The sequence below is a fragment of the Micromonospora sp. NPDC049171 genome, assembly GCF_040648275.1.
Classification (GTDB): domain Bacteria; phylum Actinomycetota; class Actinomycetes; order Mycobacteriales; family Micromonosporaceae; genus Micromonospora.
Map to the genome: position 1 here is coordinate 57,065 of NZ_JBEZDJ010000019.1, position 114,165 is coordinate 171,229.

The window sequence follows — 114,165 nt, forward strand, 5'->3', positions numbered from 1 at the left end:
CGCCGGCCGCGTCGGTGCCGACCTTCACCTTGAGCACGCCGAAGCCGTCGGACTGCCGCTGCCGCGCCGCCGCCGCCAGGTCCACCGCGTCGCCCGCGGCCAGCGTGACGTCCGTCGGCACCCGCAGCGTGGTGCCCCCGAGCAACCGCACCAGGGGTACGCCCAGCCGCCGGGCCGCGAGGTCGTGCAGGGCGACGTCCACCGCCGCCTTCGCCGCCTCGTTGCCCGCCACGGCGCGCTGCACCTCGGTGCACCGGGTCACCAGGTCGTCCGGATCGCGACCGATCAACCGTGGACCGAGCACCTCGCGTACGCACGCCCGTGCGCCGGCGACCGACGCGCCGGTGACCTGCCAGACCTGGGGCGCCTCGCCGAAGCCGGACCGGCCGTCGGTGTCGACGAGCTCGACGACCAGGGTGTCCACTGTGGTGGTACGACGCAGCGCGGTGACGAACGGGGTGTGTAAGGGGGCGGAAACCCGGTGGGTGCGTACCTCCGAGATCGTCATGCCAGGCACCCTATACGCAGGCACACGGCGGGATGGGGGACCGGATGACCGGGCAGGGCTGGGAACTGGTGGGTGCGCCGAACGCGCGTGACCTGGGTGGGCTCGTCGGCGCGGGCGGGCGGCGGGTGCGCGTCGGCCAGTTGATCCGCACTCCGGCGCTGGGCCGGCTGACCGACGATGACCTACCGGTGCTGGCGAAACTCGGCCCGGCGTGCGTGGTCGATCTGCGCGCCCCCGCGGAGATCGAGGTCGCCCCGGCGGATCGGCTGGCCGGTGAGCCACGGGTGGTGTGCCTGCCGGTGCACGACCCGGAGCACCCGGTCTTCACGTACGTCTCGGCGGTGCTGCTCGGCCACGACCTGGACGCGTACGCGGAGCTGGCCCGGCAGGGCACGGCGGGGGCGATGGCGGCCATCTACCGGTGGTTCGTCACCGGTGAGTCGGCACGGGTCGGGTTCGCCGAGGCAGTGCGGCTGGCGGCCCAGCCGGAGAACCTGCCGTTGGTCTACCACTGCTCCGCCGGCAAGGACCGCACCGGTTGGCTCACCGTCATCCTGCTGACGGCGCTCGGGGTGGACGAGGCGGCGATCCGCGCCGACTACCTGCGCAACAACGAGCTGACCGAGAGCCTGCGCGTGGTGATCGTCGAGGCGATGCGGCGGCGGCAGCCGGAGCTGGACGTCGACGCGGTGCTGCCGGTGTTGGAGGTTCGCGTCGAGTACCTCGACGCCGGATACCACGAGGTACGCCGGGTGCACGGCTCGTTCGACGCGTACCTGCGCGACGGGTTGGGGTTGACCGACGAGACGCTCAGTGCGTTGCGGGCGCGACTGTTGGAATGACCGGCGTGCTGACGCGGGCGGCGCGGCCGGTGACGATCAGTGCCTGGCCGGCTGCGTAGCTCGCCATGACCAGTACCGGCGCGCCGGGTGGTTCGGCAACGCCTGCCACTCCGGCGGCGATCAGCAGGTCGGACCCGAGGAACAGGGCGGCGCCGAGACCGACCCGCCAGCCCTGGGTGGCTGCCGTGCTGGCCATCGCGGCCAGGGCGAGCGCGTAGCCGGCCACCGGCCCGGCCAGGCCGGCGTCGGTCAGCCCCGCCCACATCCAGCTCAGGGCGACGACGGTCAGCACCGCGTACCCCAGGGGGACCGCGACCAGCGGCGCACGGCGCAGCGCGGTCGCGGCGCGGTGGCGGGTGAACGCCGCGAGGTAGCAGAGGTGCGTGCCGAGGAAACAGGCCATGCCGGCGAGGAACCAGCCGGTGTCGTCGATCATCAGGGCGATGTCGCCGCCGGTGGCGAAGGCCAGCCCGGCGAGGACCAGCCGGTCCGGTCGGGCTGCCTGTTCGGTGCTGGCCCGCCACAGGTACGCGGCGAGCAGCGGCATCAGCAGCGGTTTGGTGAGGAAGAAGGCCACGCCGCCGCCGGTGGCGTTGGCCAGCAGGTTCGCTGCCGTCACGACGAGGAAGGCGAGCAGCAGGGTGCGACTGCGGGGCATCGGCGGCTCCGGGGTGGGGGTCCGAGCAGCCTAGCCGCAGTCGGGCCGGTCAGAGCTGGTGGCGGGCGGCCCAGACCTGCGCGGAGATGTGCGCGAGCCGCAGGCAGGCGTCGTCCTCGGTGTCGTCGCCGCTGGCGTTGCCGTCGGTCGGGTCGGTGGTGGTGCAGACGGCGATCAGGTATGGCGGGGCGTCGGCGGGCAGGACCAGGCCGGCACCGTGGCGCACACCGCGTACCCAGCCGCTCTTGTGCGCGATGCGGGTGCCCTCGGGCAGGCCGGCGGCCAGGTCCTCCCGGTGTTCCTGCGCGAGCAGGACGTCCAGCATGGCCGAGCAGGCGGCCGGCGCGGCGATTCGGCCCGGGGTGCCGGCCCCGGTGCCCAGCGCGCCGAGCAGCGCGGCCAGGTCGGCGGCGGTGACCGTGTTGGTGATGCCGGCCGCGCGGGCCGCGAAGTCCTCGATGCCGCGGCCGGTCACGCTGGTGCGGGCACCGGCCAGCGCCCACACCTCGGCCACCGCGGGTAGCCCGACGTGCCCGATGACCAGGTTGGTGGCCAGGTTGCTGGATCGCACGATCATCCGGTCGGCCAGCCAACGCAGCGGTGCCGTGTCGCCCAGCCGGTCCCAGACCGCGTCGTCGTTGTCGTAGTGCTGGGCGCAGGAGAACCGGGGCGCGCCGGGTTGGGCGGAGTCGAACTCGTTGACCACGGGAACCGGGGCGTCCAGGTCCAGTGCGCCGGCCTCGGCGGCACGGTAGAGCGCGGCGAGCACCGCCACCTTCATGGTGCTCGCCGCGTAGTGGGCGGCGTCCGGGTGGCGGGTCCAGGTCGGCGGTGCGTCCAGCCGGCCCACGTACGCCGAGACGGTGCCGGGCACCCGGTCCAGGTGCGCGTCGAGATCATCCCAGGTCATGCCGGTGACCGTAGCCGATCGGCACGGGCCGCTCGGGGTGGCCCGCGTACCCCCGCCGGAAACGCGCGGGCGCGTCGACCGCAAGCGGTCGACGCGCCCGGTGTCGGGTGCTGGTGCGCTCAGCCGGCGTGCTTGCGGCGGGCGGCGGCGCGGCCCCGCTGCTGCTGGTCGAGCACCACCTTGCGGATGCGCACGGCGGTCGGGGTGACCTCGACGCACTCGTCCTCGCGGCAGAACTCCAGGGCCTGCTCCAGCGAGAGCTTGCGCGGCGGGATCAGCTTCTCGGTCTCGTCGGAGGTCGAGGCCCGCATGTTGGTGAGCTTCTTCTCCTTGGTGATGTTGACGTCCATGTCGTCGGAGCGGGAGTTCTCGCCGACGATCATGCCCTCGTACACCTCGGTGGTCGGGTCGACGAAGAGCTGACCGCGCTCCTGCAGGTTGATCATCGCGAAGGCGGTGACCGCACCGGACCGGTCGGCGACGAGCGAACCGTTGTTGCGGGTGCGCAGCTCGCCGAACCACGGCTCGTACGACTCGAAGACGTGGTGCAGGATGCCGGTGCCCCGGGTGTCGGTGAGGAACTCGGTGCGGAAGCCGATCAGGCCGCGCGCCGGGACCAGCCACTCCATCCGGATCCAGCCGGTGCCGTGGTTGACCAGCTGCTCCATCCGACCCTTACGGGTGGCGAGGAGTTGGGTGATCGCGCCCAGGTATTCCTCCGGGGCATCGATGGTCAGCCGCTCGACCGGCTCGCAGGTCTTGCCGTCGATCTCGCGGGTGACCACCTGCGGCTTGCCGACGGTCAGCTCGTAGCTCTCCCGGCGCATCTGCTCGACCAGGATGGCCAGCGCCAGCTCACCGCGGCCCTGCACCTCCCAGGCGTCCGGCCGCTCGGTGGGCAGCACCCGCAGCGACACGTTGCCGATCAGCTCCTTGTCGAGCCGGTCCTTGACCATCCGCGCGGTGACCTTGGAGCCCTTGACCCGGCCGACCAGCGGCGAGGTGTTGGTGCCGATGGTCATCGAGATGGCCGGCTCGTCGACGGTGATCAGCGGCAGCGGGACCGGGTTCTCGAGGTCGGCGAGGGTCTCACCGATCATGATCTCCGGGATGCCGGCGACGGCGATGATGTCGCCCGGGCCGGCGGTCTCGGCCGACGTGCGCTCCAGGCCCTGGGTCATCAGCATCTCGGAGATGCGGACCCGCTGGGTGCTGCCGTCGGTGCGGCACCAGGTCACCGTCTGACCCTTGTTGATGGTGCCCTGGCGGACCCGGCACAGCGCCAGCCGGCCGAGGAACGGGGAGGCGTCCAGGTTGGTGACGTGCGCCTGCAACGGCGCGCCGTCCTCGTACGAGGGTGCCGGAATGGTGTCCAGCAGGGTGCGGAACAGCGGTTCCAGGGAGGTGCTGTCCTCCGGCACGGAACCGTCGGCGGGCTGGGTCAGCGAGGCGATGCCGTCGCGGGCGCAGGCGTAGACGATCGGGAAGTCGATCTGCTCCTCGTCGGCGTCCAGGTCGAGGAAGAGCTCGTAGGTGTCGTCCACGACCTCCTTGATCCGGGCGTCGGGGCGGTCCACCTTGTTGATCACCAGGATGATCGGCATCCGGGCCCGCAGCGCCTTGCGCAGCACGAAGCGGGTCTGCGGCAGGGGGCCCTCGCTGGCATCGACGAGCAGCACCACGCCGTCGACCATGGTCAGGCCGCGCTCCACCTCACCACCGAAGTCGGCGTGGCCGGGGGTGTCGATGATGTTGATGGTGACCGGGTCGGAGCCGTCCGCCGGCAGGTAGCGCACGCCGGTGTTCTTGGCCAGGATCGTGATGCCCTTTTCCCGCTCCAGGTCACCCGAGTCCATCACCCGCTCGGTGTTCTCGCCCCGGGCGCCGTACGCCCCGGCCTGCCGCAACATGGCGTCGACCAGGGTGGTCTTGCCGTGGTCGACGTGAGCGATGATGGCGACGTTGCGGAGGTCGGTGCGAAGCTGCATACCCTCTATCCTTCCGCCTGCGCTCGCGCAGGCCGCGTCGGGGTCACCCCCCAGGGGCCCCTGATCTATGGTGAAACTGCTGTCCCGGTCGTTCCCCCGGCTGGCATGCTGACTCCCGTGTTCCGGGGGCCTGAGTGCACGACCTGCTGACCTGGGTGCAGAGTCTGCCCGCCCTGTGGATCTACCTGGTCGCCGCGCTGATCGTGGCGGGCGAGACCGCGGTGATCTTCGGCCTGCTCGTGCCGGGTGAGGCTACCCTGCTGCTCGTCGGCTTCCTCACCTACAACGGTACCTTGCGGCTCGGGCCGGCGTTGCTCGCGATGATCGTCGCCGCCGTCGTCGGTGATGGGCTGGCCTTTCGCGCCGGACGGCGCTACGGGCCCCGGCTGCGCGCCGGGCTGGGCCACCGGGTCGGCCCCGCGCGCTGGGCCAGGGCCGATGCCATGCTCGCCCGGCTCGGTGGTCGGGGTGTGTTCGTCGCCCGGTGGGTGGCGTTCGCCCGCACCCTGGTGCCCCGGCTGGCCGGTGCGGCCGGCATGCCGTACCGGCGGTTCGCACCGTGGAACCTGGCCGGGGTGATGACCTGGGTGGGCGGGTCGGTCCTGCTCGGTCACCTCGCCGGTGAGTCGTACGACACGGTCTCCCGGCTGCTCGGCCGGGCCACCGGGGTGGCGCTGCTGCTGCTGGCCGGCCTGGTGGGGGTGGTGCTCGTCGGCCGGTGGCTGGGTCGCAACCCGGACCCGGTCCGCGCGCTGCTGTCCCGGGCGGGTGCGCTGCCCCCGGTGCGCTGGCTCACCGCCCGCTACGGGGTGCTGTTCTTCCTGGTGGCCATGCGGATCGGGCCGGCCTGGACGCTGCTGCTCAATCTGGCCGCGGGGCTCCTGCTGCTGTTCGCCGCCGGGCTCGCCATCGCCGGCCTGCTCGCGGTGGCCATCCGCAACAGCGGGTTGGCCGCGCTGGACGACGCCATCGCGGGGTGGTTCGCCGCCCGGCGTACCCCGGACGCCGCCGACGCCACGATGCTCGTGGTGTCCGTGCTCCGAGGGTCGGTGTTGATCGCCCTGGTGGGGCTGGTGGCCGCGGTGCTGGCGTGGCGCAACCGGCCCTGGCGTGCGGACCTGCTCAGCGTGGTCGGCACGGTGGGTGCGTTCGTGCCGCTGGTGGTGCTGGCCGTGGCCGCCGAGGTGACAGGTGCGCACGGCACGGCGCCGGGCGTCACCGAGGTGGCCTCGCTCTCCACCCAGAACGCGGTTGTCGCGGCGAGTTTCTGCACCCTGGCCTGGTTGGTGTCGCGCAGTTCACGCTGGCCGGTGGCGGTGGCCGTGTGGACGGCCGCCGCCGCGGGGATGCTCGGCATCGGCGGTGCACGGCTCTACCTCGGCCTGGACACGGCCAGTGGCACCGCCGCGGCGGTGCTGCTCGGGGTGCTCTGGACTGTCGTGTTCATGGTCGCTTGGGCCACCCGGGACCGGGCGGTGGGCGACCTTGAGCAGCCGGACGACCAGGCCCGGACGCCGCCGCAGGGGCACCGCCGACCGGTGGAACCTTGCTAGGGTCTGTGTCGGTCACACGGGGGAGGCACCGAGATGGTTCGATGGACCGATCGGTTGGGCGCGGTGCTGCTTGCCGGGGTGCTGTTGTCGGGCACGCTGGTCGGGTGCGCCACCGAGGCGGAGGGCCCGCGCGATCAGACCGGCCCGGTCGCACTCGCCGACGCGCCGTTGGACGCCCCCACCGACGAGGCCACCGCGGAGCCGAGCCCGTCGGTGAGCGCCGTGGAGTCGATGGGTGCCGCGCCGAGTCGTCGCGCGTCGGCGTCCCCGTCCCCGAAGCCGAAGAAGAAGCCGACCCGCACGGCGCCGAAGCCACTCGCGGTGGCGAAGCCGCCCACCGAGACCATGGTCCCGCCGGCCCCGCCGAAGCCGGCGCCGAGTTCCTGCAAGCCGACCTACCAGGGTGCCCAGGCGGCGCGGGCCGAGGTGAAGGCGGCGCTGACCGACGCGGCGGGCCGTTCCTACTGGCCGGTCTCCGCACCGGACATCACGGTGCCGCTCAACCTGCTCAAGGCCACCGCGTGGCAGGAGAGTGGCTGGCAGTCCAACATCCACGCCTGCGACGGCGGTGTGGGGTTGATGCAGGTGATGCCGGCCACGGCGACCTGGATGAACCAGCGGTTCGAGCAGAGCTACCAGATCGACGACTACCGGGACAACGCCAGCCTCGGTGCCACCTACCTGGCCTGGGCCACCAAGTACATCGGCGACATGTACTTCGAGTCCGACTTCCGCCTCGACCCGGCCCTGTGCACCGCCGAGTTGAATTCCTGCCTGCTCAACGCGGTCATCGCCGCGTACAACGTCGGGCACGGCGCGGTGGCGCGGGAGGGTGCGCCCCTGGCCATCCCCAACCCGTCGTACGTGCGCAACGTGCGGGCGCTGATGACCGAGTGCGTCTGCCTGGACTACTGACCCGGGCGGGGGCCGCGCCGGTGTCGCCGTCACGGCCCCCGCCGGTCAGTCGCGAGCGGCTACCGACTCCGGCGACACCGCGGTGTGCGCCGGGCGCTGCGGTGTGAGCCGGCCGGGCCACCAGAAGCGGTCTCCGAGCAGAAACGCCAGCGCCGGCACCAGGACCGTGCGGACCAGCAGGGTGTCCAGCAGGACGCCGATGCAGACGATGATGCCGATCTGGGTCAGCGTGATCAGTGGCAGCACGCCGAGTACGGCGAAGACCGCGGCGAGCAGCACTCCGGCGCTGGTGATCACCCCGCCGGTGACCCGCAGGGCGGACAGCATCCCGTCGCGGGTGCCCGCACCGCGCGCGTCCTCCCGGGCCCGGGTGACCAGGAAGATGTTGTAGTCCACCCCGAGCGCCACCAGGAACACGAAGGCGAGCAGCAGCACACCGCTGTCCAGCGCGGGGAAGCCCAGCACGTGGTCGAAGAGCAGCCAGGCCGCGCCGAGGCTGGCGAAGAACGACGCGATCACGGTGAGCACCAGCAACACCGGTGCGAGCAGGCCGCGCAGCAGCAGCACGAGCACCCCGGCGACCAGCAACAGGATGATCGGCAGGATGAGTCGTAGGTCACGGTCGTTGGCCTCGTCGGAGTCGTACGTGGCGGCCACGGACCCACCCACGAGCGCCCCGGACGGCGCGTCGGCGCCGGTGGCGGCCGGGGGAGCGGAGTCGGGAACGGCGGCCACCGCGTCGCGCAGCGCCTCGATCGCGCGGTCCGAGGCGGTGGTGCCGGGTTCGGCGTCCAGGACCACGTCGACCTGGGCGACGGCGTCGCCGGCGGCACCGGGGCGGGCCGAGGCGACGCCGGGCACCGCGGTGGCGGCGTCGGTGACCGCCCGCACCGCCGCCGGGGTGGTGAGCACTGCGACAGGCTGGGTGCTGCCGGCGGGGAAGGCCCTGGCCAGGGTCTGTGCCCCGGTCACCGCCTCGGGTTCGGCCCGGAACTGTTCGGTCTCGGACAGGCCGGTGCGGATGCCGAGCCCACCCAGTGCCAGGCCGCCGAGCAGCACTGTGGCAAGCGTCGCGACCACCACCGGGCGGCGTCGCACGGCGGCGCCGAGTCGACCCCAGAGCCGGCCCTCGCGCACCGGGCCGCCGACGCGGGGGACGAACGGCCAGAACAGGCCGCGCCCGAAGAGCACCAACACGGCGGGGAGCACGAACAACGCCGAGAGCATGGCGAAGACCACACCGGTGGCGCAGGCCACGGCGAGGGCCCGGTTGGTCTCCTGCTCGCTGAGCAGCAGGGTGAGGACGCCGAGCACCACCGTGCCGCCGCTGGCCAGGATCGGCTCGGCGGTGCGGCGCAGCGCGGCGCGCATCGCCGCGTACCGGTCCTGGGCGCGGCGCAACTCCTCCCGGTAGCGGGCGATGAGCAGCAGCGCGTAGTCGGTGGCGGCGCCGAAGACCAGCACGCTGGCGATGCCGGTGACCTGGCCCTGCTGGAGGTGGATGCCGACGGCCGGCACGATGACGTCCACCGCGCGCAGGGTGAGCTGCTCGGTCGCGGCCACCACGACCAGCGGCACGATCCACAGGAACGGGCTGCGGTAGGTGATCAGCAGCAGTACCGCGACCACGGCGGCGGTCACCGCGAGCAGGGTGACGTCGGCGCCGTCGAACACCGAGGAGAGGTCGGCGGTGAACGCCGGGGCGCCGGTCACCTCGGCGGTCAGCCCGCCGGGCAGGTCCGCCAGGGCGGCGCGCAGCTGGGTCACCGTGTTCGTGACGGCCTCCTGCCCGCCGGCGGTGTCCAGCGGCACGGCGACGAGGGCCACCGCGCCGTCCGGGGCGAGCTGGGCCGGGCTGACCTGCCCGCCCACCGCGAAGCGGCGCAGGTCGTCGGCGCGGGCGCCGACGGTGGCCCGGTCGGCCTCGCTCAGCGCGCCGCCGTCGCCGCGGCTGACCACCACGATGGCCGGCTGCACGTCGCTGGACGGCAACTGGTCCTGCAGGCGCTGCACCTGGGTCGACTGCCACCGCACGGACAGGCCGGTGGCGGAGACCGGTGCCGGGTTGTCCGGCCGGGGCGTGCCGAAGACGGCCGCGCCGACGACGATCGCGGCGGCCACGGTGAGCCAGGCGGCCAGCCGGCCGCGGGCAACTCTGGTGAACAGGGACATCAGGGTGACCTCAAGGTCCTTCGGAAGCCAAGTATCTTGATGGCCGAGATTATCCGGGGCTGTTCTATGCTGCAACCCGGGAGACCGACGACGGGAAGAGCAGCGCGAGGTGGCGACTCACGGCATGTACCGACGGCGCGACACGCGCCGCGAGCAGCTGGTCGCCGAGATCACCAACAACCTCCGGCGGTACGCGGTGGACGCCCAACACGTCGGCCACGCCTTCGCCAACCTGCACGGCCTCAACCCGACCGACCTCCAGGCACTGATCGCGGTGATGGACGCCGAGCTGCTCGGTGACCCGATCACCCCGGGCCGCCTCGGCGAACAGCTCAACCTCTCCTCCGGCTCGGTCACCGCCCTGGTCGACCGGCTGGAGCGGGCCGGTCACATCCGCCGGGACCGGGACACCGCCGACCGCCGCAAGGTGCTGCTGCACTACGCCGACCAGGGTGCCGCCCTGGCCATGGAGTTCTTCCAGCCGCTGGGCGCGCGTACCGACACGGTGATGGCCCGCTTCGGCGAGGACGAGCTGGAGGTGGTGCACCGGTTCATGGCGGAGATGAGCGAGTCGCTGCGGGGGCACCGGGACGCGGTGCGCGCCGCCCGGCCCGAGTCGCCCCGCCGGCCGACGGGCTGAGCGGTGCCCGACCGGCTCGTCTCCCGTCTCGCCGGCGTCGCGCTGCGGTTGCCACCGACCCGCCCCGCCCCGGTGCGGGTCACCCGCGACATCCCGGTCCGGGCCCGCGACGGTGTGGTGTTGCGCACCGATCACTACGCCCCGGGCGTGCCGGACGCGCCGACCGTGCTGATCCGCACCCCGTACGGGCGGGGTGGACCGCTGCGGCTGCTCGGCCGGTTGCTCGCCGCGCGGGGCCGACACGCGGTGATCCAGGCCTGCCGCGGCACCGGCGGGTCCGGTGGGACCTTCGCCCCGCTCGTGCACGAGCGCGACGACGGGGTGGACACCCTGGACTGGCTGCGCCGCCAACCCTGGTGGGCCGGCCAACTCGGCATGTTCGGGGTCAGCTACCAGGGTTTCGCGCAGTGGGCGCTGGCCGCCGACGCCGGTGCCGAGCTGCGCGCGATGGTCGCGGTGGTGACCGCCTCGGCCACCCGGGACTCGACGTACGCGGGGGAGTCCTTCGCCCTGGACACCGTGCTGACCTGGGCGGAGCTGCTGCACGCGCAGACCGTGCCGTGGCTGGCCCGGCAGCGGGAGCTCAAGCGTGGCCAGCCCCGGCTTGCCGCCGCGCTCGCGCACCTGCCGTTGGCCGACGCCGACCGGGTGGCCACCGGCGTGACCATCCCGTTCTTCCAGGAGTGGCTGCGCCACCACACCCCGGAGGCGGCGTACTGGCGCGAGCGCGTCTTCGCCGACCGGGTCGCCCGGGTGCGGGCGCCGGTGCTCATGGTCACCGGTTGGCACGACATCTTCCTGCCCGCCCAACTCGACGACCACACCACCCTGCGTGCCGCCGGCGCACGACCGCGCCTGGTGATCGGCCCCTGGACACACGGCAGCCCCGGGCTGTTCGTGGGCGCCCTGCGGGAGGGGCTGGCCTGGCTCGACGATCACCTGCTGGCCGCTACGTCGACCGGCGGGCGGTCGCGCCGAGCCGCGTCCGCCCCGGTCCGGCTGCACGTGGGTGGTTCCGGCGGCGGCTGGCGGGACCTGCCGGACTGGCCCCCGCCGGCCACCGACACCGCCTGGCACCTGCATCCGGGCGGTGAGCTGGCGCTGCGCCCCCCGGTCGCGTCGGCACCTGACGAGTTCCGGTACGACCCGACCGACCCCACCCCCTCGCGGGGCGGGCCGCTGCTGGTCGCCCAGCAGGCCGGCCCGGTGGACAACCGGCCGGTCGAGGCCCGCCCCGACGTGCTGACCTACACCAGCGCCCCGCTGACCGGGCCGGTCGAGGTGATCGGCCCGGTACGCGCCGAGATCCACGTCCGCAGCGAGCTGCCGTACCTGGACGTCTTCGTGCGACTGTGCGATGTGGACCGGCGCGGTCGCTCGTGGAACGTGTGCGACGGCCTGGTGCGGGTGACCCCCGAGCGTTTCCCCGCCGACGCGTCCGGAGGGCTGCGGGTCCCGGTGGCGCTCTGGCCGACCGCGTACCGGTTCGCGGCCGGACACCGGCTGCGGGTGCAGGTCGCCGGCGGCGCCCATCCACGGTGGGCGCGCAACCCCGGCACCGGCGAACCCCTCGGCACCGCGGTGACGCTGCGTGCCGGCTGGCGGCAGGTTCTGCATGAGCCGGCGTACCCGTCGGCGGTGTTGTTGCCGGTCGTCCACTCTGGTCGATGATCTTCCAATCGGAAAATAAATCGCTCTGACCTGGGCTTTCATCTATTGATGGGGCTATGGTTGGGTCATCGCCCGGCGCCGAGCACGAGATAGACCGGGCCCGACCTGAAGCTTGCATCGCACACGCGGTGTGACATTGCGTCTGGTCCCCGTATATCCGAGAGGGGGGCCGATGACCCGCGCCCCGTCCAACCTGTTGGCTGTCCGCAGCCTGCTTCTCACTCATCTCAACATCGACCCGAACACCGATCGGGCCGCAGACCTCGAGCCGGCGGAGGTCGGCATCGTCGGGGACCCCGCCCACCGGGGTGGTTACCACTGCGGCTCGGATCGGGTGGTCACCAACGACTACTCGGTGGTGGAGTCACCCCGGGACCAGGGTGGCCTCACCCTCGACGCGGCGGCGCTCGACGTCGGCGGCTTCGAGGTCCGCTCTGGCGGCCGGACGCACACCCTGTCCAGTTTCTCGCTCTGGTGCGTGGGGCAGTGTGCGGCGAACGCGGCCGACAGCCGGGACATTCGCGAGATCATCTACAGCCCCGACGGCTCGACAGTGAAGCGGTGGGACCGTCTCGGCAAGCGCACCACCGGCGACAGTTCGCACCGCTGGCACACCCACTTCAGCTTCTTTCGCGACGCGACCAAGGCGGGCCGCGACCAGCGGCCGCTGTTCCGTCGCTACCTGAGTTCCATCGGACTCCTGGAGGAGATCGACATGACCCCCGAAGAACACACCTGGCTGGCAACCGTCCACAAGAACATCACAGTGCTCGACGGCCGCAACCCGATCGGGCAGATCTACACCCGGATGGCGGAGGGCCGCGATGACACCGGAGCCTCGGTGACCGGTCACCCGAACCTCAAGAGCCTGGGTGCGCAGTTGAGCGCGCTCCAGGCGGCGCTGACCATCTTCTCCGGCCGGGACTTCACCGACGAGCCGGCGGTGATCCAGGGCGTGCTGGCCGGGCTGACGCCGGAGAAGATCGCGGCGGCCATTCCGCCCACCATCGCCAAGCAGGTCGCCGACGAGCTGTCCCGCCGGCTGGTCGCCTGAGCGGAGGGGCGGCCCGTAGCCGCCGGGCCGCCCCTCTCCGCGCTCCGGATCCGCAACGGCTGTTGAGCAACAGGCATTGCGCAACAGCTGTTGCGGATGTCAGGGTGGGGGCATGGACAACCCCGATGTGCGTCAGGTCACCGACTCGCGGGTGCTGGCGGCCCTGGCCCACCCGCTGCGTCGCCGGCTGATGGACGTGTTCAAGGTGCACGGGCCCTCGACCGTCGGCCTGCTCGCCGAGCGCACCGGTCAGGCGCCGGCGAACGTCAGTCACCACCTCAAGGTCCTCGCCGCCGCGGACCTGGTCACCGAGGCCCCCGAGTTGGCCCGCGACCGGCGCGAGCGGTGGTGGCGGCCGGTCAGCCGAGGGGTGCGTTGGTCCACCACCGACTTCGACGCCGACCCGGCGGCCCGCGCGGTCGCCGACGCCGCCACCTCGCTCAACCTGGACCGGCACGTCGCCCTCGCCCGAGCCTGGCACGCCGCCGACGACGCGGCGCAGGCCGCCTGGCAGGACGGCCCGTTCTCCGCCGACAGGTGGTTGCACCTCACCCCCGACGAGCTGGCCCAGCTGAGCCGCGAGATCGTCGACCTCCTGGACCGGTGGGGCGAGCGCGGTGTCCCCGACGACGAGGGCGAGCGCCAACCCGTGTTCGTGTTCGCGTACGGCATTCCGGCCCGGCCGTGACCGCGGTCACCCGTACCGCCCCGGGGTCGGTCCGCCCGCCCGGCGGATTGCTGCGGCATCGGGACTTCCGGCTGCTCTGGGCCGGTCAGGCCGTCAGCAGCATCGGCAGCAACGTCACCACCGTCGCACTGCCGCTGGTCGCGGTCGCCGTGCTCGACGCCGGCACCTTCCAGGTGGCGGTGCTCACCGCCGCTGCCTGGCTGCCCTGGCTGCTGATCGGCCTGCCAGCCGGCGCGTGGGTGGACCGGCTGCCCCGTCGGTCGGTGATGGTGGTGTGCGACCTGTTCTGCGCGTTGGCGTTCCTCAGCATCCCACTGGCCGCCGTGCTGGGCCGGCTCACCGTGGCGCACCTGCTGGTGGTCGCCCTCAGCGCCGGCGCCGCGCGGGTCTTCTTCGAAACCGCCGACCAGGTGTACCTGCCGGTGGTGCTGCGACCCGAGCAACTGCCGGAGGGCAACGCGAAGCTCCAGGCGACCCAGACCCTCAGCTACGTCGTCGGCCCCGGCCTCGCCGGCCTGATCGCCCAGCTCACCGGTGCCGTCGCCGCGCTGGTGCTGGACGCGTTCACGTTCCTGGCCTCCGCGATCTTCCTGCTGCGGATCCGCACCGTCGAACCACGCGCACGCCGGGCGGACCGGTCCCGTTCACTGCGCCGGGACATCGCCGAAGGGCTGCGCTTCGTCATCCGCGACCCGTACCTGCGGGTGCTGGCTGTCTTCGGCGCGGCCTGCAACATCGGGCTGACCGGCTACCAGGCCGTGCTGGTGGTCTTTCTGGTCCGGGAGCTTCGGCTCGAACCGGGCCTGGTGGGCGCGTTGGTCGGGGTGATGAGCGCCGGAGGGATCATCGGGGCGCTGCTCGCCACCACGCTGGGCCGCCGCTGCGGCACCGCACGGGCAGTGCTGATCGCCGGGGCGCTCACCGGCCCGCCAGCCCTGCTCATCCCACTCGCCGCACCGGGCGTCGGGCTGGTCTGGCCAGCCCTCGGCGGGGTGCTGATCGGCCTCGGCGTAGCCATCGGCAACGTCGTCAAGGGCGCCTTCCGGCAGACCTACACGCCGCACCACCTGCTCGGCCGGGTGACGGTGAGCATGCACCTGCTCAACTACGGCACGATCCCGCTCGCGGCCGTGCTGGCCGGAGCCCTCGGCGCGCGCTACGGCGTCGGGAGAACGATATTCGTGATGACCGCCTGGTTGGCGCTCACCCCGTTGATCCTGTTGATCGGGCCGATCCGGAGGCGGCGGGACCTGCCCGCCGCCCCGGCGGCGTCTTGAGTGCGCTGCGACGGCGGCCGGAGACCGGCCGCCGTCACCGGCACGGAGCTACATCGGGCGGACGTTGTCCGCCTGCGGACCCTTCTGCCCCTGGGTCACCTCGAACTCGACCTTCTGGCCCTCGTTGAGCTCCCGGTAGCCGCTCGAGGCGATGGCGGAGTAGTGGACGAACACGTCCGGCCCTCCACCGTCCTGCTCGATGAAACCGAAGCCCTTTTCCGAGTTGAACCACTTAACCGTGCCGGTTGCCATGCATCTCTCCCTGTTCAAAGCGGCTGACCCTCGGCCTCTGGCCGATGATCGCCCGTACCTGTCCGACAGTAACGGGCAAAACCCGGATCCGCTGGCCGAAGTGCCGTAGGTCTTCGTGTGAAGTCGGGTGAACTCTGCGCGCCGGCACGCGAAACCTGCCCCGACCACCCGCCGCTGGGGCATGCTTGCGCCGATGAAGGGTGCCGCAGCCGACGCGCTGACCGAGCTGGAGCGCGAGATCGACGCGCCCGGCAACGGCCTGGACCGGCTCCGGCTGGTGCCCACCCCCTTCGTTCCCGAGGTGCGGCTGCACCTGGCCGAGGACGCGATCGTCTGGTGGGCCCGGATGGAGGCCGCCGTCGGGCATCCCCTGCCGGCCCCGTACTGGGCGTCCGCCTGGGCCGGCGGCCAGGCCCTGGCCCGCCACCTCCTGGACCACCCGGAGTTGGCCGCCGGTCGTCGGGTGCTCGACCTCGCCTCCGGCTCGGGGCTGGTGGCCATCGCCGCCGCGCTGGCCGGTGCCGCGGAAGTGGTCGCCAACGACATCGACCCGTACGCCGTCGCCGCCGTCACCCTCAACGCCCGGGCCAACCGCGTCGTCGTCGACGTCTTCGGGGACGACCTGCTCGACGACACCGACTCGGAGGCCGACCTGGTGGTCGCCGGGGACGTCTTCTACGACCGTGTGATGGCCGACCGGATGCTGCCCTTCCTGCAGAGGGCCGCCGCCAGGGGCGCCGACGTGTTGGTCGGTGACCCCGACCGGGGGCACCTGCCGGCGGACCGCCTGGCGGTCCTGGCCGACTACCCGGTGCCCACCACCGAACCCTCGGTGGACTCGTCGCTACGCCGGGTGCGGGTGCTGCGACCCGTCTGAGTGCGGACGCCACCTCAGGGACGACCCCGAGACCGATACCAGGGGGCCCTGGGGGCTGGAACCCGATGTCCGAAGTGGTGTCACGGCCATAGCGTGGGTGCATGACGCAATGGCTGGCCCAGATCGGCGACCTGCCCATCCTGCTGCTGATGGGTGCGCTCGGGCTCGTCATGCTCTTCGACGCCGTACCCCTGCTGGGTGTCCTGGTCCCCGGCGACGTGGCGATCCTCGCCGCCGTCGGGGTGGGGCGCCCGACCACCGGGCTGGCGACCTTCGCCGCGGTGCTGGTCGGCTGCCTGGCCGGCTGGTCGCTGAGTTTCGTGATCGGCCGCCGCTACTCCGAGCGGTTGCGACACAGCCGGATCGGCGGCTGGATCGGCGAGCCGCGTTGGACCGCGGCCGAGGGAATCCTGCGTCGCGGCGGCGGTCGGATGATGGTCGTCGCGCCGTTCCTGCCCGTGTTCAACGCGCTGCTGCCGCTGGCCGCCGGCGGGCTACGGATGTCGTACCGCCGATTCCTCGGCTGCGCGACGCTCGGCGCCGCCGCCTGGGCCGGCCTCTACCTCGCGCTGGGCACCGCATCCCGATCGCTGGCCGGGCTGCTGCCGGGGGACCCCAGCCCACTGCTGGTGACCATGGGGGTCGGGATGGTGCTGGCCTCCGTCGTGCTGCTGGGGGCACGGCGGCGGCTGTTCGCTGTTGCTGGCTGAGGGTGGGGTGGGGCCGGGTTGCGGTGTCGGCCGGGTTGCGGTGTGGGGCCGGTTGCGGTGGGGGCGGGGGCCTGCCGTGCCCGGCTCCGGGCGGTCAGGCTTGATCCCTGCGCCGGGCACGGCAGGCCCCCGCCCCGTCGGGGTTGCGGCTCGTCCGGTGGTGCCGCGCCACACCTGGGGTTGAGAGATCTTCAGGGTGAACGGTCGGCGTTTGGTTCTTTTTGTGTGTGTGGGTGGGTGGGGTGGTTGGTTACCAGCCTCTTGCTTTCCACTGGGGGAGGGCTGGGCGTTCCGCTCCCAGCGTGCTGTCCTTGCCGTGGCCGGGGTAGAACCAGGTGTCGTCCGGGAGTTTGTCGAACAGCTTGTGCTCGACGTCGTCGATCAGCGCGGCGAAGCGCTCCGGGTCCTTGTCCGTGTTCCCTACGCCACCTGGGAAAAGACTGTCGCCAGTCCACAGGTGCGGGGTGCCGGCCGGGTCGCGGTAGAGCAGTGCGATCGAGCCCGGGGTGTGCCCCTTGATGTGGATGACCTCCAACGCGCAGTCGCCGACCTGCACCGTGTCGCCGTCGGCGAGACGCTCCGCCTCGATCGGCAGCCCGTCCGCGTCGTCGGCGTGCACCAGTGCCCGCGCGCCGGTCTTGGCGACCACCTCCTCCAGCGCCACCCAGTGGTCCATGTGCTGGTGGGTCGTCACCACGGCGGTGAGCCCGCCGTCGCCGATCAGCTCCAGCAGTCGGGGGGCCTCGTTGGCGGCGTCGATCAGCACCTGGTCACCGGTGCCGGTGCAACGCAGCAGGTAGGCGTTGTTGTCCATCGGGCCCACCGACAGCTTGCTGATGGTGAGCCCGTCCAGCTCGCGTACCGCCGGCGCGCCGCCGTGGGTGACGTCTCCGCTGTATGTCATGACGTTTCTAGATCCATTCCGGTGGAGTAGGCAGGGGACCGTCGGGCGTGACGGAGAGCGGGCCGCCGTCGGCACGGCCGATCAGCCAGGCGGCGAGGTCGGAAACGGGACCGGCGATGATCGGGGCGCCGGCACGGTCGCCGAGCAGCACGTCGTGCTCGCTGCCGTCCAGGCGTAGCACCATCGACGGCGGCGTCGGCCCCGTGGCGTGCTGGCTGGCGGCCTCGCGCAGCAGCCGGTGGGCGAACGTGTCCGACCAGTCGGCGGCGCCGTAGTCGGCGGCCAGGTCGAGATGGTGCACCTCGAGCTCCCGCAGGCGACCCCAGACCAGCAGCGCGGCCGGCCACGGGCCCAGCCGCGCCCGCACCGTCGCCGCCCACGCCTCGGCCGGCATCGCCGCGACCGCCTCGACGAACAGGTCGGCGGTGCGCCGCAGGTCGTCCAGGTGCTCGGCGGGTGGCCGGCCCGAGCCGGTCTCGATGTCCGCGTTGCGGGCCGCCAGCGAGGCGTACATCGGCAGGTCCGTGCCGGTGCGGGCCGCCGTGAGCAGGTTGACGAGGCCGTCGGCGTTGCGCGCCAGGTGCGCCAGCACGTGGCCGCGCGTCCAGCCCGGCAGCAGCGATGCGCCGGCCAGGTCCGCGGCGTCGAAAGACGCTGCGGTACGCAGGAGTCGGCTGGTGGCCGCGTCCACCTCGCCCATCAGTAGGAGCGGATCCGTGGTCACCTGTCGACCCTAGCGGTCCGCCGCCCGTGCCGTCGCCGGGGAAATCGCTTTCGGCGCGTCGGCGCGCGACCTACCGTCAGCGGCAGACGCGGCACCGGGACATCGGACGGAGGTGGTGATCATGCCGGACGTGGCACGCGTGTTCCGCCATCACCAGCTTCGATACCGATGAGGATGCCATGACGATCGATCTGACCGCGCTCGGCTGGGACGCCGAGCGGGCGACGTACGCCGCGCGACGCGGCGAGCACCAGCCGGGCCGGGTGGCCCGGGTGGACCGGGGGGTCTGCACGGTGCTCACGGCCGCCGGCCCGATCCGGGCCAGCCTGGGCCCGGTGGTGCTGGCCACCGCCGCCGGCGACCCGTCCGCGTTGCCCTGCGCCGGAGACTGGGTGTTGCTGACCCACTGGCCGGACCGCCGCGTGACGGTGGAGGCGGTGCTGCCGCGGCGGGGCGCGCTGATCCGCCGTACCGCCGGCAAGGACGCCAGCGGCCAGGTGCTGGCCGCCAACCTGGACGCGGCCGCCGTGGTGGAGCCGGTGCACCCCGAGCCGGACGTGGGCCGCATCGAGCGATTGCTCTCGCTGGCCCACGAGTCCGGTGCTCGGCCGCTCGTCGTGCTGACGAAGGCCGACCTCGCGGCCGACCCGGCCGCGCTGGCCCGCCAGCTCGCCGCGGTCGCCCCCGGGGTGCCGGTGCTGCCGGTCAGCGCCGAACACGGCGTCGGGCTGGACCCGCTGCGTGCCGAGGTGACGCCCGGCCGCACGCTCGGCCTGCTCGGGCCGTCCGGTGCCGGCAAGTCGAGTCTGGTCAACGCCCTGGTCGGGGCGGTGATGATGCCCACACAGTCGATCCGGCGGGTCGACGGCAAGGGTCGGCACACCACCACCTGGCGGGCGCTCGTACCGATCCCCGGCGGCGGCGCCGTGATCGACACGCCCGGGGTGCGTGCGGTGGGCCTGCTGGACGGTGCGGTCGGGCTCGACCGGGCGTTCGCCGACATCGCCGGGTTGGCCGAGGGCTGCCGGTACGCCGACTGCGGCCACGACGGCGAGCCCGCCTGCGCGGTCCGCGAGGCGTTGCAGACCGGTGAACTCCCCACCCGCCGGTGGGAGAGCTGGCGGCGCCTGCAGGGGGAGCTGTCCCACGAGAGCCGGCGGCGGGAGTCGCGGGTGGCGGCGGAGCGGCGCGGTGGGTGGCGTTCGGCCCGGCGGCGGGCCGCCCGGCCCCCGACGCCCGGGGGGTTCTGACCGGCGGCGGGTGGCCGCGCCGGTCAGGGCGTGGGCGGGCGCTGGCGGGCGGGGCGTGTGCCGGCGCTTGCCGGAGAGGCGCTGCCCGCGCTGCCGGCAGTGCGTTGTCGGCGGTGCGTTGCGGGCGGCGCGGCGAGGGCTGTGGCTCGGTGCGGCCGACCGGGCTGAGCTGGGGGAATGTGCGGGCGGGGGAAACTGTCATACCTCGGGGCTAGAGTTGCCGAGGCGTGTTTTCCGCGCCCGCACGACCGCTCAGATCATCCCAGAGCGGGACAGATCCTTCGCTTCGTCTTCTCCCGGGAGTACACGCACCGTGGCCGACCGACTGATCATCCGTGGCGCGCGCGAGCACAACCTGCGTGACGTCAGTCTCGACCTGCCCCGGGACGCGCTCATCGTGTTCACCGGGCTGTCCGGGTCGGGCAAGTCGAGCCTGGCCTTCGACACGATCTTCGCCGAGGGTCAACGCCGCTACGTCGAGTCGCTCTCGTCGTACGCCCGGCAGTTCCTCGGCCAGATGGACAAGCCAGACGTCGACTTCATCGAGGGCCTGAGCCCCGCCGTCTCCATCGACCAGAAGTCCACCTCGCGCAACCCGCGTTCGACTGTCGGCACCATCACCGAGGTCTACGACTACCTGCGCCTGCTCTACGCCCGCATCGGCGAGCCGCACTGCCCGGTCTGTGGCGAACGGATCTCCCGGCAGAGCCCCCAGCAGATCGTCGACCGGGTCCTCGCGATGGCCGAGGGCACCAAGTTCATGGTGCTCGCGCCGGTCATCCGTGGCCGCAAGGGCGAGTACGTCGACCTCTTCGCCGAGTTGCAGTCAAAGGGCTACGCCCGGGCCCGGGTCGACGGCGTGGTGCACCCGCTGACCGAGCCGCCCAAGCTCAAGAAGCAGGAGAAGCACACCATCGAGGTGGTGATCGACCGCCTCACCGTCAAGGCCAGCGCCAAGCAGCGGCTGACCGACTCGGTCGAGGCCGCCCTGGGCCTGTCCAGCGGCCTGGTGCTGCTCGACTTCGTCGACCTCGCGGAGGACGACCCGGACCGGGAGCGCCGCTACTCCGAGCACCTGGCCTGCCCCAACGACCACCCGCTGGCCATCGAGGATCTCGAGCCCCGGGTCTTCTCTTTCAACGCCCCGTACGGCGCCTGCCCGGAGTGCACCGGCCTGGGCACCAAGAAGGAGGTCGACCCGGAGCTGCTGGTCCCCGACCCGGAGCGCAGCCTGCGCGAGGGCGCCATCCAGCCCTGGGCGACCGGGCACAACCTGGAATACTTCCTGCGCCTGCTGGAGGCGCTCGGCGAGGCCCAGCACTTCGACGTCGACACCCCGTGGCGGGCGTTGCCGGCGCGGGCGCAGAAGACGATCCTGCACGGCTCCGACGACCAGGTGCACGTGCGCTACCGCAACAAGTACGGGCGCGAGCGCTCCTACTACACCGGCTTCGAGGGCGTGGTGCAGTGGATCGAGCGCCGGCACTCCGACACCGAGTCCGAGTGGTCCCGCGACAAGTACGAGGGCTACATGCGCGACGTGCCGTGCGCCGCCTGTGGCGGTGCCCGGCTCAAGCCCGAGGTGCTCGCGGTCACCCTCGCGGGCAAGAGTATCGCCGAGGTCTGCAACCTGTCCGTGGGGGAGTGCGCCGACCTGCTCGCCGGCATCGAGCTGACCGACCGGCAGAAGCTGATCGCCGAGCGCGTCCTCAAGGAGATCAACGCCCGGTTGCGGTTCCTGCTCGACGTGGGCCTGGACTACCTCTCCCTGGACCGGCCGGCCGGCACCCTGTCCGGCGGTGAGGCGCAGCGCATCCGGCTGGCCACCCAGATCGGCTCCGGCCTGGTGGGCGTGCTCTACGTGCTCGACGAGCCCTCGATCGGGCTGCACCAGCGCGACAACCACCGGCTGATCGAGACCCTGATCCGGCTGCGGGGCCTGGGCAACACGCTGATCGTGGTCGAGCACGACGAGGACACCATCCGCGTCGCCGACTGGATCGTCGACATCGGGCCCGGCGCGGGCGAGCACGGCGGCAAGATCGTGCACAGCGGCTCGGTGCCCGCACTGCTGAAGAACAAGGAGTCGATCACCGGGGCGTACCTGTCCGGAAAGCGGTCGATCCCGACGCCGGAGACGCGCCGCCCGCAGGACGCGGCCCGGGAGTTGGTGGTGCACGGCGCGCGTGAGCACAACCTGCGCAACCTGACCGTCCCGTTCCCCCTGGGCCAACTGATCGCCGTCACCGGGGTGAGTGGCTCGGGCAAGTCGACGCTTGTCAACGACATCCTCTACGCGGTGCTGGCCAACCAGATCAACGGCGCCCGGCTGGTCCCCGGTCGACACACCCGGGTCTCCGGCCTGGAGCACGTGGACAAGGTCGTCGGCGTGGACCAGTCGCCGATCGGCCGTACGCCACGCTCCAACCCGGCCACCTACACCGGGGTCTGGGACCACGTCCGCAAGCTCTTCGCCGAGACCACCGAGGCGAAGGTGCGCGGGTACGGGCCGGGTCGGTTCTCGTTCAACGTCAAGGGCGGGCGCTGCGAGGCCTGCTCCGGCGACGGCACCATCAAGATCGAGATGAACTTCCTGCCCGACGTGTACGTCCCCTGCGAGGTCTGCAAGGGCGCCCGGTACAACCGGGAGACCCTGGAGGTGCACTACAAGGGCAAGACCGTCTCGGACGTGCTGGAGATGCCGATCGAGGAGGCCGCCGAGTTCTTCTCCGCCATCCCGGCCATCCACCGGCACCTCAAGACCCTGGTCGACGTCGGCCTCGGCTACGTCCGCCTCGGTCAGCCCGCGCCGACCCTCTCCGGCGGTGAGGCGCAGCGGGTCAAGCTCGCCTCCGAGCTGCAGAAGCGCTCCACCGGGCGGACGGTCTACGTGCTTGACGAGCCGACCACCGGTCTGCACTTCGAAGACATCCGCAAGCTGCTGATGGTGCTGGAAGGTCTTGTCGACAAGGGCAACACCGTGATCACCATCGAGCACAACCTCGACGTGATCAAGACGGCCGACTGGTTGATCGACATGGGCCCGGAGGGCGGCCACCGGGGCGGCACCGTGCTCGCCACCGGCACCCCCGAGGAGGTCGCCGAGGTGACCGAGAGCCACACCGGCCAGTTCCTGCGCCAGGTGCTCAAGCTCGACGGGGAGGCCAAGGGCGCGGCCGGCGCCACCACCCGGGCGGCCAAGGCCAACGGCGTCACCAAGGCGCGGGCCAGCCGCAAGGTGCCCGCCGCCGCGCGCTGACCTCGATCTCCCTAGTCCGGGCCGGTCGGCCTCGTGCGGGCCGGTCGGCCTCGTGCGGGCCGGTCGGCCTCGTGCGGGCCGGTCGGCCTCGTGCGGGCCGGTCGGCCTCGTGCGGTCCGGTCGGCCTCGTGCGGGCCGGTCGGCCTCGTGCGGTCCGGTCGGCCTCGTGCGGTCCGGGGCGGGCCGGTCCGGTCGGGTTCGGCTGCGGCGGTCCACGACTGCTGTCGCGTGCGTGCAGCATGGCGTGGGGCTGGTCGGTGAGGGGTCGCCGCGTCCGAATTCGGGGTCGCACGCATGCTCTGGTGAACCATCCGGCACAGTTGCCCGTGTGGAGTAGGTGTGGCCGGGTCTTGACCGGCGCAGCGGGCTAGAGAGAGGCGAGGCATGAGTGACGATCAGGCGCTGACCGGTCCGGGCACGCACACACGTCGTACCCTGCTCACCGGCGTCGGGGCTGTCGGCGCTGCCGTCGTCCTGGCTGCCTGCGGCAGTGACGACGGCAGCGGCAGCGCCAACGGCAACGGCAGCGGGGCCCCCACCAGTGGTGGCCCGGCGGTGCCCAGCAGCGGTGACGCCGGCGGCGGGGACCGGCAGGGTGCCCAGTCCCTGGCGACCACCGCCGACATCCCGGTCGGTGGTGGCAAGGTCCTTGCCACGGCGGGTGTCGTCATCACCCAGCCGGTGGCCGGGCAGTTCAAGGGCTTCAGCCCGATCTGCACCCACCAGAACTGCCCGGTGACGAACGTCGACGGCGGCACCATCAACTGCACGTGCCACGGCAGTAAGTTCTCGATCGACGACGGCTCGGTGAAGGCCGGCCCCGCCACCAAGCCGCTGCCGCCCAAGAACATCAAGGTCACCGGCGACCAGATCTCGCTGGCCTGACCGCCTAGGGTCTGTGTCGAAGCCCTCGGTCGAGCCTGGGCCCGCCGCAGGCCGGCCAGGGGTCCTAGCGGCGCGGGTTCCGGCTCGGCCGCCGGGTGGGCTCGCCCGGTCGCCGGGGTGTTGCGGCCGCCGGCCGGGTTTGCCTGGTCGCCGCTTGGCCGGGCCGGGCGCTCGCCGCTTGATCGACTCGTGCTCTGGGTAGTCGGGGTGCCCGTGGCCTGCCGACACCCCGACTACCCGGGCACTGAGTGGATCTAGCGCCTGCCACGGGCTGTCGGTGGTGCGGACTAGGCTTGTTGGTGTGGCTGACCCCTCGACCTACCGCCCCGCACCCGGCACCATCCCGGAGCTACCGGGGGTCTACCGCTTCCGCGACGGCACCGGCCGGGTGATCTACGTCGGCAAGGCGAGAAATCTGCGCAGCCGGCTCAACTCCTACTTCGGCGACGTCTGGAACCTGCACGAGCGCACCCGCCAGATGGTCACCACCGCCGAGTCGGTGGACTGGATCACCGTCGGCACCGAGGTCGAGGCGCTCCAGCAGGAGTTCACCTGGATCAAGCAGTACGATCCGCGGTTCAACGTCCGCTACCGCGACGACAAGTCGTACCCCTATCTGGCCGTCACCCTCAACGAGGATTACCCACGGCTCCAGGTGATGCGCGGCGCCAAGCGCAAGGGGGTGCGTTACTTCGGTCCGTACTCGCACGCCTGGGCCATCCGGGAGACCCTCGACCTGCTGCTCCGCGTGTTCCCCGCCCGGACGTGCTCCGCCGGCGTGTTCAAACGCGCCGGCCAGGTTGGTCGTCCCTGCCTGCTCGGCTACATCGGCAAGTGCTCGGCGCCGTGCGTCGGCACCGTCTCCGCCGACGAACACCGCGCCATCGTGGATGGGTTCTGCGACTTCATGGCCGGGCGCACCGACACCATGGTCCGCAAGATCGAGCGCGAGATGACCGAGGCGAGCGAGCAGCTGGAGTTCGAGCGGGCCGCCAAGCTGCGCGACGACGTGGCCGCCCTGCGCCGTGCCATGGAGAAGCAGACCGTGGTGTTGGGCGACGGCACCGACGCCGACGTGGTCGCGTTCGCCGACGACCCGCTCGAAGCGGCCGTGCAGGTCTTCCACGTTCGTGACGGCCGGGTCCGCGGCCAGCGCGGCTGGGTGGTGGAGAAGACCGAGGATCTGACCACCGGCGACCTGGTGCACCACTTCTGCACCCAGGTGTACGGCGGCGAGCACGGCGAGACCGACGTGCCCCGGGAGTTGCTGGTGCCCGAGCTGCCCGCCGACGCCGAGGCGCTGGCGGACTGGCTCTCCAACCACCGGGGCAGCCGGGTGTCGCTGCGGGTGCCGCAGCGCGGTGACAAGCGCTCACTGATGGAGACCGTCGAGCGCAACGCCAAGGACGCGCTGGCCCGGCACAAACTGAAGCGTTCCGGTGACCTCACCACCCGGGGCAAGGCACTTGACGAGATCAGCGAGGCGCTGGACATGCGCACCTCGCCGCTGCGCATCGAGTGCTTCGACATCTCCCAGATTCAGGGCACCGACGTGGTGGCCAGCATGGTGGTCTTCGAGGATGGGTTGCCCCGCAAGAGCGAATACCGGCGGTTCATCGTTCGGGGCGCCACCGACGACCTCTCCGCGATGTCCGAGGTGCTGCGCCGTCGTTTCGCCCGCTACCTGGACGCTCGGGCCGAGACGGGCGAGGTCGGGGTGGAGTCGGCCGACGACCCGGCGGCCCCGGAAGACGCGGTGGAGCCGCAGGTCGGCGTGCTGATCGATCCGACCACCGGCCGGCCGCGTAAGTTCGCGTACCCCCCGCAGTTGGTGGTCGTCGACGGCGGCGCCCCACAGGTCGCGGCCGCCGCGCAGGCCCTTGCCGACCTGGGCATCGACGATGTGGCGCTGTGCGGCCTGGCCAAGCGGCTGGAGGAGGTCTGGCTCCCCGACGACGAGTTCCCGGTCATCCTGCCGCGCACCTCGGAGGGTCTCTACCTGCTCCAACGGGTCCGGGACGAGGCCCACCGGTTCGCCATCACCTTCCACCGGCAGCGCCGCTCGAAACGGATGACCGAGTCGGCACTCGACCACGTGGCCGGTCTGGGCGATGTGCGACGCAAGGCGTTGTTGCGGCACTTCGGCTCACTCAAACGACTCTCCGCCGCGACAGTCGAGGAGATCACCGAGGTCCCCGGGGTTGGTCGACGTACCGCCGAGGCGATCCTGGCCGCCCTCGACAAGGACATGAAGGCCGGCGACAGCGCGGAGGCAACGCCCAACGCCACCTGAACACTGTCGTCGTTCGCCTGGCCTGGGGCGGCTGTCGGCTCACGCTGAGTGTCGTCGTTCGCCCGGGCTGGGGCCCGCGCGAACTCCCGGCTCGGGTTGCTCCGGGCGACGATCTGCCACCAGGGTTACGTCGGACGGGGTGTGCGTGGTGTGGTGTGCGAACGGCACAGACGGGCATGATCCACTCGTGTTTCATGAAGCCGGGGTATCCCCGGCACTCAGTCACCGCGGTTTCAGCAAACCCGAGTCGATCACGCCGACTTGACCGTGCTCGGGCTGACTCGCGTGGGTTGATTGTCCGGTTTGACCATCGGTGTCGGGTGGTCGGGGCCACTCCGGCGGCGGAATGGGGGGCCGGGCCGGGTCGTTATACCTGGCATGCCGCCGCAGCCCCCGGGCTGTGGTGTGCGGCAGCCCCCGGGAACACCCGCCGGGGTGCCACGGTTACACCCCCCGGACCCCGCCAGCTTGGGTAGGGCCAACCCCCCGGATCAGCGCGGCGGAATGCCTCACCGCCCCGGGGTCGTTACACCCCCCGCAACGCTTCGAGCAGGTCCCCCCGGATCGCCGGCGTTGTCGCGAACTTTCCCGCACGGCACACACCCCCCGCACACGTCCGCCGTGCACCCCCGATGCAGAGGAGCACGCCATCATGCGTACCGATCTGATCCGTAAGACCGCTCTGACCGCCGCTGGGCTCGCCTTCACCGGTGGTGCCATCGCCGGACCCGTCACCACCGCGTTCGCCGCGCCGAGCACCGCCAAGCCCACCACCCAAACCCAAACCGACCGCAAGCCCAACGGTGAGCGTCAGCTGGGTGTGCGCTACGAGGCGCAGCCGAACTTCTACTACTGCGGCCCCGCCGCCACCCGCAACGCCCTGTCCGTGCAGGGCAAGAACATCAACGTCGACGACATGGCCAAGGAAATGGGCACCACCGAAGCCGGCACCAACAGCATTAACGACATCACCCCGGTGCTGAACAAGGAAACCGGTAAGGCCGACGCCTACCACAGCGTGGAGATCAGCAAGCCCGACGCCGACACCACGCAGACCGACAAGCTGCGCGCCGACATCGTCAAGACCGTGGATGGCGGCCGGGCTGTGGTGGCCAACATCGCCGGGACGAGCACCGATACCGACGGTGTCACTCACTCCTACGAGGGTGGGCACTACATCAGCGTCGTCGGTTACCGGGACAACGGCACCATCGTGAGGATCGCGGACTCCGCCGACCCGAACCAGGCCTCCTACGAGGTGACCGTCGAGCACCTCGCCGACTGGATCGCCACCCGCGGCTACGCCACCAGCTGACCGCGCTGACACACCACCGCACCACCGAAGGGCCGGACCCCACTACGGGGACCGGCCCTTCGTCACGTCCAGGTCAGGTGTCGGCGAGGACGGCGAGGATCTGCTCGCCGTACTTGGCGAGCTTGTTCTCGCCGACCCCGCTGACGCGCGACAGGTCGGCGAGCGTGCTCGGCGCGTCGCTGGCGATCTGTCGCAGCGTCGCGTCGTGGAAGACCACGTACGCCGGGACGCCCTGCTCCTTGGCGGTGGCGGCACGCCAACCGCGCAGCCGTTCGAAGAGCGACGCGGCGGCCGGCGTCAGCTCGGCCACCACGGTGGCCGAGCCGCGCGGTTTCGACGTACGGCTCGACGCGGGCTTCTCCGGTTCGCGGCGCATCGTGACCGTGCGGCGGCGACCCAGGACGTCGGCGCTGGCCTCGGTCAGGGCGAGCGTGCCGTAGTCGCCCTCCACGGCGAGCAGCCCCTCGGCGAGCAGTTGGCGGACCACGCCCCGCCACTCGGCCTCACTCAGCTCGGAGCCGATGCCGAAGACGGTCAGGGAGTCGTGACCGTACTGGCTGATCTTGTCGGTCTGCTTGCCGAGCAGGATGTCGATGCAGTGCCCGGCGCCGAACCGCTGGTTGCGTTCGCGGTCGAGCCGGAAGACGGCGGACAGCAACTTCTGGGCGGCGACCGTGCCGTCCCAGGACTCCGGTGGGTTGAGGCAGGTGTCGCAGTTGCCGCAGGCGGCCGTCGTCGTCTCGCCGAAGTATTCGAGCAGTTGGACGCGGCGGCAGCGCACCGTCTCGCACAGGGCGAGCATCGCGTCCAGGTGCGCGGCGAGGTTGCGGCGGTGGGCCAGGTCGCCGTCGGACGTCTCGATCATCTTGCGTTGTTGGACCACGTCCTGCAGCCCGTACGCCAGCCAGGCCGTGGACGGCAGGCCGTCGCGCCCGGCGCGGCCGGTCTCCTGGTAGTAGCCCTCGACGGACTTGGGCAGGTCGAGGTGGGCGACGAACCGGACGTCGGGCTTGTCGATGCCCATGCCGAAGGCGATGGTGGCCACCATGACGAGGCCGTCCTCACGCAGGAAGCGCTGCTGGTTGGCGGCGCGGGTGGCCGCGTCCAGGCCGGCGTGGTACGGCAGGGCGGCGACGCCGTTGGCGACGAGGAACTCGGCGGTCTTGTCGACCGAGGCGCGGGACAGGCAGTAGACGATCCCGGCGTCGCCGGGGTGCTCGTCGCGCAGCAGGGCCAGCAGCTGCTTGCGCGGCTCCCGCTTGGGCACGATGCGGTACTGGATGTTGGGCCGGTCGAAGCTGGCCACGAAGTGCCGCGCGTCGTCGAGCTTGAGTCGGGTGGCGATCTCGGTGCGGGTGGCGCTCGTCGCGGTGGCGGTCAGCGCGATCCGGGGCACCTGCGGCCAGCGTTCGTGCAGCATCGACAGCGCGAGGTAGTCGGGGCGGAAGTCGTGACCCCACTGGGACACGCAGTGCGCCTCGTCGATCGCGAACAGGGAGATGCGCCCCCGGTCCAGCAGGGCGAGGGTGGTTCGAGTGCCGAGGGCTTCCGGGGCGAGGTAGAGCAGGTCCAACTCGCCGGCCACGAAGGCGGCCTCGACCCGGCGTCGGGCGTCCAGGGTCTGGGTGGAGTTGAGGAAGCCGGCGCGGACGCCGACCGCGGTGAGGGCGTCCACCTGGTCCTGCATGAGTGCGATCAGCGGCGACACGACGACCGCGACCCCCTCGCGGACCAGGGCCGGGATCTGGTAGCACAACGACTTGCCGCCACCGGTGGGCATCAACACCAGGGCGTCGCCACCGGTGACCACGTGGTCGATCACCTGCTGCTGGAAACCGCGGAAGGCGTCGTAGCCGAACACCCGGCGCAGCACCGGCAGAGCGTCCTCGGTGCGCAGGTCGGTGGGGGAAGCCATCCGCGGAGTCTACGAGCCGACCCCGACAGCAGTGCCCGCACACCTGCCCGGCGCGTCTACCGCGTCTCGCAATGGTGGGGCCGTTACTGCCCCGTCTCACCATCCCCGTCACCCCAGCAGAGCCCGCCGATGCCGGCCGCGCTGTGGAAGCCAGGGTGCCCGGTGACGTCCATGCAGACCTCTCTGTTGGGACCAATCCGGCCGCAGAAGACGGGCTCGACGTGGTTCCAGGCGTCGGCCCGGGACAGCAGCGCGGCCCCCGCCGGCATCTCGGGCCGCAGGATCGTCAACCCCTCCGTGTAGACGACGGCCTGGTCGCGGGCCTCCGTCAGGTCGGTCGCCAGGTAGGTCAGGTGCAGAGTCCAGCGCCGGGGCATCCGAAACCCGCCGGCAGGCGACCCGTTGCGGTCCGAGCGCCGCTCGCGCTCCGTCGTGTAGCGGCTGACCAAAGAGTTGGCGTACGCGGACAGAGCGTCCGGTTCCGCCAGCGCGTGCGCGATGGCCGCCCGGACCCGCTCGGACACGTCGGCCCCGTCGAGTACGGCGGTCAGGTCGTCCTGGAAGCCGTTGTGCTGCCGCGGCTCCCCCTCCCACCGCGACGATCGGTTGTCAGTCACCGGTCCCTGCCTCTCCGTAGCGAGTGATTACCAAGAGACTGGACCACGGCGAATAGAAATGCAACGTCGTGTTTTCTTCCGCTAGATGCTTGATCTGCGGTCGCTCCTAGGCAAGAATCGATTACTCACAGTGGAGGTGGTGCTGGCGATGTCACAGGTGCCAAGTCCGACGATCAGGGCCCGTCGTCTGCGGCGCGAGCTGCGTCGTCTGCGGGACCGCACCGGACACACCGCCGAGGAGGTGGCCAAGATCCTGGGGTGGCATCGGACCAAGGTCATCCGCTTCGAGCTCGGGCACTCCAGGGTGATGCCGAAGGACATGCCGCCGCTGCTCGACCTCTACGACGTCTCCGAAGAGGAGCGCGAGTCGCTGACCGGGTTGCTTCGGCAGTCTCGCCAGAAAGGCTGGTGGAGCGCCTACGGCGACGTGTTGCCGGACGACTACGTCGGCTTCGAGGCGGAGGCGACGTCGATCAGCGCGTTCGAGAGTCTGTACGTTCCCGGGCTGTTGCAGACGGAGGAGTACGTCCGCGCGATCGTCAAGGCGGGCCGCAGCACCGCCGACCAGGACGAAATCGACCGTCGGGTGGCAGCACGGCTCGGCCGCAAGGTTCTGCTCTCGCGAGACCTGCCGCCGAGATTGTGGATTGTGCTCGATGAGGCGGCCGTCCGCCGCATCGTGGGCGGCCCCGCCGCGATGCGCGCGCAACTCGCTCGCCTGATCGAGGCTTGTGAGCTGCCCACCGTCGAGATCCAGATCCTGCCCTTCGCTACCGGCGCGCACGCAGGCATGGGCGGCCCTTTTACCCTGCTCGACTACGCCGAACCGACCTTGGACCCCACCGTCGTCTATCTCGACAACGACTCCAGCACCCTGCTCCTTGAGGAGGAGAGACACGTCGCCCGATATAGACTCATGTTCGATCACCTCATGGCCAAGGCACTCGACCCGGACGAGTCGGCTGGCTTCCTGGCCCAGGTGGCTGGTGAATACTGACTAGCGCTCAAGGGGTCTGACCGATGACCGCTCCGGACGTTCCCGCAGGGAAGTGGCGCAAGAGCAGCCGGAGCAGCGCAAGCGGCTCCAACTGTGTCGAGGTGGCCCCACTTCCTGGCGCGTTGGCCGTGCGGGATTCCAAGGATCCGGGCGGGCCGGCGCTCATCTTCGACCGGGGCGTCTGGTCGTCGTTTGTGACCGCTCTGCGGCGCGGCCCGCTCGGCTGACGCCTGCGGCAAGGTTTCGGCCGCCCTGATGCCGGCGGCATCACCTCCATCCGGTTGGATGGCCCCCATGGCGGTACGCATCGACATCGACGCACTCCGGGACGCGGCCGGGCCTGTGGTCTGTGCAGCAGCGGACAAGCTTCAAGCATCTGATCAACCGGTGGTGCCGAGGCTGGCCGGTGGTGGAGTTTCCGGCGAGTTCCACGAGGCCGGGCAGCCTCCGGTCGACGTCTGGGTGGGCATCACGGCGGACGGTTTCACCGCCGAGTGTGACTGCGCAGTCGCTGACGAGCTGTGCGCCCATGCCGTGGCCCTCACCGCCGCTGCCCTGGACGACGGCTTCACGTGGTCGTCGGCGGCCACCCCGCCGTCGGCCCTGGCGGTCGACCCAAGGGTCGCCGAGTTGGCCGAAGTCGCGAGCAGCATCCCCGCCCGACGCCTGGCGCTGTTGGTCGCCGAGTGGGCAGCCACGGATCGTGTGTTGGAGAGCCGGCTTCGCGCGCAGGCCGGCTAACTCGCGCCTTTCTCGCCTGGGAGACGTACGAGGATGAGCCGGCCGAGATCGGCGGCGCGCTACGGGCGGTCCACGTGCAGCTCTGCGAGCAGGTGCAGCCGGGTCAAGGCGCTTCGGCACCGCCGCTGACGGTCGTCATGATCCGCGTCGCCGGCCGCGGGTGGTCGGCGGTTGCCAGGCGGTCAGGTCCGCCTGAGTGCTGTTGAGTTCGTTGGGTTGTGCGTCCAGGAAGGCGCGGTAGACGTCGGCCGGGGACCCGTCCGCCGCACCCACGCGACGGGTGCGCCGGACGGGCGACGCGGTCAGCTGGGCTGGCTGGACCGGTTGGCCAGACCTCGCGGCGGGGCCTTCATCCCGACGACGATGTCGACGATCTCGATGTAGCGGGCCTTGGCACCCATCCGGAAGGCGGTGGCCGCCGCGTTGATCTCCTCAAGGGTGTCGCCCTCGACGATGGTGACCTGGTCGTACTTGCCGTTCACCCCGGTCGTCACGACGTGGGTGAGCTGCTTGGCGAAGCGGCCCATGTCCCGCGCGTGTTCGGCGGAGACCTCGTGGATGCCCTCCCGGCCCAGGGCGAAGTACTCCGGACTGATCCGCATGAACAGGAAGCCGATGTATTTGTTCTTGTCCGCAAGGTCGTGCATCGCACCCTCCCAGATGTCGGTTTGACCTGCGACGATCACGAAGAGCGTATTGACAGTTACTGATCGTCATCAAGAGGGCTGACTGTCGGGAGCGCGACCCGCGACGGGTGCCGGCCCGTCGGCCGGGCGGCGGGATAGAGTCGCTGATTGACCAAACGCGGCCGAGGGGGCCGCGGCGCCACAGCTTGGGGGTACGGGTGAGCGAGGCGCGTGCAGGCGGCGGACGGATCGACGGTCCGGCCGCGGGGGACGGGCAACTGGCGGCCGAGTCGGAAACCACACTCGTGGTGGTCACCGGCGTCTCCGGGGGTGGCCGCAGCACGGTGGCCCGAGCGTTGGAGAACGTCGGCTACTACGTCGTCGACAACCTGCCACAGGCACTGATGCTGGACATGGCGGAGTTGGCGTTCAAGGCGGGCGGCGCGGCTCGGCGTACCGCGATGGTGTTGGACGTGCGGTCGCGGGCCTTCTCCACCGACCTGGCCGGGGCGATCCGGGAGCTCAAGGAGCGCGGGTTCTCGCCCCGGGTGGTGTTCGTCGACGCCGACGACGAGGTGTTGATCCGGCGGTTCGAGAGCGTTCGCCGTTCGCACCCGTTGCAGGGCGACGGGCGGCTGGCCGACGGCATCGCCGTGGAGCGCGGGCTGCTCGAGGAGGCGCGCGACCAGGCCGACGTGATCATCGACACCAGCCACCTCAACGTCAACCAGCTCCGTCGGCGCATCGAGGAGCTGTTCGGTGGCGAGGACGCCCGCCGGCTGCGGGTCACCGTGCTGTCGTTCGGCTTCAAGTACGGCCTGCCGCCGGACGCCGACTTCGTGCTGGACGCCCGGTTCCTGCCGAACCCGTACTGGGTGCCGGAGTTGCGGGAGCACACCGGTCGGGAGGAGGCGGTCAGCGCGTACGTGCTGGGTCAGGAGGGCGCGGACGCCTTCGTCGCCTCGTACGCCGATCTGGTCAACGCCACCACGACCGGCTTCGAGCGGGAGGGCAAGCGCTACCTGACGGTCGCCGTGGGCTGCACCGGCGGCAAGCACCGCAGCGTGGCCATCGCCGAGGAGTTGGCCGCGCGCCTGCGGCACTCCGGGCTGGCGGCGAACGCCCAGCACCGGGATCTGGGGCGCGAGTGACGGCCCGCCGGGTGGTGGCGTTCGGCGGTGGGCACGGGCTCTCCGCCTCGCTGCGGGCGCTGCGCCACTGCGCACCCGAACTCGACCTCGACATCACCGCCGTGGTCACCGTCGGCGACGACGGTGGCTCCAGCGGCCGCCTGCGCGCCGAGCGGGGTGGCCTGCCCCCGGGTGATCTGCGCCAGGCGCTGGTGGCGCTTGCCGGAGATCATCCAGCCACCCGGCGCAGCGCCGGGCTGTTCCAGCATCGCTTCGCCGCCGTGCCGGCCGGCGTACCCCAACTCGGCGAAGCCGACCCGGATCCGCCGGCCACCGACGGCCCCGGCCCGCGCGACCAGAGCACCGTCGGCCCCGCGCCGCGTGACCGGGGTTCGGGCGGCGAGGGTACGGGCGGTCTCGGCGCGACGGGCGGCGACGGGCTGGCCGGGCACGCGGTGGGCAACCTGGTGCTCTGCGGCCTCATGGAGTTGCTCGGCGACCCGGTGGCCGCGCTGGAGCACGCCGGCGCGATGCTCGGCGCGGTCGGCCGGGTGTTGCCGATGTCCCGTCAGCCGGTCGGCATCGAGGCCCGGGTCCGCGGTGTCGACCCGGCCGCCCCCGACCAGGTGCACACCGTGCGTGGCCAGCACCAGGTGGCCGTCACCACCGGGCGGGTCGAGTCGTTGCGCCTGACGCCCGCCGCCCCGGCGGCCTGCGCCGAGGCCATCGAGGCGATCATGGCGGCGGACTGGTTGATCTTCGGGCCGGGCAGTTGGTACACGAGTGTGCTTCCGCACCTGCTGGTGCCGCAGTTGGCCGACGCGATCGTGTCCACCTCGGCCCGGCGGCTGGTCACACTGAACCTCGCCGCGGAGAAGGAGACCCTCGGGCTCTCCGTCGCCGACCATCTCGCGGCGCTGCACTGGTACCTGCCCGAGCTGAAGGTGGATACCGTGCTCGCCGATGCCCGGGCGGTGGGTGACCCCGAACCGGTCGAACGTGCGGCAGAATCGCTGGGTGCCCGCCTGGTCCTAGCTCCCGTCGCCGTCACCGACGGCACTCCCCGCCATGATCCGGCTGCCCTGGGCGCCGCGCTGGTGCCTGTCCTGGGCGCCGATCGTTAGACACGTACGTAATCACCGGCGACACGCCGGAACCGGTCCGTGAGGGGACGCACAATGGCGATGACGGCCGCGGTCAAGGACGAGCTGAGTCGGGTCGACGTGCCCAAGCCCTGCTGTCGGCGGGCGGAGATGGCCGCGCTGCTGCGCTTCGCCGGCGGGCTGCACATCGTCTCCGGCCGCGTGGTGGTGGAGGCGGAACTGGACACCGGGGCGGTGGCCCGGCGGTTACGCCGGGAGATCGCCGAGGTCTACGGATATTCGAGCGAGATCCACGTGCTGGCCTCCGGTGGCCTGCGCAAGGGCAGCCACTTCATCGTGCGGGTGGTCAAGGACGGCGAGGCCCTCGCCCGGCAGACCGGCCTGCTCGACGTGCGGGGCCGCCCGGTGCGCGGGCTGCCCCCGCACGTGGTGGCGGCGAACGTCTGCTGCGCGGTCTCCGCGTGGCGGGGGGCGTTCATGGCACACGGTTCGCTGACCGAGCCGGGCCGCTCCAGCGCCCTGGAGATCACCTGCCCGGGGCCGGAGTCGGCGTTGGCGCTTGTCGGCGCGGCCCGCCGGATCGGCATCACCGCCAAGAACCGCGAGGTGCGCGGGGTGGACCGGGTCGTGGTCAAGGACGGCGACGCGATCGCCGCGCTGCTCACCCGCATCGGCGCGCACTCCAGCGTGCTGGCCTGGGAGGAGCGGCGGGTACGCCGGGAGGTGCGGGCCACCGCCAACCGGCTCGCCAACTTCGACGACGCCAACCTGCGCCGCTCGGCGCGCGCGGCGGTCGCCGCCGCCGCCCGGGTCACCCGTGCACTGGAGATCCTCGCCGACGAGGCACCCAACCACCTGACCGACGCCGGGCGGCTGCGCCTGGAGCACCGGCAGGCGTCCCTGGAGGAGTTGGGCGCGCTGGCCGACCCGCCGCTGACCAAGGACGCCATCGCCGGGCGGATCCGTCGGCTGCTGGCGCTTGCCGACAAGCGCGCCCGGGACCTCGGCATCCCGGATACCGAAGCGGCAGTCACGCCCGACATGCTCGTGGTCTGATAGGACGGTGGGGCCGCACGGTGTGCCCGGGAGCACGCCCCGGCGCAGTGTGGTCTCGCACGCTCGGATAGGGTCGCTGCGTACGGCAAGGGGGCCGACACCGGCACTCCTCGCTGTGCCCACCGCCTCGGGCGGTCAGGTCCGCAGACCGCGCGGCGGGGTGGCCGAGATGAACCGTCAGCGGCCGGCTCCAACGGTCGGCGCACACCATTCCCGCCGGCGCGTTGTCTGCAGCCGGCGGACCAGAACGCGAGGAGATGGGACCTGTGACCATCCGGGTTGGCATCAACGGCTTCGGCCGAATCGGCCGTAACTTCTTCCGGGCAGTGCTGGCGTCTGACGCCGACGTCGAGGTCGTGGCGGTGAACGACCTCACCGACAACGGCACGCTCGCCCACCTGCTCAAGTACGACAGCATCCTGGGTCGCCTGCCGTACGAGGTCAAGGCCACCGCCGACGAGATCACCGTCGGTGGCAAGACCATCAAGGCGTACGCCGAGAAGGACCCGTCGAAGCTGCCGTGGGGCGACCTGAACGTCGACGTCGTCATCGAGTCGACCGGCTTCTTCACCGACGCCACCAAGGCCAAGGCGCACGTCGACGGCGGGGCCAAGAAGGTCATCATCTCCGCCCCGGCGAAGAACGAGGACGTCACCGTCGTCATGGGTGTCAACCACGACACCTACGACCCGGCGAAGCACACCATCATCTCCAACGCTTCGTGCACCACCAACTGCCTCGCCCCGATGGCGAAGGTCCTGCACGACACGTTCGGCATCCAGCACGGTCTGATGACGACGATCCACGCGTACACCCAGGACCAGAACCTGCAGGACGCGCCGCACTCGGATCTGCGTCGGGCCCGCGCCGCCGCGCTGAACATCGTCCCGACCTCCACCGGTGCGGCCAAGGCGATCGGCCTGGTCCTGCCGGAGCTCAAGGGCAAGCTCGACGGGTACGCGCTGCGGGTGCCGATCCCGACCGGCTCGGTCACCGACCTCACCGTCAACGTGGGTCGCGAGACCACCGTGGACGAGGTCAACGCCGCGCTGAAGGCCGCCGCGGACGGCCCGCTCAAGGGCATCCTGGTCTACAACGAGGACCCGATCGTCTCCTCGGACATCGTCACCGACCCGGCGTCGTGCATCTTCGACGCGCCGCTGACCAAGGTCGTCGGCAACCAGGTCAAGGTCGTCGGCTGGTACGACAACGAGTGGGGCTACTCCAACCGCCTCGTCGACCTCGTCAAGCTGGTCGGTTCGTCGCTGTGAGCATCCGGACCCTCGACGACCTGCTCGCCGAGGGGGTGGCAGGTCGGCGCGTGCTGGTGCGCGCCGACCTGAACGTCCCGCTCGACAAGCAGTCCGGAGCCATCAGTGATGATGGCCGCATCCGCGCGGTGCTGCCGACCCTCGGCGCGCTTGTCGAGGCCGGCGCGAAGGTGGTCGTCTGCTCGCACCTGGGCCGCCCGAAGGGCGCTCCGGACCCGCAGTTCAGCCTCCGTCCGGTCGCCGGGCGGCTCGGTGAGCTGCTCGGCGCGCCGGTGCACTTCGCCACCGACACCGTCGGTGACTCCGCCCGCTCCACTGTCGCGGACCTGGCCGACGGCCAGGTCGCCCTGCTGGAAAACCTGCGTTTCAACGCCGGTGAGACCAGCAAGGACGAGGCCGAGCGGGGTGCGTTCGCCGACCAACTCGCCGCGTTCGGCGACGCGTACGTGGACGACGCGTTCGGTGCGGTGCACCGCAAGCACGCGAGTGTCTTCGACGTGCCGGCCCGGTTGCCGCACGTCGCGGGCCGACTGGTGCTGCGTGAGGTCGAGGTGCTCTCCAAGCTCACCGGTGACCCCGAGCGGCCGTACGTGGTGGTGCTCGGTGGGTCGAAGGTGTCCGACAAGCTCGCCGTGATCGAGGCCCTGCTGCCCACCGTCGATCGGCTGCTCATCGGTGGCGGGATGTGCTTCACCTTCCTCAAGGCCCAGGGCCTGGAGGTGGGCACGTCGCTGCTGGAGAAGGACATGGTCGAGACCTGCCGCAACCTGCTGGAGCGGTCCAACGGCAAGATCCTGCTCCCGGTCGACGTGGTGGTCGCGGACGCGTTCGCCCCGGACGCCGCGCACGACACGGTCCGCGTCGACGGCATCCCGAGTCACCGGCTCGGTCTGGACGTCGGTCCGGAGACGGTGGCCGGCTTCACCGCCGCGCTGTCCCCGGCGAAGACGATCTTCTGGAACGGCCCGATGGGCGTGTTCGAGATGCCGGCCTTCGCGGCGGGCACCCGGGGGATCGCCGAGGCGATCACCAAGGCTGACGCGTTCAGCGTCGTCGGCGGCGGTGACTCCGCTGCCGCGGTCCGTGCGTTGGGGCTGGACGAGACGTCCTTCGGGCACATCTCCACCGGCGGTGGCGCCTCCCTGGAATACCTCGAGGGCAAGGCCCTCCCCGGCATCGCGGCCCTGGAGAACTGAATGTCGAGCACCACCCGCCGGCCGCTGATGGCCGGCAACTGGAAGATGAACCTCAACCACCTTGAGGCCAACCTGCTGGTGCAGAAGCTGGCGGCGAGCCTCACCGAGAAGCAGCTCACCGAGGTCGAGACGGTCGTGCTGCCGCCCTTCACCGACCTGCGGACCGTGCAGACCGCGGTGGACGGGGACAAACTGCTCATCGGCTACGGCGGGCAGGACCTCTCCGCGCACGCGTCCGGCGCGTACACCGGGGAGATCTCCGGTGCGATGCTGGCCAAGCTCGGCTGCACCTACGTGGTGGTCGGGCACTCCGAGCGGCGGGCCTACCACCACGAGGACGACGCGCTGGTCAACGCCAAGGTCAAGGCGGCGCTCACGCACGGCCTGACGCCGATCCTCTGCGTGGGGGAGGGGCTGGACATCCGCGAGCAGGGCACCCACGTGGCGCACTGCTCCGACCAGCTCGACGGGGGCCTGGCCGGCCTCACTGCCGAGCAGGTGCGGCAGGTCGTGATCGCGTACGAGCCGGTCTGGGCGATCGGCACGGGCAAGACCGCGACGCCGGAGGACGCCCAGGAGGTCTGCGGGGCGGTCCGTCAGCGCGTGGCGGAACGCTTCGACCAGGAGACCGCCGACCAGGTCCGGGTCCTCTACGGCGGCTCGGTCAAGGCGTCGAACGTCGCCTCGATCATGGCCCAGCCGGACGTGGACGGGGGCCTGGTGGGGGGCGCCAGCCTGGACGCGGAGGAATTCGCTCAGATCTGCCGCTTCCCGGAGCACATCGCCCGCTGATCGCTCGGTATCCTGGACACCGCCCGTCCGCCGGTCGGTGCCACAGTGCCCGATCAGACCGGGCGAGGATCGCTACGAGAGGAACTGACCCCAGCCATGCCGATCTGGTTCGCATACACGTTGATCGTGTTGCTGGTCATCACGAGCATTCTGCTCACCATGCTGATCCTGCTGCACCGCGGCAAGGGCGGCGGTCTGTCGAGCATGTTCGGCGGTGGCGTCAGCTCCAGCCTCGCCGGCTCCTCCGTGGCAGAGAAAAACCTGGACCGTTACACCGTTCTGGTGAGCGTCGTCTGGTTCGCCGCCATCGTCGGGCTCGGGCTCTGGCTGCGCCTCCAAATGAACAGCGGCACCTGAGCGAGCTCGTTGAGTCGTACAATCTGCGCGCGGTCCGTCACCACGACGGGCCGCGCGCAGGCTTTTCTCCGCTGCACCGCGTCGCCCGCCGCCCACCCCTGTTTGACGGCGGGTCCCCTCCGACGACAGGAGCGAGCAGCCGTGCCCAGTGGCAACGTCATCCGCGGCGCCCGAGTCGGGTCCGCACCCATGCGCCCAGACGAACGGCACCAACCCGCCCCCCGACAGGACGTCACCTACTGGTGCCGCAACGATCACCGGATCGACATCCGGATCGCCGCGGACGCCGAGGCGCCGGCCCGGTGGGACTGCCCCCGATGCGGCCTACCCGCCGGCCGGGACGCGCAGAACCCGCCCGGCCGGGTCCGCGCCGAACCGTACAAGAGCCATCTGGCGTACGTGAAGGAGCGGCGCACCGCCGAGGAGGGCGAGGCGCTGCTGAACGAGGCACTGGCGGCGCTGCGCCGCCGCCGCGGCGAGTAGCGGGCTGCTAGCGCAGGCTGGTAGCGGGCTGCTAGCGCAGGCTGCGCAGTCGTGCGGGCACGTCGGCTGCCGCCGCCCGGTCCAGCAGCCAGCGGGTGCGGCCCACGCCGTGCACCCCGGCGGCCGGCAACTGCACCGACCCGGCACCGGCCAACGCCATACCCACCGCGCGGGCCTTGTCGGCCCCGCCGGCCACCAGCCAGACCTCCTCGGCGGTGTTGATCGCCGGCAGGGTGAGCGTGGTCCGCACCGGGGGCGGCTTCGGGCTGCCCCGCACCGCGCTGCACGGCCGGGTCTCGTAGTGCACCGGATGCTCGGGGAAGACCGACGCCACGTGCCCGTCCTCGCCGACGCCCAGCATCAGCACGTCGAAGTGCGGCAGGGTGGCGTGCCCGGGCCGGGCGGCACGCGCCAACTCCTGCGCGTACAGGGCTGCCGCCGCCTCCGGGTCGTTGCCGGCCGGGCCGTCGGAGGCCGGCATCGGGTGCACCCGGGCCGGGTCCAGCGGCACCACGTCCAGCAGGGCGGCCCGGGCCTGGGTCTCGTTGCGGTCCGGATCACCGGCGGGCAGGAACCGCTCGTCGCCCCACCACACGTCGACCCGGGACCAGTCCACCGCGTCGCGGGCGGGCAGTGTCGCCACCGCCCGGTACACGGCGGCGGCGATCCGGCCACCGGTGAGCACCACCGAGGCCGCACCCCGGTCGGCCTGGGCGTCGAGCAGCTTCACCAGCAACCGGGCCGCCACGGCCTGCGCCAGCAGGTCGGCGTCGGCGTGGACGGCGACACTCGCCTCACTCATGGAATGCGCCTTCGTTTCCCGACCGCCCGGCGGTCGCTGTCGCGTCGTGCCCGGGCCGCGATGCCCGAGATGGTGTGTTTGCGGGGCAGCGGCCGGTCCGCACCGGCCCCTGCCCCGACGTCGTGCCCCGGTAGGGCGTCAGCTCTCGCCGCTCGTGCCGGAGTGCGCGGCGACCCCGGCCTCGGCGCGCTGCGCGGTGGCCGGATCTTTCCACACGTGCACCCGCTGCGCGGGACGCTGGTCCAGCCCGCGTAGCCCGATCGTCGCGCCCAGCGCCTCCGCGTACACCTGGTCGGCGTCCAGACGCCGCAGCTCCTCGGCCAACTCGTCACCGAGGGGCCGGCGGACCAGCGGCAACGCCCGGTCGTCCTGGCCGGTACGCCGGAACACCGCCATGCTGTCCTCGCGGGTCAGCACCAGTTGGTCCCCGTTGGCGCAGCTCAACCGCACCTCCCGCATCCGGGGGAACTCGTCGGTGTCCACCCGGTGCGGGGTGATGCCGAGCCGACTGGACAGCCAACCGACCATCAGCGCCGCCGTCGGGTCGGTGGGCGGCGCGACCACCGTCGCCTCGACGACCCGCTCGCTGGCGGTGTCGAACGCCCCCGCGACCAGGGTCCGCCACGGGGTGATCCGGGTCCACGCCAGGTCCGTGTCGCCAGGTGCGTAGTCCCGGGCACGCTGCCGCAGCGCCTCCACCGGGTCGGCGGCCTGCGCCGAGTCGGTGATCCTGCGGTCGGCGACCACCCCGAGGAAGTCGGTGGCGATCTCCGCCGGCGGCTCGCCGTGCCACCAGGTGACCACCGGCACGTCCGGAACCAGCAGCGGCATCACGACCGACTCGGCGTGCAGGGCCAACCGGCCGTACATCCGGGTGACCACCGCCTCGCACGGGCCGAGCCGGCCACCGACCACGATCTCCGCGTCCAACCGGTTGCGGTCCCGCTCGATCTCGGAGCGAACCACCACCACCAGCCGGCACGGGTGGGCGGCGGCGGCGATCGTCGCCGCCGCCTCCGCCTCACGGACCCGCTTCTCGTCCACCACCACGATGAGCGTGAGCGCCATCCCACTGGCCACGCCGCCGGCGCTGCGCCGCTCGGCGGCGAGCGCCTTGACCACCTCGTTGCCGGTGGTGTCCCACAGCCCGATCATGCTCTTCTCCAAGCGCGGCCCTCGCGGGCCAGCATCTCGTCGGAGGCCCGCGGCCCCCACTCGCCGGCCCGGTACGGCTCCGGCTTGGTGCCCGCCCAGGCATGCTCCAGTGGGTCGATCACCTGCCAGCTCTGCTCGACCTCGGCCGCGTCCGGGAACAGGGTGCGGTCGCCGATCAGCACGTCCAGCACCAGCCGCTCGTACGCCTCGGGGCTGGACTCGGTGAACGCCTCGCCGTACTGGAAGTCCATCGCGATGTCGCGGACCTCCATCGTGGTGCCCGGCACCTTGGAGCCGAACTTGAGCACCACGCCCTCGTCCGGCTGCACCCGGATGACCAACTGGTTGTTGCCCAGCGACTCCATGTCGGCGTCGTTGAACGGCAGGTGCGGTGCCTTCTTGAACATGATGGCGACCTCGGTGACCCGCCGGGGCAGTCGCTTGCCGGCCCGGATGTAGAACGGCACCTCCGCCCACCGGCGGTTCTGGATGCCCAGCCGCACCGCCACGTACGTCTCCGTGGTGGAGTCGGCGGGGACGTCGCGCTCCTCCAGGTAGCCGACCGCGCGCTCGCCACCCACCCAGCCGGGCAGGTACTGGCCACGCACGGTGTCGCGCGCCACGTCCTTGGGCAGCGTGATCGCCTTGAGCACCTTCAGCTTCTCGGCCCGGATCTCGTCGGCGTCGAAGCTTGTCGGCTCCTCCATCGCCACCAGGGCCAGCAGTTGCAGGAGGTGGTTCTGGAGCACGTCGCGGGCGGTGCCGACGGTGTCGTAGAAGCCGGCACGGGTGCCGATGCCGACATCCTCGGCCATGGTGATCTGCACCGAGTCGACGTACTTGGAGTTCCACAGGGGCTCGAACAGGTTGTTGGCGAAGCGCAGGGCGAGGATGTTCTGAACTGTCTCCTTGCCCAGGTAGTGGTCGATCCGGAAGACGTCCTCCCGGGTGAACACGTCGTCGACGAGGTCGTTGAGCGACTTCGCCGAGGGCAGGTCGTTGCCGAACGGCTTCTCCACCACGACCCGACGCCAACCGCCGGACTTCTCGTTGTCGGCCATCCCGGTGCGGGCCAGCTGCTTGAGCACGACCGGGAACGCGGCCGGCGGGATGGAGAAGTAGAACGCCGCGTTACCGGTGATGCCGTGCGTCTGGCGCAGGTCGTCGAGCGTCGACGAGAGCTGGTCGAAGGCCGCGTCGTCGTCGAACGACCCGCCGACGAACTTGATGTTGCCGGCCAGCCGCGCCCACACCTCGTCCCGCCACGGGGTACGCGCGTGCTTGCGGGCGGCCTCGCAGGCCAACGTCTCGAAGTCGCCGTCACCCCAGTCGCGGCGAGCGAAGCCGAGCACCACGAAACCGGGCGGCAGCAACCCCCGGTTGGCCAGGTCGTAGACCGCCGGGAGCAGCTTCTTGCGGGCCAGGTCGCCGGTCACCCCGAAGATCACCAGAGCACAGGGCTCCGGGATCCGGGGCAACCGGCGGTCCTGCGGGTCGCGCAGCGGGTTCGTCGCGCCACCCTCGGTTCGCGACTGCGGGGCTCGCGAACCCGGCTCACTCCTCGCGCTCACGGTGCCCCCTCGGTTCGCGACTGCGGGGCTCGCGAACCCGGCTCACTCCTCGCGCTCACGGTGCCCCCTCGCTTCCGCTTCAGTCACGTCGTACATCCTCACGCCCGCAGCGCACCGGCGGCGTCGAGCAGCTGGGCGACACCGGCGGCACGGTCGGTCAGGTGCAGCCGCAGCACCGGGCGCTCCCGCCCGGCGAGGGCCTGCCGGTCACCGGCGGCCTGCGCCGCCTGCAACACACCGAACGTGTACGGCTTGCCCGGCACCGCCAGATCCTCGGCGACCGCACCGGTCACCTGAAGGTAGCTGCCCACCTGTGGGCCGCCCTTGTGGTACTGGCCCGTGGAGTGCAGGAACCGCGGCCCCCAGCCGAAGGTGACCGGCCGCCCGCCCGCCTCGGCGAGCAGCGGCCGCAGCCGGGCCGCGTCGGCGTCGGCGAACCGGTCGAGGTACGCCATCACGGCGAGGTAGCCATCGTCGCCCAGCCCGTCGAGCAGCCAGCGCAGCACCCCGGCCAGGTCACCCGGAGCGCCCTGCGGGGCGTACACCTCGATCGCGCCCTCGGTGAACGACGGCGACTCCGCCGGCAGGCCCGAGGCCAGGATCTTGTTGGTGTTCTCCTTGGACTCGGTGACGTTCGGCTGGTTGAACGGGTCGATACCGAGCACCACGCCGGCCACCGCCGTCGCGTACTCCCAGGCCAGGAACTGCGCGCCCAACGGGCCGTTGACGGCCACGTCCGGGGTGGCGCCGCCACCCGGCACGTCACCGGGGGCGAGCGAGCCGCCGTAGCTGACCGTCAGCACGTCGGCCCCGGTCGCACCGGGGCTGCCCGGGGACTCCACGACCACCGGGAGGATGCCCACCCCGGCCTTGCCCGTCGACTCGGCGATCAGCTGCTCGGCCCAGTCGCCGAGCCCGTCGATACCGGTGCCGTCGGAGACCAGGGCGACCTTGTCCCGGGCCAGCGTGGCCGCGGCACCCAGGGCGGCACCCAGCGCCAGCGCCGGATTGTCCCGGTCCCCGCCGAACGACGCGGCCAGCGCGTCGGCCTGGTCGAGCAGCTCCGCGACCTCCACCCCGGCCAGCGCCGAGGGCACCAGCCCGAACGCGGTGAGCGCCGAGTACCGGCCGCCCACGTTCGGGTCGGCGAGCACGGTGAACGCGCCCATCTCCGCGGCGGTGGCCTCCAGCGGCGAACCCGGGTCGGTGACGATGACGAAGTGCCGACCGGCCTCCGCCTCGGTCATCCCGGCATCCAGGAACGCCTGCCAGTAGGCACGTCGGTGGCTGTCGGTCTCCACCGTCGAGCCGGACTTGCTGGCCACCACCACCACTGTGCGTTCCAGCCGGTCACCGAGCGCCGCCCGGACCTGGCCCGGGTCGGTGGTGTCCAGCACGGTCAGCGGGCGACCCAGGGTCCGGGTGATCACCTCGGGGGCCAGCGACGAGCCACCCATGCCGGCGAGCACCACGTGGTCCAGGTCGGCCAGCTCCGCTTTCAGCTCGGCCAACTGCGCCAGCAGCTCCCGGCTGCGCCGGTGGGTGTCGACCCAGCCGAGGCGGACCTTCGCCTCGGCTTCGGCGTCCGGACCCCAGAGGCTCGCGTCCTTGCCCGCCAACCTGCCCGGGACGCCGGCCTTGACCAGCGCCTCCCGGGTCGACGCGGGCGCGGACTTGTCGACCGCGTCCGCGCCGTACACGGCGAGCCCGGCAGCGGCCTCCACCGGCCCCGCAAGTAGGTCGCTCATGCCGTCACTCCGCTTCGCTGCGTGCCGTCATGAGGCACCTTCGCACTGAGCCTGCTGATTCGCTCGATGCGCTCGCTCATGCGCCACCGGCCTTCTCGGCGCCCTTGGCGTTGCCCTTGGCGGCCTTGTTCGGCGCACCCTTGCCCTCGGCCGCCGCCTTCAGCGACTTACGGACGCCGTCGAGCAGCTCCTGCCAGCTGGCCTCGAACTTCTCCACGCCCTCGCGCTCCAGGGTGGCGATCACGTCGGCCATGTCCACCCCGACCGACTCCAGGTCCGCGAAGACCTTGCGGGCCGCGTCGTAGGCGCCGGTGATGGTGTCGCCGCGGGTCTCGCCATGATCGGCGTACGCGTGGATGACCGACTCCGGCATGGTGTTGACGGTGCCGGGGGCGATCAGCTCCTCGACGTAGATCACGTCGCGGTAGTCCGGGTTCTTCGTCGAGGTGGACGCCCACAGCGGCCGCTGCGGGTGCGCCCCGGCGGCGGCGAGCGCCTTCCACCGGTCGGAGGAGAACACCTCGCTGTAGCGCTCGTACGCCAGCTGGGCGTTCGCGATGGCGGCCTTGCCCTTCAGGGCCTTGGCCTGGTCGGAGCCGATCTTCTCGAGCCTCTTGTCGACCTCGGAGTCGACCCGGGAGACGAAGAACGACGCCACCGAGCCGATCTTCGACAGGTCGTGGCCGTTGGCCTTGGCCTGCTCCAGACCGGAGAGGAACGCCTCCATGACCGCCGAGTAGCGGTCCAGGCCGAAGATCAGCGTCACGTTGACGCTGATCCCCTCGGCGAGCGTGTCGGTGATCGCCGACAGGCCGGCCTCGGTGGCCGGGATCTTGATGTAGAGGTTGGGGCGGTCGACCAGCCACCACAGGGCCTTGGCCTCGGCCACCGTCTTGTCGCTGTCGTGTGCCACCCGGGGGTCCACCTCGATGGAGACCCGACCGTCGACGCCGTCGCTGCCGTCGTAGGACGGACGCATCACGTCGCAGGCCCACCGCACGTCGTAGGTGGTGAGCATGCGCACCGACTCCTCGACCTCGATGCCACGGGTGGCGAGGTCGTGCAGCTGCCAGTTGTACTCGTCGGCGTCGCTCAGCGCCTTAGCGAAGATCGTCGGGTTGGTGGTGACACCGGCCACGTGCTTCTCGCGGCGGAGCTGGTCCAGCCCGCCGGAGCTCAACCGCACCCGGGAAAGATCGTCGAGCCACACCGCCACGCCCGCGGCGGTGAGCTCATTCAGCTTGTCGGTCATGCCGTCCACGCTCCCTCAGTTGCCGGTCGTGAAACCGGTGATGTCGCCCACCCGGGCCAGCGAGGCGTGTGCCGCCGCCACGATCCGGTCGGGGGTGAACCCGAACTGCTCGAAGAGCACGGTGTGCGGGGCACTCGCCCCGTAGTGCTCCAGGCTGACGCTCTCGCCCAGATCACCGACGACGCCACGCCACGACATCGCGATGCCCGCTTCCACGCTCACCCGTGCCTTTACCCCGCGTGGCAGCACCGACTCCCGGTACGCCTCATCCTGCTCGTAGAACCACTCCTGGCAGGGCATCGAGACGACCCGGGTCGGGGTGCCGTCGGCCTCCAGCCGCTCCCGGGCGGTCAGGCAGAGCTGCACCTCGGAGCCGGTGCCGACGATGATCACCTGCGGCTTGCCGTTGGACGCCTCGGCCAGCACGTAACCGCCCTTGGCCACGCCGTCCGCATCGCCCAGGACCTCCCGGTCCAGGGTCGGCAGCGGCTGACGGCTCAGCGCCATGGCAGTCGGCCGGTCGGTGTGCTCCAGCGCCAGCCGCCACGCCCAGGCCGTCTCGTTGGCGTCCGCCGGGCGGACCACGTCCAGGCCCGGAATGGCCCGCAGCGCGGTCAGGTGCTCCACCGGCTGGTGGGTCGGGCCGTCCTCGCCGAGGCCGATCGAGTCGTGCGTCCAGACGTAGGTGACCGGCAGGCCCATCAACGCGGCCAGCCGCACCGACGGGCGCATGTAGTCGCTGAACACCAGGAACGTGCCGCCGTACGGGCGGGTGCCGCCGTGCAGGGCGATGCCGTTGAGGATCGCGCCCATGGCGTGCTCACGGATGCCGAAGTGCAGCGTGCGGCCGTACTCGTGACCGGGGAAGTCCTTGGTGGCGTGGGTGGCCGGGATGAACGACGGCTCGCCCTTCATGGTGGTGTTGTTGCTCTCGGCCAGGTCGGCCGAACCACCCCACAGCTCCGGCAGCACCGGCGCGAGCGCCTCCAGCACCTTGCCGGACGCGGCCCGGGTGGCCACGCCCTTGGCGTCGGCGGGGAAGACCGGCAGCGCGTCGGTCCAGCCGTCCGGCAGCACCCGGCCGGCCAACCGCTCGTAGAGCGCGGTGCGCTCCGGGTTGGCCTTCTTCCAGGCGTCGAACGCGGTGGTCCACTGCTGCTCGGCCTCGGAGCCGCGGCCCATCACCGAACGGGCGTGGGTGAGCACGTCCTCGTCGACCTGGAAGGTCTGCTCCGGGTCGAAGCCGAGGATCCGCTTGGTGGCCTTCACCTCGTCGGCGCCGAGCGCCGAGCCGTGGATCTTGCCGGTGTTCTGCTTGTTGGGGGCGGGCCAGCCGATGATGGTGCGCAGCGCGATGAAGGAGGGACGGCCGGTCTCCGAACGGGCGGCCACCAGCGCCGCGTACAGCGCCTCGGCGTCCTCGTGGTAGTCGCCCTGGTCGGCGTCGCCGCTGCGCCAGTCGACGGTCTGCACGTGCCAGCCGTACGCCTCGTAGCGGGCGGCCACGTCCTCGCTCTTGGCGATCCGGGTGTCGTCCTCGATGGAGATCTCGTTGTCGTCGTAGATCACCGTGAGGTTGCCCAGCTGCTGGTGCCCGGCGAGGGCGCTGGCCTCGTGGCTGATGCCCTCCTCGATGTCGCCGTCGGAGACGATGCACCAGATGTCGTGGTCGAAGACCGACGCGCCCGGCTCGGCCTCGGGGTCGAACAGGCCGCGCTCGCGGCGGGCCGCCATGGCCATGCCGACCGCGTTGCCCAGGCCCTGCCCGAGCGGGCCGGTGGTGGTCTCCACGCCCGGGGTGTGCCCGTGCTCGGGGTGACCCGGGGTCTGCGAGCCCCACTGCCGCAGCGACTTGAGGTCGTCCAGGCTCAACGGGTAACCGGACAGGAAGAGCTGGATGTAGAGCGTCAGGCTGGAGTGCCCGGCGGAGAGGACGAACCGGTCCCGGCCGGGCCAGTTCGGGTCGGCCGGGTTGTGCCGCATGACGCGGTTGAAGAGGAGGTACGCCGCGGGCGCGAGGCTCATCGCGGTGCCCGGGTGGCCGTTGCCGGATTTCTCTACGGCGTCCATGGCCAGCACGCGGACGGTATCGACGGCCCGGCGATCGAGGTCGGACCAGTTCAGTGCGGAGTGCTCGGGTCGTTTGGCAGCCACGATGGTTGTGCTCCTCGGCAGATGGGCGGAACCCTCACCGATGACCTTATCGAGCGTCCCTAAACCCGCGCCCGGGGATCTCATCATGGTGTGCGCGACGTGACGTTCCGGATGCCTGGCTCAACTCGGTGGTGTGACGGCCCGCACCGTTGTCGGGTCGGCCGGGCAGCCAAAACGACAACGCGTAGTGTGTGGGTCGGCGTGCGGGCCCGAGCGGCCCGCCGATCCGATCTCCCCGTGCCGATGCCGGAAGGTGCCAATCCGTGAGCATGATCACCGAGCGCCCCGCGAGCAACCCGGCCGGGCAACACCCGGCACGGGCGGCCGAGGGTCCGGTGGCCCGGCGGGACGTGCGTGGGGTCCTCTCGGCGTACGTGGCGCTCACCAAGCCGCGGATCGTCGAGTTGCTGCTGGTCACCACCATCCCGGCGATGATGCTCGCCGACGGCGGGCTCCCGTCGCTGTGGCTGATGGCCGTCGTGCTGATCGGCGGCTCGCTCGCCGCGGGCGCGGCAAGCGTGCTCAACTGCTACATCGACCGGGACATCGACCAGTTGATGCGGCGTACGAAGCGGCGGCCGCTGCCGGCGCACACCGTGTCACCGCGTAACGCGCTGGTCTTCGGTCTGGTGTTGGCGGCGGTGTCGATCGCCCTGATGGCGGCGTTCACCAACCTGCTCGCCGCCGGGCTGACCCTCGCCGCGATCGTCTACTACGACGTCATCTACACGCTGTGGCTCAAGCGCTCCACCCCGACCAACACCTTCTGGGGTGGCGCCTGCGGGGCGGCCCCGGTGCTGATCGGCTGGGCGGCGGTCACCGGCTCACTGGCGCCGGCCGCCTGGGGGCTCTTCGCGGTGGTCTTCTTCTGGCAGATGCCGCACTTCTACCCGCTCGCCATGAAGTACAAGGACGACTACGCCCGCGCCGGGATCCCGATGCTGCCGGTGGTGGCCTCGGTCCGCCGGGTGAACGCCGAGATCCTGATCTTCGCGTGGCTCACCGTGCTCACCTCCCTCGCGGTCTGGCCGCTGGGGCTCAGCGCGATCTACGGGGTGCCGACCCTGGTGGTCGGTGCCATCTTCGTGGTCGAGGCACACCGACTCTGCCGGCGTGCGACGCGGGGCGAGGCGGTCAAGCCGATGCGGCTGTTCCACTGGTCCACGACGTACCTGACGATCGTGTTCGCGGCCGTCGCGCTCGACGCGCTGATCTGACCTGCCCTCCCAGACCGCGGCTCGGCCGCCGGGACTCTCCTGACTAATCACGGGCATGGATGAGTTGTCCGGGTTTAACGTCACATAAGAGTAACTTTCAGCATGAGCCGGATCGGCTCAACTGCGCGGGTTGGAGCACGGTTTGCCCGCTCCCTTTGTGCGGGAAAGTCCGGATATAGCCGGACAGGAAACCCGTGATCCTTCTCAAACCTTTAGGTAATTGGCATCACAAAAGGTTCATGGTTCTCGCCCGGGAGGGTGCAGGTCTGCTTAGGCTTCGCGTTATGGCAGATGGTTCCGATACGACGATGACGGCCGAGCAGACCGCCGCCGAGCAGCCCCCCCAGGGCCTGGTCGCGGGCCTCAAGGCGTTCGCCGCCGGCCACGGCGGTGCGAAGGCGGTCATCGAGTACGTCGGCAAGCGTGGCGCGCGAATCGTCCTGGTGGGTTCCGACGGCGAGTGGGGCGACCAGTTCGCCGACGACACCGTCACCGCCCGGGAGGCGTGCGCCGAGGCGGGAGTCACCGTCGAGAACGCCTGGGAGCGTGAACTGATGGACCAGATGCGTCCGAGCAACGACCTCTGGCGGTCGATGGCCCGGCGCACGATGGCTCGCTGAGCAGCCAACCGAATTGACCACCCACCACCAGTCGACCCGGGGGAAACCCCGGGTCGCTCTCGTCACCTGTGCCGACCTCGTCGATCTCGACCCGGACGACCGGCTGGTCCTCGCTCCACTGACGGCCCGGGGCATCTCCGTCGAGACCGCGGTGTGGGACGACCCCGACGTCGACTGGTCCTCCTACGACCTGGTCGTGCTCCGCTCACCCTGGGACTACGCGCTACGCCGCGACGAGTTCGTCGCCTGGGCGGCCACCGTCGCGGCGTTGGTCAACCCGGCCGACGTGGTCCGCTGGAACACCGACAAGCGCTACCTCGCCGAGCTGAGCGCCGCCGGGGTGCCGACCGTGCCGACGGCCTGGATCGCGCCGGGGGAGAGCTGGCAGCCACCGGCCGAGACCGGCGAGTACGTGCTCAAGCCCGCCGTGAGCGCCGGCAGTCAGGACACCGGCCGCTACGACCTGGCCGACCCGGAACACCGGGACCTGGCCGCCGCACACGTCCGCCGGCTCTCCGACGCCGGCCGGGTGACCATGGTCCAGCCGTACCTGCGTGCCATCGACACCGAGGGCGAGACCGCACTGCTCTTCCTGGCCGGCCCGGACGGGCTCACGTTCAGCCACGCGATCCGCAAGGGTCCGATGCTGACCGGTCCGGACCTCGGCCCGGACGGGCTCTACAAGGCCGAGGAGATCACCACCCGTACCGCCCGGCCCGCCCAACTGGCGGTGGCCGAGAAGACCCTCGCCACGGTGCCCGGCGGCACGCGGCAACTGCTCTACGCCCGGGTCGACCTGATCCCCGGCCCGGACGGCGAGCCGGTCCTGGTCGAGCTGGAACTGACCGAGCCGTCACTGTTCATCGGGTACGCGGACGGAGCCCCCGACCGTCTCGCCGCCGCGATCGCCACCCACCTGACCCGCGGGGCCTGACCGGCACGGCCGGGCTCCCGGCGGCGATCGCACAGTCAGGATCCGCCCGCAGAGCGCCTTGATCGACTCGGCTTTCTGAAAGTCGGCCCGTCAGATCGACCCGGACACCGCGACTTCCTGAAAACCGAGTCGATCAAGGCCATGCGGGCGGGCGGCGCGCGGGGCGGGCGGGGCGGGCGGGACTGCGGGGTGCGCGGGGCCTGCGGGGTGCGCGGGGCCTGGGGGGCGGGCGGGGGTCAGACGGTGGCCGGGACGGGGGCGGCGGCGTCGGCCGGGGTGGCCTCGGCCGCCGGGGCGACCGGGCGGCGCTCGCGGGTCGACCACTGCACCGAGAGGGTGGCCAGCAGCACCAGGCAGGCGCCGAGCATGTGCGCGCCGACCAGGAGCGCCGGCACGTGGGTGAAGTACTGCACGAAACCGATCACACCCTGACCCAGCTCCACGGCGACCAGGACGATCGCGGCACGGGTGGCCCGGCGCGCACCCACGGCGCGGAACGCGAAGATCAGCGCCACCGAGAGGCCGATCAGCAGGAAGACCCCGTCGGCGTGCACCTGGGAGATCGACTCCGGGTCCAGTCCGTTGCGGGCCGCGCCGTGGTCGCCGGCGTGTGGACCGCTGCCGGTGACCCAGGTGCCGATGACCAGCACCGCGACGGCGACGCCGGTGGTGACGCGGGCCAGCGCGCGCAGCGGTGTGGGCACCACGGCCACGGTCGGGCCGTCCGGGTCGCCGATGCGCCGCCAGAGGGCGTACGCGGCGGCGATCACCGCCATCGAGGCCAGGAAGTGCAGGCCGACCACCCATGGGTTGAGGTTGGTGAGCACGGTGATGCCACCGACCACCGCCTGGGCGGGGATGCCCAGGAAGACGGCGACCGCGAGGGGCAGCAGCCCGGGTCGCCGCGCCCGCAGTGTCAGGACGGCCAGCAGCGTGGCCAGCGCGATCAGGCCGACCGCGAAGGTCAGCATCCGGTTGCTGAACTCGATCACCCCGTACACCCCCATCTCGGGGGTGGTGACGTACGAATCGTCGGTGCACCGGGGCCAGGTGGGGCAGCCGAGGCCCGAGGCGGTCAGTCGGACGGCTCCGCCGGTGACGACGATGCCCACGTTCGCGATGATCGAGGCGAGCGCGAGGCGGCGCAGCAGGATGCCGGGGACCGGACGGACGATTCGGTTCACGGCGCAAATCCTACGCACTGTAGTGATCGAGGTTCGTCCGACTCCGTCGGCTCGGTGGTTCGGATCACCGGGGCCCGGGTTTGCGACCCTCCGGGTAATTACGTAACGTTGGCGTTGTGAAAAACGCGGCGGCGCTTCCGGGGCACCAGCCGACGGCTGTCCGAGCCGTCGGTGCGTCCGCGTCCGCGCCGGTCGTGACCGCCTCGGTGGCACCCGCTGGTGCCACGGCGGCAGAGAGTTCCACCCGTGACCGGGTCACCCAACTGCTGCTGGAGCGGGGTGCGACGACCGCCGCGCAGCTTGGCGCGGCCCTCGGGCTCAGCCCGGCGGCGATCCGCCGGCACCTCGACGCGATGCTCGCCGACGGCGACGTGTACGCCCGCGAGCAAGCCGTACAGGGCAGCCGCGGTCGGGGGCGTCCGGCCAAGGTGTTCATGCTGACCGAGGCCGGTCGGGTTCGCTGTGGCACCCATCACTACGACAACATGGCCACCGCCGCACTGCGCTGGATCGCCCGCGGCGGCGGGTCGGACGCGGTCGAGGCGTTCGCCACCGAGCAGGTCTCCGCTCTGGAGTCGCGCTGTCGGGCGGCCATGGAGGACGCCGGCGACGACCCTCTCGCCCGAGCCGAGGCACTCGCCGCGGCTCTCACCGCCGAGGGTTACGCTGCCAACGCGACCACGATCGCCTCCGGCGGTCAGCTCTGCCAGCACCATTGTCCGGTGGCGCACGTGGCCGCCGAGTTTCCTCAGCTGTGCGAGGCCGAGACCGCGGTGATCTCCCGTCTGGTCGGCACCCACGTGCAGCGCCTTGCCACCATCGCGCACGGCGACGGGGTGTGCACCACGCACATTCCGACCCAGCCGGGGCGTGCTCAATCCGGTAATCCCGTCACCACTGTGAGGACAGATAGATGACCGAGCAGATCGTCCAGCCCCTGACCCAGGAAGAGCAGCTTGCCGCCCTGGGCCGGTACGAGTACGGCTGGTCCGACCCGGACGCCGCCGGGGCGGTCGCCCAGCGCGGCATCAACGAGGCGGTGGTGCGGGACATCTCGGCCAAGAAGAGCGAGCCGGCGTGGATGCTCGACCTGCGGCTGAAGGGTCTGCGGCTGTTCGGCCGCAAGCCGATGCCGGCCTGGGGCGCGGACCTCACCGGCATCGACTTCGACAACATCAAGTACTTCGTGCGGTCCACCGAGAAGCAGGCCACCAGCTGGGAGGACCTGCCCGAGGACATCAAGAACACCTACGACCGGCTGGGCATCCCGGAGGCGGAGAAGCAGCGCCTGGTCGCCGGTGTCGCGGCGCAGTACGAGTCCGAGGTCGTCTACCACAAGATCCGTGAGGACCTTGAGGAGCAGGGCGTCCTCTTCCTGGACACCGACACCGCGCTGCGCGAGCACGAGGACGTCTTCAAGGAGTACTTCGGCACGGTGATCCCGGTCGGCGACAACAAGTTCGCCGCCCTGAACACCTCCGTGTGGTCCGGCGGCTCGTTCATCTACGTGCCGAAGGGTGTGCAGGTGGAGATCCCGCTGCAGGCCTACTTCCGGATCAACACGGAGAACATGGGCCAGTTCGAGCGGACGCTGATCATCGTCGACGAGGGTGCGTACGTGCACTACGTCGAGGGCTGCACCGCGCCGCTCTACTCCTCCGACTCGCTGCACAGCGCGGTCGTGGAGATCATCGTGAAGAAGAACGCGCGCTGCCGCTACACGACCATCCAGAACTGGTCGAACAACGTCTACAACCTGGTCACCAAGCGCGCCGTCTGCCACGAGGGCGCGACCATGGAGTGGGTCGACGGCAACATCGGCTCCAAGGTGACCATGAAGTACCCGGCGGTCTACATGACCGGCGAGCACGCCAAGGGTGAGGTGCTCTCGGTGGCGATGGCCGGCGAAGGTCAGCACCAGGACGCCGGCGCCAAGATGGTGCACGCCGCGCCGCACACCTCCTCGACCATCATCTCCAAGTCGATCGCCCGTGGCGGCGGCCGCACCTCGTACCGGGGTCTGGTGCAGGTGCTTGAGGGTTCGCACCACAGCCGCAGCACGGTCAAGTGCGACGCGCTGCTCGTCGACACCATCTCCCGCTCGGACACCTACCCGTACGTCGACATCCGCGAGGACGACGTGTCGATGGGGCACGAGGCGACCGTCTCCAAGATCAGCGACGACCAGCTCTTCTACCTGATGAGCCGGGGCCTGAGCGAGGACGAGGCGATGGCCATGATCGTGCGCGGCTTCATCGAGCCGATCGCCAAGGAGCTCCCGATGGAGTACGCCCTGGAGCTCAACCGCCTGATCGAGCTTCAGATGGAGGGTGCGGTCGGCTGACGCCGCCGCTCCCGCCGGGCGGGCCGGAACGTCGGCCCGCCCGCACCCGGCCCCAACCTCGTCGTCACGGAACAGACAGACCAAGGAAGACATGACTACCCAGGCTTCCGCGCCGCCTCCCAGCACCAAGTCGCAGGCGCTGCGCTCGTACGACGTCGCCGACTTCCCGGCCCTCACCGGCCTGGAGGAGGAGTGGCGTTTCACCCCGCTCAAGCGCCTCCGCGGCCTGACAGGCGACGGCTCCAGATCGCTGCGCGGCGCCAGCCGCGCCGAGCTGGAGTCGTCGGATGCGGCGCCGGCCGCGACCGGCGCGGTCCGACACGAGTACGGTGCCCTGCCCGAGGGCGTCGCCATCACCCGGGTCGGCCGCGACGACGAGCGGGTCGGCAGCGTGCTGACCCCGGTCGACCGGGTCAGCGCGCTGGCCTACGGTGCCGCCGCCGACGCCCTGCTGCTGCGGGTGGCCGAAGACGTGGTGCTCGGCGAGCCGGTGCGTCTGCGGGTGGTCGGCCAGGGCGTCGAGCAGCCGGCGTTCGGTCACACCTTCGTCGAGGTGGGCCGGTTCGCCGAGGCGACAGTGGTCGTGGAGTACGTCGGGTCGGCCACCCTGGCCGACAACGTCGAGGTGGCCGTGACCGACGGCGCGAAGCTGACGCTTGTCACGATCGCCGACTGGGCCGACGACGCGGTCCAGGCCCAGCACCTGAAGATCAAGCTGGGCCGGGACGCCAAGGTCATCCACATCCAGGTGTCCCTGGGCGGCGACCTGGTCCGGCAGTTCACCAGCGTGGAATACACCGGTCGGGGTGGCGAGGCCGAGCTGTACGGCGTCTACTTCGCCGACTCCGGCCAGCACCTGGAGCACCGGCAGTTGGTCGACCACTCCGTGCCGGACTGCCGCAGCTACGTCGGTTACCGGGGCGCCCTGCAGGGCGAGAGCGCGCACACCGTCTGGGTCGGTGACGTGCTGATCCGGGCCGAGGCGACCGGCACCGACACGTACGAGATCAACCGGAACCTGCTGCTCACCGACGGCGCGCGGGCGGACTCCGTACCCAATCTGGAGATCGAGACCGGCGAGATCGCCGGCGCCGGCCACGCCAGCGCGACCGGCCGCTTCGACGACGAGCAGTTGTTCTACCTGATGGCCCGGGGCATTCCGGAGAGTGAGGCCCGCCGGCTGGTGGTCCGCGGCTTCTTCGCCGAGCTGATCAACAAGATCCCGGTGGAGTCGCTGCGCGAGAGCCTCGGCGACGCGATCGAGGCCCGGCTCACCAAGGCGGGCGCCTGATGATCCGCCTCTGCTCCACCGAGGACGTGCCGAAGGGCACCGCGATCAGCGCGGACGTCGACGGCACCCCGATCGCGCTCGTGCACGGCGAGGACGGCGAGTTCTACGCCGCCTACGACGAGTGCTCGCACGCCGCGGTCGCCCTCTCCGAGGGTGAGGTGGACGGCTGCACGCTGGAGTGCTGGCTGCACGGCTCGCGCTTCGACCTGCGCACCGGGCAGCCCTCCGGTCTGCCGGCCACCGAACCCGTCCCCGTCTACCCCGTCGAAGTCCGCGACGGCGACATCTACCTCAGCCTGACGCCGAGTAATGGAGTGACCCGATAATGAGCACCCTGGAGATCCGCGACCTGAAGGTGTCGGTCAAGCTGCCCGAGGGTGAGCTCAAGCCGATCCTGGCCGGCGTCGACCTGACCGTGAAGTCCGGTGAGACCCACGCGATCATGGGCCCGAACGGTTCCGGCAAGTCCACGCTTGCGTATTCGATCGCCGGTCACCCCAAGTACGAGATCACCGGCGGCACGGTGACCCTCGACGGCGAGGACGTGCTCGCCATGACCGTCGACGAGCGGGCCCGCGCCGGCCTCTTCCTGGCCATGCAGTACCCGGTCGAGGTGCCCGGCGTCTCGGTGGCCAACTTCCTGCGGACCGCGAAGACCGCCATCGACGGCGAGGCGCCGAAGCTGCGCACCTGGGGTGGCGAGCTGCGCGGCGCGATGGAGCGCCTGCAGATGGATCCGGCGTTCGCCCAGCGCAACGTCAACGAGGGCTTCTCCGGCGGTGAGAAGAAGCGGCACGAGATCGTCCAGTTGGAGCTGCTCAAGCCGAAGATCGCGATCCTCGACGAGACCGACTCCGGCCTCGACGTGGACGCGCTGCGCGTGGTCAGCGAGGGCGTCAACCGGGTCCGCGACAACGGCGACACCGGCATGCTGCTGATCACCCACTACACGCGGATCCTGCGCTACATCAAGCCGGACTTCGTGCACGTGTTCGTGGCCGGCCGGATCGTCGAGCAGGGCGGCCCGGAGCTGGCCGACAAGCTCGAGGCCGAGGGCTACGAGCGGTACGCCGCCGGGGCCGGCACGGCCAAGGCCTGAGCGGGAGAGGCGCTGTCGAGATGACCAGCATCGCGATCCCCGCGGGGATGCCACAGTACGACGACGTGCCGCGTTTCGACGTGGCCCGGGTGCGTGCCGACTTCCCGATCCTCGATCGGGACATCAACGGGCACCCGCTGGTCTACCTCGACAGCGCCAACACCTCGCACAAGCCCCGCCAGGTGCTCGACGTGCTCGACGAGCACTACACGCGGCACAACGCCAACGTGTCGCGCTCGGTGCACACGCTGGGCACCGAGGCCACCGAGGCGTACGAGGGGGCGCGGGCCAAGATAGCGGCGTTCATCAACGCGCCGAGCGTCGACGAGGTGGTGTTCACGAAGAACTCCACCGAGGCGATCAACATCGTGGCGTACGCCTTCTCGAACGCCTCGCTGCGCGCGGACGCCTCTGCGCTGGCTGCTCCGTCCCGCGAGACGGACGAGCGTTTCCGGCTCGGTCCGGGCGACGAGGTGGTGATCTCCGAGATGGAGCACCACTCGAACATCGTCCCGTGGCAGCTGCTCTGCGAGCGCACCGGCGCGACCCTGCGCTGGTTCCCGGTCACCGAGCAGGGCCGGCTGGACGAGTCGGGCCTGGCCGACCTGGTCACCGAACGGACGAAGATCGTCTCGCTGGTGCACATGTCCAACATCCTCGGCACCGTCAACGCCACCTCCCGGATCACCGCGCGGGTCCGTGAGGTGGGCGCGTTGCTGCTGCTGGACTGCTCACAGTCGGTGCCGCACCTGCCCATCGACGTGGTCGACCTGGACGCCGACTACATCGTCTTCACCGGGCACAAGATGCTCGGCCCGACCGGCATCGGCGTGCTCTGGGGTCGGGGCGAGCTGCTGGCGGCCATGCCGCCGGTGTTCGGCGGCGGTTCGATGATCGAGACGGTCACCATGGCCCGCTCGACGTTCGCCGCGCCGCCGGCCCGCTTCGAGGCGGGCACCCCGCCGATCGCCGAGGCGGTCGCGCTCGGTGCGGCGGTGGACTACCTCACCGGCATCGGCATGCCGGCCATCCAGTGGCACGAGAAGGAGCTGACGGCGTACGCGCTGGACGCCCTCGGCTCGGTGCCCGACCTGCGGATCTTCGGCCCGACCGTGCCGGTCGGCCGGGGCGGCACCATCTCGTTCGCGCTCGGTGACGTGCACCCGCACGACGTGGGTCAGGTGCTCGACTCGCTGGGCGTGCAGGTGCGGGTGGGCCACCACTGTGCCAAGCCGGTGTGCAGCCGGTTCGGTGTCCCGGCGATGACCCGGGCCTCGTTCTACCTCTACACCACCACCGAGGAGATCGACGCTCTGGTGGCCGGTCTGGAGCAGGTGCGGAAGGTGTTCGACTGATGGTGCAGCTCGACCAGCTCTACCAGGAGATCATCCTGGACCACTACAAGCGCCCACACGGTCGTGGCCTGCGCGACGCCGACGACCCCGGTGACCGGGTCGGGGAAGCGCACCACGTCAACCCCACCTGCGGCGACGAGGTCACCGTCCGGGTGGCCACCGACGGCGACGTGCTGCACGACATCTCGTACGACGGCATGGGCTGTTCGATCAGCCAGGCCTCGGCGAGCGTGCTGCACGAGTTGCTGCGCGGTCGGGGCGCCGGGGAAGCTTTCGAGGTGCACGAGGCGTTCGTGGAGTTGATGTCCGGACGTGGCCAGGTCACGCCGGACGAGGACGTGCTCGGTGACGGGGTTGCTTTCGCGGGTGTGGCCCGCTATCCCGCCCGGGTCAAGTGCGCGCTGCTGCCGTGGATGGCGTTCAAGGACGCCGCGGCACGCGCCGGTGTGGGCGTGAGCCCGGAGGTGAAGGCATGAGCGAGCGTCAGCGAGCGAGTCAGTGGTGCGGCGCGGTGGTGCCTCATGGCGTTACGAAGCGAAGCGGAGCGAAGGCATGAGCAGCGAGAACACGGCTACTGCGGCGACGCCGGAGGCCGATGACGCCGTCCTGGCGCAGACCGATGCGGTGACGCCGGATGCCGGTGACGCCGTCGTCCCGGCGGGCGATGCCGTCGTCTCGGCGGGCGATGTTGCCGTCCCGGCGGGCGGGGTCAGCAAGGCCATGGTCGCCGACATCGAGGAAGCGATGAAGGACGTCGTCGACCCGGAGCTCGGCATCAACGTGGTCGACCTGGGCCTGGTGTACGGCGTCCACGTCGACGACGAGAACGTCGCCACCCTGGACATGACGCTCACCTCGGCGGCCTGCCCGCTGACCGACGTGATCGAGGACCAGACCCGGCAGGCGCTGACCACCGGCCCCGGCGGCGGCCTGGTCAACGACATTCGAATCAACTGGGTGTGGCTCCCGCCGTGGGGCCCGGACAAGATCACCGACGAGGGTCGCGACCAGCTCCGGTCTCTCGGCTTCAACGTCTGAGCTGACCCCGGTCGGCCCTGCCCGTCGAGCGCGACGCCCCGCCTGGGGCGTCGCGCTCGCTGCGTGTTGACGCCCAGGCAGTGCCACCGCAGCGCCCCGCCCCGCGCCATCCCGCGTCGCCCGCTCGCAGGATCGCGCACTGTCCTGCGTCGCGACCTTGCACATTCTGTCCCGACATAACGTGCACATGCGCCCATATCAGCGACAGAAGGGCAAGATCGGCGCGATTCTCCTGCTCGACGCCTGATGCCACTCCATCCATGCCAACGCCGTCGCGTCAGGTGGACCAGTGTTGCCTCGCCGATCATGGAGTTGTGGTGGGCAACAGAACTCCCATAAGCCCTTAAAGTCGGCACCACAACTCCATGATCGCCAAGCCGGGCCTACCCCGCCGCGCGATCGTGCACTTCATATCCCGGGTTGACCAGCCGGCTACAGCCCTATCGCACCTGCGGCCAACCTCTTGATCAACCTGGGCGCGTCGCTCCTGGGGCGGTGGTTGGGACACGCCGGGGCGGCGGATGTCGCTCCGCTCGGTGAAAACTCCGTGGAAATGCGGTGGCGGGGACGCCGCTTCGGCGCGGAGGATGCGCGGGTGATTGAGGCGTACCCGATGCAGGTTTCTGTCCGTGCGGCCACTGCCGTGCGCCGACAGCGGCCGATCCGGGGACGAGCCTCGATCCGTCGCCCGTCGTCGTGAGCGGCGCGTTCCTCGGCGGCCTGGTCGCCGGCTACGGCGTTGCCATCCCGGTCGGCGCGATCGCGATCCTCATCCTGGGGCTCAGTGCCCGTACCTCGTTTCGGGTCGGTGCGGCCGCGGCGCTCGCGGTGGCGACGGCCGACGGGCTCTACGCGGCGCTCGCGGCGTTCGGCGGCGCCGGCCTGGCCGGGATCATCGCGCCGGTCGCCGGCCCGCTGCGGGTGGTCGCCGCCGTGGTCCTGCTGGGGCTTGCCGCGCACGGCCTGTGGCGGACCTGGTCGGCGCACCGCTCGCGGCTGGCGCCGTCGGCACCCGCTGGTCGGGGCCTGGGCACTCCCGGGCGGGCCTACGCGGCGCTGCTCGGGTTGACCCTGCTGAACCCGGCGACGGTGCTCTACTTCGCCGCGCTGGTGCTCGGTCGCCGGGACGCGGTCGCCCCGGGCGCGGTCGACGCGGCGCTCTTCGTGGCCGGCGTGTTCGTGGCGTCGGCGAGCTGGCAGCTGCTCCTCGCCGGGGGTGGCACGGTGGTCGGCCGAGCGCTGGCCAGCCCGCGTGGTCGCCTGGTCACCGGTCTGGTGTCCAGCGCGCTCATCGCCGCCCTGGCGATGGCCACGCTGCTGTCGAGCTGAGCGCGACGGCCCGGTCCCGCTGTGATGTGTGGTCACCGCCCGGGGGCCCGGGTGGGCTCGTCGTGCCGTACGGTCGGGCGGTGACCAGTCGACCAGCAGCCGGGGGCGGCCGGTGGGTCGAGGTCGACCCGGCCCGCGTCGGCCGCTGGGTCGAGGGCTTCGCCGACCGGCACGGCCCGCCCACCACCACCGCGCGGGAGTACGGCCTGCTGCTCACCGCCCCCGACGGGTCCACCGCCGAGCTGTACGCCCCACCCGGGGCGCCGGCCAGCGTCGACGTCGCCGAGTTCGTGGCCCAGGCCGTCACGCCCCGCCGGATCGGCCTCCTGCTGGCCCGCAAGGGCGCGGTGGCCATCGGCGTGGCCGAGGGCGCCGACCTCGTCGTCTCCAAGGTGGACACCCGGTACGTGCAGGGGCGCACCGCCGCGGGGGGATGGTCGCAGCACCGGTTCGCCCGGCGGCGCGACAACCAGGCCAAGGCGGCGCTGGGTGACGCGGCGGACCTGGCCGTACGGCTGCTGTTGCCGGAGGCGGCGCGGCTGACGGCGGTGGTCTGCGGCGGTGACCGGCGGGCGGTGGACACGGTGCTGGCCGACCGGCGGTTGGCCCCGCTCGTGCCGCTTCGTGCCGAGCGGTTGCTCGACGTGCCGGAGCCCCGCCACGCGGTGCTGGTCGCCGCGGTCGGCGCGGCGCGGGCGGTGTGGATCCGACTGCGTGACCCGGCACCTGCCCAAGCGGAGTGACGTCGGCGGTCGGTATGACCGCCGGAGGGACCGTCGCCAGGCTCAGCGGCGCGTCGGCGGTCGGTGTGGCCGCCGGAGGGGCCATCCCCAGGTAAAACCGCCTCACCGACGGGTCGGCGGTCGGAGGATGAGCAGGTGGAGTTTCTGGTTGACATGGTGACCACCGTGCCGCAGGGCACGTCGGAGGATGCGGTCGCCGACATGCGCAGCCGGGAGGCGGCGCGCTCGGCTGAGCTGGCAGCGCAGGGCGGTCTCCTGCGACTGTGGCGACCGCCCCTGGCGCCGGGGGAGTGGCGTACGTGGGGGCTCTTCCAGGCCGACGACGCGGATGAGCTGGAGGTGATGCTCGCGTCGATGCCGCTGCGCGCTTGGCGACGCGAGACGGTGACGCCGTTGACACCGCACCCGAACGACCCCGGCCCCCGGTAGTCCCGGGTGCTTCGCCGCTCCGCCTGATCACCAGGGAGATCATCATGCCCGAGGCGCAGATCCTGCGTACGGTTCTCGACCTGTGGAAATCGGCTGTCGACGCGCACGAGCCGGATCGCGTCGCGTCGTGCTTCACCGACGACGCGATCTTTCAGGGGCTGCGTCCGTACACGGTCGGGCGTGCCGGAGTCGCCGCGTACTACGCCGCCCAGCCGCTCGGCCTGACCGCCAGCTACGACATTCGGGAGATCCGTCGACTCGCCGACGATGTGGTCCTCGGCTACCTGGAGGTGGAGTTCGGCTTCACCGACCGGCCGCCCCTGCCGGCCCACCTGGGTGTGCTCCTGCGCCGGGTCGACAACGACTGGCAGATCAGCCACTACCAGCTCTCACGACTTCCCTGACCCGGCGCCCGTGCCCGCCCCGCCCGCCGCGCTCGGGTCGATCATGGAGTTGTGGTGGTGGACGCGGTGGGCACCACCACAACTCCATGATCGACGTGGTCAGAGCTGGTCGGTGGCGAAGGTGTCGCAGGTCTTCGGGTCGCCGCGGTCGTAGCCCTGGGTGAACCAGCGCTTGCGCTGCTCGGACGTGCCGTGGGTGAATTGGTCCGGGTTGACCCGCCCGCCGGAGCGTTCCTGGATGCTGTCGTCGCCGATCGCCTCGGCCGTGTTGACGGCCTCACTGATGTCGGTCTCGGTGATCGACGTGAACAACGGCTCCTGACCGGTCTTGTCCTTGCTCTCGGTGGCGTGCTTGGCCCAGGCGCCGGCGTAGCAGTCGGCCTGCAACTCCAGCCGCACGGAGGCGGAGCGGGGGCCGCTCTGGTCGCCCTGGCCGGCCTTGGCGTTGGTGCCGAGCAGGTTCTGGATGTGGTGGCCGTACTCGTGGGCGAGCACGTAGGGCTGGGCGAACTCACCCTTGGCGCCGAACCGCGACGCCAGCTCGTCGTAGAAGCTCAGGTCGATGTACACCTTCCGGTCGGCCGGGCAGTAGAACGGGCCGACGCCGGAGTCGGCCTGACCGCAGCCGGTGTTCACGGCGGCCTGGAAGAAGTTCGTGATGGTCGGCTCGTACTTGCCGTTGCCCAGCTCCGGGTACGTCTTCTGCCAGTAGGCCTGGATGCTGTTGACGTAGAGCGCGTTGCGGCAGCGCACGTCTTCGAGGTGCTGGGGGTTGCTGGTCGCGCACACCTCCTTGAGGTCGGTGCCGCCGGCCTGGCCCGTGTCGTCGCCGTTGGTCATGGCGTTGAGGCCGAAGCCACCGCCGAGCAGCGCGACGAGCACGGCCACCACGATGCCGATGATGCCGCCACGGCCGCCGCCGCCGGGGATCGGGAAGCCGATGCCGCCGCCGGATCCGCCACCGCGGCCCACGTCGTTGACCTGCGAGGTGTCGATTTCGGCCCGCTCGTTGAGTTCCATGCTGACCCCGATCGCCGTATGTCGGTGAGTGTCGTCTGTGTGTCGTTTCGTCCCACGAGGTGCCGGACAGGGTCCGGACAGGCGTTCGGTACCCGATGATCTTGATCGGTAATCCGGGCGGGTCGCCGGGGAGCGCCCGGTACACTTGTCCCCGTGCCGCGCTGCGAAGGCTGAACCGCCCCGCGCCGACGGGCCCATTTCGCCCGCCGGCGCTTTCGCGTGCCCGTGAGTCAGCCTTCCAGACCCCGAGAGCGAGTCCCACGAGATGATCACTGCCACCGGCCTGGAACTGCGTGCCGGTTCCCGGATCCTGCTGTCCGACACCACCCTGCGCGTGCAGCCGGGTGACCGGATCGGCCTGGTCGGTCGCAACGGCGCCGGCAAGACCACCACGCTGAAGGTGCTCGCCGGCGAGGGGCAGCCCTACTCCGGCCAGATCGACCAGCGCAGCGCCATCGGCTACCTCCCGCAGGACCCGCGCACCGGCGACCTGGAGGTGACCGGCCGCGACCGGGTGCTCTCCGCGCGCGGCCTGGACGTGCTGATGTCCCAGATGCAGGAGATCGAGGCCCGCCTCGCCGAGGACGCCACCGACAAGCTGGTCCGGCGCTACGGCGCGCTGGAGGACCAGTTCGCCGCGCTCGGCGGGTACGCCGCCGAGGCCGAGGCCGCCCGGATCTGCGCCAACCTCGGTCTGCCCGACCGGGCGCTCGCCCAGACCATCGGCACCCTCTCCGGCGGCCAGCGCCGGCGCATCGAACTGGCCCGGATCCTGTTCCGCGACGCGGGCGAGAACGGCGGCGGCATCCTGCTGCTCGACGAGCCGACCAACCACCTCGACGCCGACTCGATCACCTGGTTGCGCGGCTTCCTCGCCAACCACAAGGGCGGCCTGATCGTGATCTCCCACGACGGCGCGCTGCTGGAGTCGGTGGTCAACAAGGTCTGGTTCCTCGACGCCACCCGCTCCGTCGTCGACGTGTACAACCTGGGCTGGAAGGCGTACCTGGAGGCGCGCGAGACCGACGAGCGGCGCCGCCGTCGGGAGCGGGCCAACGCGGAGAAGAAGGCCGGCGCGTTGATGGCGCAGGCCGACAAGATGCGGGCCAAGGCGACCAAGACCGTGGCCGCGCAGAACATGGCCCGCCGCGCCGAGAAGCTGATCTCCGGCCTGGAGGAGGTGCGGGTCGCCGACCGGGTGGCCAAGGTGCGTTTCCCCAACCCCGCGCCGTGCGGCAAGACCCCGCTCACCGCGACCGGCCTGTCCAAGTCGTACGGCTCGCTGGAGATCTTCACCGACGTCAACGTCGCGGTGGACAGGGGCTCCCGGGTGGCCATCCTCGGGCTCAACGGCGCCGGCAAGACGACCCTGCTGCGGATGCTCGGCGGGCTGCTCACTCCGGACACCGGCGAGGTGCACGCGGGCCACGGCCTGCGGCTGGGCTACTACGCCCAGGAGCACGAGACGCTGGACGTGGAGCGGACCGTGTTGGAGAACATGCGCGCCGCGGCGGTCGAGCAGTCCGACACCGACCTGCGCAAGATCCTCGGCGCGTTCCTCTTCTCCGGCGACGACGTGAACAAGCCGGCCGGTGTGCTCTCCGGTGGCGAGAAGACCCGGCTGGCCCTGTCCACCCTGGTCTGTTCCGGCGCCAACGTGCTGCTGCTCGACGAACCGACGAACAACCTCGACCCGGTCAGCCGGGAGCAGGTGCTCGACGCCATCGCCAACTACCCGGGCGCGATCGTCCTGGTCACCCACGACCCGGGCGCGGTGCTGGCGCTCAAGCCGGACCGCGCGATCCTGCTGCCCGACGGCGACGAGGACGCCTGGAGCGACGACCTGCTCGAGCTGGTCGAGCTGGCCTGACCGGGATGGGTGGGCCTGCTCTCAGCCGAGCAGGTCGACGAGCCGTCCGAGCACGCCGGAGCTGACCAGGATCACCACCCCGACACCGATGAAGATCGTCGGCACCAGCCAGGCGCCGGCGCGTTCGACCAGCCGCACCACCCTGCGGTGCCCGCCCAACCAGGCTCCGGCGGCGCACCAGAGCGCGATCAGCAGCACGAAGACCAGCAGGAACACCGCACTGTCGGCGGCACCGACGGCTCGGAACACCGGCACGTAGACGGCCACGTTGTCGGCGCCGTTGGCGATCGTCACGCCGGCCACACCGAGCATGCCGGTGACGACCGCCGGGGTCTCGTCGTCGTCGGAACCCCGCAGCGCGCGGACGCCCAGCGCGATCGGCAGCAACCCGAGCAGCCCCGTCCACGGGTCCGGCACCACCAGCAGGCCAGCCGCGATCACCGCGCTGGCCAGTGCGAGCGCGCCGATGCCGAGGTATTGACCGGCGACAATCTGCCAGGGGTGGGGCCGTCCGGTGGTGCGGGCCGCGACGAAGAACAGGGTCAGGATGACGATGTCGTCGATGTCGGTGGCGGCGAAGACCACGGCGGCTCCGGCCGCGGTGCCCAGCAGGTCGATCACGACCGAAGGCTACGGGTCGCCGGCAGCCGCCAGCATCCGGCGGTGGTACGCCCGGACGCCGCCCGAGGTCGATTGCCAGGATCACTCTATCGGGAAGCTGACATTGCATAGCGTGTCGGTTGGCGAAGAGTTGATATCTGGCGCATGATCGTTCGAGGCGGTCTAATAGGTGGGACCGTATCCGAACCGCACAGTCTGGGACGTGAGGACACAGCATGGCAGCCACTGGCACAGCCACCAGTACTGAGAAGGGTCGCCGGATCGTCGGAGCCGAGCGTCAGACGCTCGCCAAGGACCTGGTAAAGCGGTACACGTCGGGGGAAAGCATCCGCGCGTTGGCGGCCTCGACCGGCCGTTCCTACGGGTTCATCCACCGAGTGCTCACCGAGTCAGGGGTGCAGCTGCGTCAGCGCGGCGGTGCCCGGCGCCGCAAGAAGGCGTGACCCGCCTCCCCGCGTCGTCGACAAGCGCGACGCCCCGGCCCGCCCGGTGACCACCGAGGCGACCGGGGTTCGGTTGACCTGCGACGGGCCGGTTGCCACGGTGACGTTGTGCCGGCCCGACGTGCTCAATGCCCAGACACCCGCGATGTGGCGGGCGATGAGCGACTTCTCCCGCGATCTGCCCGGCGACGTGCGGGTGGTGGTGGTCCGGGGCGAGGGGCGTGCGTTCTCCGCCGGCCTCGACCTCGCGGTGGCTGGCGCTTCCGGTCCCGGCTCCTTTGCGGAGCTGGCCACGCTGCCCGAGCAGGAGTGCGCCGAGCGCATCGCGGAATTCCAGGCGGGCTTCACCTGGCTGCACCGCCCGGACGTCATCTCCGTCGCGGCCGTGCAGGGGCACGCGATCGGCGCCGGCTTCCAGCTCGCGCTCGCCTGCGATCTGCGAGTGTTGGCGGCAGATGCGAAAATGTCGATGGCTGAGGTGACCCTCGGCCTGGTGCCCGACCTGGCCGGCACGAAGCGCCTCGTGGAGCTGGTCGGCTACGCGCGGGCACTGGAGATCTGCGCGACCGGCCGCCGGCTGGACGCCGCCGAGGCGGACCGGATCGGGCTGGCGACACTGGTGGTGCCACCAGCCGAGCTGGACGGCGCGGTCCGCGACCTCACCGCCGGGCTGCTCGCCGGTGCCCGCGACGCGGTGGTGGAGATCAAGGCGTTGCTGGCGGGCGCGGCCGGGCGGTCGCACGTCGACCAGCAGCGCGCCGAGCGGGAGGCACAGACCCGCCGACTGCGCGATCTGGCCGGCCAGGGAGAATAGGTAAGGACCGGGCGGGAAGATCCGGGTTACGACCGAGGTTGTCACACTCGTCGGGAGAATTGACCTGACGGTGCAGTCCGTCCGACGACCCGGAGGTGAGCGATGTCCAACCCGATGTCCGGCGGTGGCATGGCCGGGTGGAGCATGCTCCGGGCGATGCGCAACAGCGACGAGGTCTCCACGCACCGGCTCAAGCGCGGGGTCGCCCGACGGATCGTGGCCTTCGCCCAGCCCTACCGGCGTGACATCGTCGTCTTCCTGTTCACCGTGGTCCTGGCCGCCATCATCGGCGTGGCCACACCGGTGCTCGCCGGCGACGTCATCAACGCGATCAACCGGGGCGGCACCGAGGCCGGCCGGCTCGTGGTGCGGCTGGCTCTGTTCATCGCCGGGCTGGCGGTCGCCGACGCCCTGCTCTCGCTGGCCCAACGATGGTATTCGGCCCGGATCGGCGAGGGCATCATCTACAACCTGCGCACCCGGGTCTACGACCACGTGCAGCGGATGCCGTTGCAGTTCTTCACGCGCACCCAGACCGGGGCCCTGGTCAGCAGGCTCAACAACGACGTGCTCGGCGCCCAGCGGGCGTTCACCTCGACGTTGTCCGGCGTGGTCAGCAACGTCATCCAACTCGTGCTCACCGCCGCCGTGATGTTCACCCTCTCCTGGCAGATCACCGCGCTCTCGCTGGTGCTGTTGCCGATCTTCATCATCCCGGCCCGCCGGGTGGGTCGGCGGCTGGCCGACATCACACGCGAGTCGTACAACCTCGACGCCAAGATGAACGCCACCATGACCGAGCGGTTCGGGGTGGCCGGCGCGCTGCTGGTGAAGCTCTTCGGTCAGCCGGAGATCGAGGCCCAGCGGTTCGCCGGGCGGGCCGAGCGGGTGCGCGACATCGGCATCCAGTCCGCGATGTACTCCCGCACGTTCTTCGTGGCGATGTTGCTGGTCGCCTCACTGGCGCAGGCGCTCACCTACGGCCTCGGCGGCTGGCTCGCGGTGACCGGCGGCGTCAGCGCGGGCACCGTCGTGACACTCGCACTGCTGCTCACCCGCCTGTACGGCCCGCTCACCGCGCTCTCCAACGTCCGGGTGGACGTGATGAGCGCGCTTGTCTCGTTCGACCGGGTCTTCGAGGTGCTCGACCTTCAGCCGGGCATCGTGGAGAAGCCCGACGCGGTGGTGGTGCCCCGGGGCGCCGGCCGGGTCGACTTCCGGGATGTGCGGTTCCGCTACCCGAGTGCCGCCGAGATCTCCCTGGCCTCCCTGGAGGAGGTCGCCACCCTGGACCGCACCGTCAACGAGCCGGTGCTCAAGGGGGTCTCGTTCAGCGTGGAGCCGGGGCAGATGGTCGCGCTTGTCGGCCCATCCGGCGCCGGCAAGTCGACGCTGTCCATGCTCATCTCCCGGATCTACGACGTCACCGACGGGCAGGTGCTGGTCGGCGGGGTCGACGTGCGGGACGCGACGCTCGCGTCCCTGCGCGACGAGATCGGTGTGGTCACGCAGGATTCGCACCTGTTCCACGAGACGATCGCCGAGAATCTTCGCTACGCCAAGCCGGACGCCACCGACGACGAGATCTGGGCCGCGTTGGCCGGCGCGCAGGTCGCCGACCTGGTCCGCGCGCTGCCCGACGGGCTGGACACGACCGTCGGCGAGCGCGGCTACCGGTTCTCCGGTGGCGAGAAACAACGCATCGCGATCGCCCGGCTGCTGCTCAAGGCCCCGTCGATCGTGATCCTCGACGAGGCGACCGCACACCTGGATTCGGAGAGCGAGGCGGCGGTGCAGCGGGCGCTGTCGGTGGCGCTGGCCGGGCGTACCGCGCTGGTGATCGCGCACCGGCTCTCCACCGTGCGCGACGCCGACCAGATCCTGGTCCTCGACGGCGGTCGGATCGTCGAGCGGGGGCGGCACGAGGAGTTGGTGGCGGTCGGCGGGCTCTACGCCGAGCTGTACCGCACCCAGTTCGCGGTCGCCGACTCGCCCAGGCCGTTCGTCGACGCGACCGGCCCCGAGCCGGTGGTCATGCCGCTGGGCACGTACCGCGCCGACGAGGTGCTGCCGCCCGCCGCCGCCAACTGACGTTCGGCGGGCGGGCCGTCGACTCCGGGCCCGCGTGACTCAGTCGGCCACGAAGGCCGCGATGGTGCCGGCCAACGGCGTGCCGGCGAACACACCGTAGGCGGCGACGAGAGCGGTGGAGGCGACGCACCACCGGTAGAGGGTCGCCGGGCAGCGGCGGCGCGTCGCCACCAGCACACCGACCCCGACCACCGCGAGCAGGATGCCGGGCACCGGCCCGAGCAGAGTGAGGTAGAAACCCGGCACGCCGAGCAGCCAGCCCGGCAGGACGAAGGTCCAGGTCGGCGGGTACGGCCGGGGGGCCCACAGGTAGGGGACGACGGCCGCGGCGAGGTAGGCCGCCACGCTGTACAACTGGATGCCGACAAGCGTTCGGATCGGCCCGGTGGACACCTCAACGGGGGTCTCGACTGTCGAACCCGGGGCCGTGCCGGCGGACACATCCGTCATTGTCACTCCACTGTGGTGGCATCGCGGTCTGCGCTGAGGGTAGGTGTGCGCGTGCCGCGCGACAAGCTCGTCGCCGACCGCTGGTCAGACCGCCGCCACGCGCAGTTCGGCGAAGGCCAGGCCCAGGGTGACCGGGGTGAAGTGTGCGTTCAGGCCGCTCGGGTTGGGCAGCACCCACAGTCGGGCGCCGGCCAGCGACTCCGGCTGCGGCCCGAAGGTGGCCTTCGGCCGTCGAAAACCGATCCGGTACGCGGTCACCCCCACCACCGCCACCCAGCGCGGCCGGTACCGGGCCACCTTGTCGGTCAGGATCGCCGCGCCGTCGAGAAGTTCCTCGGTGCTCAGCTCGTCCGCGCGGGCGCTGGCCCGGGCGGCCATGTTGGTGATGCCGAGCCCGAGCGCGGGCAACTCGCCCTGTTCGCTCGGGTGCAGCAGGCGGGGGGTGAACCCGCCCCGGTGCAGGGCGGGCCAGAACCGGTTGCCGGGCCGGGCGAAGTGCCAGCCCGTCGCGGCCGACCAGAGGCCCGGATTGATGCCGACGAAGAGCACCGCCAACCCCGGCGCGAGCACGTCGGGAATGGTCCGATCGGCGGCGGCCGCCAACTCCGCCCGGGTGGGTCGGGTGGTGTGCCGCGCGTTGATCGACTCGGGTTCCTGAAAGTCGACGTGCCCTGGTCGCGTCGACCGTCCGGTTTCCGTGAACCCGAGTCGATCAACGGCCGGGTGGTCAGGCTCGGCCTTCTCGGGCGACGGCACGGCACGGGCAGGTCGCGCCCTGTCGGCGGTCACAGCCCGCGCAGCGCGCCGCCGTCGACCGGCAGGGTGATGCCGGTGAGGTAGCTCGCGGCGGGGGAGAGCACGAACGCGGCCACCCGGCCGAACTCGGCCGGGTCACCGATGCGGCGCAGCGGGATGGTGGCCTCCGCCTCGGCACGGGCCCGCTCCGGGTCGCCGGTCGCCCCGAAGAGCTCCCGGTTGCGATCGGTCATGATCCGGCCGGGCAACAGGCCGACCACCCGTACGCCGCGCGGACCGTAGTCGTCGGCGATGTCCTTGGCGGCCCCGACCAGGCCGGGCCGCAGGCCGTTGGAGATGCCGAGGCCGGGCACCGGACCTCGGGCCGAGGTGGAGAGCACCAGCCCGATCGCACCGCCCTCGGGCAGCGCGGCGGCGATCGTGCGGACCGCACGGATGGTGCCCAGGAAGACGGTCTCGAAGGAGAGCCGCCACTGTTCGTCGCTGATCGCGGCGGCGTTGCCCGCCGGTGGCCCGCCGACCGAGATCAGCGCGCCGTCGAGCCGGCCGAAGTGGTCCCGGGCGGCGGCGACGAGCTGCTCCGGCGTCTCCGGGTCGGCCAGGTCGGCGGTCAGCCCGACGGCGTGCTCGGGACCGCCGAGCTGCTGCGCGGCGGCGGCCACCGCGTCCGGGTCCCGTGCCGAGAGCACCACCCGCGCCCCGTCCGCGACCAGGCACCGCGCGGTCGCGAAGCCCAGGCCGCGGGAGGCGCCGGTGAGGACGTACACGTGGTCGGTCAGTCCGAGATCCATAACTCCGATCCTGCCGCATCCGGTACGGCGTCGCCAGCAACTGTGGACACCCGTGGGGCGGGGCGCAGCAGGCGTACCCGGCCGGCGATCTGCACCGCGACGGCGCCGCCGGCGCGGCCCACCGCCGGCGTCCGGCGCGGACGCGGCGTGCCACGCCCGTCGTAGCGCAGGCGGGCCTCCCGGACGGCCAACTCCTCGGCGGCCATCGGGGGCAGCGCCTGCTGGTCGCGCAACGTCCGGGCCAGGTCCCAACCGTCGCGCAGCGATCCGGCGGTGGGTCGCCGGGCGGCCCAGTCGGCGAAGGTTGTCGACCAGCCGGCGCCGAGGCCGGCGGCGAGCAGTGGCCACTGCCGGGCCACCTCGCCGGCCCGCTTGCGCAGCAGGGCCGCGCGGGTCGCGGCCAGCGGGCCCGGCGCGAACCCCGCCGGTGGCGCACCCCCGGCGACCAGCGCCGCGACCAGCTCGGCCTGCCGCTCGGCGAGCCCCGCGCGGGGCGTGGGCGCGGCGTCGCCGTCGGGTGGGCCCGTCATGTCACGGCCGGGAAGCCCGCCGCAGCGGCCAGGGCGTCCAGTTCGGCGCGCAGCTCGGCGGCCGGCGGGTAGTGGCCGTCGCGTTCCAGCAGCAGCGCCGGGGGCCGGTGCCGTGCGCAGAGCGCGTCGACCAGCTCCAGCACCGCCGACGGCACCGGGTCGGTGTGGGTGTCGTGGTAGAACCCGCCGTGCTCCGCGCCGCCGGCCACGTGGGCGTACGCGACGCGTTCCAGCGGCAGCCGGTCCAGCAACGCCAGCGGGTCGGCGCCCCGGTTGCGGGCGTTGGCGTGCACGTTCGCCACGTCCAGCAGCAACAGCGCCCCGGTGCGGTCGAGGATCTCGGTGAGGAAGTCCGCCTCGTCCAACTCGTCGTCGGGCCAGTCGACAAGCGCGGCGATCGGTTCCAGCGCGATCGGCACCGGCAGCTCGGCCTGTGCCCGTGCCACGTTGGCGCAGACCGCGGCGACCGCCTCCCGGCTACGCGGCAGCGGCAGCAGGTGCCCGGCCTCCAGACCGCCCGCTCGGACGAATGCGATGTGCTCGCTGACCAGCGGCGCGTCCAGACGGTGCGCCACCGCCGCCAGGTGCGCGACCCGGGCCGGGTCGACCGGCTCCGCGCCGCCGAGCGAGAGCCGCACCCCGTGCGGTACGACTGTCACCGCGCGCTCGCGTAGCTCGGCCAGGCCGGGTGGGAGCGGCCCGGTGGCGGACACCGCCTCGGCCACCACCTCGACGAAGCGCAGCCCCGGCAGCTCGGCCACGAAGCCGGCGATCTCCGACCGCCAGCCGATGCCCACCCCGGACGGCCCGGTCATCCGCCGCACCCGCCGCCACCGCCGCAGCCGCCACCTCCACCACCGCAGGAGCTGCCGCCATCGGAGCTGTCGCCTCCGCCGCTCCAGCCGTCGGAGCCGCCCGTTGAACCGCCGCTGCTGGAGATGGCCTGGCGCTGGATCTCGGCCTGCTCGGCGAAGCCGGGGTCGAGCGCCCAGAGCGAGGCGGTGCCGTACAGGGCCACGCCCATCGCCGCGCCGGCCGCCCCGTAGGTGGCGTAGGCAGGCGCGGAGTCGGGTGCGAGGTGGGCGTGCTGGCGGCGGATGTCGCGCAGCGCGGCGCGTCCGGCCCTTGTCTGCAGGGGTGCCCGGCGCAGCACCAGCACGATGGTGAGGAGCGGGATCAGGGTCAGCAGCAGGTAACCGACCGGGTGACCGTTGACCAGTCCGGAGATCAACCGGAACACACCGAAGACCAGCAGGATGGCCAGGAACGCGATCCAGAAGCCGTAACCTTCCCGCTGCCTGTGGCTCGTTAGCAACCCGCGCTGCTCCAGGTCTTTGCGGATCTGGTCCAGCGCGGAGCGCACGTGTCGATGCTGCCGCAGGTCCCGGACCCGCGAGTGGTGGTGGGCGGCCCAGTGGATGCCTTGTTCCAGCGGGGTGAGCCCGGTCGGCGCGGCGCCGACGGTGGTCAGCCGACGGTCCGGTCGCACGGCGATCGCACCGCCGCCGCGCAGCCCGCCCAGCGCGGCGTTCATGGCGAGTTGGGGGCCACCATTGAGGTACGCGACCTGCTGCGGCCCGAGCGGATCGTGGGCGGTCCGCCCCGGGGCGGTCAGCGGGCGGATCCGGTAGTAGGCCACGATCGCCACCGCCACGGCGGCCGCCACGAGGTAGTACCGGAGGAAGGTCGGGCCGGGGATGCCCCAGGTGTCGCCCGACGCGGCGTTGACGATCATCGACTGCTCCTGTCACCGGAGGGTTCGGCGGCCCCATTGTGGAGCAGCCTCGCCAGGGCCGGCGGACCGGTGCCCACGCCGTCAGGGACGGCGAACGGCCTCCTCGACGAGGTCGAGCACCGGCCCCAGGTCACCGGCCGGTCGGCCCATCGCCAGGTGCAGCACCAGGCCGTCGTAGGCCAGCTCCAGGAACTGGGCCAGCACGTCGATGGGGACGTCCTCGCGCAGCACTCCGGCGTCGCGCTGGCGCGTCAACCGGTCGCGGGTCGCCTCGGCGATCGCGGCGGACCGCTCGGCCCAGCGCTTGGCGAACGCCGGGTCGGTGCGCAGCCGGCGGGAGACCTCCAGTTGGCTGCCCAGCCAGCCGGTGGTGTCCGGCGACATGGCGCGGGCGAGCAGGTCGCGCATCACCTGTACCAGACCGTTGCGGGCCACCGTCTCGACCATGGCGGCGGCATCGTCCTCGGCGACGGCCAGGAAGAGCGAGTCCTTGTCGCGGAAGTGGTGGAAGATCGCGCCACGGGACAGGCCGGTGGCCTCCTCGAGGCGGCGTACTGTCGCTCCCTCGTAGCCGAGCCGGGCGAAACACGCCCGCGCGGCGGTGAGGATCTCCTGCCGGCGCGCGTCGAGCTGGTCCTGGCTTACTCTGGGCACGCGTCGATCGTCGCAGGTCACCCCGGGGGCGTGCAAACCGTACGTACGGCTTGGAATGTCGCCGTCTACCATCGCCCGGTGACCCCGCCCCACCCCGTGCCCACCGCCCCGCTGACCGTGGCCACCGTCCAGGCCACGCCCACGCCGGGTGACGTCGCCGGAAACGCGGTCGCCGCCGCACGTCTGGTTCGCCAAGCCGGTGAGCTGGGCGCCCGGGTGGCCGTCCTGCCGGAGTTGTTCCTCTGCGCGTACCACCCGCCGACCCTCGCCGCCGACCCGGCCGGCACGGACGTCGCGGCCGATCCGGCCGGTGACGTCGCGGATCCCCGGCTCGACCCGCTGCGCGTCGCGGCGCGCGAGGCCGGCGTCACCGCGCTTGTCGGTGCGGCCGCCCGACACCCGGACCGACGGCGGACCATCGCCGCGCTGGTGGTCGACCGGGCCGGCGCGGTCCGGGTCGGCTACGACAAGCAGCAACTGTGGGGCGGCGAGCGCGAGCTGTTCCGCGCCGGCGACCGGGGTGCCACGCTGCTCGTCGACGACTGGCGACTCGGGCTCGGCATCTGCTACGACGGCTGTTTCCCGGAGCACGGCCGGGCCGCCGCCCTCGACGGCGCACACGGTTACCTGTGCCCCAGCGGATACCTGGCCGGCTCCGAGCACCGCCGGGACCTCTACTACGCGGCGCGAGCCCTGGACAACACCATGTTCGTGGTCTTCGCCAACGCGGTCGGCGGCGTCGACCCGTGGCGGTTCAACGGTGGTGCCGCGATCTACGACCCAGAGGGACGGGTGCTGGCCCGGGGCGCCGACGAGGGCACGGAGGTGCTGGTGGCGACGCTGGACCCGGCCGCGCTCGCGGCCACCCGATCGGCCCATTCGATGCTCGCCGATCGACTCGCGGACCAGGGCGGCCCCCGGTCGTCGATGTCCGGCTGAGCACATCGTCAGGTAGGTACCCGCTGCATCTGTTGGCGGACACGTCGGTCCCGTAGGGTGCCCGAGTGCCACTGCTCCTGCTGGACCTGGACAACACCCTGCTGGATCGGGCCGGGCCGTTCCGCCGCTGGGGTGAACGCTTCCTGGACGGCATCGGCGCGCCCCCCACCGACATCGACTGGCTGATCTCGATCGACGCCGACGGGCTGACCGACCGTTGGGACCTCGCCGACGCCATCCGGGACCGCTACGAGCTGCGCATCCCCTCGATCGACCTGGTGGAGGACCTGCACGACGGGGTGGTGGAGCAGACCCGGCTCGACCCGCTGACCGCCTGCGCGCTGCGGATCGCCGACGACGCCGGCTGGGTGCCGGTGGTGGTCTGCAACGGCACGCTACGCGTCGACGACGCCAAGATCCGCCGGACCGGCCTGGACCGCTACGTCGCGGACTGGGTGATCTCCGAGGAGGCCGGGGTCAGCAAGCCCAACCCGCGGATCTTCGCCCTTGCCGCCCAGCGGGTACGGATGCCGCTGCGCGGTGCCTGGGTGGTCGGCGACAGCCCGGAGGCCGACATCGGCGGCGCCGCCGCGGTCGGGCTGCCCAGCGTCTGGCTACACCGGGGTCGCACCTGGTCGGACGTCCGGTTCGCGCCCAGCCGCACCGTGGACGGGCTGATCGCCGCGGTCGCCACCATCCTCGCCCGCTAACGCCCGCCGCGCGGGCGGGACTCGGTAATTCGGTTGACCGGTCGACGCGCCGCGACGAGCATTGTCGGCGCATGGTGCACCCCGGGCGTGTGTCCGGTCGAGGGAGAAGGAGGTCAGCCGTGGCTGTCTTCGCCTGTCGCTTCCAGCTGCCTTTCTCAGCCTCGACCAAGGGAACCTCACCACAGTGCGCGATCACGACCTTCCGGCGCTGGAGCGCCGGAGCCGCGGCAAGAGCCGCTTCGACGACGACGAACCGCAGTTTCTGAAGCGCGGGCGGCACACCGAGCCGCCCGCAGACCCGGACAGCGACCCTGACCCGGCCACCGGCGAGCGCTGGTCGTCCTGGGACGACGCCGTCCACGGACCCGAGCCGCACCCCGACTGGCTCGTCACCGAGTTGGCCGCCAAGGACACCGAGTTGGGTGTGTTGAAGACCGGCAAGGAGGCGGACGTCCACCTGGTCCGCCGGGCGGTGCCCGACACCGACCGGTCCTGCCTGCTGGCGGTCAAGCGTTACCGCGACCCCGAGCACCGGCTGTTCCACCGGGACGCCGGCTACCTGGAGGGTCGCCGGGTGCGCCGCTCCCGGGAGAACCGGGCCATGGCCGGCCGGACGGCGTTCGGCCGGCAGATGATCGCCGGGCAGTGGGCGGCCGCCGAGTTCGCCGCCCTGGCCCGGCTCTGGGAGATCAGCGCCGGGAACGACCGGATCGCCGTGCCGTACCCCGTGCAACTGCGGGGCACCGAGCTGATGTTGGAGTTTGTCGGCGACGCCGAGTCCGGGGAGGCGGCACCCCGACTGGCCCAGCTGCGACCCGGCCCGGCCGAGCTGCGCGACCTGTGGGCACAACTGGTGGAGGCGCTGCGGGTGCTGGCGCGGGCCGGCTACGCCCACGGCGACCTGTCGCCGTACAACCTGCTCGTCCACCGGGGTCGACTGGTGGTGATCGACCTGCCGCAGGTGGTCGACGTGGTGGCGAACCCGCAGGGGCCGGAGTTCCTGGCCCGGGACGTGCGGGTGGTCGGCGCCTGGTTCGCGGCCCGGGGTCTTCCCGCCGAGCAGGCCGACCCCGCCGCGCTGACCGGCGAGCTGTTGCACGAGGCGGGCCTGCGCTGATCGGTGCGGGTCGGGCGGCGCGGGCCGCCCGACCCGCCACGGTTACTGTAGGTAGCGCTCCACCTCGGGCTTGGGCCGTTCGCCCTGTGCGTCCGGGTCACCGTGGGTGTCCCGGGCGGCCCGCCTGCGGCGCAGGAGGTCCCAGCACTGGTCGAGGGACTCCTCCAGGGCGCGCAGCCGCTCGCTGGTCTCGCCCTCGGTGCCCGACTCGTGGGCCTGGGCGTCCGCCCGCAGCTTGTGTTCCTCGTCGACCAGCTCGGTGATCCGGTTCAGGATGGTCTTGTCGTCCATGACAAGAGCCTGGCACAGGGTGCCGGGCATCGCCCGGATTCGGTCGTTCCGCCGGGTCGGCGTGCGGGGCGCGGGTCGGGCGGGGCCGAACCGGCGATTCCTCGCGCGGGCCCGACCGGTGGACAACAAGTGACGTTCATCACTATCGAAGATCACCCCTGCCGGTCCGGGATCCCGACCGCCGTCACCTGCGACATCCACCGCGTGCGCTCATGTCTGCGCTCCGATTCTCCGGAAACACAATCCTTGCGCATGAAAATTTCACGTACTGCGCCTAGAAGAAATCGGTTACCCGATGGCATGCTCCACGAATACCTAACTCCGCATAGTCGTTCCGCGACACCGAGTATCCACAAGGGAGTGTCAGTTCCCGTGGTAGCACCTCAGACCGTGCCGGTTCAGCCACGCCGAGCGGGCTCGGTCCCGCTGCGCCACGTGGTGCCCAACCTGTTCCGCGATCCGGCCCGCACCCTGGTCGAGATGGGCGAACGGTCACAGGGCGAGGTGGTGAAGCTCAGCCTCGGTGCGTTCCGGCCCTACCTGGTCACCCGACCGGAGCACCTGCAACGGGTTCTGCGCGAGAAGTCCGACAACTACGTTCGCGCCGGTGACGGTCTGCAGTGGCGCCCGCTGAAGCGGTTGTTCGGTGACGGCATCCTCAGCGACGGCGAATACTGGAAGAACAGCCGCCACGTGCTCCTGCCGCTGTTCACCGCTCGGCGGGTCGACTCGCTGGTGGACCGGCTGGCCGAGGCGATCGAGGATGCCGTCGACGAGCTCGACGAGCCGGCCCGCACCGGTCAGCCCGTCGACATGGGCACCGTCCAGGCCCGGATCGTCTGCTCGGCGATCATGCGGGTCTTCTTCGCCGACAAGATCTCGGTGCCGCAGGCGATGCGCATCATGCAGGCGCAGGACGCGATCGCCTCGTCGGTGATGCCGCGGCTGATGGTGCCGTGGGCGCCGTTGGCCATGCCGATGCCCGGCGACCGGGCCTTCCGTGGTGCCGTCCAGGTCATCGACGACACGCTGCTTCCGATCGTGCGCGCGGCCCGGGAGACGGCCGAGACCGACGGCGACGACATCATCTCCACGTTGTGGCGGGGTCGCACGGAGGCCGGTGGGCGGCTCGACGAGCGGCAGGTCCGCGACGACACCGTCTCCATGGTCGCCACCACCACCGAGACCACGATCAGCGTCCTGACCTGGCTCTGGCCGCACATCGCCCAGGACGAGCAGATCGCCGGGCGACTGTACGAGGAGATCGATCGGGTGGTCGGTGACGCGCCGGTCCGACGTGAGCACCTGCGCGAGCTGCGCTACACCCGGCAGGTGCTCGACGAGTTGCTGCGGCTCTACCCGATCGGCTGGCTCTTCCCACGCTCGGCGGTGGAGGAAGACGTGATCGGTGGCGTCCGGATCGAGGCCGGCGCCACGCTCGTGGTCAGCCCGCTGATCACCCACCGGATGTCCGCCTTCTGGGACCGGCCCGACGTGTTCGACCCCGACCGCTTCGACCCCGAGCAGGTCCGACACCGGCACCGGTACGCGCACTTCCCCTTCGGCGGCGGCCCGCACCAGTGCATCGGCATGTACCTGTTCTACCTGGAGGCGACGCTGATCGTGGCCACCGTGCTGAGCCGGTTCCGCTTCAGCCTGCGACGGCAGGCCGTGCCCGGCATCAAGGTGGCCGCCGCGCTGCGTCCCCTTCAACGGGTCGAGGTGACCCTGCGACCGCTACGGGGCGGCTCGGCATGACCGCGAAGCTCGCGTCGCCGCCGGCCGTCGGTGGCGACCAGATGGCGCTGGCCGCGGAGCAGGGCCGGATCTGCGCACTCGCCGCGAAGGGCCAACGTGACCTGGCCGAGCGTGCCGCCGCGTACCCCGATCTCTTCCCGGCGCGACCGTTCGACCCGGCGCTGTTCGGCAACGTCGCGATGGCCATCGCGTTCGGGGCGCCCTGGTGTGACCTCGACCAGTTGCGCGTCACGAACCGAGCCGTGCTCTGGGGCTTCGCGGTCGACTGGCTCGTCGACCACGAGGCGCGCAGCCGCGACGAGATCGATCGGTTGACGGCGGGTTGCCTCGCGGTGGCCGAGGGCGGGTCACCGGCCGAAGACGACTCCCTCGGCCGCTTCCTCGCCGAGTTGCGCGACGAACTGGCCGCCGTGCCGGCGTACGCGACCCACGGGGCGGTGTGGCGCAGCGAGTTGCGGACGATGTTCGACGCCATGGCGCGGGAGTGGGACTGGAAGCAGAGCGCCGACACAGGCGTGCTGCCCACCCTCGACGAGTACCTGGCCAACGCGGCGAACCTCGCCTGCACGGTGGTCAACGTCGCGCACTGGATCCACTCCGACGATCCCGCGACGCTGGCCCACCTCGACGCGCTCGTGGCGGCCAGTGACCAGGTGCAACGGATCATCCGGCTGGTCAACGACCTGGCCAGCTTCGAGCGCGACAAGCGGTGGGGTGACCTCAACGCGTTGATGGTGGTGCCGGAGCGGGCCGACGTCGAGCGGCGGATCACCGAGCTGGTGGCGTACGCCCGCGACCTGCTCGACCCGTTACGCGCCACCTGCCCGGTGCCGGCCGACTACCTCGCCCGGCAGATCGGCTTCAGCACGGGCTTCTACGGGTCGACCGACTTCTGGGGCGTGTCGTGACCCCCGCGCCGGCCACCGGTGCCCGCGACGAGTCGGCGGTGGCCGCGTCGGCCCGGGAGTTGCTCGCCGCCCTGGTGCTGGAGCCGGCGGGCCGGGTCAGCCCGTCGGTGTACGAGACCGGCCGGGTCGTCGCCGACGCACCGTGGCTCACCGGTCATGACCGACGGCTGCGGTATCTGCTGGACGCCCAGCGGGCCGACGGCGGTTGGGGTGGTGCCGGCGGCTACGCCGTGGTGCCGACGGTGAGCGCGGTGGAGGCGCTGCTCGGCACGCTGCGGGGCACCGAGGACTCCGTCGGAGACCCGCTGGCCGCCGCGGCCACCCGCGGGTTGGAGGTGCTCGCCGACTGGCTCGGCAGGGGCACTCCGCTCCCGGACACACCGGCGGCCGATCTCATCGTGCCGGCCCTGGTGGAGCGGATCAACGACCACCTCGCGTTCTTCGCCACCCGCGACGACCGGAGGTTCGCCGACGGGCTCCGTGCCCTGCCCGGCGGGGACCGACGGCGGCTCGACGCGGTACGCGCGCTGGTGGGCAGCGGACGTCCGGTGCCGCAGAAGCTGGTGCACGCCTTCGAGGTGCTCGGGCCGGTCGCGCGCCGGCACGCTGGCGTGTCCCCGGTCGCCGGGGCCGTCGGCGCGTCACCGGCGGCGACCGCCGCCTGGATCGGCGACCCGGCGACGCCCGGCGCCGACCCGGAGACGTTGGCCTACCTGCGCGATGCTGTCGGCCCTCTCGACGGGCCGGTGCCCTGCTGTACGCCGATCACCGTGTTCGAGCGGGCCTGGGCGCTGAGCAACCTGGCGCGAGCGGGAGTGCCGGTCCGGCCCGCCCCGAAGCTGGTCGCCGAGTTGACCGCCGCGCTCGGGCCGCAGGGCACACCGACCGGGCCGGGGCTACCCGCCGACGCGGACACCACCTCGGTCACGCTCTACGCGCTCGCCCGCTTCGGTCACCCGGTGGACCCGGCGAGCCTGCTGCACTTCGACCTCGGCACCCACTTCTGCACCTGGCAGGGGGAGGATGGCCGGTCGGTCACCACCAACGCGCACGTGTTGGAGGCACTCGGCTGGCACGCCCGGCACACGTCGGCGGGTGCGAGCCGCTACGCCGACCGGGTGGTGGCGTTGGCCGGGTGGCTGGGCGACGAGCAACAGCCCGACGGCTCCTGGGCCGACCGCTGGCACGCGTCGCCGTACTACGCCACGTCCTGCGTCGTGGCGGCCCTGGACACCTACGCCCCGGCCGACATCGCCGGACCGGCGGTGGACCGGGCCGTGGACTGGTTGGTCGCCACCCAGCGGGCGGACGGGGCCTGGGGGCGCTGGGCGGGCACCGCGGAGGAGACGGCGTACGCCCTGCACGTGCTGCTCGGGGTGCGTCGACCGGCGCGCCCGGGGGTGCCGGAGGCGATCGGCCGTGGGCTGCGTCGTCTGGCCGAAGTGGACGATTGCCACACGCACCCTCCACTGTGGCATGACAAGGATCTCTACGCCCCCGTGCTGATCGTCCGTGCGGCAGTCCTCGCCGCCCGGCAGTTGGCGATGACCAGGTCCGACCTGGTCAACAGCTCGGGCCCGGTCGCCGTCGCGCGTCCGTACGGTGGTCACATGATCGGCAGCGCTTGAGCATTGGCCCCGGACGCTGCTAGCGTGCGCCGGGGTCGATGCGTGCATGACGCACTCCTGACTGAACAATCACACAGGCCGCGCCAGGGACGGTGTAATGGGTTCCCGCAGTACGAATCTGCGTACCAAGGTTGTTGCTCTTCTCGTCTCGCTTGTCGCGCTCTGGGGCTTCACGGCCTGGGTCACCGTCCGGGACGGGGTCAACCTGCTCGGTGTGCAGACGCTGGACACCAAGGTGTTCGATCCCACCGAGCCGCTGCTGTTGCAGTTGCAGTCGGAGCGTCGGGCGTCGCTGACCTACCTCGGCCAGCCCGACGAGGCGCAGCGCGCCGCGCTGGCCCAACTGCGGCAGCGCACCGACGAGCTGGCCGCGACGTTCACCAGGTCCACCGAGGACTGGCAGGTCGGCACGCTGGGCAGTGACGCCCTCGACCAGCGGATCAAGGCTCTCATCACCGGCCTGAACGATTTGAACAAGACCCGCACGGCGGTCGACGACCGCAGCATCGACCGGGCCGGGGCCATCGCGACCTTCACCGGCGTGATCGAGTCGATCTACCGGGTGTACGACGTGCTCGGCAACCTCGACGACGACCAGGTCGCCGAGGACACCGCCGCGCTGATCGGCCTCAACCGGTCTCGGGAGCTGCTGTCCCAGGAGGACGCGCTGCTGGCCGGTGTGCTGGCCGCCGGGCGGATCACCGCGGCCGAGCGGGCGGAGTTCACCCGGATCGTCGGTGCCCGACAGTTCGCCGCCTCCTCGGCGCTGGTCCGGCTCCCCGCCAGTGACCAGGGTCGCTACCAGGCGATGTCGACGGGGCCCACCTTCACCCGGCTGACCGTCCTGGAGACCCAGGTCATGCAGGGCGCTGGTGCCGGCCGCCCGCCGCTCACGGCGACGGAGTGGGGCGACACCACCGGCCCGGCGCTCACCGAGATCCGTGCGGTCGTGCTGGCCGGCGGTGACGGCGTCGTCGACCGCGCCACCCCGGTCGCCGTCGGCGTCGTCGTCCGGCTGGCGCTGGCCACCGGCCTCGGTCTGCTCGCCGTCATCGCGTCGATCATCGTGTCCATCACCACCGCCCGCGCCCTGGTGCGGCAACTGGAACGGCTGCGCGGGGCGGCCTTCCGCCTCGCCAACGAGCGGCTGCCCGGTGTGGTCGAGCGGCTCGGTCGCGGCGAAGAGGTCGACGTGGCTACCGAGGCGCCACCCCTGGAGTTCGGCACCGACGAGATCGGCCAGGTCGGCAAGGCCTTCAACGCGGTCCAGGAGACCGCGATCCGCACCGCCGTCGAGCAGGCCGAGCTGCGGCGCAACGTCCGCGAGGTCTTCCTCAGCCTGGCTCGGCGTACGCAGGCGTTGGTGCACCGCCAGCTCACCCTGCTCGACGCGATGGAGCGGCGCGAGCACGATGCGGAAGAGCTGGAGGACCTGTTCCGGGTCGACCACCTGGCCACCCGGATGCGGCGCAACGCGGAAAACCTGATCGTGCTCTCCGGCTCCACGCCGGGGCGGGCGTGGCGGCGCAGCGTGCCGATGGTCGACGTGGTGCGTGGCGCGGTCGCCGAGGTGGAGGACTACACGCGCGTCAACGTGCTGCCACTCGGGCCGGTCTCACTCGCCGGCCGCGCGGTCGGCGACATCATCCACCTGCTCGCCGAGCTGATCGAGAACGGCCTGTCGTTCTCGCCGCCGCACACCACGGTGGAGGTTCGCGGCCAGTTGGTGGCCAACGGGTTCGCCCTGGAGATCGAGGACCGGGGCCTCGGCATGAGCGAGGAGGACCTGGCCGCCGCGAACCACCGCATCGTCGACCAGTCCGAGCTGAACCTCGCCAACGCCGCCCGGCTGGGGCTCTACGTGGTGAGCCGACTGACCGAGCGGCACGGCGTACGGGTCCGGCTCAAGGAGTCCGCGTACGGCGGCACCACGGCGGTCGTGCTGATCCCGCGCGAGTTGGTCGCCGAGACCGGTCCGGGCGCGGAGGACTCCGGCGAGATGCGGACCGGGTCCCCGGCCATCGCACTGCCGTCGACGGCGAGCGGCACTCCTGCTCTCGACGCGGACAGCGGCGGCCGACCGGCCATCCTCGCGCCGGTCGCGCTGGCCACCGCACCACACGTACCGGGCTCGGCGGCACAGGGCACGCCGGATCCGGTGGACCAGACCGACCCGCTGGCCGCGGACAGCACCGCGACACAGCCGGGGGAGGGGAGCGTCGTGGAGGCCGGTCTACCCACCCGACAGCGGACGACGCCGGCGACCGATACGCCGGAGTTGCCGATCCGTGCCCGCCGGGCCCTGGGGCAGCCCGCCCTGGAAGCCCCCACGGTGCCCACCGGCCTGCCGGCCGTTGATGCTTCCCGGCGGGCGGACAGCGCCGTCGAACCCGCCGTCAACCGTTCGCAGCGGGCGGACAGCGTCGTCGAGCCCGCTCTCGGCGACGGGCCGGTGCCCGCCGGGGCCGAAACGGACCGCACCCACTCGGGCCTGCCGGTCCGGGTGCGGCAGGCGAACATCGTCCCCGAGTTGCGCGACGACCCGACGGCCAGCGAGACCGACGACGACGACGTGGTACGTCCGCCGGAGCAGGTGCGCCGCATGATGAGCTCGTACCAGACCGGCACCCGGCGAGGTCGGACCGACGCGGCGAGACTGCTCGGCGGCGCGTCCGATGGCCCGCCGACGGGAACGTCCGAACCTACCGACGAGGATCCCACCGCTACCTGACCCGACCGCCGCGGACGCGGTTTCGCACGAAGTGACGGTCAGCCCGAGACGAGTACGGCGCATGAGCCGGGCGAGAAGAGGACGACGAAGTGGCGCAGAAGACGGCTTCGAGTGCCGACCTGACGTGGTTGCTCGATGACCTGGTGGGCCGGGTGAAGCAGGCCGAGCACGCGGTCGCGCTCTCCACCGACGGTCTGTTGATGGCCTCCTCCCAGGGGTTGAGCCGGGACGACGGCGAGCATCTCGCCGCGATGGCGGCCGGTATCCAGAGTCTGGCCCGGGGCGCCGGTAAGCGCTTCGGTGGCGGGCAGGTGCAGCAGACCATCATCGAGATGCAGTCGTCGTTCCTGTTCGTCACCGCGGCCGGCCGCAACGCCTGCCTGGCGGTGTTGGCCAGCGAGGACGCCGACGTCGGGCTGATCGCCTACGAGATGGCGATGCTGGTGACCCGCGTCGGCAAGTACGTCGCGTCGCCGTCGCGCACCGAGCAGCCGGCCGGCGAGAGGTAGCGGCGATGACGGTGAAGGGAGAGTCAGCAGAGCAGCAGTGGGTGGACGACCACGCGGGGCCGGTGGTGCGCCCATACGCGGTGACGCGCGGGCGGGCCCGCCCGGTCACCGGCACGTTCGACCTGATCTCCCTGGTCACCGCGACCCGAGCCGAGGTAACGCCGGAGGTTGGTCTCGGTCCGGAGCACCTGGCGATCGTCGGGCTGTGTCAACGCATACAGTCCGTCGCCGAGATCGCCGCCCATCTTGATCTGCCGGTGGGCACCATCCGGGTGCTCCTCGGTGACCTGGCGGCTCGCAGCCTTGTGCAGGTCCGCGAGCCGCAGACCACGGCCGGCCTTCCCGACAACAGCATCTTCGAGGCGGTAATCAATGGACTACGGGCACTCTGACCGGCCGGCGGGAGCGACCCCACTGCCCACCGCGATCAAGATCCTGGTCGCCGGCGGCTTCGGTGTGGGCAAGACGACCATGGTCGGCGCGGTCAGCGAAACCCGACCGTTGCGCACCGAGGAGGTGCTGACGGAGTCGGGGGTCGGCATCGACGACCTGTCCGGGGTGGAGGGCAAAACCACCACCACCGTGGCCATGGACTTCGGTCGGATCACCATCAGCGACGACCTGGTGCTGTACCTGTTCGGTACGCCGGGTCAGGACCGGTTCTGGTTCGTCTGGGACGAGCTGGCGTTGGGCGCCATCGGCGCGGTGGTGCTGGCCGACACCCGCCGGCTCGCCGACTGCTTCCCGTCGATCGACTACTTCGAGGGCCGGGGCACGCCCTTCGTGGTGGCGGTGAACTGCTTCGCGGGTTCCCGGCAGTATCGGCTCGACGAGGTGCAGGCCGCGCTCAACCTGGACCCGGGGGTGCCGGTGCTGCTCTGCGACGCCCGGCAGCGCGAGTCCAGCAAGGAGGTGCTCGTCACGCTGATGGAGCACGCCATGAAGACCCGCGAGGCCCGCCGCCGCGCCGCCAACGGAAACTGACCGGGTTTTTTCCGGGGAGAGTGTCCGGAACGCTGTCGGCCGATCGTCATGCTGGCGACACCCCGAGAGACCAGGGAGCGACCAGTGAAGTACCTGATGTTCGTGTGCAGCGACACCGAGCCGGACACCGACCCCACCGAGCTACCCGACATCCACAGGTGGGTGGCGGAGAACGACTCTCGTGGCCGCCGCCTCACCGGCAACGTGCTGGCGGCGACCAACGCGGCCACCACCGTCCGCGTTCGCGGCGGTGAGCTGCTCGTCTCCGAGGGCCCGTTCGCGGAGACCACCGAGGTGATCGTGGGCTTCGACCTGCTCGACTGTGCCGACCTGGACGAGGCGATCGAGGTGGCGCGCACCCACCCGATGGCCCGCGAAGGGCGACTGGAGTTGCGCCCGTTCGCGAACCTGTCCGACTGACGCAGGTGTCCACCCCGCAGCGCCGGCCGGTGCCTACCCCGGCGCCGGCCGGCGCGGTGGCGGCGGAGGCCGTCGCCGCTGCCGGCGTCGAGGCGTACCCCCGGATCGTCGCGACCCTGATCCGGGTGACCGGGGACTGGGCGTTGGCCGAGGACTGCGCCCAGGAGGCGTTGGCCGTCGCCCTGGAGCGCTGGCCCGGTGACGGTGTGCCGGCCAACCCGGGTGGCTGGTTGCTGACCGTGGCCCGCAACCGGGCGCTCGACGTGCTGCGTCGGGCCACAGTGGAGCGCCGTAAGTTGCACGACCTGGCACTCCTCACGCCGGCTGAGGAGCAGCCCGAGGAGCGGCCGGACGTGGTGGACGACCGACTACGCCTGATCTTCACCTGCTGTCACCCGGCGCTGGCCCTCGACGCGCGGGTGGCGTTGACGTTGCGAACCGTGTGCGGCGTGCCGACCGCGGACATCGCCCGACTTCTGCTGGTCAGCGAGTCGACGATGACCCGACGGCTGACCCGGGCCCGGACCCGCATCGCGCAGGCCGGCATCCCGTACCGGGTGCCAACCGGGCCGGCGCTGACCGAGCGGCTGCCCGGCGTCCTCGCCGTGCTGTACCTGCTGTTCACCCGGGGCTACGTCGCCGACGGTGAGCCGGCCTTCGCCGACGAGGCGGTCCGGCTGGCCGGGTTGCTCGACCGGCTGATGCCGGGGCAGTCCGAGGTGACCGCGCTGCTGGCGCTGGTCCTGTTCCAACACTCCCGTCGCGACGCCCGCCGCGACGCCGCCGGCAACCTGCTCACCCTGGAGCGGCAGGATCGCCGCCGGTGGGACCGCGCCGCCATCGCCGAGGGCCTGGCCGCGCTGGATCGGGTACGCCACGACGGGCCGTACGCGTGGCAGGCCCGGATCGCGGCCTGCCACGCCACCGCCGCCTCGGCCGAGGACACCGACTGGCCGACGATCGCGCGCGCCTACGACGCGCTGGCCGACCTGCGCCCCTCACCGGTGATCGCGCTCAACCGCGCGGTCGCGCACGGGTACGCGTACGGGCCGGCTGCCGGGTTGGACCTGCTCGACGCGGCACGTGGCGGGGGCGGGCTGGACGGCAACCCACTCGCCGTGGCGGTGCGGGCCGATCTGGTGGCCCGCCAGGGTGACCGGCTGCGCGCCGCCGACCTGTTCCGAGAGGCGGCGGCAGCGGTGGGGTCGGCCGCCGAGCGTCGCGCGCTGCTCGACCGGGCGGCCGAACTCGCCGGTTAGGACAGTGCGGGTCAGCCGCGCTTGGCCAGGGCCAGGAACCGCGTCCAGGCCGTCGGGTCGAAGGCGAGCGTCGGACCGGCCGGGTCCTTGGAGTCACGTACGCCGATGACACCCGCGAGATTGTCGGCCACCTCGACGCAGTTCCCGCCGTTGTTGCCACTCCTGGTGCTCTTGCGCCACCGAGCGCCGGTCAGGTCCATGATGCTGCCGCTTCTCTGATGAGGTTGAGGGACTGCGCCCGGGACAGGGCTCCGTCGCGAATGCGCTCCCACCGTCGGTCCAGGGTAGCAATATCGGCGGTCTTGTCGATGAGCTGTGATTGGGCCTGGCTGTCGACGTGCGCGACCCGCCCCCCGTCCGGCATCTCCGCGATGGTGAACGGCCCGCCGAGGCCCGGATACATGCCGACGTCGGCGGGCACGACGAAGAGCGACACGTTCGGCAACGTGGCCTGCTCGGCCAGCCGCTCGCACTGCTCGCGCATCATGGCCCGGTCACCGCCGAGGGTGCGCCGCAGGATTCCCTCATCGAGGACCGCGACGAGCAGCGGCGGGCGCTCCCGGCGCAGGATGGCCTGCCGGCTCAGCCGCGCCTCGGCGAGATCGTCCGCCTCGTTCGGCAAGAATGCCTCGCCGACCAGCGTGGCCAGCGCGTACGCCTTGGTCTGGAGGAGGCCCGGTATCCACGTAAGCTCGAACCACCGCAGCGACAGTGCCTCACGCTCGATCTCGGCCCAGTGTCGGAACCAGGCCGGCGTCCGGCGCTTGAGCGCGTCCGGCCACAGCTCATCGACGTCCCGACCGAGCAACTCGGCGACCCGCGCACGATGCCGCGTCTGCGGAATTCGTTCCGTGCTCGCCCACTTGGCGGCCGTCTTCGGATCGACACCAATCTGCGCAGCGAGACTGTCCGCTGTGTGGCCCCTCTCGGCCATCGCCGCCTGTACGGCTCGATTCATCTCCAGACCCTCCAAAACGTTCCAGACGTTGGAAGGAAATAGTTCTACGTAGTGTGATCGCTCCGCAACCCTCGGCAGGGTTTCTGTGTAGACGATGTCGACGAGGGAGCGCGCAATGCCCGAGGACAGATCCTGCAACCGCCCACATCGACCGGGCCGGCCGGCCTCGCCCCCAGCGATCAGTGCCGGACCGACCGGGCCACGCCACCCTCCGTACCGTGGCCCCGGTCGCGCGGCGAACGTCGTACCCGAATCGCGCTGGCGGCCCCGGTGCGGCCCGCCGGTCGCGCACACCGCCGACGGGCCACTCTGGACGTGCGACGTCTGCGGTCAGGACTGGCCCTGCCCGGCGCTGCGCGCGACCCCCACGGACGCCGCGCGCCGGGCGACCCTGATCCCCGAGTTCTCCCGGATCACCCGCCGGGCGATCCGCGACCTGCGCGGCCAGCCGGGCGGACCCGACCCGGTCGCCATCGTCCGTCGCTTCCTGTGGTTCCTGCCGCTCACCGACGAGGAGGCCCGGGCGGTCGCACTGCGGCTGCGCTGAGCCGGGGCGTGCCCTGCCGACCCGCCCCTCGCGCTATCCGGCCCGGCGGTGCGGGTGCTCTTTCGTGTCCTTTGCTCTGCACCCGCCCATGCGCCATCCGGGCCGGGGGTGCGGGTGCTCTTTCGTGTCCTTTGCTCTGCACCCGCCCATGCGCCAGTTACGGAGCGTTCGTGGTGCACGGGCGGGTGCAGAGCAAAGGGACGCGACCTGAACCGGGCGGCGGGCCCGGCTGCCCACCGAAGGCCGCGACAACCCATGCGGCCCGGCGCCACGACCCGGCCGATGGAGGCCGCCGCCGAGTCGAGAGCGAGGAGAAACGAGAGGGCCGCTCCCCGCAAGCGCGGAAAGCGGCCCTTTCGCCGGACGTCGGTACGTCAGTTGGCGATCATGCGGCGCAGCACGTACTGCAGGATGCCGCCGTGCCGGTAGTAGTCCGCCTCACCCGGGGTGTCGATCCGCACCACGGCGTCGAACTCCACGCCGGTGTCGGTGCTGACCTGCACGGTGCGCGGGGTGTCGCCGTCGTTGAGCGCGGTCACCCCGGTGATGGTGAACGTCTCCGTGCCGGTCAGGCCGAGCGACTCGGCGGTGACATCCACCGGGAACTGCAACGGCAGCACACCCATGCCGATCAGGTTGGAGCGGTGGATCCGCTCGTACGACTCGGCGATGACCGCCCGGACACCCAGCAGCATGGTGCCCTTGGCCGCCCAGTCCCGCGACGAACCCGAGCCGTACTCCTTGCCGGCCAGCACGACGAGCGGGATGCCGGCCTCCTGGTAGGCCACCGAGGCGTCGTAGATCGAGGACTGCTCACCGGTGAGGTGGTTGACGGTGAAGCCGCCCTCCACCCCGGGGACCAGCTGGTTGCGCAGCCGGATGTTGGCGAACGTGCCCCGGATCATCACCTCGTGGTTGCCCCGCCGGGAGCCGTACGAGTTGAACTCGTGCCGCGGCACACCGTGCTCGGCCAGGTACGTCCCGGCCGGGGAGTCGACCTTGATCGCGCCGGCCGGCGAGATGTGGTCGGTGGTCACCGAGTCACCCAGCTTCGCCAGCACCCGGGCGCCGGCGATGTCCACCACCGGGCTCGGCTCCTGCTGCATGCCCTCGAAGTACGGGGGCTTACGCACGTAGGTGGAGTCGCTCTCCCAGGCGAAGGTGTCGCCGGTCGGGGTGGGCAACGACTGCCACCGCTCGTCGCCGGCGAAGACATCGGCGTACGCGGCACTGAACCCGGTCGCGCCGATCGCCTGGGCGATGACGTCCTGGATCTCGGTGCTGTTCGGCCAGATCTCGCGCAGGTAGACCGGGTTGCCCTCGGCGTCCTCACCGATCGGCTCGTTGGCCAGGTCGATGTCCATCGTGCCGGCGAGGGCGTACGCGACCACCAGCGGCGGGGACGCCAGGTAGTTCATCTTGACGTCCGGGTTGATCCGGCCCTCGAAGTTGCGGTTGCCCGACAGCACCGAGACCACCGACAGGTCGTGCTCGTTGACCGCGGCGGACACCTCCTCGGGCAGCGGGCCCGAGTTGCCGATGCAGGTGGTGCAGCCGTAGCCGACCAGGTTGAAGCCGAGCTTGTCCAGGTACGGCGTGAGGCCGGCCCGCTCGTAGTAGTCCATGACGACCTTCGACCCGGGCGCCAGGGTGGTCTTCACCCACGGCTTGCGGGTCAGGCCCTTCTCGACCGCGTTGCGGGCCAGCAGCGCGGCACCGATCATCACCTGCGGGTTGGACGTGTTGGTGCAGGAGGTGATCGCGGCGATCACCACGGCGCCGTGGTCCAGCTCGTACTCGACGCCGTCGGCGCCGGTGACCCGGACCGGCTTGCTGGCCCGGCCGCCCGCGCCGACCGCCGCGGTCTCCAGGTCACGCGGCTCGTCGGCCGGGTCGCTGAAGTCGTTGGCCGGCGGGTCGCTGGCCGGGAACGACTCGGCGCTGGCCTCGTCGGCCGGGCCGTTGGCACCGCGCGGCAGCTCCTCGCGGGGAACGCCCGGCTTGAAGTCACGCTCGCCGGCGGAGTCGTCGGCGACGTAGTCGGTCAGCGCCGAACGGAACAGCGTCTTGGCGCTGCCCAGCGGCACCCGGTCCTGCGGGCGCTTCGGGCCGGCGAGCGACGGCTCGATGGTGCCCAGATCCAGCTCCAGGCGCTCCGAGTAGTCCGGCTCGTGGTCCGGGTCGTGCCAGAGGCCCTGCTCCTTGGCGTACGCCTCGACGAGCGCGACCTGCGCGGCGTCGCGGCCGGTCAGCTCCAGGTAGCGGACCGTCTCCGCGTCGATCGGGAAGATCGCCACGGTGGAGCCGTACTCCGGGGACATGTTGCCGATGGTGGCCCGGTTGGCCAGCGGCACGGCGCTCACGCCGGGGCCGTAGAACTCGACGAACTTGCCGACCACACCGTGCTTGCGCAGCATCTCGGTGATGGTCAGCACCAGGTCGGTGGCGGTGGTGCCGGCCGGCATCTCGCCGTGCAGCTTGAAGCCCACCACCCGGGGGATCAGCATGCTGACCGGCTGGCCGAGCATCGCGGCCTCGGCCTCGATGCCGCCGACGCCCCAGCCCAGCACGCCCAGGCCGTTGACCATCGTGGTGTGCGAGTCGGTGCCGACCACGGTGTCCGGGTACGCCTGGCCGCCGCGCTCCATGATGGTGCGGGCCAGGTACTCGATGTTGACCTGGTGCACGATGCCGGTGCCCGGCGGGACGACCTTGAACTCGTTGAACGCGGTCTGGCCCCAGCGCAGGAACTGGTAGCGCTCCTTGTTGCGCTCGTACTCCAGCTCGACGTTGCGGGCGAACGCGTCCTCGCGGCCGAACAGGTCGGCGATCACCGAGTGGTCGATGACCAGCTCGGCCGGGGCGAGGGGGTTGACCTTGCTGGCGTCGCCGCCCAGGTCACGCACGGCCTCGCGCATGGTCGCCAGGTCGACCACGCAGGGCACGCCGGTGAAGTCCTGCATGAGCACCCGCGCCGGGGTGAACTGGATCTCGACGCTCGGGGCGGCGGAGGAGTCCCACCCGCCGAGCTGGCGGATGTGGTCGGCGGTGATGTTCGCGCCGTCCTCGGTCCGCAGCAGGTTTTCCAGCAGGATCTTCAGGCTGTACGGCAGCCGCGCGTGGCCGTCCACCTTGTCGATCCTGAAAATCTCGTAGCTCGCGTCTCCGACGCGTAGCTGGGTCTTCGCACCGAAGGTGTCGAGGCTCGCCACGTCGTACTCCTTCACACCAGCGACCGTGAGTAGTCCTGAGCAGTCTGTCGCACCGGTCGGGGGGCCGCCGAGGTTAGGTGACACTTACCGCCGATTCCGCTCTCAACAAAACCGTACGTCCGTCTTGCTAGTTGCGCAACCCGGGCGTCGCCCCTCCGCCCCATACCCCACCCCTAGCCTCCTAGGACGCGTTAGGGAAAGTGTCGTGGCCAACCTGAGCGCGCAACAAGCGCGGGCACGGCGGCGATCTCGCTGTCAATGAAGTGTCGGGCTGGCCTGGGTTGGTCGGGGCGGTCGGACGATGCCGGTCGGGCCGGTCGGGGCGGCTGACCGCGGGTAGGGTTCGAGGCCCGGTCGGAGGAGGGGTCAACCGTGTTCGACGTCCAGCACTGGCTCGTGTCGCTGCCACCGATCGCGGTATACCTGCTCGTCGGCGGGGTTATCGGCGTGGAGAGCATGGGCATCCCCTTGCCCGGCGAGATCGTCCTGGTCAGCTCCGCGCTGCTCGCCGCCACGGGCGTGGTCGAACCGGAGTGGGTGGCCACCGCCGCGGCGACCGGTGCGATCGTCGGCGACTCCATCGGGTACGCGGTCGGCCGTCGCGGTGGTCGTCCACTGCTGGCACGACTTGGCCGGCGCTTCCCCCGTCATCTCGGTCCCGCCCAACTCGTCCGAGCCGAGCAGAGCTTCGCCCGCTACGGCGTCTGGGCGGTGTTCTTCGGCCGGTTCGTGGCGCTGCTGCGGATCCTGGCCGGCCCGCTCGCCGGGGCGCTGCGCGTGCCGTACCGGCGGTTCCTGCTGGCCAACGCCGCCGGCGGGCTGGTCTGGGCGTTCGGCACCACCTACCTGCTGTTCACCGTGGGTCGGGCGGCCGAGCACTGGCTTAAGGACATCTCCTGGGCCGGGCTTGTCCTCGCGGTGCTCGCCGGCCTGGGCAGCACCTGGTGGCTACGCCGACGGGCCCACCGCATCGAGGCAACCGATCCAGCGGTGGACGCTGAACCGGTGGCGGACGCCAAGTCGGCGCGCGTGGGTCGGGAACCCTGATTCGAGTACGCCGAAGGGCCGGACCCCGTGGTGGGGTCCGGCCCTTCAGTGGTGTGGTGCTGTGGTCGTGCGGCCCTGCGGTGGTGCCGTGCGGCGGTGCGGCGGTGCGTGCGGGGTGGTGTGGGTCAGCTGGTGGCGTAGCCGCGGGTGGCGATCCAGTCGGCGAGGTGCTCGACGGTGATGTCGTAGGCGGCCTGGTTGGGGTCGGCGGAGTCGGCGATGGTGACGGTGGTGCCGTTGTCGTGGTAGCCGACGACGCTGATGTAGTGCCCGCCCTCGTAGGAGTGGGTGACGCCGTTGGTGTCGGTGCTGGTGCCGGCGATGTTGGCGACGACGGCCCGGCCGTTGTCTACGGTCTTGACGATGTCGGCGCGCAGCTTGTCGGTCTGCGTGGTGTCGGCGTCGGGCTTGCTGATCTCGACGCTGTGGTAGGCGTCGGCCTTGCCGGTTTCCTTGTTCAGCACCGGGGTGATGTCGTTAATGCTGTTGGTGCCGGCTTCGGTGGTGCCCATTTCCTTGGCCATGTCGTCGACGTTGATGTTCTTGCCCTGCACGGACAGGGCGTTGCGGGTGGCGGCGGGGCCGCAGTAGTAGAAGTTCGGCTGCGCCTCGTAGCGCACGCCCAGTTGACGCTCACCGTTGGGCTTGCGGTCGGTTTGGGTTTGGGTGGTGGGCTTGGCGGTGCTCGGCGCGGCGAACGCGGTGGTGACGGGTCCGGCGATGGCACCACCGGTGAAGGCGAGCCCAGCGGCGGTCAGAGCGGTCTTGCGGATCAGATCGGTACGCATGATGGCGTGCTCCTCTGCATCGGGGGTGCACGGCGGACGTGTGCGGGGGGGTGTGTGCCGTGCGGGGAAGTTCGCGACAACGCCGGCGATCCGGGGGGACCTGCTCGAAGCGTTGCGGGGGATGTAACGACCCCGGGGCGGTGAGGCATTCCGCCGCGCTGATCCGGGGGTTGGCCCTACCCATGCTGGCAGGGTCCGGGGGGTGTAACCGTGGCACCCCGGCGGGTGTTCCCGGGGGCTGCCGCACACCACAGCCCGGGGGCTGCGGCGGCATGCCAGGTATAACGACCCGGCCCGGCCCCCCATTCCGCCGCCACGATGGCCCTGACCACAGGACGAAACCCCCAGACAGAACAAAATACCCACGCGGTGGTCCGCCCTGCGGGCGGAGGGCGATGATCCACTCGGGTTCATGAATATCGCGGTGTCCGTGTGGCCGGGACACCGCGGTTTTGGCAAATCGGAGTGGACCATGGCCGAGTCTGGTTCCGGCCCGAACCGGGCCCGCCTCCCGCGCTTCCGCCTACGCGTCCGAGTGTCGCCCACATCGGGGCGAATCGGTCAAAAATCCCTCCTGGGCCAACTCCGCCTGAGCCGCTGCGGCGAGCATCACGAGCACCAGCGCGACCGCCACCGTCGCGGCCACCGTCCATGAGGGAGGGCCGAAGGTCGGCGGTGCGGAAAGACGATCGGTGATCGGTCGGGTGGTCAGGCGCCGTCTGTGGGCCTCGCGGCGTCGCCGGCCTGGGCGTGCCGCTCCAGCAGGCGCTGCCGGATCTCCTCCGGGGTGTACGCGCGTCGGCGCCGCTCGGCCCGCGCGATGACCACGCCGGAGGCCGCTACGCCGGCGAGGCCGGCCAGCCCGAGAATCTTCCACCACCGCAATCCTTGCCGCATCGGCCTAGGCTAGTCCCCCATGAGCATCAGCCTGGATGAGGCCGTCGAGTTGACCCGCACCGGAGACGTGTGGGTGTTCCGGGGTCGCAGCGTGCCGGACCGGGCAATCCAGTTCACCACCAACAGCCCGGTCAACCACGTCGGGATGGCGGTCGTGCTGGACGACATGCCGCCGTTGATGTGGCACGCGGAGTTGGGTAGGTCGTTGCCGGATCTGTGGTCGGGCACCCACCAGCGCGGCGTCCAACTGCACGATCTGCGGGACGCGGTCTGCGTCTGGGCCAACCGGTACGGCCAGCGGGCCTGGCTGCGGCAACTCGACCCGCCGGCCGACGCTGAGATGGAGCGGGCGGTGCTGCGGACGATCGCGCGGCTGGACGGCACGCCGTTCCCGTCGACCGCGCAGTTGGCGTGGCGCTGGGTGCGTGGTCGGGTGCCGACGCTGCCGCGCCCCGGTCGCCTGTCCGCGCTGCCGCTCCCTGGTCGCCTGTCCGCGCTGCCGCTTCCCGGCCGGCCAGCACCTCGGCCAACCCCGGCCAACCCGGCCACCTCCGGTCGCCCGGCCGGCTCGGCGGGGGAACGGGATCGGGCACTGGAGACGGCGTACTGCGCCGAGGTGGTGGCGGTGACCTATGAGGCCATGGGGTTGTTGCCGGCGGGCCGGCGTCCGAACTGGTATGACCCGGGACGGTTCTGGAGTGGGGACGACCTTGGCCTGGCCGCCGACGCGGGCTTGGGTGCGGAGATCGAGGTACGGGTGCCGCCGCGCTGAGGTTTGACCTGGGCGGTGACCGGCAACTGCTGTGACCGTGAACGCGTCCACGGATCTTGACACGTTGGCCGACTTCTTCGACCGGTACGGCGTGGCGTTGACCTCCGGCGATCTGCCGGCCATCGCCGGCTGTTACGCCCTGCCGGGGTTGGTGGTGGCCGACACCTACAGTTTCTCGTTCACGTCCGCGGCGGCGGTGGCGTTGTCCTTCGTGGGTGCCGCGCCCGACTATCACGACCGGGAGTTGGTCGCGGCCCACGCCCGGATCGAGGACGTGCAGCCGTTGTCGGCGATGTTGACGATGGTGGCGGTCGAGTGGGAGTTCCTGGACAGTCGGGGGCAGGCGGTGCCGGGAGAGCGGTACCGCTACCTGCTGCGGGTCTCTGCTGACGGGCCACTCATCTGCACTGTCGTCCGGACGGGCTGACCGACCCGGGCCGGTTGGCCCGATCCGTACCCGCCCGGTTCCCGGTCCGTGCGCCGCTGGCTACGCTGTCGCGTCGGTGGGGACGAGGGGAGACCTGATGGCAGTGCGGCCGGATGGTGCGGCGGGGTCGCGAGCGGCTCGGGTGTTGACGTCGGCGCCGTGGATCGTGGTGCTGCTCGGTGTGTGTGCGCTGGTGGTGCTCCTGGTGATCGCGCTGCTGTCGTTCCGTACCCGGGAGCGGGAAGTCGCGCCGCGGGCCGCGCCTCCGGTGTTCCTGCCGACCGTGCCGGCTGCCTCGTCGGCGACCGGTGGGCCGACTCCGGCCGGTGTGGAGCGGCGTTCGGTGTCGCCGCGGCCGTCGCGGAGCAGTCGGGCGCCGTCGCCACGGGTCACCGTGACCGGTTCGCCGACTCCGCCGCGGACGAGCGCGCCGGCGGAGTCTGTCGCTCCGTTGGTGTCGGGCGCGCCGGCGGAGCGCACGGTCAGTGCTCGGTACCAGGTCGGTACGAACGGCTGGGACGGTGACGCGGCGGTGCTGTCGATCGCGAACGAGTCGAGTCGGTCGATGGACTGGGTTGTGGAGTTGGCGTTCGACGACGACCTGTGGGCTCTGCGGGTCGCTGACGACTCGGGGGTCTCGGTGCGGGGTCGCGGGCACGGCGAGTTCGTGTTGCGCGGCACCCGTTCGCTGGACGTGGGTGACTCTCGGACGCTGCGACTGCGGGTCGGCTGGGGCGAGTCGGCGCAGCGGCCGCTCCGGTGCACGATCAACGGGGTCGACTGCCGGCTCGGCTGAGCCGAACTGCCACGGCGGCGCGTCGTCGGCGCTACCGGCCCCGGCCGCCGATCGCTAGGCTGCCCGGACGGTGCGCTGAAGGAGGTACATGTCCGGCATGCGTCGTGCCCCGCGACTGCCGCACGGTCCGGTTGCGATCGTGTCGTCGCCATGGATCGTGGTGGGCGCTGGTGTCCTCGTGATGGTGGTGCTGCTCTTCATGGCTCTGGGCGCGTACCGGGGGCGTAGTCCTGCGCCGGACGGCGCGTCGAGGCCGCCGGCGTTGCCGCTGCCGACGGCGGCGGAGGTGCCGACTGCTCCCGGCCCGGCGTCGTCGCCCCCGCCGGTACGGCCGGGGTTGTCCGGGCGGGCGAGCGGGCTGCCGCCGAGCGCCACGGCCTCGCGGTCACCGTCGGCCGGCGCGTCGGTCGGTGCGACGGGGGGTGTGCCGGCGGTGCCGCGGTCACCGAGCCGGGCTCCGCAGGGGCAGCCGGCAATGAGTGGGCGCTACCGGGTCGTGCAGAGCTTCGACGGGGGTTTCATCGGTGAGGTGTCGATGGTCAACCGGTCCGCCGAGAGTCGTGGCTGGACGGTCCGGTTGGAGTTCTCCGGTGGGCGGTTGGTGACGGCCTGGGTGGAGGGCGTGCCACAGGGGACGGTGCGGCAGGACGGCAGCGGCTTCACCTACGTCAGTGGGGTGGACGTGCGGCCCGGTGGGTCGGTGTCGTTGCGGTTTCACCTGGAGCGGGCCTCCAGCACCCCCCGGGTGTGCACTGTCGACGGGGTGCGCTGTAGCGGATTCTGAGCGGCACTTCCGCAAGGACGCTGCTGTGTTGCGACCATGTTTGCAAGGCATTGCAGAATGTTTCGGCGACGGTTAGCGTGCGGCCCATCAGCGACCAGAGAAAGGCGTCGATGAAACCCCCGCCGATTCCGCGTACCGCCGTGCTGGCCCTCGTCCCTCTGCTCACCGTGACCCTCGGCGGCACTCCGGTCGCCGCGCACCAGCCCGGCGCCTCGGCGGACCCCCGGCCGCCCGGCACCGACACGAAGGCCACCACCGGTGCCGCGCAGTGGCCCGCCGAACCCACCGCCGAGGCGCTGCTGAAGGCGGGCGGCACCTCGGCGCGGGCCGAGCAGTTCTACTTCGTGCTGCCGGACCGGTTCGCCAACGGCGACCCCCGCAACGACCGGGGCGGCCTGACCGGTGACCGGTTGCGGACCGGGCTCGACCCGACCGACAAGGGCTTCTACCACGGCGGTGACCTCAGGGGTGTCATCGACAAGCTGGACTACATCCAGGGGATGGGCACCACGGCCATCTGGCTCGCCCCGGTCTTCAAGAACCGGCCGGTGCAGGGCGCCGGCACCGACATCTCGGCCGGCTACCACGGCTACTGGATCACCGACTTCACGCAGGTGGACCCGCACTTCGGCAGCAACGAGGAGATGAAGCGGCTGGTCACGCTCGCCCACCGACGTGGCATCAAGATCTACCTCGATGTGATCGTCAACCACACCGCCGACGTCATCAAGTACGCCGAGGACTCCTACGCGTACGTGGACAAGGCGACCTCGCCGTACACCGACGCGCGGGGGCGGGCGTTCGAGGACCGCAACTACGCCGATGGCAGTCGCGCGTTCCCACGGGTGAACCAGGCGTCCGGGCCGTACACCCCGGTTTTTCCGGACCCGGGCGACGCGGACGTCAAGGTCCCGGCGTGGCTGAACGACGCGACCATGTACCACAACCGGGGCGACTCGACCTTCGCCGGCGAGAACAGCGAGTACGGCGACTTCTTCGGCCTCGACGACCTGTGGACCGAGCGGCCCGAGGTGGTGCGGGGGCTGACCAAGGCGTACGGGGACTGGATCGGCGCGATCGGCGTCGACGGGTTCCGCCTGGACACCGTGAAGCACGTCAACATGGAGTTCTGGCCGCAGTTCAGCCAGGGCATCGAGCGGGCCGCCGAGAAGGCCGGCAAGAAGGACTTCTTCATGTTCGGTGAGGTGTACAGCGCAGACCCGGAGGTCAGTTCCCGCTACGTCCGGCAGGGTGGCCTGCCGGCGACTCTCGACTTCGCCTTCCAGGAGGCCGCGCGCGGTTTCACCGCCGGTGCCGGCTCGGCGCGGGCGCTCGCCGACGTGTACGCCCGCGACGACCTCTACGCCGCCCGGGACACCGACGCCGGCCGGTTGACCACCTTCCTCGGCAACCACGACATGGGCCGGATCGGTTCGTTCGTCGCCGGTGGTGGCACCGACCCGGCCAGCCACCTGCGCCGCGACCAGCTCGCGCACCAGCTGATGTTCCTGACCCGGGGCCAACCGGTGATCTACTCCGGCGACGAGCAGGGCTTCACCGGGCCCGGCGGGGACAAGGACGCCCGGCAGGACATGTTCGCGTCGAAGGTGCCCGACTACCTCGACGACGACCTGCTCGGCACCGACCGCACCCACGCCAGCGACCAGTTCGACACCGGCCACCCGCTGTACCGGACCATCGCCGAGTTGGGCCGGCTGCGCCAGGCGCATCCGGCGCTGCGCGACGGCGTGCAGGTCACCCGGTACGCGGCCGACGGCCCGGGGGTGTTCGCCGCCTCCCGGGTCGCCCCGGCCGACCGCACCGAGTACGTGGTGGCGGTGAACAACGCCGACACCGCGCAGACTGTCACCGTGGACACCTGGTCGGCTGGCGCCACCTTCACCGGCATCTACGGCAGCGCGGACGGCGAACGGGCCGGCGGCGCATGCTGCGCCGGAGCGCCCCCGGCCCGTTCGGCGGGACAGGCCGGCGCTGACGGCCGGCTGAGCCTCACCGTCGCGCCGCTGTCGGCGGTCGTGTACCGGGCCGGCACCCCCATCGCACAGGTGGCCGGCACACCGACGCTCACCGTCACCACCCCGGCTCCGGACGCGCTGGTCGCCACCCGGGCCGCCGTCACCGCCCAGGTGACAGGTGACCCCCTCGCCACCGTCACCGTCGCCGCCCGGGTCGCGGGCGGCCGGTGGACGTTGCTCGGCAGCGCCGACCACGCGCCGTACACCGTGCAGCACGACCTGACCGGCCTGGCCGGCGGCACCCGGATCGAGTACAAGGCGGTGGTCCGCGACGGCCGGGGTCGCACCGCCACCGCCCGGTCCACCGCCGTCGTGGGTACGCCCCCGCAGGGCGGTTCCCGGGAGTGGGCGGTGGTGCACTACCAGCGCCCGGCGGGTGGGTACGACGACTGGGGGCTGTACGCCTGGGGTGACATCGACCCGGCGTACGTCACCGAGTGGCCCACGGGGCAGCCGTTCGCGGGGGAGGACTCCTACGGCCGGTTCGCGTGGGTGAAACTCAAGCCGGGCGCGACGTCGGTGAACTTCCTGGTGGTCGACAAGGCCGGTGCGAAGGACGTCGCCCAGGACCGTGGCATCGACGTCACGCAGACCGGGGAGATCTGGCTGAAACAGGGCGACCCGGCGATCTACCCGAGCAGACAGGCGGCCACCGGGGAGCCGGCCCCGCCGGTCGAGGAGGGCACCGCCGTCATCCACTACCGGCGGGCCGACAACACCTACGACGGCTGGGGCCTACACGTGTGGGACGGGGCGGCCAACCCGACCGAGTGGTCCGCGCCGCTGAAGCCCACCGGGACCGACGCGTTCGGGGCGGTGTTCCGGGTGCCGCTGGCGGCCGGCGCGACCGGGCTGAACTACATCATCCACCGGGGCGACACCAAGGACCTGCCCGACGATCAGCGGCTCGACCTGGCCAGCGTGGGCCGGGAGGTGTGGCTGCTCGCCGCCACGCCGGGCCGCCTGCTGCCGTCGACGGCGGCCACCGCCAGGGGGGACACCGACATCAGCAAGCAGAAGGCGCACTGGATCGACAGGTCCACCGTGGTGTGGCAGACACCGCCGACCGACGGAAGGACGTACGCGCTCGTCGCCGCGCCGAACGGCGGGGTCAGCGTGGTCGACGGCGAGCTGACCGGGGCGTACACCACGGTGCCGCTGCGGGCGCAGCGCAACGGGCTGACCGAGGCCCAACGCGACAGGTTCCCGCACCTGTGGTCGTACCGTAGCTTCGCCCTTGATCGGCACGACCTCGTGAAGGTCCCGGCGGCGCTGCGGGGGCAACTGCTGGTCACCGAACGCGACGCCGAGGGTGCGCTGCTCGCCGCGACCGGGGTGCAGATCCCCGGCGTGCTCGACGACGTGTACTCCCGGGCCACCGACGCCACCCTCGGCCCGACGTTCGACGGCCGGACACCGAGCGTCGCGCTGTGGGCGCCGACCGCCCAGAGCGTGGCGCTGCACCTGTTCGACTCGCCCACCGCGTCACCGAAGGCGGTGCCGATGCGCCGCGACGACCGCACCGGCGTGTGGTCGGCGCGCGGCGACCACACCTGGACCGGCAGGTTCTACCGGTACGAGGTGCGGGCGTGGCAACCCGCGGCGCAGAAGCTGGTCACCGCCTCGGTGACCGACCCGTACTCGGTGGCCCTGGCGGCGGACTCCACCCACAGTCAGCTCGTCGACCTGAACGACCCGGCGCTGGCCCCGGCCGGGTGGCGCACGCTACGCAAGCCGGCACCGGTGCCGCCCGCGAAGGCGCAGATCACCGAGCTGTCCGTGCGGGACTTCTCCATCGCCGACGACACCGTGCCGGCCGAGCGGCGGGGGACCTTCCTCGCCTTCACCGACCCGGCGACGGCCGGCATGACCCACCTGCGGGCGCTCGGCGACGCCGGGGTCACCCACCTGCACCTGCTGCCGGCGTTCGACTTTGCGACCATCCCGGAGCAGCGGGCCGACCAGCGCCAACCGGCCTGCGACCTGGCCGCGCTGCCGCCGGACTCCGCCGAACAGCAGACCTGCGTGGCGGCGGTCGCCGACACCGACGGCTACAACTGGGGGTACGACCCGCTGCACTACACCGTGCCGGAGGGCGGCTACGCCGTCGACCCGGTCGGCGCGGCGCGGACCACCGAGTTCCGGCGGATGGTCGCCGGGGTGAACGACGCCGGCCTGCGGGTGGTGATGGACGTCGTCTACAACCACACGGCCGCGGCCGGCACCGACCCGAAGTCGGTGCTCGACCAGATCGTGCCCGGCTACTACCACCGGCTGCTGGAGGACGGCAGCGTGGCCGACTCCACCTGCTGCGCCAACACCGCCCCCGAGCACGCCATGATGGGCAAGCTGGTCGTCGACTCGCTCGTCACCTGGGCGCGGCAGTACCGGGTGGACGGTTTCCGCTTCGACCTGATGGGCCACCACCCGAAGGCGAACATCCTGGCCGTCCGCGCGGCCCTGGACCGGCTGACCGTCGCCCGCGACGGCGTGGACGGGCGGTCGATCCTGCTCTACGGCGAGGGCTGGAACTTCGGCGAGGTGGCAGGCGACGCCCGGTTCGTGCAGGCCACCCAGGCCAACATGGCGGGCACCGGCATCGGCACCTTCAACGACCGGCTCCGTGACGCCGTACGCGGCGGTGGGCCGTTCGACACCAACCCGCGGGTGCAGGGCTTCGCCTCCGGCCTCTACACCGACCCGAACGGCGACGAGGTCAACGGGTCACCGGCCGTGCAGAAGGCCCGCCTGCTGCACGCCCACGACCTGATCAAGGTGGGTCTGACCGGCAACCTGCGCGGGTACCGGTTCACCGACACCGCCGGACGGCAGGTCACCGGGGCGCAGGTGGACTACAACGGCTCCCCGGCCGGCTACACCGCCGCGCCGGGGGAGGCCGTCACCTACGTCGACGCGCACGACAACGAGATCCTGTACGACGCGCTGGCGTACAAGCTGCCGCAGGCCACCTCGGCGGCGGACCGCTCCCGGATGCAGGTGCTGGCGTTGGGCACTGTGGTGCTGGGACAGGGCACCGGGTTCGTCACCGCCGGCACCGAACGGCTGCGGTCGAAGTCGCTGGACCGCAACTCGTACAACTCCGGTGACTGGTTCAACCAGATCCGCTGGGACTGCGAACGGGGCAACGGGTTCGGCGTCGGCCTGCCGCCCGCGCCCGACAACGAGGACAAGTGGCCGTACGCGAAGCCGCTGCTGGCCGACCCGGCGCTGGTGCCGGACTGCACAGCCATCACCACCACCGACGCCCGGTACGCCGAGCTGCTGCGCATCCGGGCGTCGTCGCCGGTGTTCGGCCTGGCCACCGCCGAGCAGGTGCAGCGGCGGGTGGCGTTCCCGCTGTCCGGTGCGCAGGAGACGCCGGGTGTGTTGACCATGACCCTGGACGCCCGTGGGCTGGGTGGTGCCTGGGCGTCGGTGACTGTCGTCTTCAACGGCACGCCGTCGGCGGCTGCGCAGACGGTGACCGGACTGCGCGGGGCCGACGTGGCACTGCACCCGGTGCTCGTCGACTCGGCCGACCCGGTGCTGCGTACCGCCTCGTTCGACCGGGCCGCCGGCACCTTCACCGTACCGGCGCGCAGTGTGGCGGTGTTCGTCCAGAAGTGACGTGAACCGGCCCCCTCCCGCGTGGTGCGGAAGGGGGCCGGCTCGTCGTGCTGGCGTTGTGCCCTGATCAGGCGAAGCAGTTCTCGATGCTGCCGCCCGGGATGGCCAGGCAGTTCGTCGGCCGGTTCGCGGTGATGGCGGACTTGTCGTCCACGCTCACCTGGCCGAAGAAGCTGAAGACACCGCCCGGCTCGAAGGTTGAGAAGTTGTGGGCGACCTTCGTCTTCGACAGGTTGACCTCGCCGAAGATGTTGAAGATGCCGCCGCCGACCCCGATCGGGCCCACGGCCCGGTTGCCGACAACCTCGCTGTCGCGCAGCGTGGTGACGCTGTCGGCGTTGAAGAGCCCGCCGCCGAAGAAGCCGGCGGTGTTGTCCTTGATGGTGCTCTTCTCGAAGGTGGCCACGCTGTCGAAGGCGATGGCCGCGCCGCCACCGACACCGGCGGTGCTGTTCTTCTCGATCGTGACGTGGTGCAGGTTGAGCTGGCTGTCCGCCGCCGCGAGGCCGCCGCCGGCGAGGACCGCGGTGTTCGAGGCGAACGTGGTCTCGTACGCCGTGGTGTTGCCCTCGATGTCGAGGTAGCCACCGCCGAAGCCCAGCGTCTCGTTGTCGGTGATCTCGCTCTTCTTGAGCTCGACGGTCCCGCCGTCGACGTCGTCGGTGAAGATCTCCGCGGCGCCGTTGGAGATGCCGCCACCACCGATGACTGCGGTGTTGTCCTTGATCTTCGACTCCTCGACCTTGAGCAGGCCGGCGTTGAAGACACCACCACCGAAGAAGAAGGCGGTGTTGCGGGTGACGGTGCTGTGCCAGATCTTCGTGGTGCCGAAGTTGGCCACGCCGCCGCCGTTGCCGCCGGACTGGTTCAGGACGACCTCGGACTCCAGGATCTCGGCGGTGCCGCCCGGCTGGACCAGGATGCCGGCACCGTCATTCTCCTCCGGCTCCTCGACGAGCGGCTTGACGACGCCCGGCGTGGCCTTCGGGGTGACCTTCGGCGCGGCCTTCAGGCCCGCCTTCGGGTTGGCCTGCCGCGCGGTGAGCGCCTGGGCCAACGGCGTGCCGGCCTTCACCTGGGCTGCGATCGCCTCGGAGTCCGAGTAGGCCGCCCAGACCGCCGCCGGCTCGACACCGTTCTCCAGTTCGAGGGTCTGGCCACCCTTGATGGTCAGGCCCTTGATCGTGAGGTGCCCACCGCTGCCGACGTTGAGGATGCGGAAGTAGTCCGCCGTGGCTTCCCGGGAGATCGTCGTGTGCTCACCCTTGAGGGTGATGTGCTCGGTGATCACCGGGAGGCCGTTGCCCTCGTAGTCGTTGCGGGTCAGGTTGTAGGTGCAGCCCTTGGCCAGCTCCAACACACCGCCGTGCTTGTTGTTGGCGAACACGATCGCCTGGATCAGCTTGTCGGTGTCGCAGGGCACCTCCTTCCCGCGCTCGTGGTCCTTGTCCTTGTCCTTGTCGCGGTCCTTGTCCTTGTCGCGGTCCTTGTCCTTGTCGCGGTCCTGGTCCTTGTCCCAGTCGCGTCCTTCTTCACCCCGCTGGTCGCCGTCCTTGCTGACCTGCGCGGTGTTCCAGTTCAAGCCGACCGCACCGGCGCTGCCCGCGACGCCCACCGCCGCGAGACTGATCACGCCCGTCAAACCGGCCACGCCACTGGCGAGCCAGAGCTTGCGGCGGCGCTTGGCCGTCGCCCGCCCGGAGGCTTCGTTGTTCGTTAGGTAGTTGGACATCGGAGCTCTCTGCCCTCTCCTCGTACCAGACAGGGTCGCCGCCGTCAGACGGACGTCCCCTGCTACAAATCGGTTGTAGCTCCCAAAACCACCGTATGAGAAGGTTCCTCGCCTCGCGGGCTTATCCGAGAAAGGCCCACATTCGGTTCATGTTCCATCCAGTGGGGCCCGGACCACCCAAGCCGGCCCACGGGCCCGTGAGCTGCCCAAACAGGCACGCCCCTCCGGGCCGCGACCGGCTCGGAGGGGCGTGCTCTCTATGTGGTTCAGCCCCACCCGGTCAGGCGAAGCAGTCCGGAACGTTGAAGCAGTTGGTCGGGCGGTTGGCGGTGACCGGGGACTCGTCGTCCAGCGTCACCGTGCCGCCGATGCTGTTGAAGATGCCCCCCGGCTCAAGGGTGGAGAAGTTGTGCGCCACCTTCGTCCGGTGGAGTCTGACCTCGCTCCCCTCGGCGTTGACGATGCCGCCGCCGCGGGCGAACGGACCGACGGCCCGGTTGCCCACCACTTCGCTGTCGCGCAGCGTGGTGACGCCGTCGTCGTTGTAGAGACCGGCGCCGGACAAGCCCGAGGTGTTGTCCTTGATCCTGCTGCTCTCGATCGTCGCGACGCTGTCGGAGCTCACGAACAGGCCGCCACCCTCGCGAGCGGCGCTGTTCTTGACCACCGTGGCGTCCTTGAGGGTGAGCTGGCTGTCCGCCACCGCGACGCCACCACCCTCGAGCACCGCGGTGTTGTCACCGACAGTCGTCTGGTGCAGCGTCGTGGTGCCCTCGACATCCAGCACGCCGCCGCCGAAGCCGAGCGTCTCGTTGTCGGTGACCTCGCTCTTGTGGACCCAGACCGAACCGCCCACAACGCCCTCGCTGCGAATCGCCGGCGCGCCGTTGGAGATGCCACCGCCACCGATGATTCCGGTGTTGTCCTTGATCTTCGACTCGTCGACCTGGAGTACGCCGGCGTTGAAGATGCCGCCGCCGACGAAGAAGGCGGTGTTGTGCGCGACAGTCGTCTTGCTGAGCCTGCTGCTGCCGAAGTTGGCCAGCCCACCGCCGCTGCCGCCGGACTGGTTGTAGAGCAACTCGCTGTCCAGGATCTCCGCCCGTCCACCGGGCTGCACCAGCACCCCGGCTCCGTCGTTGAATCCCGGCTCGTCCACCAGTGGCGCCACCGCAGACCCGGCCGGCACCGGCGTCGCCACCGCGGCTACCGGCTTGGCTGCCGTTACTGCGGCGTTGGCTTTGGCTGCTGGGGCTTCGGCTCCAGCGGCCTTGACCGCTGTGGCCTTGGCTCCAGCGGCCTTGGCTTCAGCGGCCTTGACCGCTGCCGTCGAAGCCTTGACACCCGTCGTGGGTGTGGCCGCAGTGGGCTTGGCGGCCGTTGTCGCTGCGGGCTTTGCGGCCGTGGGCTGTGCGGCCGTTGTTGCCGCGCTGGGCTTTGCGGCCGTAGCCGCCGCGGGCTTGGCTGCTGCCGCCGCCTTTGCTGTGGACGCCGAGGTCGGCGTGCCGGCGGGTGCGGTGGTGACCGCAGGCTTGGGTGCCGTGCCGGCCGCGACGGACCGGACCAGGGCCGAGTAGGGTGCCCAGACCGTTGCCGGGTCGGCGGTCACCGATGGCTGAAGGGTCTGGCCGCCCCTGATGCTCAGGCCCTTGAGGGTGAGGTGCCCGCCGGCACCGACGTTAAGGATGCGGAAGTAGTCGGCGGTAGCCTCACGGCCGATGGTGGTGTGCTCACCCTTGAGGGTGATGTTCTCGGTGATCACCGGGAGGCCGTTGCCGTCCTGGTTGCGAGTCAGCGTGTAGGTGCAGCCCTTGGCCAGTTCCAGCACGCCGCCGTCCTCGTTGTTGGCGAACGTGATCGCCTGGATCAGCTTGTCGCTGTCGCACGGGACCTGCTTGGTGCGGTCCTTCTCCGCGCGCTTGTCGTCCGCGCGCTTGTCGTCCGTGCGTTTGTCGTCCTTGCCGGACCGGTCGTCGAAGCCGCTCCAGTCGCCGCCGCTCCACTCGTCCCGGTTGCCGTCCTCGTTGGCGCCGTCCTTCTTGGCGCCGTCGTCGTTCGCGCCGCCGGCGTCGCTGACGTTCTGTCGGTTGGTCGACGGCTGCGCGTCGGAAGCCCGCTCGGATTTGGGCTTGTCGTCCCGGGCGGCCACACCGCCGAGGGCCGCCAGGCCGACCACGCCGGTCAGCCCGGCCACGCCGGCGACCCAGAGCGCCCGCCGTCGTCGTGTCGGCGGAGCTGTCGAGGCCCCGCCGTCGGTACTCGTTACGTCGTTGGACATCAGAGCCTTCCGCCCTTTCCTGCTGCCAGACGGGGTCGCACCACCCGAAGCGTCACGACCAGCTACAAATAGGTTGTAGCCTCCGATCCACACCGTATGAGAACCATCCTCGTGATGAGGACTTATCCGAGATAACCCCACATTAGGCCCAGGTTGGGGCAGGCGTGGTGAGCGCGTTGGCGTTGACACGAAGGGCGCCAGCAGCACGAGCCCACGCGAACGGTGCTGCTGGGGTCGGGAAGTCCGCGGCAGGCCTCTTGGGGAGCAGGCGTCGCCGTCAGGTGCTCGCCATCGTGGCGGTCGCGGCCGGCGCGTCGGGCGGTGGGCGGGGTGGACGCCGCGTCGGGAGGTGGGCGCGCCGCGTCGGGCGGTGGGCGCGCCGCGTCGGGCGGTGGGCGCGCCGCGTCGGGCGGTGGGCGCGCCGCGTCGGGCGGTGGGCGCGCCGCGTCGGGTGGCGGGCGGGCCTCGACTTGGGTGGCAGGTGGGTGTCGCGTCGGGTGGTGGGCCGGGTGGACGCCGCGTCGGGTGCTCGTTGCCGGGGTCGTGGGCGCGTGCGCGGGGTCGACGTCAGGTCGGATGCCAGGCCGGGTGGATGTCGGGCCGAGTGGACCAGCGTGATCCACTCGGGTTTCTTGATAACGCGGTATCGGCGGGGTCCGGACACCGCGATTTCAAGAAAACCGAGTGGATCACGCGCCGGCGGGGGCGTCGGCCGGGCCGGGCGGGGTGTCGGCCGGGCGGGGCGGGGCGTTTACCGCGCCGGGCCGGACGTCGAGACGTCGCGGCCCGGCGGTGAGGTTCGCAGTAGTCGGTGTCGGTCGTGCCGGTGCGGTCAGCCGGGCAGGCGGGGGCCGGCCTCGCGCTGCTCGGCCAGCCAGGTCTCCACCTCGTCGGAGGTGCGCGGCAGCCCGGCCGACAGGTTCACCGCGCCGGTCGCGGTGACCAGCACGTCGTCCTCGATCCGGATGCCGACGCCGCGCAGCTCGGCGGGGACCAGCTCGTCCTCCGGCTGGAAGTACAGGCCCGGCTCGACGGTGAGCACGTAGCCCTCGCCCAGCGCGCCGTCGCGGTAGGTCTCCTTGCGGGCGTTCGAGCAGTCGTGCACGTCGATGCCGAGCATGTGGCCGAAGCCGTGCAGCGTCCACCGCCGGTAGATCGTCGACTTCTCGTCCATCGCCTCGTCCACGCTCACCGGCAGCAGACCCAGCTCGGCCAGGCCCTCGGCGAGCACCCGCATGCAGGTCAGGTGGACGTCCTTGAACTTCACCCCGGGCCGGATGGCCTCGATGCCGGCCTGCTGTGAGGCGTACACGATGTCGTAGACCTGGCGTTGCAGGGCGGTGAAGCGGCCGCTCACCGGCAGGACCCGGGTGACGTCGGCGGTGTAGAGGTTGCGGCCCTCGACACCCATGTCCATCAGCAGCAGGTCGCCCGGCCGGGTGGCGCCGTGGTTGTGCACCCAGTGCAGGATCGTGGCGTGCTCGCCGGCACCGACGATCGAGCTGTACCCGACGTCGTTGCCGTCGTGTCGGGCCCGCAGCGCGAAGACGCCCTCCAGCAGCCGCTCGGAGACCGGGCGGTCGGCCGGCAGGATCCGGGCCACGTCCTCGAAGCCGCGCACGGTGGCGTCGATCGCGTCCTGGAGTTGGCCGATCTCCCACTCGTCCTTGACCAGCTTCATCTCGGAGATGGCGATCGCCAACTCCCGGTCGCGGGCCGGCTGGCCCTCGGCGCGGGGCCCGTCGTAGGGGCGCACGGCCGCGTCCACCTGGGCGTCGAAACCGCGCAACACCCGGGTACGCCCCGGCGCCAGGTCGGCGAGTGTCGCCTCCAGGCCGGTCAGGTCGGCGGTGGGCAGGCCCAGCTCGGTCGACTTCTCGCCGAGGGTGTGCCGCCGGCCCACCCACAGCTCGCCGTTGCGGCTGCGGAAGAACTCGTCGGTCTCCCGGGATGAGCGGGGCCGCATGTACAGCGTCGCGTCGTGCCCGGAGCCGTTCGGGCGCAGCACCAGCACGCTGTCCGCGTCGTGGTCGCCGGTCAGGTAGGCGAAGTCACTGCCCGGCCGGAACGGGTAGTCGGTGTCGTTGGCCCGGACCTTCTCGGTGCCGGTGGGGATGACAAGTGTCTCGCCGGGGAAGGCCGCGGAGAGCGCGGCACGCCGCTTGGCGTAGTTGGGCGTCTCCGGACGGGGCGTCACGGGGAGCGCGGTGTCGCGCCAGCCCTGCCGCATGAAGGACAGGAACGCCTCCGGGAAGTCCGGATCGTGCGATTCCGTGCCGTCTGTCGGCGTACCGTCGGTTTGTCCCTCGGTCATTGCGCCGCTCCCTCCGCCTCGTTGCAGATCCCGACCGTACCGCGAGCCCGGTTCCCGCTGCCGCCCGCCGGGAGTCGGGTGGATCGACGGACGGCTGCGACGGGTCGACAGCGCGCGTGGAAAGATGGCCACCATGTGCGGACTTCTGGCCTTCTTCAGCGCGAACGGCAACGCCGCAGCGCATCGCGACCACATCGCCGGAGCGTTGGAATGCCTGCACCACCGCGGCCCCGACGAGACCGGGGTCGAGGTGGTCGGCGACGCCTCCGGCCGGTACGCGGACGGCGTGTTCGCCCACAAGCGGCTGGCCATCATCGACGTCGCGTCGAGCCACGAGCCACTGCCGTACGCGAACGGCCGTTACCTGCTCACCTTCAACGGTGAGATCTACAACTACATCGAGCTGCGCGAGGAACTGATCAGGAACTTCGGCGCCCAGTTCGCCACCGCCGGTGACGGCGAGGTGATCGTCGCGGGCTACCACTTCTGGGGCGAGCAGGTGCTCACCCGGCTGCGCGGCATGTTCGCCTTCGTCATCTGGGACCGGCAGGAGCGGCGCGCCTTCGGTGGCCGGGACTACTTCGGCATCAAGCCGCTGCACTACCTGGAGACCGCCGACGGGCTCTACCTGGCGTCGGAGAAGAAGGCGCTGCTGCCGTTCGCGCACAGCAACTACCAGGGTGACGCGGGTGTCGACGCGGCCAACCTCAGCCACTACCTGACGCTGCAGTACGTGCCGGAGCCCGGCACGCTGCACAAGGGCATCAGCCGGATCGGCTCGGGGGAGTACCTGACCTGGACGCCGGGCGGGCGGATCGACGTACGGCGGTGGTATCGGCCGGTGTTCCGGCCGGCGCCGGTCGACGACGAGCAGAAGCTGTACCACGAGATCCGGGAGACGCTGCGGGAGAGCGTGCGCATGCACATGCGCTCGGACGTGCCGGTGGGCTCGTTCCTGTCCAGCGGCATCGACTCCACGGCGGTGGTCGCGCTGGCCCGGGAGTTCAACCCGAACATCCTCACCTTCACCGTCGGTTACGACGTACCGGGATATTCGGAGATCGATGTCGCCCAGGAGTCGGCGCGGCACCTGGACGTCACCACCATCCCCACCAAGATCGGTCCGCAGGACATGATCGACGCGCTGCCGAAGATCGTCTGGCACCTGGACGACCCGGTGGCCGACCCGGCGCTGGTGCCGCTCTACTTCGTGGCCAAGAAGGCCGCCGAGCACGTCACGGTGGTGCTCTCCGGTGAGGGCGCGGACGAGTTCTTCGGCGGCTACACGATCTACCGGGAGCCGTTGTCGCTGGGCACCGTCAACGGTCTGCCCGGCGGGGTGCAGAAGGGCCTGCGCGCGGTCTCCAAGGCGATCCCGCAGGGGGTCAAGGGCAAGAGTTTCCTGGAGCGTGGCACCACCCCGATCGAGGAGCGCTACTACGGCAACGCGCGGATGTTCACCGAGGAGGAGAAGCAGCACCTGATGCGGCGCTACGACCCCTCGGTGCGCTACACCGACGTCACCGCCCCGATCTACGCCGAGTGCACGGAGCTGGACGACGTCACCAAGATGCAGTACGTCGACCTCTACACCTGGTTGCGGGGCGACATCCTGGTCAAGGCCGACCGGATCTCGATGTCGCACTCGCTGGAGGTGCGGGTGCCGTTCCTCGACCGTGAGGTCTTCGACGTCGCGGCGAAGATCCCGGTGGACCTGAAGCTGCCGCCGCGCTCCGACGCCACGAAGTACGCGATGCGCCAGGCGTTGCAGGGTGTCGTGCCGCCGGCCATCGTCAACCGCAAGAAGCTGGGCTTCCCGACCCCCACCCGGGTCTGGCTGCGCGGCGAGATGTACGAGTGGGCCCGGCACGTGCTGAGCACCTCGGGTGCGGGTGACCTGCTCGACCTGTCGTACGCGCTGCGGCTGCTCGACGAGCACAAGCGGGAGGAAGCCGACCACTCCCGCAAGGTGTGGACGGTGCTGATCTTCTGCATCTGGCACGCGATCTTCGTGGCCAAGACCCTCGACCCGGGCATCCAGCGCAACCAGTCCGCCCTGCTCACGAAGCCGGTGGTCGGTTCGATGGTCCGCTGACACCCTGATGACCAAGAGGTCTGCGTCATCCGGAGCAGTTCCGGTGACGCAGACCTCTTGGTCATTTCAGTGGGTGGTGGCGGCTACTTGCGGGCGCAGGTGACCGTCGGGAGACCGTTCGTCCCTGTGCTGCTGGCCAGGAAGCCGAACGTGGTGGTGCCCTCCGGTGCGACTGTGCCGTTGTAGTTGACGTTCGTCGCCGTCACCGACGAGCCGGACGACGTCTGTGTGGCGCCCCAGATCTGGCTGATCGCCTGCCCGTTGGGCCAGGTCCACCTCGCGGTCCAGCCGTTGAACGGCGTACTGCCGTGGTTCATGATCGTGACCTCGCCCTGGAAGCCGCCCTGCCAGGTGCTGCTCACCTTGTAGACCGCCATGCAGTCACCGCCCGGCGCTGGCGTGGTCGGGCTCGGCGGCGGGGTGGTCGGGTCCGGCGGCGGCGTGGTCGGGTCCGGCGGCGGGGTGGTCGGGTCCGGCGGCGGCGTGGTCGGGTCGGGCGACGGCGAGCCGGTGCCCGGGCCCACCCCGGTCACCTGACCGTTGCCGCCGTCGAAGGTCACGTCGGAGCAACCGAAGAAGTTCTCCTGCGAGTCCGAGCGGACCCAGCGGGAGTAGATGATGTGCCGGCCACTCTTACCCGACGGCAGGTTGCCGCTGAAGTAGTAGTGCCCGTCGTTGCTGCCGACCGAGCCGCGCTGCGGCGGGTTGGTCACCGTCAGGAACGGCTGCTCCAGGTCGCTCCAGGCCAGGGCCCGGGTCGGGCTCCAGCTGTCCTTGGTCACGTAGAAGTAGAACGTGCCCGGGTGGTGCGCCCAGTTGCTGTACTTGAAGTCCAGCCGCGACCCGGCGGTCAGGTGGGTCAGCGGCCAGTCGGTGCGCGGCAGGTCGTAGCCGCGGAAACCGGTGGCGCCGCCACTGCACAGTTGCCCGTCCGGGATGAAGCCGGTGGTGCGGCCGCCAGCGTCGGAGCGCAGCACACTGAACCAGTTGTAGAGCGAGTTGGCCCCGCTCTGCGCCACCGCGGCGGAGCACGCGGGGTTGTTCGGCCTGATCTCACCGGTCTGGCTGCGGCCGTCCTGCCAGCACAGGTAGGTGCGGCTGCCCGGCGTCATCGCCGCGCCGTGCGCGGCGGCCGGCTGGGGACTGGACGCCAGGGCGACAGCTCCCAGCGCGAAGGTCATGGCCGCGGTGAGCAACGCGGCCATACGGGAACGATTCACGGGTTCTCCTGACTCGCGAGGCGCGCTGCTCGAGCCGCCCCGTCGCGATCGGGTGGGAAGTGGCCTGCTCGCCCCGCTGATGTGAGCGGTGCGGTGAGCACAGCGGACGTGCCCCGGCGGGAAATCGGCCGGTGGACGTGCGCCATCAACGGTCCGGTCAGGACCGGCGCCCTCGCGTGTGACGAACCCGGCAACCGGCGGCGCCGCAGCCCTCGCACCGCCCGGTACACCTCATCCCACCACGCCACCCGGCCGCGGCGCAATAGCCGTTCCTCGATGGATCAGTTGACCCACCGGCCGCCCTCGAACGCCATATCCTGCGGACGGGGACGATGCGACGAAGGGGCAGCGGCGGTGCCGGACGTGTTCGACGAGGTGCACCGCCGGTGCCGCGAAGGTGAACCTGTCGCGTTGGCCACCGTCGTGGCCACCTGGCGCTCCGCGCCCCAGCCGCCCGGTGCGACCATGGCGGTCGCCGTCGACGGCACGGTCACCGGCAGCGTCTCCGGCGGCTGCGTCGAGGCGGACCTCTACGAGCGGTCCCGCCGCGTCCTGGACACCGGCACACCCGAGCTGATCCGGTACGGCATCGGTGACGACGACGCGTACGCCGTGGGCCTGACCTGCGGTGGCGTTCTCGACGTGTTCGTGGAACGCGTCGACGGCAGCGCGCTGCCGGAGGTGGAGGCGGTCGCCGCCGCCCGCCGCGACGGCCAACCAGCGGCAGTGGTGACCTGCGTGGCGGCCGATGCCGGCGACCCACCGGGCGCGGTGCCGACCGATCCGGCTCGCCGGTTGGGTCGGCGGCTGGTGCTGACCGGCCAGCTGCCGACGGCCGCGCCGACGACGACCGCGCCGACGACGACCGCGTGGCCACCTGTCGCGATCGGCTCGCTCGGTGACGACCGGCTCGACGACGCCGCCCGCGTCGACGCCCTCGGGCTGCTGGCCGCCGGGCACAGCGGGATGCTCCGGTACGGCTACCACGGGCAGCGCCGGGGCAGCGGCGTCAGCCTCTTCGTGACCGCGTACGCCATCCCACCCCGGATGATCGTCTTCGGGGCGATCGACTTCGCCGCCGCGGTGGCCCGGATCGGCGCGTTCCTCGGCTACCGGGTCACCGTCTGCGACGCCCGGCCGGTCTTCACCACGGCACGGCGCTTCCCCGAGGCCGACGAGGTGGTGGTGCGGTGGCCGCACCAGTACCTGCGGACGGAGTTGGACGCGGGCCGGGCCGACGGCCGGACGGTGGTGTGCGTCCTCACCCACGACCCGAAGTTCGACGTGCCGTTGTTGGCGGTGGCGTTG

Annotated in this window: 103 protein-coding genes (2 of these 103 only partly in view); 66 read left to right on the forward strand and 37 right to left on the reverse strand. The window is 71.4% G+C overall.

Translation table 11 applies throughout. The annotated features are described in order from the left end of the window. A protein-coding gene (locus tag AB0B14_RS23455; RefSeq protein ID WP_357069750.1) for a dipeptide epimerase crosses the window boundary here: on the reverse strand, positions 1-508 show its beginning. It extends 590 nt beyond the left edge of the window; 508 of the gene's 1,098 nt are visible here — the first part of the coding sequence; the start codon lies at positions 506-508; its stop codon lies beyond the left edge, outside the window. A 44-nt stretch (positions 509-552) separates the two neighbouring features. On the opposite strand from AB0B14_RS23455, the gene AB0B14_RS23460 reads away from it, so the two are divergent. Next, positions 553-1,350: a tyrosine-protein phosphatase gene (locus AB0B14_RS23460; protein ID WP_357524165.1), complete on the forward strand. Its 798-nt coding sequence runs from the start codon at positions 553-555 to the stop codon at positions 1,348-1,350. On the opposite strand, the gene AB0B14_RS23465 is transcribed toward AB0B14_RS23460, so the two are convergent. The 3 genes from AB0B14_RS23465 to typA all read right to left on the reverse strand — a co-directional run bounded on the left by AB0B14_RS23465 (position 1,319) and on the right by typA (position 4,906). Further along, positions 1,319-2,008 (reverse strand): lysoplasmalogenase, encoded by a 690-nt coding sequence (locus AB0B14_RS23465; protein WP_357069754.1) that lies wholly within the window; start codon positions 2,006-2,008, stop codon positions 1,319-1,321. The genes AB0B14_RS23460 and AB0B14_RS23465 overlap by 32 nt on opposite strands. Before the next feature lie 49 nt (positions 2,009-2,057). Next, positions 2,058-2,918, reverse strand: coding sequence for a serine hydrolase (locus AB0B14_RS23470; protein ID WP_357524167.1), 861 nt, complete (start codon positions 2,916-2,918; stop codon positions 2,058-2,060). Positions 2,919-3,037: 119 nt separating this feature from the next. Beyond that, a complete protein-coding gene (gene typA / locus AB0B14_RS23475) occupies positions 3,038-4,906 on the reverse strand; it encodes a translational GTPase TypA (protein ID WP_357069758.1) in 1,869 nt (622 codons plus the stop codon). 134 nt (positions 4,907-5,040) lie between these two features. Between typA and AB0B14_RS23480 the strand changes: the two genes are divergently transcribed. Together AB0B14_RS23480 and AB0B14_RS23485 are read left to right on the forward strand one after the other, a co-directional pair. Next, positions 5,041-6,459 carry a DedA family protein gene (locus AB0B14_RS23480; RefSeq protein WP_357524169.1) on the forward strand — a complete coding sequence of 473 codons (1,419 nt, stop codon included), beginning with the start codon at positions 5,041-5,043 and terminating at the stop codon, positions 6,457-6,459. Between the two features lie 33 nt (positions 6,460-6,492). Beyond that, positions 6,493-7,374, forward strand: coding sequence for a lytic transglycosylase domain-containing protein (locus tag AB0B14_RS23485; RefSeq protein ID WP_357069762.1), 882 nt, complete (start codon positions 6,493-6,495; stop codon positions 7,372-7,374). Positions 7,375-7,419: 45 nt separating this feature from the next. Here the strand turns inward: AB0B14_RS23485 and AB0B14_RS23490 are convergent, their stop codons facing one another. Then, positions 7,420-9,546, reverse strand: a complete 2,127-nt coding sequence (locus AB0B14_RS23490; RefSeq protein ID WP_357069764.1) for an MMPL family transporter — start codon at positions 9,544-9,546, stop codon at positions 7,420-7,422. A 124-nt stretch (positions 9,547-9,670) separates the two neighbouring features. Between AB0B14_RS23490 and AB0B14_RS23495 the strand changes: the two genes are divergently transcribed. The 5 genes from AB0B14_RS23495 to AB0B14_RS23515 all read left to right on the forward strand — a co-directional run bounded on the left by AB0B14_RS23495 (position 9,671) and on the right by AB0B14_RS23515 (position 14,876). Beyond that, on the forward strand, positions 9,671-10,186 hold the full coding sequence (locus AB0B14_RS23495) for a MarR family transcriptional regulator (protein ID WP_357069934.1): 516 nt from the start codon (positions 9,671-9,673) through the stop codon (positions 10,184-10,186). Between the two features lie 3 nt (positions 10,187-10,189). After that, positions 10,190-11,857 (forward strand): CocE/NonD family hydrolase, encoded by a 1,668-nt coding sequence (locus AB0B14_RS23500; protein ID WP_357524171.1) that lies wholly within the window; start codon positions 10,190-10,192, stop codon positions 11,855-11,857. Positions 11,858-12,029: 172 nt separating this feature from the next. After that, positions 12,030-12,911 carry a hypothetical protein gene (locus AB0B14_RS23505; protein ID WP_357524173.1) on the forward strand — a complete coding sequence of 294 codons (882 nt, stop codon included), beginning with the start codon at positions 12,030-12,032 and terminating at the stop codon, positions 12,909-12,911. 112 nt (positions 12,912-13,023) lie between these two features. Continuing rightward, positions 13,024-13,599, forward strand: a complete 576-nt coding sequence (locus tag AB0B14_RS23510) for a helix-turn-helix domain-containing protein (RefSeq protein ID WP_357524175.1) — start codon at positions 13,024-13,026, stop codon at positions 13,597-13,599. Beyond that, entirely contained in the window at positions 13,596-14,876 is a 1,281-nt protein-coding gene (locus AB0B14_RS23515; RefSeq protein WP_357524177.1) for an MFS transporter, read from the forward strand. Before AB0B14_RS23510 ends, AB0B14_RS23515 begins: the two co-directional genes overlap by 4 nt. A gap of 48 nt (positions 14,877-14,924) precedes the next feature. Here the strand turns inward: AB0B14_RS23515 and AB0B14_RS23520 are convergent, their stop codons facing one another. Continuing rightward, positions 14,925-15,128: a cold-shock protein gene (locus AB0B14_RS23520; protein WP_007462771.1), complete on the reverse strand. Its 204-nt coding sequence runs from the start codon at positions 15,126-15,128 to the stop codon at positions 14,925-14,927. A gap of 181 nt (positions 15,129-15,309) precedes the next feature. Between AB0B14_RS23520 and AB0B14_RS23525 the strand changes: the two genes are divergently transcribed. Together AB0B14_RS23525 and AB0B14_RS23530 are read left to right on the forward strand one after the other, a co-directional pair. Next, positions 15,310-16,005, forward strand: a complete 696-nt coding sequence (locus AB0B14_RS23525; RefSeq protein ID WP_357524241.1) for a 50S ribosomal protein L11 methyltransferase — start codon at positions 15,310-15,312, stop codon at positions 16,003-16,005. A gap of 101 nt (positions 16,006-16,106) precedes the next feature. Next, positions 16,107-16,715, forward strand: coding sequence for a VTT domain-containing protein (locus AB0B14_RS23530; RefSeq protein WP_357069775.1), 609 nt, complete (start codon positions 16,107-16,109; stop codon positions 16,713-16,715). Positions 16,716-16,965: 250 nt separating this feature from the next. On the opposite strand, the gene AB0B14_RS23535 is transcribed toward AB0B14_RS23530, so the two are convergent. Together AB0B14_RS23535 and AB0B14_RS23540 are read right to left on the reverse strand one after the other, a co-directional pair. Then, positions 16,966-17,619: an MBL fold metallo-hydrolase gene (locus AB0B14_RS23535; RefSeq protein ID WP_357524179.1), complete on the reverse strand. Its 654-nt coding sequence runs from the start codon at positions 17,617-17,619 to the stop codon at positions 16,966-16,968. A 7-nt stretch (positions 17,620-17,626) separates the two neighbouring features. Continuing rightward, positions 17,627-18,343 carry a maleylpyruvate isomerase family mycothiol-dependent enzyme gene (locus AB0B14_RS23540; RefSeq protein WP_357524181.1) on the reverse strand — a complete coding sequence of 239 codons (717 nt, stop codon included), beginning with the start codon at positions 18,341-18,343 and terminating at the stop codon, positions 17,627-17,629. Between the two features lie 179 nt (positions 18,344-18,522). Between AB0B14_RS23540 and rsgA the strand changes: the two genes are divergently transcribed. The 5 genes from rsgA (at position 18,523) to AB0B14_RS23565 (ending at position 27,345) form a co-directional block, all read left to right on the forward strand. After that, positions 18,523-19,593, forward strand: coding sequence for a ribosome small subunit-dependent GTPase A (rsgA, locus tag AB0B14_RS23545; RefSeq protein ID WP_357069781.1), 1,071 nt, complete (start codon positions 18,523-18,525; stop codon positions 19,591-19,593). A gap of 313 nt (positions 19,594-19,906) precedes the next feature. After that, positions 19,907-22,852, forward strand: a complete 2,946-nt coding sequence (gene uvrA, locus AB0B14_RS23550) for an excinuclease ABC subunit UvrA (RefSeq protein ID WP_357069783.1) — start codon at positions 19,907-19,909, stop codon at positions 22,850-22,852. A gap of 384 nt (positions 22,853-23,236) precedes the next feature. Then, the gene (locus AB0B14_RS23555; RefSeq protein ID WP_357069785.1) at positions 23,237-23,737 is read left to right on the forward strand and encodes a Rieske (2Fe-2S) protein; all 501 of its coding nucleotides are present in this window, start codon (positions 23,237-23,239) and stop codon (positions 23,735-23,737) included. Between the two features lie 301 nt (positions 23,738-24,038). Further along, a complete protein-coding gene (gene uvrC / locus AB0B14_RS23560) occupies positions 24,039-26,030 on the forward strand; it encodes an excinuclease ABC subunit UvrC (protein ID WP_357524183.1) in 1,992 nt (663 codons plus the stop codon). Between the two features lie 652 nt (positions 26,031-26,682). Beyond that, entirely contained in the window at positions 26,683-27,345 is a 663-nt protein-coding gene (locus AB0B14_RS23565) for a C39 family peptidase (protein ID WP_357524185.1), read from the forward strand. Positions 27,346-27,418: 73 nt separating this feature from the next. On the opposite strand, the gene recQ is transcribed toward AB0B14_RS23565, so the two are convergent. Continuing rightward, positions 27,419-29,260, reverse strand: coding sequence for a DNA helicase RecQ (recQ, locus tag AB0B14_RS23570; protein WP_357069791.1), 1,842 nt, complete (start codon positions 29,258-29,260; stop codon positions 27,419-27,421). Positions 29,261-29,343: 83 nt separating this feature from the next. Further along, positions 29,344-29,877 carry a hypothetical protein gene (locus AB0B14_RS23575; protein ID WP_357524187.1) on the reverse strand — a complete coding sequence of 178 codons (534 nt, stop codon included), beginning with the start codon at positions 29,875-29,877 and terminating at the stop codon, positions 29,344-29,346. Between the two features lie 148 nt (positions 29,878-30,025). On the opposite strand from AB0B14_RS23575, the gene AB0B14_RS23580 reads away from it, so the two are divergent. From AB0B14_RS23580 to AB0B14_RS23590, 3 genes are all read left to right on the forward strand, one after another. Then, positions 30,026-30,874: a DUF5753 domain-containing protein gene (locus AB0B14_RS23580; protein ID WP_357524243.1), complete on the forward strand. Its 849-nt coding sequence runs from the start codon at positions 30,026-30,028 to the stop codon at positions 30,872-30,874. Between the two features lie 23 nt (positions 30,875-30,897). After that, positions 30,898-31,101: a DUF397 domain-containing protein gene (locus tag AB0B14_RS23585; protein ID WP_357524189.1), complete on the forward strand. Its 204-nt coding sequence runs from the start codon at positions 30,898-30,900 to the stop codon at positions 31,099-31,101. 67 nt (positions 31,102-31,168) lie between these two features. Next, a complete protein-coding gene (locus AB0B14_RS23590; RefSeq protein WP_357524191.1) occupies positions 31,169-31,615 on the forward strand; it encodes a hypothetical protein in 447 nt (148 codons plus the stop codon). A 302-nt stretch (positions 31,616-31,917) separates the two neighbouring features. Here the strand turns inward: AB0B14_RS23590 and AB0B14_RS23595 are convergent, their stop codons facing one another. Then, the gene (locus tag AB0B14_RS23595) at positions 31,918-32,262 is read right to left on the reverse strand and encodes a hypothetical protein (RefSeq protein WP_357069799.1); all 345 of its coding nucleotides are present in this window, start codon (positions 32,260-32,262) and stop codon (positions 31,918-31,920) included. A gap of 227 nt (positions 32,263-32,489) precedes the next feature. On the opposite strand from AB0B14_RS23595, the gene rapZ reads away from it, so the two are divergent. From rapZ to AB0B14_RS23635, 8 genes are all read left to right on the forward strand, one after another. After that, positions 32,490-33,392, forward strand: coding sequence for an RNase adapter RapZ (gene rapZ / locus AB0B14_RS23600; protein ID WP_357524245.1), 903 nt, complete (start codon positions 32,490-32,492; stop codon positions 33,390-33,392). Next, positions 33,389-34,495 (forward strand): 2-phospho-L-lactate transferase CofD family protein, encoded by a 1,107-nt coding sequence (locus AB0B14_RS23605; RefSeq protein ID WP_357524193.1) that lies wholly within the window; start codon positions 33,389-33,391, stop codon positions 34,493-34,495. Before rapZ ends, AB0B14_RS23605 begins: the two co-directional genes overlap by 4 nt. Positions 34,496-34,549: 54 nt before the next feature. Then, a complete protein-coding gene (whiA, locus tag AB0B14_RS23610) occupies positions 34,550-35,530 on the forward strand; it encodes a DNA-binding protein WhiA (RefSeq protein ID WP_350872673.1) in 981 nt (326 codons plus the stop codon). 266 nt (positions 35,531-35,796) lie between these two features. Continuing rightward, positions 35,797-36,801: a type I glyceraldehyde-3-phosphate dehydrogenase gene (gene gap, locus AB0B14_RS23615; RefSeq protein WP_357069804.1), complete on the forward strand. Its 1,005-nt coding sequence runs from the start codon at positions 35,797-35,799 to the stop codon at positions 36,799-36,801. Continuing rightward, positions 36,798-37,997, forward strand: a complete 1,200-nt coding sequence (locus tag AB0B14_RS23620) for a phosphoglycerate kinase (protein WP_357524195.1) — start codon at positions 36,798-36,800, stop codon at positions 37,995-37,997. The genes gap and AB0B14_RS23620 overlap by 4 nt, the downstream gene beginning before the upstream one ends. After that, positions 37,998-38,789, forward strand: a complete 792-nt coding sequence (tpiA, locus tag AB0B14_RS23625; RefSeq protein WP_357069808.1) for a triose-phosphate isomerase — start codon at positions 37,998-38,000, stop codon at positions 38,787-38,789. A gap of 96 nt (positions 38,790-38,885) precedes the next feature. Next, positions 38,886-39,146 (forward strand): preprotein translocase subunit SecG, encoded by a 261-nt coding sequence (gene secG / locus AB0B14_RS23630; protein WP_354994712.1) that lies wholly within the window; start codon positions 38,886-38,888, stop codon positions 39,144-39,146. Positions 39,147-39,287: 141 nt separating this feature from the next. After that, positions 39,288-39,629, forward strand: coding sequence for an RNA polymerase-binding protein RbpA (locus AB0B14_RS23635; protein ID WP_357069810.1), 342 nt, complete (start codon positions 39,288-39,290; stop codon positions 39,627-39,629). Between the two features lie 31 nt (positions 39,630-39,660). Here AB0B14_RS23635 and pgl read toward each other — a convergent pair whose 3' ends face one another. The 6 genes from pgl to tkt form a co-directional block, all read right to left on the reverse strand. Then, positions 39,661-40,431, reverse strand: a complete 771-nt coding sequence (gene pgl / locus AB0B14_RS23640) for a 6-phosphogluconolactonase (protein ID WP_357069812.1) — start codon at positions 40,429-40,431, stop codon at positions 39,661-39,663. 138 nt (positions 40,432-40,569) lie between these two features. Then, positions 40,570-41,586: a glucose-6-phosphate dehydrogenase assembly protein OpcA gene (locus tag AB0B14_RS23645; RefSeq protein WP_357069814.1), complete on the reverse strand. Its 1,017-nt coding sequence runs from the start codon at positions 41,584-41,586 to the stop codon at positions 40,570-40,572. Further along, on the reverse strand, positions 41,583-43,088 hold the full coding sequence (zwf, locus tag AB0B14_RS23650) for a glucose-6-phosphate dehydrogenase (RefSeq protein WP_357069942.1): 1,506 nt from the start codon (positions 43,086-43,088) through the stop codon (positions 41,583-41,585). Before zwf ends, AB0B14_RS23645 begins: the two co-directional genes overlap by 4 nt. 167 nt (positions 43,089-43,255) lie before the next feature. Next, the gene (locus tag AB0B14_RS23655) at positions 43,256-44,905 is read right to left on the reverse strand and encodes a glucose-6-phosphate isomerase (RefSeq protein ID WP_357069816.1); all 1,650 of its coding nucleotides are present in this window, start codon (positions 44,903-44,905) and stop codon (positions 43,256-43,258) included. Positions 44,906-44,981: 76 nt separating this feature from the next. Continuing rightward, positions 44,982-46,157 (reverse strand): transaldolase, encoded by a 1,176-nt coding sequence (tal, locus tag AB0B14_RS23660; protein ID WP_357524197.1) that lies wholly within the window; start codon positions 46,155-46,157, stop codon positions 44,982-44,984. Between the two features lie 15 nt (positions 46,158-46,172). Further along, positions 46,173-48,311, reverse strand: coding sequence for a transketolase (gene tkt / locus AB0B14_RS23665; RefSeq protein WP_357524199.1), 2,139 nt, complete (start codon positions 48,309-48,311; stop codon positions 46,173-46,175). 263 nt (positions 48,312-48,574) lie between these two features. Between tkt and AB0B14_RS23670 the strand changes: the two genes are divergently transcribed. The 3 genes from AB0B14_RS23670 to AB0B14_RS23680 all read left to right on the forward strand — a co-directional run bounded on the left by AB0B14_RS23670 (position 48,575) and on the right by AB0B14_RS23680 (position 51,082). Beyond that, complete coding sequence (locus AB0B14_RS23670) at positions 48,575-49,528, forward strand: heme o synthase (RefSeq protein WP_357069822.1); 954 nt, start codon at positions 48,575-48,577, stop codon at positions 49,526-49,528. 284 nt (positions 49,529-49,812) lie between these two features. Beyond that, on the forward strand, positions 49,813-50,148 hold the full coding sequence (locus tag AB0B14_RS23675; protein ID WP_357524201.1) for a hypothetical protein: 336 nt from the start codon (positions 49,813-49,815) through the stop codon (positions 50,146-50,148). Between the two features lie 13 nt (positions 50,149-50,161). Beyond that, entirely contained in the window at positions 50,162-51,082 is a 921-nt protein-coding gene (locus tag AB0B14_RS23680) for a hypothetical protein (protein WP_357069827.1), read from the forward strand. A gap of 236 nt (positions 51,083-51,318) precedes the next feature. Here AB0B14_RS23680 and AB0B14_RS23685 read toward each other — a convergent pair whose 3' ends face one another. Beyond that, positions 51,319-52,266 (reverse strand): COX15/CtaA family protein, encoded by a 948-nt coding sequence (locus AB0B14_RS23685; protein ID WP_357524203.1) that lies wholly within the window; start codon positions 52,264-52,266, stop codon positions 51,319-51,321. 194 nt (positions 52,267-52,460) lie between these two features. Between AB0B14_RS23685 and AB0B14_RS23690 the strand changes: the two genes are divergently transcribed. The 12 genes from AB0B14_RS23690 (at position 52,461) to AB0B14_RS23745 (ending at position 62,298) form a co-directional block, all read left to right on the forward strand. Next, positions 52,461-53,183, forward strand: a complete 723-nt coding sequence (locus AB0B14_RS23690) for an ArsR family transcriptional regulator (RefSeq protein ID WP_357069944.1) — start codon at positions 52,461-52,463, stop codon at positions 53,181-53,183. After that, entirely contained in the window at positions 53,180-54,610 is a 1,431-nt protein-coding gene (gene sufB / locus AB0B14_RS23695) for a Fe-S cluster assembly protein SufB (RefSeq protein ID WP_357069831.1), read from the forward strand. Before AB0B14_RS23690 ends, sufB begins: the two co-directional genes overlap by 4 nt. Positions 54,611-54,701: 91 nt before the next feature. Then, positions 54,702-55,901 carry a Fe-S cluster assembly protein SufD gene (sufD, locus tag AB0B14_RS23700; protein WP_357069833.1) on the forward strand — a complete coding sequence of 400 codons (1,200 nt, stop codon included), beginning with the start codon at positions 54,702-54,704 and terminating at the stop codon, positions 55,899-55,901. Continuing rightward, positions 55,901-56,227 carry a non-heme iron oxygenase ferredoxin subunit gene (locus AB0B14_RS23705; protein ID WP_357069835.1) on the forward strand — a complete coding sequence of 109 codons (327 nt, stop codon included), beginning with the start codon at positions 55,901-55,903 and terminating at the stop codon, positions 56,225-56,227. Before sufD ends, AB0B14_RS23705 begins: the two co-directional genes overlap by 1 nt. Next, the gene (sufC, locus tag AB0B14_RS23710) at positions 56,227-57,000 is read left to right on the forward strand and encodes a Fe-S cluster assembly ATPase SufC (protein ID WP_357069837.1); all 774 of its coding nucleotides are present in this window, start codon (positions 56,227-56,229) and stop codon (positions 56,998-57,000) included. The genes AB0B14_RS23705 and sufC overlap by 1 nt, the downstream gene beginning before the upstream one ends. Positions 57,001-57,020: 20 nt before the next feature. After that, entirely contained in the window at positions 57,021-58,355 is a 1,335-nt protein-coding gene (locus tag AB0B14_RS23715) for a cysteine desulfurase (RefSeq protein ID WP_357069839.1), read from the forward strand. 2 nt (positions 58,356-58,357) lie between these two features. Next, entirely contained in the window at positions 58,358-58,831 is a 474-nt protein-coding gene (gene sufU, locus AB0B14_RS23720; RefSeq protein WP_357069947.1) for a Fe-S cluster assembly sulfur transfer protein SufU, read from the forward strand. Positions 58,832-58,907: 76 nt separating this feature from the next. After that, on the forward strand, positions 58,908-59,393 hold the full coding sequence (locus AB0B14_RS23725) for a metal-sulfur cluster assembly factor (RefSeq protein WP_357524205.1): 486 nt from the start codon (positions 58,908-58,910) through the stop codon (positions 59,391-59,393). 696 nt (positions 59,394-60,089) lie between these two features. Beyond that, complete coding sequence (locus AB0B14_RS23730; protein WP_357524207.1) at positions 60,090-60,722, forward strand: LysE family transporter; 633 nt, start codon at positions 60,090-60,092, stop codon at positions 60,720-60,722. An 80-nt stretch (positions 60,723-60,802) separates the two neighbouring features. Beyond that, positions 60,803-61,465 carry an acVLRF1 family peptidyl-tRNA hydrolase gene (locus AB0B14_RS23735; protein ID WP_357069845.1) on the forward strand — a complete coding sequence of 221 codons (663 nt, stop codon included), beginning with the start codon at positions 60,803-60,805 and terminating at the stop codon, positions 61,463-61,465. 135 nt (positions 61,466-61,600) lie between these two features. Then, positions 61,601-61,894: a muconolactone Delta-isomerase family protein gene (locus AB0B14_RS23740; protein ID WP_357069848.1), complete on the forward strand. Its 294-nt coding sequence runs from the start codon at positions 61,601-61,603 to the stop codon at positions 61,892-61,894. A 44-nt stretch (positions 61,895-61,938) separates the two neighbouring features. Beyond that, positions 61,939-62,298, forward strand: a complete 360-nt coding sequence (locus AB0B14_RS23745; RefSeq protein ID WP_357069850.1) for a nuclear transport factor 2 family protein — start codon at positions 61,939-61,941, stop codon at positions 62,296-62,298. A 99-nt stretch (positions 62,299-62,397) separates the two neighbouring features. Here the strand turns inward: AB0B14_RS23745 and AB0B14_RS23750 are convergent, their stop codons facing one another. After that, positions 62,398-63,318 carry a neutral zinc metallopeptidase gene (locus tag AB0B14_RS23750; RefSeq protein ID WP_357069853.1) on the reverse strand — a complete coding sequence of 307 codons (921 nt, stop codon included), beginning with the start codon at positions 63,316-63,318 and terminating at the stop codon, positions 62,398-62,400. A 265-nt stretch (positions 63,319-63,583) separates the two neighbouring features. Between AB0B14_RS23750 and AB0B14_RS23755 the strand changes: the two genes are divergently transcribed. Further along, on the forward strand, positions 63,584-65,188 hold the full coding sequence (locus tag AB0B14_RS23755) for an ABC-F family ATP-binding cassette domain-containing protein (protein ID WP_357069855.1): 1,605 nt from the start codon (positions 63,584-63,586) through the stop codon (positions 65,186-65,188). Between the two features lie 21 nt (positions 65,189-65,209). Here the strand turns inward: AB0B14_RS23755 and AB0B14_RS23760 are convergent, their stop codons facing one another. Continuing rightward, entirely contained in the window at positions 65,210-65,809 is a 600-nt protein-coding gene (locus AB0B14_RS23760; protein WP_357069857.1) for a cadmium resistance transporter, read from the reverse strand. Between the two features lie 215 nt (positions 65,810-66,024). On the opposite strand from AB0B14_RS23760, the gene AB0B14_RS23765 reads away from it, so the two are divergent. From AB0B14_RS23765 to AB0B14_RS23775, 3 genes are all read left to right on the forward strand, one after another. After that, positions 66,025-66,252 carry a helix-turn-helix domain-containing protein gene (locus AB0B14_RS23765; protein WP_007462679.1) on the forward strand — a complete coding sequence of 76 codons (228 nt, stop codon included), beginning with the start codon at positions 66,025-66,027 and terminating at the stop codon, positions 66,250-66,252. 46 nt (positions 66,253-66,298) lie between these two features. Continuing rightward, entirely contained in the window at positions 66,299-67,066 is a 768-nt protein-coding gene (locus AB0B14_RS23770; protein WP_357069859.1) for an enoyl-CoA hydratase/isomerase family protein, read from the forward strand. Positions 67,067-67,180: 114 nt separating this feature from the next. Next, complete coding sequence (locus AB0B14_RS23775; protein WP_357524247.1) at positions 67,181-69,157, forward strand: ABC transporter ATP-binding protein; 1,977 nt, start codon at positions 67,181-67,183, stop codon at positions 69,155-69,157. A gap of 39 nt (positions 69,158-69,196) precedes the next feature. On the opposite strand, the gene AB0B14_RS23780 is transcribed toward AB0B14_RS23775, so the two are convergent. The 7 genes from AB0B14_RS23780 to AB0B14_RS23810 form a co-directional block, all read right to left on the reverse strand. Further along, the gene (locus AB0B14_RS23780; RefSeq protein ID WP_357069861.1) at positions 69,197-69,607 is read right to left on the reverse strand and encodes a hypothetical protein; all 411 of its coding nucleotides are present in this window, start codon (positions 69,605-69,607) and stop codon (positions 69,197-69,199) included. Positions 69,608-69,691: 84 nt separating this feature from the next. Further along, positions 69,692-70,249: a G/U mismatch-specific DNA glycosylase gene (gene mug, locus AB0B14_RS23785; protein WP_357524249.1), complete on the reverse strand. Its 558-nt coding sequence runs from the start codon at positions 70,247-70,249 to the stop codon at positions 69,692-69,694. Positions 70,250-70,392: 143 nt separating this feature from the next. Continuing rightward, on the reverse strand, positions 70,393-71,154 hold the full coding sequence (locus AB0B14_RS23790) for an SDR family oxidoreductase (protein ID WP_357069863.1): 762 nt from the start codon (positions 71,152-71,154) through the stop codon (positions 70,393-70,395). Then, positions 71,139-71,684, reverse strand: a complete 546-nt coding sequence (locus AB0B14_RS23795) for a hypothetical protein (protein WP_357524209.1) — start codon at positions 71,682-71,684, stop codon at positions 71,139-71,141. Before AB0B14_RS23795 ends, AB0B14_RS23790 begins: the two co-directional genes overlap by 16 nt. Then, a complete protein-coding gene (locus tag AB0B14_RS23800) occupies positions 71,681-72,499 on the reverse strand; it encodes a DUF692 domain-containing protein (protein WP_357524211.1) in 819 nt (272 codons plus the stop codon). The genes AB0B14_RS23795 and AB0B14_RS23800 overlap by 4 nt, the downstream gene beginning before the upstream one ends. Then, positions 72,496-73,419, reverse strand: a complete 924-nt coding sequence (locus tag AB0B14_RS23805; protein ID WP_357524213.1) for a TIGR04222 domain-containing membrane protein — start codon at positions 73,417-73,419, stop codon at positions 72,496-72,498. The genes AB0B14_RS23800 and AB0B14_RS23805 overlap by 4 nt, the downstream gene beginning before the upstream one ends. Positions 73,420-73,500: 81 nt before the next feature. Next, positions 73,501-74,073 carry a helix-turn-helix domain-containing protein gene (locus AB0B14_RS23810; RefSeq protein ID WP_357524215.1) on the reverse strand — a complete coding sequence of 191 codons (573 nt, stop codon included), beginning with the start codon at positions 74,071-74,073 and terminating at the stop codon, positions 73,501-73,503. Between the two features lie 78 nt (positions 74,074-74,151). Between AB0B14_RS23810 and AB0B14_RS23815 the strand changes: the two genes are divergently transcribed. From AB0B14_RS23815 to AB0B14_RS23825, 3 genes are all read left to right on the forward strand, one after another. Further along, positions 74,152-75,012, forward strand: a complete 861-nt coding sequence (locus AB0B14_RS23815; RefSeq protein ID WP_357069876.1) for a carbon-nitrogen hydrolase family protein — start codon at positions 74,152-74,154, stop codon at positions 75,010-75,012. 65 nt (positions 75,013-75,077) lie between these two features. Beyond that, entirely contained in the window at positions 75,078-75,722 is a 645-nt protein-coding gene (locus AB0B14_RS23820) for an HAD family hydrolase (RefSeq protein ID WP_357069879.1), read from the forward strand. 184 nt (positions 75,723-75,906) lie between these two features. Beyond that, positions 75,907-76,839, forward strand: coding sequence for an RIO1 family regulatory kinase/ATPase (locus AB0B14_RS23825; protein ID WP_357069881.1), 933 nt, complete (start codon positions 75,907-75,909; stop codon positions 76,837-76,839). Between the two features lie 42 nt (positions 76,840-76,881). Here AB0B14_RS23825 and AB0B14_RS23830 read toward each other — a convergent pair whose 3' ends face one another. Beyond that, positions 76,882-77,130 (reverse strand): DUF2630 family protein, encoded by a 249-nt coding sequence (locus AB0B14_RS23830; protein ID WP_357069883.1) that lies wholly within the window; start codon positions 77,128-77,130, stop codon positions 76,882-76,884. 480 nt (positions 77,131-77,610) lie between these two features. Between AB0B14_RS23830 and AB0B14_RS23835 the strand changes: the two genes are divergently transcribed. The 9 genes from AB0B14_RS23835 to AB0B14_RS23875 all read left to right on the forward strand — a co-directional run bounded on the left by AB0B14_RS23835 (position 77,611) and on the right by AB0B14_RS23875 (position 87,327). Next, on the forward strand, positions 77,611-78,888 hold the full coding sequence (locus tag AB0B14_RS23835) for a cytochrome P450 (protein ID WP_357524251.1): 1,278 nt from the start codon (positions 77,611-77,613) through the stop codon (positions 78,886-78,888). Next, positions 78,885-79,796, forward strand: a complete 912-nt coding sequence (locus AB0B14_RS23840; protein WP_357524217.1) for a terpene synthase family protein — start codon at positions 78,885-78,887, stop codon at positions 79,794-79,796. Before AB0B14_RS23835 ends, AB0B14_RS23840 begins: the two co-directional genes overlap by 4 nt. After that, the gene (locus AB0B14_RS23845) at positions 79,793-81,424 is read left to right on the forward strand and encodes a prenyltransferase/squalene oxidase repeat-containing protein (protein ID WP_357524219.1); all 1,632 of its coding nucleotides are present in this window, start codon (positions 79,793-79,795) and stop codon (positions 81,422-81,424) included. Before AB0B14_RS23840 ends, AB0B14_RS23845 begins: the two co-directional genes overlap by 4 nt. A gap of 97 nt (positions 81,425-81,521) precedes the next feature. After that, positions 81,522-84,155: a nitrate- and nitrite sensing domain-containing protein gene (locus AB0B14_RS23850; protein ID WP_357069892.1), complete on the forward strand. Its 2,634-nt coding sequence runs from the start codon at positions 81,522-81,524 to the stop codon at positions 84,153-84,155. A gap of 89 nt (positions 84,156-84,244) precedes the next feature. Then, positions 84,245-84,664, forward strand: a complete 420-nt coding sequence (locus AB0B14_RS23855) for a roadblock/LC7 domain-containing protein (protein WP_355032793.1) — start codon at positions 84,245-84,247, stop codon at positions 84,662-84,664. Positions 84,665-84,669: 5 nt separating this feature from the next. After that, positions 84,670-85,056, forward strand: a complete 387-nt coding sequence (locus AB0B14_RS23860) for a DUF742 domain-containing protein (RefSeq protein WP_357069895.1) — start codon at positions 84,670-84,672, stop codon at positions 85,054-85,056. Beyond that, entirely contained in the window at positions 85,037-85,648 is a 612-nt protein-coding gene (locus AB0B14_RS23865; RefSeq protein ID WP_357069898.1) for an ATP/GTP-binding protein, read from the forward strand. Before AB0B14_RS23860 ends, AB0B14_RS23865 begins: the two co-directional genes overlap by 20 nt. A gap of 84 nt (positions 85,649-85,732) precedes the next feature. Continuing rightward, positions 85,733-86,068, forward strand: a complete 336-nt coding sequence (locus tag AB0B14_RS23870; RefSeq protein WP_357069901.1) for a YciI family protein — start codon at positions 85,733-85,735, stop codon at positions 86,066-86,068. A 5-nt stretch (positions 86,069-86,073) separates the two neighbouring features. After that, a complete protein-coding gene (locus AB0B14_RS23875) occupies positions 86,074-87,327 on the forward strand; it encodes a sigma-70 family RNA polymerase sigma factor (protein WP_357524221.1) in 1,254 nt (417 codons plus the stop codon). Between the two features lie 11 nt (positions 87,328-87,338). Here AB0B14_RS23875 and AB0B14_RS23880 read toward each other — a convergent pair whose 3' ends face one another. Together AB0B14_RS23880 and AB0B14_RS23885 are read right to left on the reverse strand one after the other, a co-directional pair. Next, on the reverse strand, positions 87,339-87,527 hold the full coding sequence (locus AB0B14_RS23880) for a DUF397 domain-containing protein (RefSeq protein WP_357524223.1): 189 nt from the start codon (positions 87,525-87,527) through the stop codon (positions 87,339-87,341). Continuing rightward, the gene (locus tag AB0B14_RS23885; RefSeq protein ID WP_357069955.1) at positions 87,518-88,285 is read right to left on the reverse strand and encodes a helix-turn-helix transcriptional regulator; all 768 of its coding nucleotides are present in this window, start codon (positions 88,283-88,285) and stop codon (positions 87,518-87,520) included. The genes AB0B14_RS23880 and AB0B14_RS23885 overlap by 10 nt, the downstream gene beginning before the upstream one ends. 115 nt (positions 88,286-88,400) lie before the next feature. On the opposite strand from AB0B14_RS23885, the gene AB0B14_RS23890 reads away from it, so the two are divergent. Next, positions 88,401-88,832 (forward strand): hypothetical protein, encoded by a 432-nt coding sequence (locus AB0B14_RS23890; RefSeq protein WP_357069909.1) that lies wholly within the window; start codon positions 88,401-88,403, stop codon positions 88,830-88,832. Positions 88,833-89,206: 374 nt separating this feature from the next. On the opposite strand, the gene AB0B14_RS23895 is transcribed toward AB0B14_RS23890, so the two are convergent. Next, positions 89,207-92,059 carry an aconitate hydratase gene (locus AB0B14_RS23895; RefSeq protein ID WP_357524225.1) on the reverse strand — a complete coding sequence of 951 codons (2,853 nt, stop codon included), beginning with the start codon at positions 92,057-92,059 and terminating at the stop codon, positions 89,207-89,209. A 357-nt stretch (positions 92,060-92,416) separates the two neighbouring features. Here AB0B14_RS23895 and AB0B14_RS23900 point away from each other — a divergent pair, with 357 nt between their 5' ends. Continuing rightward, positions 92,417-93,091, forward strand: coding sequence for a DedA family protein (locus AB0B14_RS23900; RefSeq protein ID WP_357069915.1), 675 nt, complete (start codon positions 92,417-92,419; stop codon positions 93,089-93,091). A 125-nt stretch (positions 93,092-93,216) separates the two neighbouring features. Here AB0B14_RS23900 and AB0B14_RS23905 read toward each other — a convergent pair whose 3' ends face one another. Further along, complete coding sequence (locus tag AB0B14_RS23905; protein ID WP_357522590.1) at positions 93,217-93,879, reverse strand: C39 family peptidase; 663 nt, start codon at positions 93,877-93,879, stop codon at positions 93,217-93,219. 708 nt (positions 93,880-94,587) lie between these two features. Beyond that, positions 94,588-94,776, reverse strand: a complete 189-nt coding sequence (locus AB0B14_RS23910; protein ID WP_357077941.1) for a hypothetical protein — start codon at positions 94,774-94,776, stop codon at positions 94,588-94,590. A gap of 19 nt (positions 94,777-94,795) precedes the next feature. Between AB0B14_RS23910 and AB0B14_RS23915 the strand changes: the two genes are divergently transcribed. The 5 genes from AB0B14_RS23915 (at position 94,796) to pulA (ending at position 103,218) form a co-directional block, all read left to right on the forward strand. Next, positions 94,796-95,548 carry a hypothetical protein gene (locus tag AB0B14_RS23915; protein ID WP_357077944.1) on the forward strand — a complete coding sequence of 251 codons (753 nt, stop codon included), beginning with the start codon at positions 94,796-94,798 and terminating at the stop codon, positions 95,546-95,548. Between the two features lie 37 nt (positions 95,549-95,585). Continuing rightward, complete coding sequence (locus tag AB0B14_RS23920) at positions 95,586-95,975, forward strand: hypothetical protein (protein ID WP_357524228.1); 390 nt, start codon at positions 95,586-95,588, stop codon at positions 95,973-95,975. A gap of 97 nt (positions 95,976-96,072) precedes the next feature. Then, positions 96,073-96,771, forward strand: a complete 699-nt coding sequence (locus AB0B14_RS23925) for a hypothetical protein (RefSeq protein ID WP_357077949.1) — start codon at positions 96,073-96,075, stop codon at positions 96,769-96,771. 139 nt (positions 96,772-96,910) lie between these two features. Then, on the forward strand, positions 96,911-97,555 hold the full coding sequence (locus AB0B14_RS23930) for a cellulose binding domain-containing protein (protein ID WP_357077952.1): 645 nt from the start codon (positions 96,911-96,913) through the stop codon (positions 97,553-97,555). A gap of 110 nt (positions 97,556-97,665) precedes the next feature. Beyond that, positions 97,666-103,218, forward strand: a complete 5,553-nt coding sequence (gene pulA, locus AB0B14_RS23935) for a pullulanase-type alpha-1,6-glucosidase (RefSeq protein WP_357524230.1) — start codon at positions 97,666-97,668, stop codon at positions 103,216-103,218. Between the two features lie 67 nt (positions 103,219-103,285). On the opposite strand, the gene AB0B14_RS23940 is transcribed toward pulA, so the two are convergent. The 3 genes from AB0B14_RS23940 to AB0B14_RS23950 all read right to left on the reverse strand — a co-directional run bounded on the left by AB0B14_RS23940 (position 103,286) and on the right by AB0B14_RS23950 (position 109,542). After that, positions 103,286-104,950, reverse strand: coding sequence for a hypothetical protein (locus tag AB0B14_RS23940; RefSeq protein WP_357524232.1), 1,665 nt, complete (start codon positions 104,948-104,950; stop codon positions 103,286-103,288). 280 nt (positions 104,951-105,230) lie between these two features. After that, positions 105,231-107,435 (reverse strand): hypothetical protein, encoded by a 2,205-nt coding sequence (locus AB0B14_RS23945; protein WP_357524234.1) that lies wholly within the window; start codon positions 107,433-107,435, stop codon positions 105,231-105,233. A 625-nt stretch (positions 107,436-108,060) separates the two neighbouring features. After that, positions 108,061-109,542: an aminopeptidase P family protein gene (locus AB0B14_RS23950; protein WP_357077964.1), complete on the reverse strand. Its 1,482-nt coding sequence runs from the start codon at positions 109,540-109,542 to the stop codon at positions 108,061-108,063. Between the two features lie 133 nt (positions 109,543-109,675). Between AB0B14_RS23950 and asnB the strand changes: the two genes are divergently transcribed. Then, a complete protein-coding gene (asnB, locus tag AB0B14_RS23955) occupies positions 109,676-111,637 on the forward strand; it encodes an asparagine synthase (glutamine-hydrolyzing) (protein WP_357077967.1) in 1,962 nt (653 codons plus the stop codon). Positions 111,638-111,720: 83 nt separating this feature from the next. On the opposite strand, the gene AB0B14_RS23960 is transcribed toward asnB, so the two are convergent. Then, positions 111,721-112,842, reverse strand: a complete 1,122-nt coding sequence (locus AB0B14_RS23960) for a lytic polysaccharide monooxygenase (RefSeq protein WP_357078143.1) — start codon at positions 112,840-112,842, stop codon at positions 111,721-111,723. Between the two features lie 369 nt (positions 112,843-113,211). On the opposite strand from AB0B14_RS23960, the gene AB0B14_RS23965 reads away from it, so the two are divergent. Then, positions 113,212-114,165: the 5' portion of an XdhC/CoxI family protein gene (locus AB0B14_RS23965; RefSeq protein WP_357524235.1), read on the forward strand. Its footprint extends 252 nt past the window's final position; 954 of the gene's 1,206 nt are visible here — the first part of the coding sequence; its start codon is at positions 113,212-113,214; the stop codon falls past the right edge of the window.

Coding starts and splice junctions, on each gene's coding strand:
- AB0B14_RS23485 (WP_357069762.1), top strand. CDS start 6,493: ATGGTTCGATGGACCGATCGGTTGGGCGCGGTGCTGCTTGCCGGGGTG.
- AB0B14_RS23725 (WP_357524205.1), top strand. CDS start 58,908: ATGAGCAGCGAGAACACGGCTACTGCGGCGACGCCGGAGGCCGATGAC.
- asnB (WP_357077967.1), top strand. CDS start 109,676: ATGTGCGGACTTCTGGCCTTCTTCAGCGCGAACGGCAACGCCGCAGCG.
- AB0B14_RS23645 (WP_357069814.1), bottom strand. CDS start 41,586: ATGATCGGGCTGTGGGACACCACCGGCAACGAGGTGGTCAAGGCGCTC.
- AB0B14_RS23715 (WP_357069839.1), top strand. CDS start 57,021: ATGACCAGCATCGCGATCCCCGCGGGGATGCCACAGTACGACGACGTG.
- sufD (WP_357069833.1), top strand. CDS start 54,702: ATGACTACCCAGGCTTCCGCGCCGCCTCCCAGCACCAAGTCGCAGGCG.
- AB0B14_RS23585 (WP_357524189.1), top strand. CDS start 30,898: ATGACCGCTCCGGACGTTCCCGCAGGGAAGTGGCGCAAGAGCAGCCGG.
- AB0B14_RS23910 (WP_357077941.1), bottom strand. CDS start 94,776: ATGCGGCAAGGATTGCGGTGGTGGAAGATTCTCGGGCTGGCCGGCCTC.
- AB0B14_RS23460 (WP_357524165.1), top strand. CDS start 553: ATGACCGGGCAGGGCTGGGAACTGGTGGGTGCGCCGAACGCGCGTGAC.
- AB0B14_RS23775 (WP_357524247.1), top strand. CDS start 67,181: ATGTCCGGCGGTGGCATGGCCGGGTGGAGCATGCTCCGGGCGATGCGC.
- AB0B14_RS23565 (WP_357524185.1), top strand. CDS start 26,683: ATGCGTACCGATCTGATCCGTAAGACCGCTCTGACCGCCGCTGGGCTC.
- AB0B14_RS23890 (WP_357069909.1), top strand. CDS start 88,401: ATGCCCGAGGACAGATCCTGCAACCGCCCACATCGACCGGGCCGGCCG.
- AB0B14_RS23795 (WP_357524209.1), bottom strand. CDS start 71,684: ATGACGGGCCCACCCGACGGCGACGCCGCGCCCACGCCCCGCGCGGGG.
- tal (WP_357524197.1), bottom strand. CDS start 46,157: ATGACCGACAAGCTGAATGAGCTCACCGCCGCGGGCGTGGCGGTGTGG.
- AB0B14_RS23925 (WP_357077949.1), top strand. CDS start 96,073: ATGGCAGTGCGGCCGGATGGTGCGGCGGGGTCGCGAGCGGCTCGGGTG.
- AB0B14_RS23535 (WP_357524179.1), bottom strand. CDS start 17,619: ATGACATACAGCGGAGACGTCACCCACGGCGGCGCGCCGGCGGTACGC.
- AB0B14_RS23865 (WP_357069898.1), top strand. CDS start 85,037: ATGGACTACGGGCACTCTGACCGGCCGGCGGGAGCGACCCCACTGCCC.
- AB0B14_RS23800 (WP_357524211.1), bottom strand. CDS start 72,499: ATGACCGGGCCGTCCGGGGTGGGCATCGGCTGGCGGTCGGAGATCGCC.
- AB0B14_RS23835 (WP_357524251.1), top strand. CDS start 77,611: ATGGGCGAACGGTCACAGGGCGAGGTGGTGAAGCTCAGCCTCGGTGCG.
- AB0B14_RS23765 (WP_007462679.1), top strand. CDS start 66,025: ATGGCAGCCACTGGCACAGCCACCAGTACTGAGAAGGGTCGCCGGATC.
- whiA (WP_350872673.1), top strand. CDS start 34,550: ATGGCGATGACGGCCGCGGTCAAGGACGAGCTGAGTCGGGTCGACGTG.
- AB0B14_RS23745 (WP_357069850.1), top strand. CDS start 61,939: ATGCCCGAGGCGCAGATCCTGCGTACGGTTCTCGACCTGTGGAAATCG.
- sufC (WP_357069837.1), top strand. CDS start 56,227: ATGAGCACCCTGGAGATCCGCGACCTGAAGGTGTCGGTCAAGCTGCCC.
- AB0B14_RS23675 (WP_357524201.1), top strand. CDS start 49,813: ATGGCAGATGGTTCCGATACGACGATGACGGCCGAGCAGACCGCCGCC.
- AB0B14_RS23470 (WP_357524167.1), bottom strand. CDS start 2,918: ATGACCTGGGATGATCTCGACGCGCACCTGGACCGGGTGCCCGGCACC.
- AB0B14_RS23530 (WP_357069775.1), top strand. CDS start 16,107: ATGACGCAATGGCTGGCCCAGATCGGCGACCTGCCCATCCTGCTGCTG.
- AB0B14_RS23655 (WP_357069816.1), bottom strand. CDS start 44,905: ATGAGCGACCTACTTGCGGGGCCGGTGGAGGCCGCTGCCGGGCTCGCC.
- AB0B14_RS23830 (WP_357069883.1), bottom strand. CDS start 77,130: ATGGACGACAAGACCATCCTGAACCGGATCACCGAGCTGGTCGACGAG.
- AB0B14_RS23755 (WP_357069855.1), top strand. CDS start 63,584: ATGATCACTGCCACCGGCCTGGAACTGCGTGCCGGTTCCCGGATCCTG.
- AB0B14_RS23905 (WP_357522590.1), bottom strand. CDS start 93,879: ATGCGTACCGATCTGATCCGCAAGACCGCTCTGACCGCCGCTGGGCTC.
- typA (WP_357069758.1), bottom strand. CDS start 4,906: ATGCAGCTTCGCACCGACCTCCGCAACGTCGCCATCATCGCTCACGTC.
- AB0B14_RS23915 (WP_357077944.1), top strand. CDS start 94,796: ATGAGCATCAGCCTGGATGAGGCCGTCGAGTTGACCCGCACCGGAGAC.
- AB0B14_RS23850 (WP_357069892.1), top strand. CDS start 81,522: ATGGGTTCCCGCAGTACGAATCTGCGTACCAAGGTTGTTGCTCTTCTC.
- AB0B14_RS23860 (WP_357069895.1), top strand. CDS start 84,670: ATGACGGTGAAGGGAGAGTCAGCAGAGCAGCAGTGGGTGGACGACCAC.
- AB0B14_RS23880 (WP_357524223.1), bottom strand. CDS start 87,527: ATGGACCTGACCGGCGCTCGGTGGCGCAAGAGCACCAGGAGTGGCAAC.
- pgl (WP_357069812.1), bottom strand. CDS start 40,431: ATGAGTGAGGCGAGTGTCGCCGTCCACGCCGACGCCGACCTGCTGGCG.
- AB0B14_RS23520 (WP_007462771.1), bottom strand. CDS start 15,128: ATGGCAACCGGCACGGTTAAGTGGTTCAACTCGGAAAAGGGCTTCGGT.
- secG (WP_354994712.1), top strand. CDS start 38,886: ATGCCGATCTGGTTCGCATACACGTTGATCGTGTTGCTGGTCATCACG.
- AB0B14_RS23525 (WP_357524241.1), top strand. CDS start 15,310: ATGCTTGCGCCGATGAAGGGTGCCGCAGCCGACGCGCTGACCGAGCTG.
- AB0B14_RS23510 (WP_357524175.1), top strand. CDS start 13,024: ATGGACAACCCCGATGTGCGTCAGGTCACCGACTCGCGGGTGCTGGCG.
- AB0B14_RS23805 (WP_357524213.1), bottom strand. CDS start 73,419: ATGATCGTCAACGCCGCGTCGGGCGACACCTGGGGCATCCCCGGCCCG.
- AB0B14_RS23940 (WP_357524232.1), bottom strand. CDS start 104,950: ATGTCCAACTACCTAACGAACAACGAAGCCTCCGGGCGGGCGACGGCC.
- AB0B14_RS23595 (WP_357069799.1), bottom strand. CDS start 32,262: ATGCACGACCTTGCGGACAAGAACAAATACATCGGCTTCCTGTTCATG.
- AB0B14_RS23580 (WP_357524243.1), top strand. CDS start 30,026: ATGTCACAGGTGCCAAGTCCGACGATCAGGGCCCGTCGTCTGCGGCGC.
- rsgA (WP_357069781.1), top strand. CDS start 18,523: ATGACGATCGATCTGACCGCGCTCGGCTGGGACGCCGAGCGGGCGACG.
- tpiA (WP_357069808.1), top strand. CDS start 37,998: ATGTCGAGCACCACCCGCCGGCCGCTGATGGCCGGCAACTGGAAGATG.
- AB0B14_RS23750 (WP_357069853.1), bottom strand. CDS start 63,318: ATGGAACTCAACGAGCGGGCCGAAATCGACACCTCGCAGGTCAACGAC.
- AB0B14_RS23790 (WP_357069863.1), bottom strand. CDS start 71,154: ATGGATCTCGGACTGACCGACCACGTGTACGTCCTCACCGGCGCCTCC.
- AB0B14_RS23505 (WP_357524173.1), top strand. CDS start 12,030: ATGACCCGCGCCCCGTCCAACCTGTTGGCTGTCCGCAGCCTGCTTCTC.
- AB0B14_RS23490 (WP_357069764.1), bottom strand. CDS start 9,546: ATGTCCCTGTTCACCAGAGTTGCCCGCGGCCGGCTGGCCGCCTGGCTC.
- AB0B14_RS23840 (WP_357524217.1), top strand. CDS start 78,885: ATGACCGCGAAGCTCGCGTCGCCGCCGGCCGTCGGTGGCGACCAGATG.
- AB0B14_RS23465 (WP_357069754.1), bottom strand. CDS start 2,008: ATGCCCCGCAGTCGCACCCTGCTGCTCGCCTTCCTCGTCGTGACGGCA.
- AB0B14_RS23590 (WP_357524191.1), top strand. CDS start 31,169: ATGGCGGTACGCATCGACATCGACGCACTCCGGGACGCGGCCGGGCCT.
- AB0B14_RS23885 (WP_357069955.1), bottom strand. CDS start 88,285: ATGAATCGAGCCGTACAGGCGGCGATGGCCGAGAGGGGCCACACAGCG.
- AB0B14_RS23555 (WP_357069785.1), top strand. CDS start 23,237: ATGAGTGACGATCAGGCGCTGACCGGTCCGGGCACGCACACACGTCGT.
- AB0B14_RS23960 (WP_357078143.1), bottom strand. CDS start 112,842: ATGGCCGCGTTGCTCACCGCGGCCATGACCTTCGCGCTGGGAGCTGTC.
- AB0B14_RS23705 (WP_357069835.1), top strand. CDS start 55,901: ATGATCCGCCTCTGCTCCACCGAGGACGTGCCGAAGGGCACCGCGATC.
- AB0B14_RS23495 (WP_357069934.1), top strand. CDS start 9,671: ATGTACCGACGGCGCGACACGCGCCGCGAGCAGCTGGTCGCCGAGATC.
- AB0B14_RS23950 (WP_357077964.1), bottom strand. CDS start 109,542: ATGACCGAGGGACAAACCGACGGTACGCCGACAGACGGCACGGAATCG.
- AB0B14_RS23780 (WP_357069861.1), bottom strand. CDS start 69,607: ATGACGGATGTGTCCGCCGGCACGGCCCCGGGTTCGACAGTCGAGACC.
- pulA (WP_357524230.1), top strand. CDS start 97,666: ATGAAACCCCCGCCGATTCCGCGTACCGCCGTGCTGGCCCTCGTCCCT.
- recQ (WP_357069791.1), bottom strand. CDS start 29,260: ATGGCTTCCCCCACCGACCTGCGCACCGAGGACGCTCTGCCGGTGCTG.
- sufB (WP_357069831.1), top strand. CDS start 53,180: ATGACCGAGCAGATCGTCCAGCCCCTGACCCAGGAAGAGCAGCTTGCC.